Source organism: Pseudoalteromonas sp. HL-AS1 (assembly GCF_031198785.1).
GTDB lineage: Bacteria > Pseudomonadota > Gammaproteobacteria > Enterobacterales > Alteromonadaceae > Pseudoalteromonas > Pseudoalteromonas distincta.
This window is the reverse complement of record NZ_CP133570.1, coordinates 57,672-173,014: the sequence shown is the minus strand read 5'-3', so window position 1 is coordinate 173,014 and position 115,343 is coordinate 57,672. Positions and strand designations below refer to the sequence as shown.

The following is a 115,343-nucleotide window of genomic DNA, read 5'->3' as shown; positions in this document are numbered from 1 at the left end:
TTTTGCAGACCAACCGAAAGTGCATCGAGTTTCCATTCATCGGCAGGAAGTTCGTTACCCACAATAGAGGCGGTGGCATCGCAATAAAATAGTACATCGTGCTTTTGGCAAATATCGCCAATATGCTCAAGAGGTTGGTTCATGGTGGTGGATGTATCGCCTTGTACCATAGCAAGTACATGGGGTTTTACATCAACAATGGCTTTTTCGATTTGCTCTGGCGTAAACACTTCGCCCCACGGTACTTCTATTGTGTGCACCTTTGCGCCAACGCGTTCTGCTATTTCAGCAAGTAGGTGGCCAAAGCGCCCCATAATTGACACAAGTACTTTATCGCCTGGGCGTAAAATTGAGCATAATACGGCTTCAATCCCTGCGCGCGATGTGCCATCTATTAGCATGGTCCATTCGTTTTTAGTTTTAAAAATTTCGCGGTAACGTGCCATGGTTTCGTTCATAAAACCGGTCATTACTGGGTCGTATTGGCCTATAAGCTGCGCCGACATAGCACGTAAAACACGAGGGTCGGCATTAATTGGGCCTGGTCCCATTAATAAACGCTGTGGTGGGTTTAAGGTTTGAACTTGCGTGTTATTAAACATATTTTAGGCTCCCAGAGTCTGAATAAGCATGCGTATGCCGGTTATCATTAAGACAACGGCAAAAGCGCGTTTTAGTTGTTTTTGATCCAGCTTGCTACCAATTTTTACGCCAATAGGCGCAAATAAAATAGTCAGCGGAATAATAAGAAAAAAGGCAGGGAGGTTAACCAACCCCCACGTACCTAGGGGAGCATCGGTTGGCGTTGTGCCAATACTTAATAAGGTAATAACGCCAGGTAGCGCAATCAACAAACCAAAAACGGCCGCAGTACCTACTGCAACATGGGCGCGTACATTAAATGCGTTTAGCATAGGTACGCCAATAGTACCGCCACCTATGCCAATCATTACCGACAAACCACCTACAATACTAGCCATAACGCCTTGACCAAATTTACCTGGCAGTTGTTTTACAAGCGCGGGTGCGCCGGCTCTAAATAACATGTTTAAACTGACTAAAATAGCAATACAGGCAAACATAAGTACCAGTGCATTACCGCGTATTGAGTGCGCTAAGTAGCTGCCTACAACGGCCATAACTAAAATAAATGGTGCCCAGTATTTTATTAGCGCAAGGTCAATATTCCCTTTGCTATGATGCGAGCGAATAGATGAGAGCGAAGTAGGTACTATGGTTGCAAGTGATGTAGCGGTGGCTATCATCATTGCCGACTCTGGGCTTACGCCAAAACCTTGCAGTAAAAAATACAGCACAGGGACGATAACAATACCGCCGCCTACACCAAAAAGTCCTGCTAAAATACCGGCAAAAATACCGGTTGCTATTAAGGCTACTATAATTGGCCATTGATTTATTATTTCTGACATTGTGTTCCTGCTGTAGTTACTGTTGCACGTCCATCTGAACGAGGATCTGTTGCAGCTTCAAGGCTTGTAGGTGTATCTAAAATAGCCCCAGCGTGCCCCATCATTTCGTTATTATTATCAACGCTTACCCAATCGTGGTCACGTTGATTTAATTCATGTTCTATATGAAAAACTAACTCTTTTTCAATTTTTAAATTTGTACTCGTATCGCCCCATGTGCGTCCAAGTAACCAACGAGGGTCGCTAATTGCTTGTTTTATTGATTTATTTCGCCACGCGTAGCCTGCAAAAACAGCGGCTTGAGTTTGTGGCTGCCCTTCACCGCCCATTGTTCCGTAAGCAAGTCGACGACCATCGCTAAACTTTGCCAGTGCTGGGTTAAGTGTATGAGCGGGCTTTTTATTAGGAGCAAGGGCGTTAATATTGTTACTCGCATCAATATCTTCATTGTTTAAACTAAAGCTTAAACCACGGTTATTCCACACAAAGCCGCCTTCACTCATTAATATTCCGCTGCCAAATTCCCAGTAAATACTTTGAATAAAGCTGACTAATTGCCCGTTTTTATCTCTGGCTGCCATCCACACAGTATCGCCAGGCTCTGCGTTAAATGGCCATTTTTTGGCTTTACTCATATCAATATTGTTAGCAAGTTCGCTTAAGCGATTATCGGTTAGTGCGTTTTTACAATCATCCCCTAACACATCAGGGTCAGCCCAAAGGGTAGGGCGATGGGTAAAGCTTTGTTTAGTTGCCTCAACAATTAAGTGCGTCCAGTCGGCATCGGTTTTAGCTAAATGCTTTAACTTATTTACGGCACCAATTATTTGTAGTGAATGCACGCCCTGTGTTGGCGCGGGTAAGTTGTAGCAATCAATACCACTGAGGTTTGCATTTAGCGCAGTAACTACCTCTGCTTTAGTATTTGCAATGTCACCTGCGGTAATTGAGCTGCCTGCTTTTGCTAAGTCGGCGGCAAATGAGTTGGCAAGTGCGCCTTCATAAAATGCGTTTAAACCATGCTTTGCTAGGTATTCAAACGTTGCTGCAAGTTTAGGGTTTTTAAAATGCTGGCCTGCTTGTAAGGGCTTGCCATTGGGTATGTAGAGGTTTTTAAACGCGTCATTGGTATTGTTAGCAGTGGCTAGCTTTTCGCAGCCTGCTTGCAAGCTTTTTGTAATGGTAAAACCCTCGCGAGCAAGTTCAATAGCAGGTGCTAAAATTTTTGACAGTGGTAGTGCCGCATGCTCATCTAGTTCAAGCGCCTTTTGCCAACCGCGAATTGTACCCGCTTGAGTTAGTGCGCTTAATCCGCCGCGCTCTGGTATTTGCGTGAGCGAGTTATACGCCGTTGTATTAGTTGCTGCGCGGCCGCAGGCGTCAATAGCGGTAGGCGTTTTTTGGCTTGGGTTATCGATAAGCCAAAAGCTGTCGCCACCAATTGAGTTCATATGTGGATATACAACGCTAATCGCAGCGGCAGCCGCTACCATAGCCTCGGTAGCTGTACCGCCTTGTTTTAGTATATTTATACCCGCCTCTGTTGCCGAAAAATGAGACGCGGTAAATGCAATGTTGTGTGTGGTCATGCCGGTGTGTCCTGTTTAAAGTGTGCAGCTAGGTGCTTAACGCAAGCAAGTAGGCTTTTATCGTTACCGTGGCTCATCATTAATGAAAAACCATACGGATGATCATTTGCTAAATCAGCCAGCGGTAAATGCACTTGCGCTGAGCCACTAAGCCCTGCAATTGCCGAAAGCGTAATAATTTGCATGCGTAAGGCGCTTGTGTCGGCGCCTAATTTAGGTGCGGTTGTGGGGGTGGTTGGCAAAAATAAACAGCTGTTTGTATTTAGGTTTTTAGCTATTAGTGTTTGCCATTGGGTTTGTACTTTTAGTGCTTCTTGTTCTTCTTGATCAGTTAGGGCAAGCGCCATATTAAAACGTGCCGCAATTGCAGGAGCAAACTGGGGAAGTTGCCCCGGCAATTGAAGCCAATCTTTATGCGTTTTTGCGATTGCTCGCCCTTGCAGTACTCTAAAACTATCAGCAAGTTCATTTAATAAGTTGCTGTTAGGTAGTTCAAATTCTTTATGGTGCTTAAAATTAGGCTTGGTTTTTTCAAGCAATTGTTTAAGTGGGGCTTGTAAAGCAGGGTCAACGAGTTCAAATAGTGCTTCGCAAATAACCAGCGTATTTACTTCGCGGATTCAAATCTGAAGTGCATAACGTTTAGGCGGCTTTAGCCGCCAAGTGATCCTGCATCAATTTTGCAGGCGTTTCAAATCCAAGTGTCTTCCTCGGACGATTATTAAGTTGCTCAAGTACTGGTATAACTTGCGCTGGTGTTACCGCCTTAAAATCGGTGCTCTTCGGCCAATACTGACGTAGTAATCCATTCGTGTTTTCATTCAATCCGCGCTCCCATGAGTGATAAGGGTGAGCAAAATAAACAGGAACACTTAAAGCCTCTGTGATTTGCTCGTGATAAGCGAACTCTTTTCCATTGTCAGCCGTGATGCTATGAAGCGCTGACCTATATGGCCTTAATAGCTCTATCGTCGCCGCAGTGACGGCTTGTGCTGTTTTGCCTGCCACCTGAGTTGATACAGTGAATTGGGTGACCCGCTCTACAATCGTAACAAGGGCGCCTCGATGACCTTTGCCTATGACGGTATCTATTTCCCAATCTCCGATACGGCCTTTCTCATCAACTATTTGTGGGCGCTCTTCAATGCTAACGCGATTTTTTATTTGCCCTCGGTTTGTTTTACCATGACTGCGCTTGTGATATTTCTTACCGTGTCGGCGCAGATGTAGGTATAACTCACCACCTGCTTTTTTATCTTCCCAGATATACAGATAAATGCATTCATGGCTGACAGACAGTTCACTTTCTTTGCGTAACCATCCCGTTATTTGTTCAGGACTCCACTTCTCATTAAGCTTCTGGGTAATTAAAGCTATCATTTCAGGTGTCATCTTAAGCGGTTTTCTTACACTTCTTCGGCGAAACAAAGCCCGCTCATGAGCTTGTTTGTGTCTGTAACCTCGCTTACCTGTATTTCTAGAAAGCTCTCTTGAAATCGTAGATTGCGATAAATTAGTTAGCTCAGCAATACTTTGTTGCGTAAAACCGCTTTTCTTTAGAACGGCGATCTGGCATCTTTGCGCATAGGTCAGTTGTTTGTAATGTCTCATTGTAAAATCTCTTGCCGGAGAAAAAGCAGTTAGTTTATGAGCAACTGACCACTTAATCTAGCCAAAACAAGTTATGCACTTACAATTTGAATCTAGGCTTTATTAATAGCTTGTTGTGGTAATAATATATCGCCAACGCTGCTTAATAGCTCGGCGCTTTGGGTAAGCCAACCTATGGTATCAAAAGGGGGAGCCAACGGTATTAGGCCGTCTTTTTCAATCACGTTATGGCTTGGCCTTATGCCATATAAACCACAATAGCTGGCGGGTATTCTAATTGAGCCGCCGGTGTCGGTGCCTAAGCCAATATCAGCTAAGTTAGCAGCAACTGCAGCAGCAGACCCCATACTCGAACCACCGCAAGCATGCCCTTTTAATTTAGGATTTTGCGCAGCGCCATAATGTATATTACTACCCTCTAAGCTATAAGCCAGTTCGTCAGTATGGGTAAAGCCTATAAAGTTACAACCAGCGGTCATGAGCTTATTAACCGAGCTTGCCGTATTTTTAGCCGGTTTAGCTGTTTTAAACCAGTTTGGGTTGCCTGCGCTGTTACGCTCGCCCTTTACTGCAAATACATCTTTTACAGCTAAGCGATTGTTTGCAAGCACTCCAGAGTGGTTTGTTTGCCACAGGGTAGGACCGTGATTGCAAAATATACCTTTGTTGTTTTTTTTATCACTCATTTGCAGCTCATTATTATAAAACTGACCAAGTACTTACTTATTAAGTTAAGAGTGATTAAAAAGCGGGCTGGTTATTATTATTTTAATACCAATTTTATTAAAAAAATGATCATTCTATTGGATTAAATAGCGCACTTACTTCGTTAAAAATTATTCATAGAGAACAACTATATGTCATAATTTTTGCCTTGTTATTGCGCTATTTTCTTCGCGTCATAATAGATCACTAATTTAATGCAATTGCTAAAGCTGTGCTTTTTAATCGGTAGTTTTGATTTTATAGTGCTTAGACTAAGCAAGAGGAATGCCATAAATTAAAATCCTGTCCAACTGGTCAGGATTTAGTGGGTTGTATGAGATTTGTAAGTGTGGGCTGTAGAAATAGTGAGATTAAAATGAGCTAAAACAAACCAATTTGGTGCGCAGATGCACCAAGTTGGTCTTTATTTATATGGTTTTGAGTGCTAAATAAGGGGCGTTTTACTGATGATTAAACCGTTAATATCGGCGTAAACCCAATCGTTAGGTTCAATAGTGGTGCTAAGCATGGTAACAACTTGGTTTTTATCACCAAAGCCGCGCTTTAAGGTACTACGCGGTGTAGAGCCTAGCGCCATTACAGGTAAGTTCATCGTGGCAAGTATTTCTATATCTCGGCAACAGCCATTTATTATTACGCCTTCCCAGCCATTACTTAAGGCACGTTCAGCCATAATATCGCCTATAAACGCAAAGCGTTTGCTCGCAAACCCGTTTATAACCAATACTTTACCTTCACCATTTTCATGCAATATATCGGCAGCAAAAGAGTTGTCTTCTGGGCAGGTAACGGTAACTACTTTGCCATAAAACGTGGTTTTTTTACCAAAGTGATAAAGGCCGCTGTCTGCTACTTGTACTTTATCGCGATGATCGTCAAATAAATCGGGTGTAGTAAAGGGGGTCATGGGTTAAGTCTCACTTTGCTCAGGTATTTTAAGACCAATACCTTTTAAAATTATGTGGGCAATTGATTGCGTAATCTGTGCCACATCGGTTTCGTCGTACTCTAATTTGTTCATTACGAGTAAAACCTCAGCCTGAAAGTCGGCGTAATATTGCGTGGTAGACCAAATAGTAAAGAGCAAATGGTAGGGGTCAACCTTATCCATTTTATCTGCGTCCATCCATGCTTGAAGTACATCAACCTTTTGTTTAACCCAAGGGCGGGTATTGGTTCTAAAGTAGTTTTGTAAATAAGGGGCACCGCGCAGTATTTCACTAGCAAATAAGCGAGATTGCATTGGCTGATTTACGGCCAGTATTACTTTGCTTTTAATATAGTTATAAAGCACGGTAGCTGGATCGTCGTTAATTGTGACGTTATCAAGCCCTAAGTTCCAATTAGCTATTATGCGGTCAATTACAGACTCGTACAGACCATCCTTACTTTTAAAGTAATACAAAATATTAGCTTTTGGCACCTGCGCTTCTTTAGCAACCATGCTCATACTTGCTCCGTCGTAACCTAATTGCGAAAACAATTGCTCGGCGGCATCTAAAATTAGTTTTTGGTTTTTCTCGCGTGTGACTTCTTTTTTATTTGGCTTTATTTGTGTGGTCATTATAAAGTTTGCGTGTTTAACGTATTGATTGATTGTAGCTTTACTGACCAAAAGGTCAATTACTAAAAAGGGTGAATTCTAAAAACAGGCGAGGGGTTTAAGCTATTAACTTTAATTGTTTAATTAAATAATTACTGTTAGTTTAGTTTCAAATTTACGAGTAGTACTTTTGGGTTGGCAAATGGATTTTATAAGCAAAAATAAATATACACTGTATGGAGTCGCTGCAATATTACTGTGGAGTTGCTTAGTTGCATTACTACGGGATATTTCTGAGTTGTTTAGCCCCATTGGTGGTGCAGCGGCCATGTATTCTGTCAGTGCGATATTTTTAATTTTGGTTATGGGAGTGCCCAAGTTTAGTGGTTTTTCGAAACGCTACTTGGTAATAGGTACTTTATTATTTGTAGCGTACGAAATTTGCTTGGCGCTTTCTATTGGTATGGCAAATAGCCGTCATCAGGCAATGGAAATGGCGGTTATTAATTATTTATGGCCCACGCTAACAATATTGCTCTCTATTATTATTGGGCGCAAAAAAGTAAGTTACTGGGTTTACCCAAGCATGATTATTGCTTTTTTAGGCGTTGCTTGGTGTATTACGGGCGATCAAGAAATGTCTCTCGATACGCTTGTTACTAACTTTGCTGATAATCCTGCTACTTATTTAATGGCATTAGCTGCAGCGTTTATATGGGCTATTTATTGCGTAGTTACGCAAAAACTGAGTAATGGTAAAAATGCCATTACGTTATTTTTTACTGTTACGGCAATGAGTTTGTGGGCGCAATATGGTTTTAGTAATGAAGCGCCATTAACGTTTTCACTCAGCTCAAGCATAACATTGCTATTAGCCGGTGTAGTAGTGGGGAGCGGTTATGCACTGTGGAATCAAGCTATTATTGGCGGTAACTTAATGCTTTTGGGAACGCTTTCGTACTTTACACCGGTGTTTTCTACTATTATTTCGGCGTTGTATTTATCTATTACGCTGAGTGCTTCGTTTTGGCAGGGGGTTGTGCTGGTAACAGTGGGCTCGCTAATTTGTTACTTTGTAACGCGAGAAAAGCCTAAACAACCCCAAATAGCGTCTGCAACATAAGACTAATTTTATTAAAAATAAGCCCTATTATTTTAGGGTTTTTTGTTGCGTGCAGATTATTTTGCATTATTTACCTGCGCTAGTAACTCTATAACTTTTTGTTGACCAAATGTTTGTGCAAATTGCTCGGCTGTTTGACCGGCTTTGTTTTGATGCGCGTTGTCGCAATCAAGTGATACGAGTGTTTTAGCTATACTAAATTCACCTCTAAAAATAGCGGCCATTAGCGCTGTGTTGCCTCGGTTGTCTTCCATGCAAGCATTAGCGCCTAAGTGTAAAAGTGTGTTTACCGTATTTTTATTACCATGGTAAGTGGCAATCATTAATGCGGTGTAACCTTTTTTGTTATAGCTGTCGATAGGAATGCCGGCACTTACAAATTGCTTAATTACAGCGGTATCGTTGGTACGTGCAGCAGCAAAGTAATAAGCAAATAAACTCTCGTATTGTGTTTTTGCAGAATGTTGGGTTTCAGATTGCGTACTGGGTGTTTGTGTATCTGATGTATTTTGAGCGTAAACGCTACTGGTAAAGCTTAGCAGTAGAGCGACTATAATTAATAAATTACGCATAAAAATTGTCTCTTATAAAAGAGGAAGGGGTTTATTCCTTCCTCATGGTTGTGGTTTAAATAGCTATTTAGTTGGGACTAATTGCTTTTAACTAGTTGCTTATAAGTTAGCGGCTAGTTGTTTAACCATTTTAATATCGCCGTTTACAGCTTTAGTTAAGCGTGTACCGTACTCGCTATCAGCTTTGTAAAAGTGACTAAGCATTTTGTGTTTAACACTGCTGTTTTGCACTTTGCGTAAATCGCCTGCTAGGTTATTAATTAGGTTTGTACGTTCTTGCTTGCTAAAACCACGGTATAAAACACCTGCTTGCGCAAAGTTTTGCTGCTTTTTAATGGCGGCTTGTTGTACAAAACCTTTAAGCTCTGTATTACTTCTACGGGCAATTGGGTTTTCAGCTACGTTTTCTTGGCTTGGTTGATAGTTCACATTGCTTGTAGTGTTACCAATATTCATTGCGCCGTCTTGGTTGTAGTTAACCACTTCAACTTTTGCACGGTTAATTGGCAACTGTTGATGGTTAGCACCAAGGCGATACATTTGCGTATCTGCGTATGAAAATACACGCCCTTGTAATAACTTATCTTCTGAGGGTTCAATACCCGCAATAATGTTAGACGGTGCCATTGCTACTTGTTCTGTTGACTGAAAAAAGTTAGTTGGCATGCGATTAAGCGTTAATGTACCTGCCTTCACTTCTTTTACACCTAACCACATTTTTGTTGCATCTAATGGGTTGTAATCAAAGTCGTCAAGCTGCGACGGATCAAGCGTTTTAATGTATAGATCCCATTCTGGGAAGTTACCTTTATTTACTTCGCTGTATAAATCACGCGTTAAATGTTGAAAGTCTTGGCCTTGAACTTCAGCGACTTCTTTTGCATTTAAATTCTCAATGCCTTGTTTACTTACCCAATGAAATTTAACGTACTTAACATCGCCCGATTTATTGATCATTTTATAAGAGTGTACACCCCAACCATCCATTTTACGTAAGCTTGCTGGTGTGCCGTAGTCGCTATAAACCCACGTTAACATGTGAGTAGAGCCTGGTTCGTATGAAAAAAAGTCAAAAACACGGTTAGGATCTTGAATGTTATCTACAGGTGATGGCTTTAATGAATGGATCATATCTGGAAATTTAATTGCATCACGAATAAAAAACACCGGTAAGTTAAGGCCCACTAAATCCCAGTTACCTTGATCGGTGTAAAATTTAATCGCAAAGCCACGTGGGTCGCGCAGTGTTTCTGGGCTACCTTTTGAGTGAATTACCGATGAAAAACGTACAAAAACGTCAGTTTCTTTACCGACCTCGGTAAAAGGTGCTGCCATGGTTAAATCATCTAAACTTTTTGATGCCACAAATACACCATGAGCACCCGTACCACGCGCATGTACCACACGCTCAGGAATACGTTCACGTGCAAAGCGTTGTAGTTTTTGAATTAGTTGTACGTCTTCTAATAACACACTGCCGCGTTCGCCAGCAGTAATTGAATTTTGGTTGTCGCCAACAGCTGCGCCGTTATCTTTAGTAAGAGTTGTTGCTGCGCTTGCCGGTAATGCCATTGCAAGTGCCAGTGCAGTTAGTGTTAATTTTGTTTTGTTTATTTGAGTATTCATTGTCGACCTCATCTATTTAAAAGTGCCGGCAGTGGTGCAGGCTGTTAATCTGTTAACGATAGTATTAACTTTATTAACTTCGGTAAAACTGATTAATTAGATTGATGTGATTTGTAAAACAGATGAAATGAATTTGCAGATACACTTTTTACATTAATGTAATTTTTTTACTACGACCTTAGTCACAATATGCTTTTATAAAATTTATTAAATACAAGGGTTTTTAGTTTTATCTGGCGGTATTTTCACCAAGCTGGTGCGTTTTATACTTACAGTGTGTTGACATATTCGCACAATAAAGGGAATATGCTCACTGTATGGGCTTATGCCCATCGTTGGATTGTGCTAAAAAGTTGCACAATATTAATCGCGCTTAACTCGTTATGCTTAAATTAGCTAAATCAAACAGTTTGAATAAGGTGACAAGATGAATACTAATATTGAGCTAGTGATATTTGATTGTGATGGCGTTGTTATTGATAGCGAAATTTTAAGCGCACACGTACTCATTAATATGCTTGTTGAAAAAGGCGTTGAGATTGACCGCGCTTATGTACAGCAACACTTTTTAGGCTGCAACTTTAAAACAGTAAGCCAAAAAATAGCGGATGCATTTAATGTCACTCTTCCTGAAAGCTTTGAAGGTGACTACCGCGAGACACTATTAAACGAATTTGAAACAGGACTAATCACGACTGACGGCATAAAAGACGTACTTAACAATTTAGCTGTGCCTATTTGTATAGCTACTAGCAGCAGCCCAGCACGCACCGCAAAAGCGTTGAGCGTAGTGAGTTTAAGTAAGTACTTTAGCGATACGGTTTTTACCAGCAGCGAAGTTAAGCGTGGTAAACCAGCGCCTGATTTATTTTTACATGCAGCTAAGCGAATGGGTGTAAAGCCAGAGCATTGCTTAGTAATTGAAGACAGTAAAGCCGGCGTAAATGCAGGAGTTGACGCCAATATGCAAGTACTGCATTACAGCGGTGGGCAACATATGCAAGGCTCTGTTAATCATGTACACAGTGCTTACCCAAATGTTGATCATTTAACGCATTGGCAAGATTTTTTTAGTGCATACCCTGCACTTAAAAAGCAGTAAACACGCAGCTTTTTAAATAAACAAAGTTTTTAACGTGATTTGTTCGCCTTACACACTGACAGGCAAGCAAACGCAAAATATAAATGTAGATGGTTTTGCTTTACTAAAAATAAAACAAAACATGGCAAAACATCATGCGTTTATAAGCCAAATTATAAAAGGCAAAGTATTTAGGTACTATACCAATCTGCTTGAATATGGGGTTTATTTAACTCGTTAAATTATTCAAATAGTTATGCAGATTGGTATCAAATGCTTTGCTGTTAACAATAGGAAATACCATGGCAACGAGTCCACACACACAAACATTTAAAGATGTAAACGAAGAGCAACTTCCTGTTGCTAATAATAAGCTTCACGGCTGGAAGCATTTTGCAGGGCTATACGCTGGTGAACATGTTGCTGCCACTGAATTTGTTATTGGCGCAACCTTTGTTGCATTAGGCGCATCAACCATCGACATTCTATTGGGGTTATTAATAGGTAACCTGTTAGCAATGTGTTCTTGGTGGCTAATTACGGCACCCATTGCAGTACAAACCCGCTTAAGTTTATATAACTACTTAAACAAAATTGCTGGTAACTCAATGACCAAGCTCTATAACTGGGCTAATGTAGTTATTTTTAGTGTTATATCGGCGGCCATGATCACGGTATCCTCCACCGCCGTGCGGTTTTTGTTCGACATACCCGCGCAGCTTGATTGGTATCCAAACAGCTTTTGGTTTGTCGCCATTGTTTTAGCTGTTGGCTCAATTGTTGTATTTGTTGCTATGTATGGCTTTTCAACCGTTGCTGACTTTTCAAAACTGTGTGCGCCCTGGCTATTTGTTATATTTATTGCAGGCTCGTTCGCGTTATTCCCTGAGCTTTCAAACCACGTATTGGGTTCTACCTCTTTAACTAGCTTTAGCGACTTTATGACCATAGGCGACTCCTCCATCTGGACGGGCACCAATGCCGATGGTGAAAAAGGCATTGGCCTATTAGAAGTGATTGGCTTTGCATGGGCTGCTAACTCAATTACTCACTTTGGTTTAATCGACATGGCTATTTTTAGATTTGCTAAACGCAAAAGCTATGGCTTGTTCTCTGGTGTGGGTATGTTTTTTGGTCATTACTTAGCGTGGATCTCTGCCGGTATTATGGGCGCAGGTGTTGCGGTATTACTTAAAACAACCATTTCGTCACTTGATCCGGGCGATGTTGCATATCATGCATTAGGTTGGACTGGCTTTGTTATTGTAATTATTGCCGGTTGGACTACAGCTAACGCAAACCTTTACCGTGCAGGCCTTGCAGCGCAATCTATTTTTGTTAATCAGTCACGTGAGCGCACCACCGCCATAGTGGGTGTGGTAACCGTAATAATTGCGTGCTTCCCGTTTGTATTTTCACAAATGCTACCACTACTTACCTACGCCGGTTTATTAGTTGTGCCAGTGGGCGGCATTGTATTTGCCGAGCATGTGTTATTTCCTAAAATTGGCTTAACACGTTACTGGGCTAAATATAAAAATATTACCCGCAGTATTCCTGCTATTGCCTCATGGGCACTTGCACTTGTGTTCGGTTTTGGCTTAAACGCAATTGATATAATGTCGTTTTACTACTTGTTTATTCCTACCTGGATTTTCACCATCGTTATTTACACACTTTTAGCTAAAAAATACGGTGCCGGTGAAGATTACACACAAGAAATTGCAGCAGAAGAGCAAGAGCAACGTAATATTAAAGAATATCAAGCAGCTGAGGCTAAAGACATTCCAAAGCCAGTAATTGATAGCTCTGTATTTACCAAAGTTCTTAATGGCATATCGACTATTTCATTGGTGATTATTTTTATATTTGCCAGCCAAGTGATGTTTTTCAGTGACACTATGGTGATGTACAGCGCTAATAAGTCGCAGTTCGAAATTGCCTGTTTTATTTGTACTGTTATTTATTTTGTTACTGCGTACTGGTCGTTAAAACGCCATAAAGTACTCAATACAGCATCGTAATTACTTATCGTAATACAGTATCGTAATTTATATTTTATTTTTGTTTAGTAAGGTCGCACCATGACGCAACATCAACACACAAACGCTCTTGTTACAGGGCTAAACCAACAGAGCTTGGCTCAATTACCAAGCCATGTTGACACACCAAGTTACGACCGTAGCGCCGTTAAAGCGGGGATTGTTCATATTGGTGTAGGCGGCTTTCATCGTGCTCACCAAGCGGTATATGTTAACGAGCTTTTAAAAACTCCGGGCTCTGAGCAATGGGGTATATGTGGTGTTGGCCTTTTAGAGGGTAACCGTGGTCTGCGTGATATTTTAAAGCAGCAAGATTACCTTTACACGCTTACTGTTAGGCACCCAGACGGTACAATAGATAACAAAGTAATTGGCTCAATGATCGACTTTTTGTTTGCTCCAGAGGGCAAACAAGCGGTAATCAATAAGCTAGCGCACAGCGATACTAAAATTGTGTCGCTTACTATTACTGAAGGTGGTTACAACTTTAACCCTGCAACGGGCGAGTTTGATTACAGTAATCCAGATATTATTAACGACATTAATAACCCGAACGATCCAATTACAGCGTTTGGTTACATTACTGCTGCGTTAAAATTGCGTAAAGAGCAAGGCCTAGGCGCGTTTACAGTACAGTCGTGCGATAACATTCAGCACAACGGTAACGTAACACGCAAAATGCTTTTAGCCTTTGCTACAGAGCAAGACAAAGACTTAAGTGAGTGGATTGAGCAAAACGTATCGTTTCCAAATGCGATGGTTGACCGTATTACACCAGTATCTAAAAAGAGTGATATTGATTACGTGGTTGATGCATATGGTGTTAGCGACGAGTGGCCAATTACCTGTGAGTCGTTTACACAATGGGTAATAGAGGACACATTTAGTGACTCTCGTCCAAATTGGGATGTTGTTGGTGCACAGTTTGTTACTGATGTAACGCCTTATGAAACCATGAAAATACGTTTACTTAATGCTGGGCATTCTGTACTTGGTTTATTAGGTTCAATCCATGGCTACGGCACTATTGACGAAACGGTATCGGATGAATTATTTGCCACATACCTACGTGCTTTTGTGGATAAAGAAGTAACGCCAAATCTTGAACCACTTGAAGGCATTGACCTTGAAAGTTACAAAGATACGTTAATAGAGCGTTTTGCTAATCCTAATATTAAAGACAGCCTAGCGCGTATCTGTAGTGAAAGCTCAGCTAAACTGCCTAAGTTTTTAATTGCCACAATTAACGAAAACCTAGTACAAGGTCGAGATGTTTCACTGGCAACGCTTGTTATTGCTACTTGGTGTTTATACAGCGATAAAGGTTTAAGTGAAAACGGCGAGCAACTTGAAATTCAAGATGCGATGCACAAAGAGCTTAATTCTTACGCGCAAGAGACTCAAACTAGCCCGATTGCATTTTTAAAGTTAACGAGCTTGTTTGGTAAGCTTGAGCATAACGAAACGTTTACTGCTGAATATAAAAAGTCGATTGCTGCGTTGTATGCACCTAATAGTAAAATTAAAGCCATTATGCAGGCTGTACTTGATCAAAAGAGTAACTAATTATGAGCATTTTAATTAATCATAAATCAGGCGAAAACGTAAGTGTTAGCTGTTTTGGCGAAGTACTGTGGGATTGTTTTGATTCAGGTAAACGCTTAGGTGGCGCGCCACTTAATATGTGTGTGCGTATTAACTCACTTGGCATTAAAGCCGACATGATCAGCGCTGTTGGTAACGACGAGTTAGGCGCTGAGTTACTAGGCGAAATTACTAGCAAAGGCGTAAGCTGCGAATACATTGCTATTAATAGTGACAAAAAAACTAGCACGGTTGAGGTAACGCTCGACAGTGGCGGCTCTGCAAGTTATGAAATAGTGGCAGATACTGCGTGGGATAATATAGCGCTTACCGATGAGTTACTTAGTAAAGTTAAAAGTAGCGATGTATTTGTATTTGGCAGCCTAATTGGGCGAAGCGAAGCGTCTTTAGCAACGTTAAATCAACTAGTTGATGTAGCAAACTTTAAGGTATTTGACGTAAATCTACGTGCACCGCATTACAAGCTAGAAACACTTGTAGATTTAATGAATAAAGCAGACTTTATTAAGTTAAACGATGAAGAGCTATACGAAATTGCAAAAGCGATGGGTTGTAAGTTTCATTCGCTTGAACAAAATTTAGCGTTTATAGCACAGCAAACAAATACCGATTACTTATGTGTAACCAAAGGCAGCCACGGTGCTTTATTAACAATCAAAGGCGAAAATTTTTATAATTCAGGTTATTTAATTAGCGTAATTGACACTGTTGGCGCAGGGGATTCGTTTTTAGGTTCGTTAATTTATCAGCTTTGTAGCAACGACGACGCGCAATATGCCGTTGACTTTGCATGTGCCGTTGGAGCAATGGTCGCCGAAAGTTCTGGTGCAACACCTACTTTAACGCATGAACAAATTAGTGAGTTTATGAACCCACTTTAAAAAACATTGTGTGTGAAAGCGGTTATACGTAAAAGTTTAACCGCTTTTTTTGTGCCTAAAATAAGACGCAGGCGATAAGTGAGTGTTAAGTGCGCAGGTTGCGTAAATAGTGGCTTATATTGATTATTGTATTAGCTAAACGTCTTATTGTTTGAGGGTTAAAGCTTTGTTATCGTTCGTCGATTATTCACGGATTGAAAAGGCGGGGCGACACACAATGCGCTCTATAACTAAAATACAAAAAGAGAAACGTGCTTTATGATCATCTTTTTTATCTGCCTCACTATTTTAATACTGGGCTATAAGTTTTACAGCCCATTTGTTGAAAAACAAGCCGGTTTGGATTCAACTGCTGACACACCACAAAAACGCTTTAGCGAAGGTGTTGATTACGTAGCTATTCACCCTGTACGAGCATTTTTAATTCAGTTTTTAAACATTGCTGGCGTAGGTCCAATATTTGGCCCAATTTTAGGTGCTTTATACGGACCAGTTGCACTAGTATGGATTGTACTTGGTAATGTTTTAGGTGGCGCTGTACACGACTTCTTCTCAGGTGTAATGAGTATAAAAGAAGACGGTAAAAGCCTACCAGAAATCGCAGGTCATTATTACAACGTCGTATTTAAAGGCTTTATGCTAGTATTTACTGCCATGCTACTGTTTTTTGTAGGTGTAGTATTTATTATGAGCCCTGCAGGTTTGCTAAGTAACCTTGATTTTTTTGAAGGTACAATACTGGCAAACAACACCTTTTGGGTACTTGCTATTTTAGCGTATTACTTTTTAGCGACCTTGCTACCAATTGATAAAATTATCACTAAGTTTTACCCAATTTTTGGTGCGCTAATGATTGTAATGACAGTGGCAATTGCTATTTCATTACTTATTAATGCGCCGCACTTACCGGTACCAAGTGACTTTTTAGCTTACTTTGAAGCTGACCACGCACATGACTTTTTAGAGCCAAACCCAGATGGACTACCAACATGGCCACTGTTATTTATAACAATTACCTGTGGTGCTATTAGTGGTTTTCACTCTACTCAAGCGCCTATTATTGCGCGTTGTTTAACTAACGAAAAATACGTACGTCCAGTTTATTACGGCGCTATGATGTGTGAAGGTATTGTAGGTTGTGTATGGGCACTTGCTGGTATTGCAGCGTTCCCAGATGGTTACGCGGGCTTAAAAGCATTGCTTGACCAAGGTGGTCCAGGCTTAGTTGTTAACCATGTAGCTAACAGTTACTTAGGCGTATTTGGCGGTATAATGGCAATTATTGCAGTAGCCGTATTCCCAATTACTTCTGGTGATACAGCGTTCCGCTCACTACGTTTAACAGTTGTTGATGCGTTTAATATTCCACAAAGTTTACGTAATCGCTTATTAGTGGCGGTGCCTATACTTGCTATAGCGTACTTTATGACTAAGCTCGATTTCTCATTAATTTGGCGCTACTTTGCATTTTCAAACATGCTGCTTTCTACAAGCGTATTATGGCTTGCTACTAAGTACTTGTTTGACCGTGGTACATTCCATTGGATTGCCAGTGTTCCTGCTGTTATAGCAACAGCGGTAACGGTTTCTTATATTGGCACTGCGACAATTGGTCTTAACTTATCAAGCGATTTAGGTAAACCTATTGGCGCTGTAGTAACAGTGATTGGCTTAATTGTTTTAGCTATTGTGCACTCTAAGCATAAAGTTAAACCAACAGCGGTTTAATAATCACATAAGTTATTTCAAGCATTAAAAAAGCGAGCTATTGATTATCAATAGCTCGCTTTTTTTGTGTACTAAATTTAGGTATTACTGAGTTGCAAGTTCAAAGTAACTATTATCATCGAGCGTTTTGCTTATCATCATAGCGCCCTCAAGCAGGCTCACTGTTTGAATAGCTGCTTGAGCGGGGTTAGGCTCACCATTAGTTAAGTGTGCAGCGCTAAGCCATGTTAGGTTTTGATTAAAAAAGCGTTTTACTTCAAGGCGTACTTTATCTGGAAGGCTATCGCTTTCGGCTCCTAGTAAACCACATAAACACATTTTTTTATCGGTTACTAATGCACGTCTAAAAAGCTGTGTGTACACATCAATAGGATTTTTACCGTTTGCTTTAAGTTCGTTTGGCTCGCCTAAAGCTGCTAAAAAAGAATCAGTATATTGATGAGCAAGCTCTGCACCTAAATCGGCCTTAGTCGGAAAGTGATAGTGCACACTGGCGCTTTTAATGCCGACTTCGCAGGCTAGCTCTCTAAAACTAAAATTACTGTACCCGCCAAGTCGCACCTTGTTTTCAGCGGCTTTTAATAAAGCTTCTTTTTTACTCATTTTTAATATTTCCTATCTGCAGTAATACCAGTTTTTTTAAAAACATGATCATTGTATCGCATTAAATAACTCACTAACTGCGTTAAAAATTATTCATACAGAACAACTGCATGTCATGATTTTCGCCTTGTTATTGCGCTATTTTCTTAGCGCAACAATAGAACACTTATTTAATGCAATTGGTACAGCAAAATTATCGACCAGTAGGTAGTTATTTACAAGTGTTTTTACTTTTAAGCAACTCCCTAATTTTATTATGAATTAAGTTAAATCCCATAAATCAGAAAAATTTAAACGTTGACTTAAATTTAGTTTAATATTATAAATTACCTATCAGTAGGTAGGTGGCTGCCATTAACTCACTTTTAAACAATAAAGATAGAGATTGCTATGAAAATTTATGATGTAGAAAACTTTCCAAATCCACTTCGCGTTCGTATCGCTTTAGCTGAAAAAAATGCCACTTCAAATGTTGAGTTTGTACCTGTTGATTTATTAAATGGTGAACACAGAACATAAGCCTTTTTAGCTAAAAATCCATTAGCAGGTGTACCCGTATTAGAGCTAGATGACGGCACGTTTATATCAGAAAGTACCGCTATTACTGAGTATATTGATACCGCATTTGAAGGCACATCTTTAATGGGTAAAACCGCAAAAGAGCGTGCAGTAATTAACATGATGCAAAAGCGTGCAGAATCTATGGTGCTTGACGCTGTGGCAACTTACTTTCATCATGCAACTGATGGCTTAGGTCCTGAGCTTGAAATATATCAAAATGTGGCTTGGGGTGAAAAACAAGGCGAAAAAGCGCGCCAAGGGTTTAACTATTTTAATGATGTACTAGCGCAATCGGCGTTTGTTGGCGGCGAGCAGTTTAGTATTGCTGATATTACATTGTATGCTGGGCTGGTATTTGCTGGATTTGCACAAATAGTAATCCCAAATGAGCTTACCCATTTAGTTGCATGGCAAGAAAAAGTAGCAAAACGCCCAAGTGTTGCAGCTTAATTAGGTTATTAATTTAAAATTTAAGTGAAGTTACGCTTAGGAGCCAAACATGAAAATAGCTGCCGATTTTAGTAAACGAGTTGTGGTACATAGCGAATCGCTCCCGTGGGTTGCATCGCCAATGGCGGGCGTTGATAGGCGAGCGCTCGATAGAGTGGGCGACGAAGTTGCTCGCGCAACGACCATTGTTCGTTATGCACCTGGCAGTGAGTTTTCGCCGCATGTACATACAGGCGGTGAAGAGTTTGTTGTGCTTGAAGGGGTATTTCAAGATGAGCATGGTGACTTTGCGGCAGGTTCTTATATCCGTAATCCACCGCAATCAAAGCATAAGCCGGGGTCTGAAAATGGCTGCGTTATATTTGTAAAGTTATGGCAGTTTCAACCAGATGATCGAACGCACGTGCGTTTGCAAACAAATTTGATGCAAAGTACGGTGCATCCTAGTTTTAAAAATGTTGCCGTAACCCCTTTATACAAAGACGACTTTGAAGAGGTAAGCTTGTTGCACTTTAAGCCCAACGCCTGCATGGTTATAAGCGCAAAAGGTGGAGCTGAGCTGCTAGTACTTGAAGGCTCATTTGATGAGCAAGCCGATACCCTTGTAAAAAACAGTTGGTTAAGAGTGCCTGTTAATAGCTCCGTTAACGTTAAAGCGGGAAGTAATGGTGCAAAAGTATGGCTTAAAACGGGTCATTTAACTGATGTAGAAAACCAGATATCTCGCGTACAAAATGCGTGATTGAGTCGTTTATTTGAGATTGTTTATTGATCTAGTTCAGGACTAATTAATTTTAGAAGGTGTACTTTTACCGCTCAGCCTATTTAAGGAGAGCAGTAATGGTACACACAACACATGGTTTATCGATTGGTCTTGAACGTGCAGGAAGAGAGTTTTTTTTAAAACTTAAAGCCGTTGGTACGCTTACTCACGACGACTACAAAATAATTACCCCAATGATAAATTCAGCTCTTGGCGAAATTAAGCACCCAGTTGTAAACGCCTTAATAGATGGTAGCGAACTTGAAGGTTGGGAATTACGCGCAGCGTGGGACGACCTCAAGTTAGGTGTTAAGCACTCTAAAGAATTTAAAAAAGTAGCTATTTACGGTAATAAAGAGTGGCAAGCTCGAATGGCTAAAATAGGTAACTGGTTCATATCGGGTGAGGTTCAATACTTTGAAAATGCTACCGCAGCCATAGATTGGCTAGATGAATAGCTTTATTGAAAACTTAAATTAAAGCACTCTTTTAGAGTGCTTTTTTGCTCTATGGGTAACATTGTTAGGTAGTTACATTCGGTTTATTTCAATTGTTAACACTGCTGTATTAAAATACACTAATTATTATTGAGCAAACTACACATTATAAAAACAATGAAACAAGTACTTACCTTTATTACATTCCTGATATTTTCTACATCGATACATGCAAAAGACAGCACCATATTTACGCCCGTAAGCGATTTATTTTTAGCTGTATCTAACTTTGATTACGCAAAAATGCGCGCGGCTGTTGATGATTCATTCCTGCTTTCAGAGCACGGAGAAGTGTGGACTATTGATGACTTTGTAAATGTTGTTAAGCCCGCTGATTACATACGAACAAATTATTTTAGTGTTATAAATTCGCGTGTAGAAGGAGATGTTGCTTTTATTAATTACTGGAATAAAGCCAATATTAAAAACACCGAAAGAAGTATTGATATTTATTGGTTAGAAAGCGTTGTTGTATCAAAAGTGGGCGATAAATGGTTGTTATCGCAAATGCACTCTACTCGGTTACCTCAAGATGAAATACCTAAAGGTGTCACCTTTATAAAGCAACAGATATAACTCTGATTTAAAGCCCCGTAATATGGGGCTTTAATCATTTAAAGTACATCAGCCAGTACAGGTAATGCCGGAAATGCCCCTTTTGCTAAACACGCTTTAGAACCACATTTAAGAGCAAAGTGCAGGGCGTCTTTTACGCTCGCTTTATCATTTAGTTTATCTGCTAGTGGTAAATCACTTCCTAAGTTATTTAAGTAGTATAAAACCCCCGCTATAAATGCATCCCCTGCGCTTGTTGTATCTACTGCGTTTATTTTTGGTGCAGATTCGTTAAGTGTAAATGCACTGTGGTAAACCTTGGCAGGCTCTGGCCCATCGGTTAAAAACACCAGTTTTACTCCGGTATTTAATAGCGTTTGAATGTAATCATCGCTCGTTGTATCACTATGCTGAGCTAAAAAATTAAGCTCATCACGCGAGAGTTTTACTATGTCACAATAGGTGTAACAAGCTTTTACATTGCTTGCTATATCGCTTGTGTTTTCCCACAAGCTGTAGCGTAAATTTACATCAAAACTGACGAGCTTATTATTCGCTTTTGCAAGTTCTAGCGCTTTAACTGTTGTGTTGGCAATTGCTGATTCGGTTAATGTGTTTGAACAAAAGTGTAGTGTGCTTATTTCTTGCCAATTTATATGCGTTAAATGCGCCGGGGTTAATAGTACATCGGCTGTGTTATGGCGATAAAAGCCAAAACTACGCTCGCCGGTTTCATCAAGGCTTACTATAACCATAGCGGTTTGTGAGCCTGCAATGGTAAATAAATAGTCTGTATTTACATTGTATTGCGCTAATGCATTACTTAATTGATTGGCAAAATGATCGTCCCCTCTACCACCACAAAATGAAGCTTCACCTCCGAGTTTTGCATAGCCAACAGCTACATTGGCAGGTGCGCCACCTGGTATAGGTAAATAGGCAGAGTTATTAGCATCTTGTGGCAGCATATCAATTAATAGCTCGCCTAAGCACAGAAGTTTGGTCATTTGGAATATCCTAAAAAGCCTAGCAAGGCTAGGCTAAAAAACGTGAAGGGTGTTAATTATTCATTCTTTAAAAGGCGCTACAGTGATTACTCACCGCAGCGCAATACACACATTTAGTTAAAAGCGTATTTTAAAGTTACCGACGTTGTGCGGCCGTTAATAGCACGGGCACGAATAATGTTGTTTTCAGGTACTGAGCCTTCTTCGGCTTCTGTAATACCTACTGTATCGAAGAGGTTATTTACATTAAGGGCAATGTTAAGGTTTTCAGATAAGTCATAACTTACAAAGCCATTTACTTGTGTGTAACCGTCAAGTTTAAGGTCGTTATTATCTTGTGCATATGCATCGGTAGTACCAATAAAGCTAAGGCCAGCAGAGCCTTGCTCATAGTTATAACGTGCCATTAATGAATAAATTAAATCAGCTTGACGACGCGGTGTATTACCTACTACCTCAGGAGCAAGTGCGTCTTTGGCTATTTCTGCGTCGGTCCAGGTTAAATTACCACGGAAATCCCATGCATCAATAAAGTAAGTAGATTCTATTTCGAGCCCTTTTGCTTCGTATTCACGGTCAAAAAATGTTTGTGATGTTGCTTCAAAGTTTTGCTCTTCAGTTTCGGCAAAAAACGCAGTAGCAAACACTGATAATGAATCAAAGCGCTTTTTAACACCAAACTCAAATTGGTTCACTTCATCAACAGCGTCTTCTTTTGCAACAGAGCCGTCGGCGCGTACTTTACCAAATAAAAGTCGGTCGGCGTTTGCTCGCCCGCCCTTACTTATACGTGCAAACGTGGCAAGGCTTGGGTCAATTTGGTAATTAGCACCAATTGAATAAGACGAATAGTTCCAGTCATAGTTTACTGGGCTTGCGTTTGCAGTATCAATTCCAGCAACATTTTGTTCCGGCACAGAGATCACACCGTCGCGGTTCATATCTACTGTTGAAGTCACTGCACCTGCGTATGTTCCGCGAGCTTCACCGCTATCGTAGCGAGCACTTGCATCAATACTGACATCACCTAGCTTAGTCGAAAATGCTACGTAAGGGGCGCGAGTATCGTATTCTGTATCGTAATCACGTTGACAACAGTTACCAAATGCACTGTAAGCGTATAAACCGTTTTCAGATAACTCAGTGCCATCGGCACCTGTTACATTTAATAATGCAGCATTGTCACCCTTGAGCTCCATTACGTAAGAGTTCCATAACCACGACATAGCAATGTTTTGCGTAGATGCATAGTAACCAAATGTAAGGCTGGTATCATCGTCGAACGATTTAGTTAATTTAAAGTCATTAACTATAGAGCCGAAGTCATTCATTGTGACATCAAATGTCACCATCTTCATTGCTAAACCATCGTTAAACGCTTCACCGGTGTTCGCGTTACTCAAGGTTGCACCTGCGCCACCAATGCTTTCAGCTATTGATGTTGCACTACCGACTTGTTCTGTGAAAGGTGAATTAAAGTTACCGCTAATTGATGACTTACGAAAACGGTTTTCAATACGCCAATCGTTATCTAGATCAAATACAGCTTCAAAACCAACAGAGTCAACCTTTGGATTCATACCATCACGGATATCGCCGCTGCTAATTTGGTTTTCACCATTTAAGCGTACTGTTTTAGTAAATAACGCTGAGTGAGGGGTGTCTGACTGCGCATCAAAGCCAGCAATAGAGTCACCATTTGAGTACATTGGCATAGGAAGGTAGCCAACACTCTTATCGTCTAAGTGTTTGTAATAAAGGCGAACGTAGCCATTTTCAAAATCTTTTGTAAGGTTAGCTTTAATTTGGCCACCTTTATTAGACGTGTAACCTGTTTCGCGCGGGCCTTCGCCTTGTCGAACAAAACCACCAACATGAAAACGCACGCTATCGGTTAAGTAAGTGCCGTATTCAAAGTCTGTACGAACGCTGTCGTAATCTAAGCCTAGTGTTGTAGACACACTGCCAGATTCGTTTTCGCCATTTTTAGAGATAAAGTTAATAATGCCACCAGGTGCATTACTTGCTGCAGTAGATGCTGAGCCACCACGAATCGATTCAATTGTTTGCACCGTATTATCTAATCGCATAAAAATATCAGAATTACCAAAAGCGATGTCACCGTATTGCATTACAGGTAACCCATCTTCTTGTAATTGTAGAAATTTAGCACCGCCTGATGCTACAGGTAAACCACGAACAGCAATATTTGCATTACCTTCGCCACCTGTCGATTCTGCACGAATACCAGGAATGATTCTAAAAGCCTCGGCTGTTGAGCGAGGAGTAGACACCTGAACTTGTTCAAGTGATACGCTACTAACTGAAACGCTTGAAGCCATGATTGTTGTTCGACGTGGTACGCCGGTTACAACTATTGTTTCAAGACCTTTGTTTTGTGATGCTTCAGGTGTTGCTTGGTCTGTTTCTTGTGCGTTAACGCCTTGACTTACGGCAAGTGTTAAAGCGCTGATTAAATATAAAGGTGTATTGTGTGTTGTCATGTGAACGCCTCGTTGTGTTGATCCCAGTAGGATTTGTTATTTTCACTTAATCGATTAAGTAAAAATAACAAATATTTTACAATAAGCAAATCATTTTGTGTTTAATTTGCTCTTTTATTATTCATATGTTGATTTTCAAAGTGTTTTTTATTGTATTGAGATACAAGTTTTTAAGCTGTTGGGTTATTTTCTTGTAAAGCACTCATTGATGGGTCGCGTAAATAATTGAACAACATAGCTACAAATAAAATCACGGCAAACCCTGTTGCTAAGTAAAAGCCATAGCGCACATGGCCAAAGTAATCGCTGATCATACCCATAAATAAAGGAGCTAAAGCAGCCGATAATGCGGTAAAAAATAATATAACGCCGGCTACGGCTCCATGGCGCTCAGCAGGAAAACACGATATACCTTTAGAGTTTAAAGTTGGGTAAACCATAGACATAAATAAACCTGAAAGAGGTAGTAACCCTACAGCCCAGTCAACGCCACCAATAAGTGTACCTACATAACAAAGCGCAATACCTAAGCTTAAATAAGCCATAACACCTTGCCAGCTATAACGATTTAGTAACCATACGGCAATAAAACGACCTGCAGCACGTAGTATAAAAAATATAGTAAGTGCATAAGTGGCAAGGAGTGGCCAAGAGCCTGTGTAGTCCTTTAATAGCGTTGGCATCCATACATAAATAGCCACTTCAGTCGCTACATAAAGTGCAATAGCTAAAGAAAAGCCAAGTGCATAAGGGTTTTTTACCATTTTCATGGTGGTGGCCAAAGAGGCTGGCTTTTCTGTTGTTTTAACTACGTCAGGGTAGTCTGCGCGCCATGCTAATAAAGCAAGGATTAAACACATTACGCCCGCAGTAATATACAGGTATGTCCAACTAACGTTTTGCACTAATAAAACACCAACTAGGGCAGGGCCTACAATAGCGCCAATGCCAAAAAAGCCCTCAACCTTGTTCATGGTTTTAGTATGGTCGTCGTTACTATGTGAAATATCGCCAAGCAATGCCAGTGCGCCGGTTTTAAATAAACCAATGGCCAGGCCTATGCAGCAAAGCAATACTAAAAAGAAGGTAAAGCTGGTGCTAAATGCAAATAAAAAACAACTCGCAGAAAATATTAATAGACCTAGCATAATGGTTTTTTTACGGCCAAGGCTGTCAGCTAAAAAACCTAAAAATAATCCACTAAAGGCTATTAATGCCATGGGGGCGTAATGAAATGCACTAGCTTGAGTCATGCTCAAACCGAAATCTTTTATAAGTTCGGGGATTATCATGCCGACTGCGTCAGAGGTCATGGCAAACATAAAAAACATCATGTATGTAAGCCAGCGTATTTGTTGCAGTGGGTCGCTGCTTACGTGTGTGTGTGATTTTGTCATGTGTTTATTCCTCGTTAAATTCTCTATTAATACTTCGTAAGTCAGTTAGTTGCTTACTGTAGTATTACGTGAGACACGAAATTTGTATGTAAAATTATTAAAAATTACTTGTAAATTCTTACTCGCTAGTTAAAGATATATCTTAATCGATTAAGTTTCAACATGGTAATCACACAATGATGAAGAATAAAGTTCAATTGATCACATATGCTGATCGAATCACTGGCCAAAATATAGGCGCGCTAACCACACTTTTAAACGGCCCTTTAAAAGGCGTATTTGGTGGTGTGCACTTATTGCCATTTTACAATCCTATTGATGGCAGCGATGCTGGCTTTGACCCTATTGATCATAGTGAAGTTGATTCTAGAATAGGCACTTGGGAAGACATACAAGTATTAGGTAAAGATCTCGACTTAATGGCTGACCTAATTGTTAACCATGTATCGGCGCAGTCTTTTCAGTTTCAAGATGTATTAGCTAAAGGTAAGCAATCAGAATTTTGGGATTTGTTTTTAACCAAAGATGATGTATTTCCAAATGGTATGAGCGAAGCTGAGCAAAAAGCAATTTACCGCCCACGTCCTGGTAGTTGCTTTACCCCAATGAAATGTGGTGATGGTAAAACGTATGACTTCTGGACCACTTTTACCGATAACCAAATTGATATAAACGTAAAAGTAGAAGCCGGTGTTGCGTATTTAAATAACGTACTCACTAAATTTTCGGCTAACAATGTAAATATTATTCGTTTAGATGCGGCGGGTTACGCTATTAAGCAAGCTGGCACTAACTGCTTTATGCTTGATGAAACGTTTGGCTACCTAGATAACTTATCTAAGCAAGCAAACGATTTAGGCATGGAAAGCATTGCAGAAATTCATAGCCATTATCAAACTCAGGTAGAAGTGGCAAAACGCGTAAATATGGTTTACGACTTTGCGTTACCACCGCTTATTTTACACAGCTTATTTAACAACGATGTAGATGCACTGCTCAAATGGTTACAAATTTCGCCACGTAATTGCTTAACTGTACTTGATACACATGACGGTATTGGCATTATTGACGCAGGTCCAATGGGCGACAAACCAGGGCTATTAAATGCACAGCAGATTGATAACCTAGTCGAAACAATGCACGCCAACAGTAACAACCAAAGCCGCCAAGCTACGGGCGCTGCGGCGAGTAATGTCGACTTATATCAAGTTAACTGTACGTACTACAACGCATTAGGCGCTAAAGACTTTGATTACTTACTGTCGCGTGCAATTCAATTTTTTGCACCAGGTGTACCACAAGTGTATTACGGCGGCCTATTTGCTTGCGAAAACGATATGGAATTACTGACAAATACAAATGTTGGCCGTGATATTAACCGCCCATATTTAGATGCAAATATAATCGATAAAGCCTTAAATAAGCCTGTAGTAAAAGGTTTAATTGAATTAATTAAAATTCGCAATTCACACCCTGCATTTGCAGGTGAATTTAGTGCCCAAGGTGAAGGCAGTATGTGTTGTTTATCGTGGCAACTAGGTGAGCAAACTATTTCACTTACTGTTGATTTTAAATTACGCCATGCACTGATTACGCAGGTAAACGGTGATGAAGAAACAACGATTAACTTAAATTCATTTTTAGCTTAATGTTAAAAGAGTAATTTACAAACGTCATGTAAAGCAAAAGCCAAGCTACTTAAGCTTGGCTTTTTAACACATAAAACTATTACAAGGTTTGTAAGCTAACTACTGGCACCAATCTCTAATTCGTAACTGACTTCCTGAGTTTTTTCTTCTTTAGAAATAAATAATTCAGCGGCTATAACGCCTTTTTCTTGGCTGTTTTGATGAATAGTGGTGAGGCGAGGTACAAACCGGGCTGCTTCATCAATACCATCAAAGCCCACAATACGCAGTTCTTCACCTATTTTTATGCCTTGTTTTATTGCTTCTCGCATTGTGGCAAGGGCAATTAAATCACTCATACAAATAATAACGTTAGGACGAGGGGAGGCACTTAAAACTTCTTTTGCAGCAATAATTGCAAAACGCTCGCTACTTTCAGGAATGTTCCAAATGCGATCGTCAGCCACCGTAATATTTGCCTCGCTTAAAGCGCGTTGATAACCACGTAAACGTTGATGCGAAATAGATTGTCCGGTTTCAAATTCGTGATGCTCATATACGCGACACAATACGTTTTCATCAAGTAACCTAAGCCCTAATATAGCCACTTTATCGCTTTGATTATGTAGTACGTGTTTAGCAATTTCGTAACTTGCTTGCTCGTTATTTATATTTACAGAGGCATTGCGAGCAATATCAAAATCAATTGTCACTACATGTTTAGACACAGTTTTTAACTGCTCAACTAACGCGTTATTACGAGGGCGGCCATAACAAATAAAACCATCAACAAAGTCGACTATGTTATTAAGGGTATCGCTATTACCTGAAAACAATAAAACATTAATGCCGTTTTTTTCAAGCACTGAGGTAACACCGCGCATAAAGCTACTAGCTACAGGGTCCGACACCATGTATTCCACACTATCGGGCAGTACTAAAGCGACAATATTAAATGTGCCATTACGCAATGATTGCGCGGCCTTATTAGGCCCGTAATAGCCCAAAGTTTTACACGCTGCAAGAATATCTTCTCGGCGTTTAGCCGATAGCTGATCAGGGCGATTAAACGCATTAGAAACCGTAGCATTAGACACACCTAATTCTAGAGCGATACTTTTTAAGGTCCAGTGGGCCGGTTTTCTCATGAGTTATGATTATCCTTTAAAAAGACTGTGCTTAAATTAATAGAGATAGTATAAAATCAAATAATAGTTATAGCTATAAACTGGCATGAAGTATGATGACTTAATACTTTCATTTTATTTTTTAACCTCGGCCCACTGGGCTTTTAGCCAGCGGCTTAGGGTAATAATATCGGTTTGTTTTGCTCGCGATTTTTTATATACAAAATAAAATTTACAGCCGGTTTCAACTCCATGCAGTGGCAACTTAACTAAGTGGTTATCGTGCTGTGAGGCAATAAAAAACGCATCAATAAGCGTAATACCTAAATTATAACGCGCAGCTTCTGCGGCCAGTATAACGTGACTAAAGTGATTAACTCTTACGTTTTTAGGTAGCTCAAAGCCGCCGCTTTTACACCATTGCTGCCAGTCATTGGTGCTACGTTGCTCTGACTCATCATACTGCACCGACAACAGCGGGTGCTTCCATAATTCATTGGGCAGCGATTGATTTTTTAATTGCTGCCACATGCCTTTGCCACAAGCAGGGTAAAGCTTTTCTGCAAATAAAAATAAGCTGACAAACTCACCTTTAGGTGGCGTTGTGGTAATAAAACAATCGGCAACACGGTCGCTAAAATCCGCCTCATCTACAATCATATTTAAAGTTAAGTCGATATCTGGCGAGTCATGTTTAAAGCTTTCTAATCGCGGTATTAACCACTTTACAGCTAATGAGCTATAAAGTGCTAAACGAATATGCCCAGGCTCGCCGTAACGTATTTTTTGTGTGGCAGAGGCTAAACTGGTTAATGAATGACTCACTTCTTGATAGTAACGATTGCCCGCGTCGGTTAACGAAAAGCTACGACCACTGCGGTTAAATAGCGGCTCGTTTAAATATTGCTCTAGTAATTTAACCTGATGGCTCACGGCACTTTGCGTCACATTAAGGTGTTCAGCCGCTTTAGAAAAACTATTTAATCGCGCTACAGATTCAAAACACTGAACAGCACGTAATGGGGGCAATTTCATTATTAGTTAAACTCATACTAAAAGTATTTTAATCATTATACATAATTAAACGAATTGCTCTATGCTAGCGTTTTTAATTTGCGGGCACGGAGTAACAATGCAAAAAATATCGGTTGGCTTAGGCATGACATTACTTGTGGTGGGTAATATTATTGCGGTTTTTTCTGATGCTATAATCAAAACTTTACCAGCAGAAAGTCCCACGTTTCAGTTTGTATTTATGCGCCAACTTACCGCAGTATTAATTTTGCTCCCGTTTTGTTTGTCGGCGAATAAAAAACATTTATTTGCCGGTTTAAAATGGCATGCGGTACGCGGACATGTATGGTTATTTGGTATTATATTTATGGTGTTTGCGCTCAAAGCTTTACCGCTTGCAACCGCTAACGCTATTTTTTATGCAGCGCCTTTATTAATGCTGCCTTTAGCAGTAATGATATTTCGTGAACAGCTAACAAAAAGCAGCATAGCTGTGGCTGTTATTGGCTTTATAGGGGTACTTATTGTTATTCAGCCTACCGACATTAATTGGGCGGCTATATTTGCACTTGTAGTCGCAATTACACTAGCAATAAATAATGTACTAATACGAAAGTTACCTAAGCATCATAGTATTATGCAAACCTTGTTACTTACCAATTTAGTAGGTATGCCTGTGGGATTGGGTTTGGCGCTGTGGGAAAACGAGCCATGGCATTGGGCCGCACTTATTACTGCGTTTGGCTCTACACTGTTTATTTTAATTTATGCGGGAATTTGCGTGTATGTTTATAGCAAAATCGAATCGAGCCAAGTTGCTAGCGCTGAATATAGTGGCTTAGTGGCGGCTGTCGTTGTTGGGTTATTTTGGTTTGGCGAAGTACCTACACTTGGCTTAATAATTGGCGCATCGTTAATTATTTTACCCTTAGTATGGTTGGCTAACGTACAAAAAAACAAACAGCGATTGGTTAAACGTCAACTCACAAAATAAACTACTGCGCGTGGTGTGTACTGTGCAGTAGTAAATAGTCGTTTAAGCCAAATAAACAAATATAAGTTAATTAGAGCTTATATTACTTTTGTAAACCAAACGGGTCGTCAATACTGTGGCTAGGCTCGGTAAACCATTTTGCACCACTGTCGGTCATATAAAAATGATCTTCTAAGCGCACCCCAAATTCATCCGGTATAACCAGCATTGGCTCGTTACTAAAACACATGCCAGCGGCTAGTGGCGTTTTATTACCGCCTACCAAATAAGGCCATTCGTGAATATCTAAACCAATGCCGTGGCCTGTACGGTGCGGGCAACCAGGTGTTTGATAATCAGGGCCTAAACCTTGCTCAGCTAAGTAGCTGCGCGCAGCTGTATCTACGTCTTCACATGGCACGCCAATTTTTGCTGCATTGAAAGCTGCAATTTGTGCTGCTTTTTCATTATTCCAAAATTGACGTTGGCGATCAGTTGCTTCACCAAACACATAAGTGCGGGTAATATCAGATAAGTAATCATGTACTTTACAGCCAGTATCAATAAGTACCATGTCGCCTTTTTTAAGGATTTGCGGATCTTTTACCCCATGCGGAAATGACGTTGCAAGCCCAAATAACACGATACAAAAGTAGTTACCCGGCGCGCCTACTTTTTGATGCGCTAGCTTTATAAACTCTTCAACTTCAGTGGTACTAATACCCTCGTGCAGCATGCTTGCCGTAGCTTGGTGAACCACTAAGGTCATATCCATAGCGCGTTGCATTAACGCCAGCTCATTGGCTGATTTATGCATTCTACAATGTGCTGTAACAGGTTGAGCATTCACTAAATTTAAGCCCGTTTGCGCTTTATTAATACCATCAAAAATAAAGAACTGCGCGCTTTCGTCAATACCAATAGTGCCATTAGCCGCAATACCCATTTCCGTTAATATATTAACAAATAACTGATATGGGTTTTGATGCTCTTGCCAGCCACGGATTGGCCCGTCAATTACTTTAAAACCATTGAGTGAGCCAATTTCAAAATAAGGAGCTATGTATTGCACTTCACCTTTAGCAGGCAAAATTGCGCCAACTAAACGCTCACTTGCATACCAACGCATACCGGTAAAATAGGCGAGGTTAGTACCTGCATTTAAATAAATGGCATCAATGCCATTGTTTTGCATATACGTTTGCGCTTTGGCTATACGAGATAAATATTCTGCCGGTTGAATAGGGGTTAAATCGCTGGTCATATTACTTAAGCTAGCGAGTGCTTGTTCTTTGGTTTGGGTGCCAATACCAATTGTGGTCATAATGATCTCCTCTTTTATGCGGCTATTGTGCTTGTGCGGCAGGTTAACTGCAAGTTGCTTGCGGTAAAACTTTGTAATCTGAGCATGTATTTAATAAAGCCAATGCGCTATATTAATCTAAGTGCTAGGCAGTTTGATTGCTGCGTATGTTGTTAGTAAACTATAAAAATAAAAACAAAGGTGGGTGTATGGCTCTTATATGGACTCCCCGTAAATGTCAAAAAGAAAAAGTTAAAATAAATTTAGATGCTAGCTTATATACGGGCTCAAATGAGGGGCTACCTCTGGCCTCTTATGTATTCGCACCTTCATGACTATTCTGTTGAGCAGTTTATGAAACTTCAGACCCTAACAGTCTATTGAAGGTTGGTCTTACCTATTTTAAGCGCTCTTATTGACAAATTTTAAGCCGCAAGTAATTGTGGCTGGTATTCTTTATTATGCTTTTGCATTGCAAAAGCCGTTCTTATCGTTTTATTCGCTAAAGCAATTGCTGCGACTTTCTTTCCTCGACGCGCGGTTAATGCTTTTAACCATACATCTTTTTCACTGCGACTTTCTCTTTTTTCTAGTTGGGAAACAACAGCTAATGCACCTTTAAACAAAGCACTTCGCAGCTTCTTATTTCCTATCACTTTAGATATCGAGCCTATTTTTTCTTTACCACCACTGCTATGTTGTACAGGTGTTAGACCAAAGCAAGCGGCGGCTTCTCGACCACTTTTGAAATGTGTCGCATTACCTAGCGCTATTTTTATCAAGATTGCACAGACTGGGCCGACTCCCTCTAAGGCTTGTAAGCGATTGCAGGCTTTATCTTCTTTAACTATTTCATGCAGTTGTTTTTCAATCAGCTTTGCTTCTTCAATTGTCTCCTTAAAGCGTTGAAAAAGGAGGTGAATTGAAAAGCGAAATGAGGATGTTAAACTATTTTCTGCGTCTTCTAGTATCTCTGGTATAGCGTGAATTAATGGGGTATCACCTTGAGCTATTGGGTACCCTAACTCCAAAAGCAAGCCTCTGAGTTGATTACTTAAACTTACTTTTTGTTTGACCAATAAATCACGCATACATTCAATGCCTTGCAGGCATTGGTCCTGCACTGAAAGTAATCGGCTTTCTTTAATATGAGGCTGACGAGCGGCAACAGAAATAGCCAGTGCATCATTAGCATCTGTTTTTTGTCCTTGACGAAATGCTTTTACTTGTCGTGCATTAATTGCTTTTACTTGATGACCAGCTTGTTTAGCAAAGCGTGCCCAATAATGTGTTCCGCCACACGACTCCATAGCAACTAAAGATTGCTTCTCTTTAATTAACAACTCTTTAAGTTTAGCTCTTGTGATTGCTTTGTTATAAATAACGTTTCCATTTTTATCTGTTTTGCAGACCTGGAATAAATTTTTTGCTAAATCAATTGCGATTACATTACAATCAAACATGTATGGGCTCCTTGGTAAAAGTTTGGTCGCTTATTACGTTACTCCTGAGGGAAGTGGGAGTCCATACATCTGTTGTGGTTGGGGGTTTTATTTATAATAATTGGCACTTTGCCATTTGTACGCTGGTTAAAATGTAAAGTAAGTAAACGCCACTGGCGGGTTTGTGTGGTAGAACAAATAACTGCCGTGGCAAATAATCAAATAACAGCACCCGAAATGTTGCATCAGCCAACTATGCTAGTGAGTTTTCGTTTTGATGGGCAGGTGCACAGTGTATTAGTGGAATATCGTGAAAAAATGTTTACCCGTTTTAAACAAGGTAAAACCTGCACACTGTTAGTTGACAAAAATAACCCGCAGCAGGTTTATAATAACGCAATACTTTGGCAAAGCTACGGATTAGTATGGTTATTAGCCGGTATTAGTTTATGTGCTTTTAGTTATTTTAGTTTGATTTAGCTTGATTTAAATCCCCTCGTTATCCCTTAATAGCGTTTAAGTGCAGCGCTTTTGAGGGAGCTTATAATGCGTTTTATTACTCTGTTTACTCTTCTTTTATTTCATCCTAACACTCGTTTTACAGCTACCAGATTAATTTTACAGTTGCGCAGATAATCAAAAAACTCGTCATTAGTTTAATTATTGCGCGGTGGTTTTTCACGCTGAAATGTAAGTAAGTGGGCTCATTGTTTCCTCTGTGTTTTTGTTATGTTTACTTTGTTTTTTCCTTTTTTAATCAATGGTTTGTGACCCCTGTAAAATCTTATACTATCGCTGTTTGCTATATTGAATAACCCCCAGTGGTTGGATAAAATCCTTTTCAAATTGGTTATTACTGATCACAGCTCATTTACTACGAGTTATCGTAGCTGATCATTATTAGCGCCAAAATAGTTAGCTTAAAGTTAACGGCTTTATGCCTTTAATTTTTACTGACACAAAGTTAACTAAAAACTCCATCTTTAAAAGTAACTAATTTCGTATTTGTAGCTAGCAACCGCACTGCTTAGCTAAATTACGACTGCATTTTAATTAAATAGCGCTGCAAATACATTTAATGTAACCCACAACGACTATGGTAAACATGAAATATAACAAACGAATTAAACCCTCTTTATCACTACTTTCAATATTATGCGCAGCTACAATGAGTGTTCACGCAGCAGAGCGCCCCGCTGGTTTATCGGATGAAGATATTGCATACGTTAAACAGTTAATTAATAATGAAATGCAAGCTCAGGATGAGGCTAAAGCTAAGCAAGAATTGGATAATGGGTTTGAATTTAATGGGTATTTTCGCTCAGGTACAAACACCATTATAGGGAGTGGCAGTAAAAATAATGGCTCTTGTTATTCACTAAACTACCCTAAAAATGATGGGGTTTATTATCGCTTAGGTAACGAATGCAGAGACTACAGCGAGTTTCAGCTGACTAAAAAACAGCAGCTAAATGGGGTTAATTTTAAAGCCGTATTTATGATGGACTTTGCCGGGGATTCAAGAGATCCAACCGCAACGGAGGAGTGGTCTAGACGCTCAAGGCAGCTTTATGTAGAAACAGACAACTTACTCGATAATGGTACGCTATGGATTGGCCGCAGATATTATTACGATAAGGCAGTTGGTAGCGTACATATATTAGATTACAAACATATGCAAAGCTCGGGTAACGGCGTGGGTGTGTCCGACATTACGGTAAATGAAACCGATAAGCTGCATCTTGCTGCCATCACTTATGGTGGCGAGGGCGAACTTACAGGTAACAAAGCCACTGCAGATACTAACTATCAAAACTTTATGGCCGACGTACGCTATGAAATGGATGTAGGCGATGCGGGTAAAGTGGTATTTGCACTGCAAAACTTATTTGTAAATGATGCAATTGATGAAGCAGGGCTTACCGATGGCAGAACTTTTACAGTGCAATGGCAAAAGCAGTTAGGCAATGTTGATCAAAAAACAGTGATTCAATATGGTACCGGCGCCATGGCGCAAAGCCCAGGCGCTGCCGGTACTGATGGCGGAAGCTTTGATTATGCGGCAGATAGCAGCTCAAGTGGCTTTCGTATTTTTAATAATGGCTTAGTTGATATTACCGAAAAATTTAAACTAGATTACATGGTAATGTACGAAAAATCATCTGATTACCACGCCCTAAAAAGTGTTGGTGTGCGCCCGCATTATTCAATATCGCCGCATTGGAGTGTGCTTGGTGAAGTGGGTTATAACGCTTATCAAACTAAAACAAACGGCATTGAAAATGATGAGCAAACACTCATGAAATATGCGCTAGCATTACAAGCAACAGCCGACTCTACCGAATATTGGTCGCGTCCATCGTTACGCTTTTATCTAAGTAACTTTGATTGGAACAAGGCTGCTGGGCAAGAGTCTGGGTTAAGTGTTGCAGGCAAAGAGGGCGACGAAAGTGCCTTAGTTGCAGGCGCTCAGGTTGAAATTTGGTTTTAATACGCAGTATTAATGCGTCATAAAAAATACAATAAAATAAGTTTCGTAGGCGTATTTAGTGCCTACGAAACGTTAATTAACCTCGCTATAAAATTAATCTAAACCACCACTTAATGATTTTTTTTGGCAATGCTTGCTGGTGGTACGCCATAGGCTTGTTTAAATAATCGGCTAAAATGGCTAGGGCAATTAAAACCCAGCTCATAACACGCTTGGCTAACCGTGCGCCCCTGTAACAATTTACTATAGGCTTTTTTAAGCCTAAGTTGCTGTTGCCACAGTGCTGGGCTAGTGCCAAACGCCAACTTAAATTGTTGATAAAACTTGCTGCGACTCATGCAGGCAATTTTACACAGCCTCTCTATATCCAATGCCTCATTTAAGTGCTCTTCTATGTATTGCAAAGCATTATTTACCGGTGTTTTAAGCTGCGGATTATTGCCGTGTTTTAGTAATAAATCTCGACTTTGCTGCTGTAGCAAACGGGTAATAAGCTCGTTTAACGATAAGTCGATTAAATAACCTCGTTGCTCGTCGGGCTCACTAAATAAATGCACCATACGCGCTAAAAGTTGTTGGGTTTGGCTATTATGTTGGCTATGTACCAGCTGCGGTGTATAGGCAAATAAGTCATCGCTGGCAAAGCGTTGCTCAATATTGAGTGCATTAGCCACCTGCGTTATTTTATCTGTACTTATTTCTATGGCAAGGCAGGTAGTAGGCGCGTTTAAAGATGCTTGTTCAAAGTCAATTAATACCCCTTGCTCTGGCGCTAATACAAAGGATTCGTGAGGTAAAAATGCCTTATGGTATTGGCAGCTCTCTACATGCATTACCTTTTTACCACTAAGCATGGCGCAAAAAAGTAATTCTTTTGAATGCAAAGCTACTTTTTGCGCATTTTGATAAGTATCGTAAATACTTAGCTCGCTATTATCGGCAGCAAAGGTCACTTTATTTTCAATTAGCACCTTTAATTGCTGACGTTGCTTATTTAATTGCGGAGTATGCATTTTAATCCCTTTTAAATCTGGACTCATAGACAACTTTTGTGGACAGCAATACATGCTTTTAAGTGTTTGATAGTCTAATGTCAATCAATGCTGATTAATTATAAAACAGCACTTGATTAAATATAAAGCAAAAAGACTTATTTAATAGCTCGACTTTTAGCTAATAACAACAAGAGAGTGTCACTATGATTTATGCAAATCCAGGCGAAAAAGATGCACTAATTACCTTTAAAGCGCAATACGAAAACTACATTGGTGGAGAATGGGTAAAGCCAGTAAACGGCCAGTACTTTGAAAATATTAGCCCTGTAAACGGCAAAGTGTTTTGCAAAGTAGCGCGCTCCGACAAAGACGACATTGAGCTTGCGCTCGACAAAGCCCATGCAGTAAAAGCACAGTGGGGCACTACATCGGTTACCGACCGTAGTAACGTATTACTAAAAATAGCCGACCGTATTGAACAAAACTTAGAGTTACTTGCAGTTGCCGAAACGTGGGACAACGGCAAAGCAATTCGCGAAACACTCGCGGCCGATATTCCACTAGCCGCCGATCACTTTCGTTATTTTGCAGGTTGCCTGCGCTCACAAGAGGGCGGTATTAGTGAAATTGATGAAACTACCGTTGCCTATCATTTTAATGAACCGTTAGGTGTAGTTGGGCAAATAATTCCGTGGAACTTCCCAATACTAATGGCAGCGTGGAAGCTAGCCCCAGCCTTAGCTGCGGGTAACTGTGTAATACTAAAACCAGCAGAGCAAACCCCTGCCTCTATTTTAGTGCTGATGGAAGTGATTGGCGACTTACTGCCAGCGGGCGTACTCAACGTAGTTAATGGCTTTGGTAAAGAAGCAGGTGAAGCCCTGGCTACCAACACCCGTATTGCTAAAATCGCCTTTACGGGGTCTACCCCAGTGGGTTCACATATTTTAAAATGCGCCGCCGAAAACATAATTCCATCAACGGTAGAGCTAGGTGGTAAGTCACCCAATATTTTCTTTAGCGATGTAATGGACAAAGACGACGCTTTTTTATCTAAAGCAATAGAGGGCGCAATACTGGCCTACTTTAACCAAGGTGAAGTATGTACTTGCCCATCGCGACTATTTATTCAAGAAGATATTTACGAGCAATTTATTGAACGCATTTTACAGCGCACTGCACAAATTAAACGTGGTAACCCGCTAGATACCGAAACCATGGTAGGTGCGCAGGCGTCTAAAGCGCAATTTGATAAAATATTAAGCTACATCGAAATAGGTAAAAAAGAAGGCGCCGAAGTACTTACTGGTGGCAACGTAGAGCAGTTAAGCGATGATCTTAACGGCGGATATTACATTCAGCCTACGCTATTAAAAGGCACCAACGACATGCGGGTATTCCAAGAAGAGATTTTTGGCCCGGTTATTTCAATGTCGACCTTTAAAGACGAAGCCGAAGCGTTGGCACTTGCCAATAGCTCTGAATTTGGTTTAGGCGCCGGTGTATGGAGCCGCAACATGAACCAAGCGTATCGTATGGGGCGTAAAATTGAGGCAGGCCGAGTATGGACTAACTGCTACCACATGTATCCGGCTCATGCCGCGTTTGGCGGCTATAAAAAATCAGGTATTGGTCGCGAAAACCACAAACTCGCACTGGGTCACTACCAACAAACTAAAAACCTATTAGTAAGCTACAGCGAAGATCCGCTCGGCTTCTTTTAATTTTAAGTACAAAGTTTAAATAAACAACCGTTAAGTAATGACAGCGCTGCATATTTGCAGCGCTTTTTTGTACATTGGTTTAATGAATTTAAAATGACTCAACGCGTTATCGCTCTTAGCACCAATCGTGTTTTTTGCATGTTTTTATTATATATGTGTTCTTTTTTCAGTGTTAAAAAAGGGTGTTTCATACAAGCTAAATTTTATAATTAATAACTGTATAAATTGGCAGTGGTTGCGCCTTTGTCGGATAACATTATTAAAAGTCGTTCTGAGGTATTTAAACAAGGGCAATTTTATAACACACGTAATTACTTGTTTAAATTAGAGTTGTTTGATGGAATTATTAAGCAATGTAATATACGCCGTTTTGGGGTGTTATAACCCCCCATAGTGGTGTTCAATAAGCTGTTATGCGCCTCTACGACGACAATCTGTCGCCCAGATGTCGTAAGCTAAAGAATAACGAGTACAAGGAAACAATATGCCAAATTTTGACCAAGGCTTTGAAACCACTCGCCTTACTATGCTTGCCAAGCAATATCCTGAGATTGTGAAAGCAACCGGTGAAGTGATTTTCTGTGCGGAAGATAATGAAGATCGCTTGAGCATCACTCGTTGGAAGATTGAAGACGACATTTTTGAGGAGGCCACTGAATCAGGGTTCAAAGTACACCTGATTGAATTGCTTGATAATTTTATCGAGTATCGGGGGCAGTTTAATGAGCTACCGAAAAAGGAAGGTGTCGTACGTTTTGGTGATGGTTGCCTGAATATTGAATGGCTTCCAGATGGCTCTACGGAGCTTTCTTAATGGATGCATTATTTAATGATTACGCAACGATCTTGAGAGATCTTAATATTAACTCATTCAACCTTGAGGAGGACAAATACTCTGGTGTTTTTTTACCGGTTCCATTTGATGAGTACTGGAGTTCAAATCTAAAAATTATGTTGGTTGGTCGGGAGACTGCCGGATGGAATACTGATAGCAACAAGAATAAGATTAATCGTGTCGCTGATTTTGTCGAAAAAGATAAAGTTTGCGAGCTTGTGTGTGAAGCAACTGAGCGTTATAAAAAACATCTTCTGGTGAGCAAGGGTGGAAAAGTTATTACAAAAATGCGAAGTCGCTTTAAGCAATATTTTTTCCGGCTGGCGAAGGAGCTTGAAGTTGATCCCAAATCTATTATCTATGCAAACTTGTTTGCGTGGGACTACAACAAGAAAAGCCCTAGAACACGCCCGAAAAATGAGCTCGAAGAAATAACGTCAATATCAAAAAAGTTGCTTGCAATACAGATCATACACTTTAAGCCAGATGTTGTAATTTTTGCGGCTGGCTTCGCTGGTATTGATCCAGTAATAAAAAAATTATTCAATGATAACTTTGGTGGCTATCGAAATAAAGAAGTGATTTCTAGAAAGTTCTGGGAGTTTGAGGCAGCCGATGCCATATGCTTTAGAATTGCCCACCCCAGAGCAACGCATGGGCATGGTGAGTTTCGCGAGAAGGTAATTCATAGGATTAAAGCTTGTGCGGCAGGTTAATAATTCGCATAACAAAGCATTGCAGCGGACATGCCGCTGAATGCGGCGTTGAGGCTGTAGAATTACTCTTTTTAGGAACGTATCCAACTATTCTTGGTTGGTTGCTTTTTAATCTTGAATCCATCTGTTTGCTGTGATCTAATAGATATTATTCACCTATGGTAAACCGTAATGGCTCTTTCTTTGGGTGAGAAGTCAAGCCTGACTTACCCTGTCAAAATAAATTCATTCCTATCAATTTCGCTGAGCAGATTCTGCCTGGCACCTTTGAGTATGCCCTTTGTTATATTGTCGAAAAAAGAAGAATTAATCAGACACCCATCTTAAACTTTGCACTTTTTGATGCCTAGATTTTAATAGGCTAAATAAAGTGGGTGTCATCATAATTTGGTGCCCTGACATAAATAAAAATTATTCGTAAAAGTGACCTATTAATAAAAGATAGATGCTGTATCTGTATGGCAGATTTAGTTGCATAGTGTTGTTTGATTTATTAAGGTGACTGCCTAGTTTGTGTGATTCAGGTGGCTGTTTAGCTTATATGATTCTTAATTTATTCAGCACCTTAAGTAGAGGGAAATATGTTTTTTGAATCTTGGAGTGAAATAGCGCGCATTGTCACCACAACTTTGATTATTTATCCCTTTTTAATCCTAGCGACGCACTTAGTGGGTAAACGCCCATTTGCCAAAATGAACAACTTTGACTGGATAATCACCGTAGCAGCGGGCTCCATCTTAGGTTCAGCTATTTTATTGAAAGACGTAGTCATAGTTGAGGTTTTAGTTGCGGTTAGCCTGCTCCTCTTTTTACAGTATTTACTCACTTGGATGAGCGCCCATTTTTCGACCTTCGACAAAGTAGTAAAAACCTCTCCACAATTAGTTTTTTTCGACGGTGAATATATAGAGGCCGCTATGAAAGATGCTCGACTCACAAGCACTGAAGTGGAAGCAAGTGTTAGAAAAGCCGGTTTTGGTGATTTAAGCACAGTTATGGCGGTGGTTTTCGAGGCCGACGGTGAGTTAAGTATTGTGCCGAAAAGTGAAAACTATGCTCAACTGATTATGAAGTTACGAAATCCTCGAGATTAATTGGACAATTTTTAGCGGCCGATGATTACCATAAATCGCGTAACTTAATTGGTATGGCTTTTTTACTGTATCAGACACATTGCTCACCTACTAAATAAGGTTGGACGATTCTTAAGTTTTTAACTTAGGTGCCAGGTATGTATTTACACATGTACCTTAAATCGCTTTTTTAGTATTGTTAATGAACAATAACGTAACCAGTAATTTATTTTTAGCTAAACGGATTTTCATGGCTATAAAAACAAAAATAACCAATCATGTATTGCTCTGCGCTTTACTACTATCACCATTTATAAATGCTGCACAAGAACCCATTCTACCTACTACACCTGAGCAGTGGCGCAGCATAACAGAGCGCGATATTAACGCGGCTTATAGTATTACTGCACAAAATCATCCTGGTATGTTTGATGTTAATAACCCAACTTTCCCTGATTTATTAAAACAAGCAAAAGCAGAGGCGCTTGCACTCTCGTCACAAGCGAGCGGTCCGCAAGCTCATGTAGCGGCAATTGCACGCTTTAGCACTGTGTTACAAGATGGTCATGCTGGTGCGTTTTCAAGCGTAGATAGACCCGCGCGCCGCTGGCCCGGCTTTAGAGCTGTATGGCGAGGTGATGCGCTAAAAGTGTATTACAGCGAAACCAACAATATTAGTAAAGGCGACGTTGTAAGCCAATGTGATGGGCAAAGCACTGATACCTTAATGCGTGAGAGAATATTTAAGTTTCATGGTGAAGTTGCACAACCTGGGCATTGGTGGTAGCAAGGTTGGCGGTTACTCATTGACGAGGGCAATCCATTTTAACTCCTCTAAAAGAATGCGAATTTGTTAAAGCCAATGACGATACCTATACACACGTATTAAATTGGTCTGTGAGGCCTAAGTCAGCAAGTAAGCATTTAGAAAATGCCTACAACGGTGATGAACTCCCCATTGATTTAACGTGGCCTGAAAAAAACATTGGTTGGATTGCTATGCCTAGCTTTTCATCAACCGATAAACAAACTACTGCCTACAATAAAGTGTTTGAAAAAATACAACAGCAACGTAGCAAGTTACTTACTGCAAAAGCCGTGGTATTAGATTTGCGCCATAACCAAGGTGGCTCATCTTATTGGAGCTCACAAATAGCAAAAGGATTATGGGGCCAAAAAGTAGTAGAGCAAAAAGCAAATAATACTTCTCAAAACACGCAAGTGTGGTGGAGAGCATCAAAAGATAATACTGACTATGTATAGTCTTTATTGGACGTTGTAAAAGATCAATCCGAAGTACTGAAAACTCTCAAAACCGTCTCTACTGGCATGGCTTTATCACTTAAAAATGATGATCCATTTTATGTAGAGCAAGAAACTAATACGCTAAATAACATACCACAAAAGCCTTTAGTGAGTGACTTTAAAAACAAGGTGTTTGTTATAGTGCCGCCGCAATGCGCCAGTGCTTGTTTAGATGCACTTGATAAGTTTAAGCTTTTTGAAAATACAACGTTATTTGGTGCACCAAGTAGCGCTGATTCTATGTATATGGAGGTACGCTTAGCCGATTTACCTTCAAGCTTGGGGAAAGTGATTGTGCCAAATAAAGTATATGTAAATAGAGCGCGTGGGGCAGGGGATTTTTACAAACCCGATGTGGCGTATAAGGGCCTTGATTGGACAACCAATGTGTTGCTTGAGCAAATAAAAACGCTATAAAAAAAGCCGCTTGTTGTAACAAGCGGCTTAACCTTCTAACTAGGAAATAGTTTAGAACGTGTAACGAGCACCTATTGAGTAACGAGGACCGTATTGATTAGCAAATAAGAACTGCTCTTCGTAACGTCCGTAGCCTTCTTCGGTTGCATTGTTTAAGTTTATGCCATCAAAAAATACCGTTACGTTTTCGTTTACATCGTAGTTAACGCTCATATCCCATTGGCCATACGCTTTAGCATATTGCGGAGGCGCATCAGCTGAACCTTGCGCTTGGCCTACACCAATTAGGTATGAGTCGCGCCATGCGTAAGTAATTTTCACTGATAGGCCGTCTTTTTCGTAAAAACCTTGAAAGTTAGCTGAGTCACTTAAGCCTGTAAGCGGTGCTTGTTGATCAAGGCTTTCGCTATTAAATTCAACGTCGCCATCTACAAACGTCGCGTTTACACCAACACCAAAACCGGTTTCACCAATTAAGTGCTGAACAGCAACTTCAAAACCATCTACCGATTTACTGTCGGTGTTTTGTGGTTGACTAATATTCCATGTAATTAGCGGATCGTCGCTGCTTGGCTCAATAACGCCATTTGCATTGCCGTAACCGCTGGCAATCATCTGTGCAAAAATAGCGTCGGTTGTTGCTTGCTCACCACGTGATTCAATATCGCTTACGGCTTGTAAGTAACGAGGGCCGTTTAAAATATCGTGCAAGCCATCAATAGTAGTTTGCGTAATGGTGGTTTGAATAAAGTTATCAACGTCTTTTTTAAAGTAACCAACAGATGCGTAGCTGCCTTCTGCGTAGTAATACTCAAGTGATAAATCAAGGTTTGTTGATTCAAACGGCAATAAGTTTGTATTACCTTGGCTACCTGTGCGAGAACCTGGTTTTGGGCTGCCTGTTAAGCTGCGGCCACCGGCTAAATTACCCAGTGGTGCACGCGACATTGTTTTACCCCAAGATACGCGGGCTACTACGTCTTCAGTTAAATCAACACTTACGTCGATTGAAGGCAGTAAAACATCATAATCACCTTGTTGCTCTAAGAAGTTATCATCGCCGCCAGCAGCGTATTGCATGATCCACTCAGAAGCACTGATCCAATTAACTTGATCTTCAACGCGTTGACGTACAGTACTGGTTACGTCTGTTTGCTCATAGCGTAGGCCTGCATTTACTTTTACGTAGTAGTTACTTACGTCAAATTCCCAGCTTGATTGAACATAAAAGCTATTAGTGATTTCTTCTACATAACTTTCGCTATCTATGCCATCCATATAGGCATTAGCTGCGTATGCATCGCCGCCTGTTACATCTGCTGTTAAATAAGCAATTTGGCGTGCAACAGCTTCATCGAAGTCATACGTGTAGTAGTAATTAGGTTGTAAGTCACTACCGCCGCCAGCAAATTGGTCTAAAAGACCCGATGTATCGTGACGGGTAAACATGCTATCTGGGAATATTTCTGTATACGACGGGTTAAAACCAGGGCCACCTACTAAACCACTCCATGCGGTATAGCCGCCGGTGTTTTGCTCAGTACGTGATGCGCCAAATTTAACTTTAACTAAACCAATGTCGTAGCTTTCGTTATACCACGTAGTATGTAGTTGTAACTGTTCAATGTTTGACTCACCCGGTGAGTGAGTAAACTGACTAAAGTTTGAGTCAATTTCGCCTGGTGTTAGTTCGCTTGTGCCGTTTAACCAGTTAACTTGAGCACTTGGAATATCGCCTGTGCGGTAATCGTAAATTTTATTAGCAAGCTGATCTGAGCCCAAAATCACTTGGCCGGTACTGCCTAGCCCGTCATCGGCGCCGTTGTCAGTCTCATTTTTAGAGTCGTGGTAATCAAGCTCTACGTGCCATGTGTCGTTAATTTCCCAATCAAGATTTAAACCAAGTGAGCGTGCTTTTACTTCTGTAGTACCTTTATTGGCTGTGAATGACGCATCGTTACCGCTAATATCAGCATAAACAGCTGTACCATTTTCATCTAGTTCGTAGCCATTAATATTGCTACCAAAGTCATTCCAAATACCCCAACCAATGCTCTGAGAACCTGTAACTGCTTTACTTGCAGTGTAATCAAGTGTTGCTACAAAGCCATCTACCGGTGCAAACTGAAAAGTAACTTGTCCGTTTGTACGTTCACGTTCTACATCTTCAATAGAGTAGTTCATGTCTTTAGGGAAGTAGTAGTTACCTGCAGGGTCTGTGCGGTTATCAACTACATTGCTGCTATCTAATTCAGGTAAGTCTACGTTTGCCTGCCAACCTTGAATATTGGCACTTTGTTTTTGAAAGTCACGCTCTTGGTGCGAAAATGAAAAACCAAAACCAAAAGTGTCATCTACAAAAGTATTGCTGTAAACAGTAGAAAACTCTGGTGTTACGTCATCGCCAGCTTCATTTGACGAGTCGTGATTTGCTTTAACGGTAGCTGAAAAGTTTTGACCCGGCTTTTGAAAAGGGCGCGCGGTAGAAATATTTACCGTTGCACCTAAGCCACCGCTTGGCACGTCTGCACGTGCTGTTTTAAATACTTCAAGCGCACTTACGCCCTCAGAGGCAACGTTTTCAAGATTATACGAGCGTGTATAACCTGTGCCTGGCATTTGGCGGCCATTTAAGGTTATTAAGTTAAACTCAGGACCAAAACCACGTACTGTAATTTGGCTACCTTCACCGTTTGCACGACTAACCGATACGCCGGTAATACGTTGTAATGATTCTGCTAAGTTGGTATCTGGGAATTTACCCATTTCTTCAGATGAAATGGCATCTACAATGCCAGAAGAGTCGCGTTTCATATCCATAGAACGGATAAGTGAACCACGAATACCTTTTACTTCAATAACTTCTACATCAGATGAAACGTTTGTTTGTGCTTCTGCCGCAATAGCTGTGTTTAATGTGCTCGCAGCAATGATGAGAGACACAGAAGCCGCAAGTTGGCTCTTTTTAAAATTGAATGTGTTCATAATAGCTCTGCTTTATAAAATGTTGTTCAAGAGAGAAGGTGCAGTGTAAGCACCTAGAATTTGTCAGTGAAATCTTAATTATGGGTTTGAAACTGTTACATTATCAACACGATATGTTGCGCCAGCCCCTTGGCCCCAATTAGGAAAAATCATTAATACATCTATTGCACTTACATCTAAACCGGCAGCTGATAAATCAGAAAGCGTATAAGTATATGTTTGCCATTCGTTTAAAACAGGGGCAATGCCTTCAACACTTTCAGTAAGTGCAAGCTCTACGGCAGAGTCACCTTCGTTTGACTCAACTTTGAAAAACCATGGGGCATCGGGTGTGCTTGGCATACTCGTAACTTTCATATCAAACGTAATTTGACCAACCGTTATGATAGCGCTTGCATCAAATGCCTCGCCGCTTCCACCAACAGATGCGCGGCTATTAAAGCCCATTACGGTAGGCGTATCATTTATTGTAAATTCTGCTGTTATACCATGCTCTTCATCATCCATTACTTCCACGGGTGTAGAGCCGCTACAGCAGTCCCACATTGGCCAATCAAGATTTTGGGTATCAGAGAACACATCAAGTTCTGGGAAATCTTGAGTTATTTTCACATCATCAACTCTATAAACAGCGCCGTTACCAGTTCCCCAAGTAGGGAAAATCATAACTACATCAATAGCGCTAATATCTAAGTTTGCTGCAACAAGATCGGTTAATTTAAATGTATATGTTTGCCATTGGCCTACAACAGGCGCAATACCTTCAACGCTTTGAGTAATAGGCAATTCGGCTGCAGTAGGGGCATCTCCTGCGCTTTCAAGCTTAACAACCCATGTAGAGTTTGCATCAGCAGGTGCGCTAGTTACTTTCATTTTAAATTGAAAATACCCTTGTGCTAACAGGGGGGTTGCATCAAAAGGGGAGGCTACACCCGCTTCATCGGTGATGTTTGCCGCCCTTGAAATAAACCCGTTTACTGTTGGGTTTTCACCAACACTAAATTCAACAGTATTACCTTGCTGTTCATCAACAACTACTGCAGGGGTTGAACCTCCGCAACAATCCCACGCAGGCCAATTAATATTAAAAGAATCACCAAATATGGTTAATGGAGTGACTCCTCCAGCTATAGGAACTGGTGCATCACCTTCAAGCAAGGCATCGTCTAAGCTGTTGTAACCTGGGCGAATGGTTTCACAACCTTTACCAGTATCTGGGTTCGATGCACATTGATAAACACGTACGTAATCAATAGCAAAGGTTTGGCCGTTTTCAAATGCGCTAGCATCTACACCTAAATCATTTACGTTTTCAGGCCAGTCGCCGCCTACTGCTAGGTTTAGCAATAAGTGAAAGTCTTTATCAAATGGTGCGCTATCCCAATGCGTTGTAAGTTCGCCAGAACCTTGTTCAAAGTATTCTGCAAACCAACCACGATGTTTTAAGCCCGCAGGCTCATTTTTGGAATTATATAAAACCTCAGATTGACGCTGAGTTGCATAAAGGTAACCATCTACGTACCAACGAATTTCGCCTTCTTGCCATTCAATAGCGTAGGTGTGAAAGTCATCTGCTGGGTTAGTATCTTCAGGGAATTTGTATTCTTGCCCTGTGTAGCTGTTATCTGGCCACGCGCGTCCGTAATGAAGAGTGCCGTGAATGCTTGACTCTATACCGCCGTCTTCATCCGGTGTTTTAAGATTTACTGATTCTAAAACATCTATTTCGCCAGAACGAGGCCAAGTGCCGTAAACTTCATCAGTTGGCAGCATCCAAAATGCTGGCCAGCTACCTTGTCCAGATGGAAGTTTGGCGCGCACTTCAAAGCGACCATACGTAAAGTCAGCGTTGTAACGCGTATTTAAGCGTGCTGAAGTGTAAGGTTTTTCTGCACCTTCTGTCGCTGGTAGGGCAACAATGTTTAACACACCGTCTGCAATAAATGCATTTTGCTCGCTATCGGTGTAACACTGTTTCTCGTTGTTACCACCGCCATCGCAGTTTAATTCATAGTTCCATTTGTTTGTATCAATGGCTGAGCCTTCAAACTCGTCGCTCCAAACCATTTGCCAATCTGATATTGGCTCAGAGGCATCTACATTTTCAAAATTTGATTTAGTGGCAGAGTCGCCACCACAGCCAGCTAACGTAACTAGAGAGATAGCGGCAAGTAAACGTGTAATGTGCGTTGTTTCAATGTTCATAACTGAACCCCGGTTTCAACAGATTATTGTCAGATTAATTGTTTTTCATACTGTAAGCGCTTACATTTTTGCATTGTGTTTTGTAAGCGCTTACAAATGATATTGTGCAGTGCGTTAATGGTCAACATATTTGTTTATTTTATTTACAATTAGTTTACGGTAAGACCAGTTTACCAATTGAGCTACTCATAAAAAATAACATTATATATTAATAGATTAATCTCATTTAAAAAGATTTTAAAGTGGTATTTTCAACTCTTTTTTTGACTGTGGTTGAAAGAATATATTAATTTTATAATTTGGTATGCATTATTAAACCTCTAAAAACTGGCTTTTTTTTAGGCAAGCCGGTTACAAATATTATCAGTTATTTGTTTTTAAATGGCATAACGAGTAATCCCCAAAGGGAGGCGTTTTGTTTTTGGTTTGGGTATTCTTTTAAACCAATATCGATGTCGTAATCTGCTTTTTTTGCTTCACTTTTGTAGCTACCAAATAATTTATCCCACCAAATTACACTAAAACCATAGTTTGAGTTAGTTTCATTAACTACTTGGCTATGGTGAATTCGATGCAATATTTGCGTCATTAATATAAGGCGTAGTGGCTTTTCAATGGCGTTTGGTAGGCGTATGTTTGCATGGTTAAACAAGGCGAGTCCATTTAACGCGATTTCAAATATAATTACGGCAATGGCGGGTACGCCAAGTGCAGTAACTGCAATGAGTTTTATAACTATGCTAAGCACAATTTCGATGGGGTGAAAGCGCAGGCCGGTACTGGTATCTACGTGCGCATCGGCGTGGTGTACGCGGTGTAAACGCCATAATAGTGGCACTTTATGAAACAATCTGTGCTGCCAATAAATGAGTATATCGAGCAGTACAAGGCTTAGCACTATGGTTACTATGCTAGGTATGGCTAGTTGGTTAAATAAGCCAATGCTGTGCTCTTGATTATAAAGTGCTACTGCGGTTAAACCAATAGGTACGGCTAAGCGCGCAATGATAGATGAGGCAAACACTAAGCCAAAATTTGCAAACCAGCGAGTGCTGCTTTTAATGGGCGATTGCCTTGCGGGCTGTCGCCATTCAAGCAGCATCATTATGACTAAAATGCTAAAAAAGCAACCGAGTCGCCACCAAACTTCGTTAGTCATTATTATTTATAACCTCATTGGCTTCTTGCTGTTTAAGTGTGTGGTAGCCGCCATGTATACGGGTAAATATGGTAATGGTACAGGCAAAAGCAAATATGCCAGCGAGGAGGGCAAAGTGCTGCGGCCAAATACAAAAGGCTATAAATAGCGCTATTGTTTCTGTGCCTTCGGTTAAACCATTTAAGTAGTAAAAGCTTTTATATTTAAATTGTGGTTTTTCGAGTTTAAACTTTTCAGCGGCTATGGCAAAGGCTAAAAAGCTTGAACCCGTGCCAATAAATGCAGCGAGTAATATAGTGCCTGCAATGGCGTTTTGTTCGGGGTTTGCCAAAATAAAGCCAAGCGGAATGGCCGCGTAAAATAAAAAGTCGAGTGTAATATCTAAAAAGCCGCCGGCGCTTGAACTTAAATTAGCATGGCGTGCTAGTGCGCCGTCAAGCCCATCTAAAATGCGATTTAAAGCAATGGCAGCTAATGCGCCGTACCACATTTCAAAAGCAAGTAATGGCACAGCGAGCAAGCCAATTAAAAAGCCAAATACTGTTAGCTGATCGGGTGTTATGCCGCATTTATGTATCAGCATTACCACAGGCTTTAACAGTGGTTTTATTACAGGGGTGATAAATTTATCTAACATAGGGTGCCTTGTGCGCTTAAAGTACAGTATTTAAGGTGAAAAGTTTACCGTTTGCAGCGTCGTAATCGCTATGATCGTGCGTTACCATAATGGCAGGCAGTTTATGCTGGCGTATTTGGCTAAACACCAGTTCACGGGTATCAACGCGCAGTTGCGTGTCGAGCTTACTAAAAGGCTCATCGAGTAAAATAGCTTTTGGCTCACTTAATAACAGTCGTAATAAGGCAACGCGTGCTTGTTGACCGCCCGACAAGCTATCGGGATGGCGATTGGCCATTCCTTTTAAACCAACTTGCTCAAGTGCGTGTGCTATTTTTTCAATGCGTTGTTTTTTGTCCCCTTTGGGCATAGCAAAAGCAATATTACCCGCCACACTTAAGTGCGAAAACAATAAAGCGTCTTGATACAGTACGCCAATATGGCGTAAATGCGTGGGTAAATCATTTATATTTTTACCATTAAGCCACACCTCTCCAGTGGCTTTAAAGCCACTGGGTAAAGTACCTGTAAGCCAATTTAATAAGCTTGATTTACCACTGCCCGATGGGCCCATAATTGTTAGAATTTCACCGCCATTAACTTGCTCGTTTAAGCTAAGTAGTCGCTCATTTTGGCGATAAAGCTGACAATTTTTAATCTGTAAAGATGACTGCATTAAAAAACCTTTAACTCAATACTGTTTAATATAGGTACTTTACACTCGTGCACTTTTAAAAAAGTACTTAGGTAAAACCCATGCCAGTATAAATCCAATAAGCGGGAGTGCCATTTGCATAATAGCGTATACGGCACTAGTGCGCCTACTTGCGCCATTTGCCAGGGTAACGGCTTCGGTTGTTATGGTGGCTATACGCCCGCCACCGGCTAAAAGAGTTGGTAAGTATTGGCCAAAACTGATCGCTAACCCCAATGCGGCTGCAATTAAAATAGGTGCAAATAACTGCGGTAATTTCACCTTAAAAAACACTTTGCTAGGCGCTGCGCCCAAACTTGCTGCAACGCGCGCAAAGCGAGAGTCTAACCGCCTATAACTGATCGCGAGTGACAAAAATACGTAAGGCAAAACAAACAGTAAATGGGTAAACACCACATTAAAAAACGCGGCTTGGTTATTTACCCATTGTTGTATCCATACTAGGCCAAACAAAAAGGCAATACTGGGTACTAATAGCGGTAAGTAAATAATTAAACTGGTAAAGCGAGAGATGGGTTTGTCGCTTAACTGCTCCGACTCTAAACACAATAAAGTAACCGTAATGGCAAATACCGTTGTTACTAAACCAATAGCTAGGGTATTAAAAAGCGGGTTGCTCATTTGCATTAATGCACTGTTAAAATGCAGTAGTGTAAATTGCTCAGGGAGTGCATCGGGAAAGCGCCAAAAGCCGGCAACCGACCACAAAATAAGGGCAATTAGCGAGAGTAAAATAAAACCGATCACTAAAGCAGTGAGTATTACCGTTAGCTTTTGCCAATAAAATCCGCCGTATTCGCGCACTCCGTTAGTGAGTGAATCGCTAAATAATACTTTTATCGCTTTTTCGCCGCCAAGCCAAAGCGCAAGTAGCCCACCCGTGAGTGCCAGTTGTAGCAAAGCACCGGCTGAGGCTTTAATACGTAAGTTTAAATCGACATCGTTAAACCAATGCATAATAGCTACCGCTAATGTTGGCGGTGTATTTGGGCCTAAAATAAGTGGCATTTCTACACTGGCGCTGGCATAAGCGAGCACAGCTAAAATAGGTAAACGCAGCTGTGGGTAAAGGCTAGGGAGTATTACTTTAAAAAAGGCGGTCATGGGGCAGTAACCCAAATTAAGCGCAACTTTATGTTGCTGGCGTAATTTTTTGCCAAGCTCAGGCTGCGCCAGTACGCCTAGTGCCATTAATAACAAAAATGGCAGTTCTTTAAGCGTTAACCCTAAAATTATACTAATGCCGAATGAGTCATGCGGAAATAGGCCGTTTGGTGCAAGTTCCCACCCGCTTAACCAAGGCGATATAATTCGCGAAATCATGCCTGAAGGGGCAATTAAAAAACCTACCGCAATAGCCGCTGCAGCGTGTGGGATCACTAAAATAGGGCTCAGTAAACGCTGAATGCGGTTAAGCCAAGGGCTGTTAAAAAAAGCGGCTAAAATCATCAAAGTAATAATAAAAGCAAGTAAGGTACTTATTAAACCGGTGCCAATACTTAGCATAGCCATATTTACTAGGCCGGGTGTTTGCCAAAGCATGGTAAAGCCTTGCAAGCCAAATGTAGTTTGATCAAGTGCAGGGGCATAACCAAAGGCGGGTAGTAACACACTAATTAAGCCGCCAAGTACGGGTAAAATAAGTAAAACGAGTAAAAAGCGTGGGCTTAATTTTACTATTTTACTAAACATATCATGGCTTTTACGGGCGTGAGGCCCATGGCTTGTCGCCACTTTATTGCTAACAACATTCATTGGCTTACCCCATAGCGAGTTTGCCAGCCTTGCATTATGGCATTTACCCAGCTTGGGTGTGGCTCGCTCAATGTGCGCTTAATACTGTTAAAAGGCAGTGCGCTTGGGTGCGGTTTAGCTGTTTTAAACAAGGCTTGTTGCTCAGGCGTTAGCCTTGATTGAATAAGTACGCTTTTATCGCCCCATATATGCGCTTTTTGCTTTTGAGCTTGCGCCTCTGGGCTTAATAAAAAGTTAGCGACTAATTGCGCACTTTGCGGGTGGCTTGCATTGTAAGGAATAGCCACAAAGTGAGTATTACTTAAACTGCCATCAGCCATTGCATAGCTGCGAATGCTTTTTGGTAAATCGTAGCGTTTAACGGCTGCGGGCACTTCGGGTGCTGAAAAGGTAAAGGCAATACTTAGCTCGGTATCGTCTACTAAACGGCGCATTTGCGCGCCACTTTGCATAAAGTGCGTGCCACCACGCCAAAGCGTAGGGTGTAGCTTATTTAAAAAGTTCCACAATGGGGTTAATACTTGTGCTGTGTTGTTAGCGGTAGCCGCTTGGTTTAACTGCGCTTTAATATTTTCGCTGCTTTGCTGATGCAGTATTACTAAGGCGTATTTTAAAAAGCTCATCCCTAAAAAATCAGGCGGCTTTGGGTAGCTAAAGCGCCCCGGGTTTTGTGTGCTCCAGTTTAATAATTCGTTTAATGTAGTAGGGAGTTTATTGTTTGTTTGTTCATTTATTGCAAGGCTGTCGTAATAAAAGGTGAGCGATGCTTGCCCCCACGGTGCTTCCATACCGTTTGTGGGTATGCCAAAGTCAAAATTAACTGCAGGGTTATTAGCGGGATCTGTGTATGCAAAGTGTGGCAGTTTATTTGCCCACTGTTTTAACAACAATGCGTGCTCGCTCATAGTGGCAAAGTTAGCGCCGTTTATCCATACCAGATCAACACTGCCTTGGTCATTATTATGTGCTGATTTTTCGGCCAACACACGGCTTACTGCTTCGCTGGTGTCGCTGAGCTTTACATGCACTAAGTTAATATTATATTTAGTTTTAACTTGCTGGGCAGCCCATTGAATATAGGCATTTATTTGCGCGTCGCCGCCCCAGGCATAAAAGTACACGCTTTGGTTATTACCAAGCGTTTCAATATTTTCCCAGCGAGTGAGTCGTTCTTTACTCATATTATGAGCGCTGTTATTAGCAAAAGTACTTAAGCTTGTTATTAAGCAAACGCAAAACGCGACACAGTAAACACTGTATCGCGTAGTTGTTTGCCAAAACTTACTGGCGTGCATTTAAATCCCAGCTGTAGTCTAAAAATTTTACTTTCATGTCATTATTTTTAAGCGCTTTTTGCTGAGCGGGTACTAGTTTAAGTGCATCGCTATATTGCAAAAAAAACTGCTGTAAGGTATTTGCCCCGTTAAAGCCTTGTTCAAAGTCATCACCGTACCACTTAAATATAGAGGAGATATTTAGCGTATTTTCCTGCGCAAAATTACGTGTTGTATCAGATAAAAAACGCACCGTTTGCTGTTGCAATTGGCTCTCTAGTTCAGTAGCTGTGAATGCCTCCCCGCGCAGCGCAGGGCAACCAATACTTGCACAATTTACAGCAAAATGAATGCGTGGATCGTTATATTTACCGCTGCCACGAATTAAACCGTGCTCTATGTCATCAAGGCTGCGAGTTTTACCAAGTAGTGGCACAAACGCTTTGCTCCATGGTGAGCTAAAAAAGCTGCCTAAGTCTTTAATTGACTTAATATCAGGGTATTTAGTTAATATAAGTTCAACAGTCCACGCATTATAAGCATTGATTAAAAAAGCGAGTTGCTTAGGCTTTTCCCACGCGTAAAACTCGTTTTGTGTTACAGCACTTAACGAATCTAAATATGTTTTTAGCTGTGCATGCTCACGTTTTATGGCTGCGTAATCAACCTCTGTGCTGTGATTATGGTTAATTGCTACAACATGCTTATTTAGCAAGGCATTCCAGCTATCGTGCAGGTTATTAGTCGTGCTTTGCGCTTGGCTTGCAAGCGACGTTGCAAGTAACGCTACACTTAATAATAAAGGCTTTAATGTTGTGTTAAACATATTAGCCTCGACGCCACGTATGATATTTTTCGAGCATGTTAAGTACTTTTTCAGGCGCATGCGCGCGTTTCCACTCACCTGCAGCGTATTTGTTGCCTTCAGCCCAAGTAGGATAACTGTGTATAGTACCCAGTATTTTATTAAGGCCTAAACCGTGTTTCATGGCCAGTACAAATTCAGCAATTAAATCACCCGCGTGTTCAGAGACCACAGTTACACCGAGTATTTTGTCTTTGCCTTTAGGGGTAATGACTTTTATAAAGCCTTTTGTGGCGCTGTCGGTAATTGCGCGGTCTAGCTCTTCAAACTCAAAACGAGTGATTTCAAAATCGATACCTTTATCAATTGCATCTTGCTCGTTTAAGCCCACACGTGCCACTTCTGGGTCAATAAAGGTGGTCCATGGAATAACGCGGTAATCTACTTTAAACTTTTTAAGGTTACCAAATAAGCCGTTTACTGCTGCGTACCAACCCTGATGAGCCGCTACGTGCGTAAATTGATAAGGGCCAACAATATCGCCTGCGGCAAAAATATTAGGGTATAGCGTTTCTAGGTATTCGTTAGTGACTATTGTACGGTTTGTTTCTATGCCTAGCGCTTCAAGGCCGTAACCTTTAAGGCGGGCACTGCGGCCAACAGCGCATAGCAGTTCGTCGTATTCAATAGCAATTTCTTCATTATTGCCTTCGTTAAGGCGTTTAACAATAATGAACTTTTTACCATCGCGCGCTTCACAGCGTAATGCCTGATGCGAGGTTAAAATGTTTACGCCGCTTTCGCTCAACGCTTCATGAGCAAAGGTAGACACTTCAACGTCTTCTTTGATCATGATGCGCTCCGCCATTTCAATTTGCGTAACGCTTGAACCTAAACGTGCAAAGCTTTGTGCTAATTCGCTACCAATTGGGCCACCACCAAGTACTACAAGCTTTTTAGGTGCCTCATCGAGCGCTGCAAATTTATCCCATAAAGTATCGCTTGTTACATAACCGGTTTCTTCTATACCGGGCAGTGGCGGTACAAATGGGCGTGCGCCAGTGGCAATAACAATAGTACGCGCAGTTAATGTTTGCGTGCCGCCATCGTTAAGTTTAATTTCTACCGTCCACGGGTCGATTAATTTGCCGTAGCCTTTTACTACGTCTACGCCTAAATTAGTGTAGCGCTCTATGCTGTCGTGCGGTGCTATATCGGCAATTACTTTATGAACACGCGCCATTACTTTTTTAAACGAAAACTGCGGTGTCATGTTTTCTAGGCCGTAGTGTTCACCGTGGCGAATTTGCTCTGCAATTTTAGCGCTTTTAATTATCGCTTTACTTGGAACACAGCCGTAGTTTAAACAGTCGCCGCCCATTTCGCCCGCTTCAATAAGGGTTACTTTTGCTTTAACAGCAGCGGCAATATAGCTTGTTACCAAACCACCAGCACCAGCACCAATAACAATCATGTTACGGTCGAAACTTTTAGGTTTAGTATAGCTTTTGTATACACGACGTTTTTTAAACACGTTTAAGATCCCTTTAGCAATAAATGGGAATACGCCCAATAAAGCGAATGATAAAATTAAGTCCAACGATAAAATGCCCGATAAACTCTCTATTTGAGCAAGCTGCGTACCGGCATTAACAAATACAAATGTACCGGCTAGCATACCCACTTGGCTTACCCAGTAAAAAGTCCATGACTTGATGGCTGTTACGCCCATTAACAAGTTGATTAAAAAGAACGGAAACACCGGCACTAAACGCAACGTAAATAAGTAAAAGCCGCCTTCTTTTTCAACGCCTGCATCAATGGCTGCTAAACGATCAGGAAAGCGCTTTTTAATGGTGTCGCGCAATAAGTAACGTGATACTAAAAAGGCCAATGTAGCACCTATGGTTGATGCAAACGATGCAACCAATAAGCCTTCAACTAAGCCAAATAAAGCACCCGCTGCCAGTGTTAAAATAGCCGCGCCCGGTAAAGACAATGCAGTAACCACCACATACAATAAAAAGAATCCGCCAATTATTAATAGCGGAGATTGCGCTTTATATTGGCTAAACTGATCCATCGAGCCTTTTAAGCCCTCAAGCGTAAGTAGTTGGTGCAAATCAAAATGAAAGAACAGGCCGATGGCGACCGCTGCAATTAATAACAAAAGTATTTTTTTAATCATGTTCTCTCTCTTTCAAACTTGTCTTTAAAAATTATGCGTAAGCGTCAGCTTGGCGTTTATTGGTAATTCAGGAAAAGCCAAGGTTGCACCAAAATAACCGCCTTCAAATACAGGGCGCCAATTTTTTTGATTGGTAACGTTGTTTACATCTAAGCGTAACTTGGTGCTAGGCGTAAAAGCATAGCTAGTATTTACGTTTAATGTGTACTGATCGCGAATATGTACGGTTGCCAAAAAGTCTAATGGGTAACTCTTTGTATATAGACCTGAAAAACCCGTTTGCCATTTCGAATTAATTGAATAATTTCCGTTAAAGCTAAAAGATTGCTCTGGAATGCCTTGAACTTGGCTACTTGAAGGCGCAAATGCGGTAAAACTAGGAGCGCCCACACTGGTGCCTGCAATAATATCAGGGCGTGAGTTGTCAAATGCATCGGCTACTTGGGCAGAATCTTGACTACTTGCAGAATTATCGTAGCGGGCGTCAATGTAGCTATAGCCTGCGCTTAACCAATACGGGTAGGCATCGTAAAATACTTGGCTTTCAAAACCTGTGGTGCGAATACCGGTATTACTGCCATCGCGGTTACGTAAACTACGGCGTTGACTAAATATTGCGCCATCAGCGTACCAATCGCTATTGGTTGGTGCGTATTTTAAACCGAATTCAACTAAGGTATTTTCGGTTGAAAAGTTTTGCGCGCTAATCGTGTTATCACCACCAAGAGACGTACCGCCAGCCATACTATTTGATGTGGCTTCGTTGTAACTTGCTGCACCATAAGTGGTGTAATCACCGTTTAATCGGTAATTAAAGCTTATTTGCCCCGAATGTAGTTTATCGTTAATGCTATCGCTCGCTGCAATTTCACCCTCTGGTGCTATTGGGTCGTGCGCGTCTACGTCATAAAAATCTATGCGGTAGCCAACACTTGTATGAAATTTATCTGTCCAATCTGAATCTTGCTGAATAGCAAAACCCGTTTGCCATGAGCGCGAATCGGTAGTGTCTGATAAGTTAAAGTCGCCGCTGCCATCGTTATTAATATCGTACTGACCACCAGGGGATACAAATACACCTGGACTAATTTCAATTAAACGCGCTTGTTGTGCATCAGTTAAAGGAATGCGGCGATTTGAAATTGGGCCAGTTAAATCAATAGGTAAGTCGGCTTCTGTTGTAAATTGGCTGTAGCCTAGCACGCGGTTGTAACGCACATCAAAAGCAAAAATTGTTTGCTGATCGCTATTCCAAAGGTAGGTAAGCTCGGTACGGTTTTGCGCGGTATCGGCACCATCTATAATTTCAACAAAGCTATTTTGTGCAATTTCTTCGCGTTGTAAGTGCTGAAAATACGTAATGTTTTTTATTGATGCGTTGTTTGAAAGTTCACGCTTATAAATACTGTGTAGTAAATAAGTAGTGGCTTCGTTTTGATTGTCAGGGTCGGTAAGTACTGTACTACGGTCTATTTTTACTTGCCCAGTAGGTGAAACAATAGAACCTGCTGCGGGTACTGTACTGCCATTGGCTTGCACGCCTTGGCCGGTAATATAAAGGCCATCATCAATTAAGGCTTGAGTAGGGCGGTTAATACCTGCGTTATCGGTAAATTCAACTTGGTATAACTCAAAGTTAATATCCCAGCTGCTCTTGTCATCAGGTAACACCCTAAGTGCTGCAAATAGGCTGTCGCTTTTCGTGCCCGAAAAGTCGTAGTAACTGCCGTTATCAATGTGTTCAGCGCTTACTCTAAAACCTACTTTGTCTTTTACTATAGGTGCACTGTAATCAACTAAAACGCTGTACTGATCCCATCGTCCTGCAGATACCGTTGCTTTGCCTTTACTGTCGTCAGTTGATGCTTTTTTAGAATGTAAGTTTACAAAACCACCGTTGCGTTGGCTTGAGCCAAATAATACCGGTGGCGCGCCTTTTACTACATCTATTTGTTCTATAGAGTTGAACGATAACGGCACGCCAAAGCCATTATTACCTGCTTGGCGGCGTGTACCATCTTGGAAAAGCTCACCTAGTTGCCCACGAATAGTAGGTAAACTTGGTGCCCCAAAACCACTGGCTGAATAGGTATTAGGGCTGACTGCAAGTACGTCTTGTAAAGTCGTAATATTGAGTTGTTCTATTAACTCGCTTGAAATTGGTGTTACTGATCGGGCTATATCTCGTAGAGCTAAGTTGTCGCCAAAAGGGCCGTCTACAGTGGCATTTTTAACCGAAAGACCTTGAGATTTGATAACTTGGCCTGCCACCTGAATACGCTCAATTGCGCCTTCTTTTGCTGTTTTTGATTCTCCGGCTGCAAAAGCATTAAGTGGTGTATTTAATATGGTGGCTAGGGAAAGTGCTAAATATGCGAGTTTCAAACGTTTTCTCTCTACGGTTAAAATGTTGTTGGCGATAAAGACCGAAAGGATTAAAAATAACTTTCAGTAAAATTTTGATTCTTTTTGTTTTTTTAGAACATAACAAAACAGATGCATTATAAAGATGGTAATTAAGTCGTATTGTTTTATTAGTTGATAAAATATTAATACAGCGATTGTACTAGAGTGAATGTAAGTATATGCTTTTAATATAATTTTTAATTATAGACTACTTTCAACCTGCTAACATTTTAAAAGCGTTAACTTTTATGCAGCATTTTTTAAATTACTTAAATAAGCTTCACTTTTAGTACTGCATGGCTTAACTAATGAATTTAATTAAAAATTTTTGAAATAAAAAATAACTTATACGGTCTAGGTTACTTCTACGTTTATTAATATTCATTTAAGGAAATTTTATGACAGGTTCAATGAATTCTGATGTGCAAAACCGTTTGCAGTGGTCACTTTTATCTTTGCGTTTAGGCGTGTTTATTGTAATGGTTATGTGGACATTCGATAAGTTTGTTAATCCTGGGCATAGCGCACGTATTTTTGAACATTTTTACGGTATTAGTGGCTCTACAGATATAGTGGCTTACATTATTGGTGCGGTGCAGTTAGTGCTTGTTTTAGCATTTTTAGCAGGTATTAAAAAGCGTATAACGTACGGTATCATTTTTGTAATGCATGGTTTATCTACGCTTTCTTCGTACAACCAGTACATAGATGGCTTTAATAACTTATTATTCTTTACTGCATGGCCGATGTGGGCTGCGTGTTTTGCACTTTACTTATTACGCGATCAAGACGTGAAATTTACTGTTAAGTAATAAAGTACATGCAAAAAATTGGTTATAAGCCATAAGGCTTATAACCAATAAGTACACAGGGAGTGTGTGGAAGTCGGTTTGCATGTTATGCAACTAATGCATTGCGTCGTTGTATTGCTCAGCAAGGCTCTCTTTTTGCCCTTCGGTAAGTGCTTTACCCGCTAATTGAAACACTTCGTGTTCTTCTTCACTTAAATGATGATGTACCAAATGGTGTAGCTTTTTAGCTGCAACTAACCATGCTGACGAGCTCATTTCGGTATCTTCAAGTTGTTCAATTAATTCATCAATTTCGTGATGTTCAGCTACGCTGTGGCGCGCTTTTTCATGAGTTAAGTCATCAAACATAAGTGGGTTATAAAAGTAACGTTCTTCAAATTTTGCGTGATTTTCTAATTCTATTTTTAGCTCATCCATTAGCGTGTGGCGCTGCTCTGTGTCGCCGTGTGTTTGAATAAGCGCATCTACCAATTCTCGTTGTTTGTCATGGTCATGACGTAGTGCTTCAAAAATATTCATAACTAGTCCTTTTACAATTTATTTGCTTATATCATTAACTAGCAAACTAAATGCCAAATATTAAGTTATTGTATTTTAATAAATTTAATTTAATTTTTTATTCTTTGGCTGCGATCACTGTAAATTTTACAGTGATATGAATGCAATAATTTCAGGTTTTTGCGTAGTTCAATTATAAAAATGAGTATAAATCCCTACAGAACCTTACAAATATTTACTGGTTGTTTATTTTATTGCAGTGATAAAGTAACAGCGTTATTTAGGTACAACCTATATGTTACTCCCACATATAACATCAATCGGTATAAATGCAGGTAGCACGTTAACTTAATAGGATAGTTTAAGGATGAACATAAAAACCCCCATCGCCTCATTATTGCTGTGCGCTCTACTGAGTGCATGTAGTACTGCCTCGCGTTCTGACCCTAACTTATGCATTGAAAAAGCTGGAACGTTTGATCGAAATTGCGCTCAAACAAGCTCACAGGTTTACAATCAATGCATTAGCGCACAAATTAAAAAGGATGAAAAAAATGATACTTTTTTTGATGCCATCGGTACGTTCTTTTTTGAATTTTTTGTAATGGTGGTAGAAAAGTAAATAGGCTAACTTGCAGATGTAATTTAGAGTAAATCAGTTGCGTAAAAATAGGATTAGTTATGAAGCAATTGTTGATAGCAATTTCACTTTTATTATTAAGCGCTTGTGCGGCGCAGCCTTACGCAGGCTCGGCAAAATGTATGGAACAAGCTGATATTGCATACGAAACCGATACACGTAAAAACGAGACATTAGATAATGAATGCAAAGCTGCAAAAGTAAATACGCCTAATAAAGAGCTTGAGAATCATGGCTTGGTTGATAGAAGCCTTTTACAGCTAATCGTTAGCTTTTTAAATGGCGTATTTTAATAGTAAAAATATAATTAAATAAGGTATGTATGAGGGAAGAACTAAGAGCAAAAATAATTACCGTGTGCGATAAAAAAATAGCAGTTAAAGGCGAAAATGTAGGGCTTTCTTTTTATGCATTTTTTGCTAATAAAAACGATGACCCAGAGCTACTTATGGAAGCTGCTACTTGGTGGATACACACCCATAAATTAGATCATTTTGTAAAAGCACATAAAATTAAACAGATGGTTTTAGATGGACTTTAGTCAATTAACTGAGAAAGTACTTTTAGCTGTATTTATCTAATCAACAACGACTTGGTTTCTTCCGTTTTCTTTTGCTTTATAAAGTAATTTATCTGCATGTTTAATAAGAACATCTAGCGTGCTTTTTAAAGGGTTACTTACAGAGGCTCCAACACTAAAAGTGATTTTTGTATCACTAGGAAGGTCTTTTATATTACTACAATGCTCGGTAAACCTAGTGGCTAGCTGGTTAAAGATATCTCGAATAGCTAGTTTGTCAACCGAATTTAGTGCAAACAACCATTCTTCGCCGCCGTAGCGGCCAAACTGATGATCACCACTTAGTGTTTCTTTTGCAGCCTTTGCAAAGGAAATAAGAACTAAATCTCCAACATCGTGACCAAATTGGTCGTTAACTTTTTTAAAGTAGTCTAAGTCAACAATTGCTATCGTCATTTTACCTTCATCAAGCTTTGCTTCTGCTGCGCGCATTATTCCTCTGCGATTAGGGCTATTTGTTAGATAATCTGTTAATGAAATATCGTGATATTTTTGACGTTGTCGAGCTTGCCGATAAAATAAAAATAATGAAGCAATCACTAAAATAAACGCAATAGCAGCGCTGAGTCGCCAAATTATTTTTTGTTGGTACTCTTCTTTAGCTTGTAGTTCACTAATGTCTTTTTCGTACTCTAGTTGCTGTATTTTTTCTTCTTTTTGTTTTACTTCAAACTGTACCTGTAGTGTTTTTATATTACTTTCACTGGTAGCTTCGTAGTGTTTTTTTGTATAAAGGAGCTTTTGTTCAATTGCTTCAAAAGCCTCGTTAGTGTAGTTAAGGCGTCGCTTTAGCTCATAGCGTTTACTTAAAAAATCGGCTTTATAAATACTGCGGCTGAATTTATCTAAGTTTAAAAATACCTCATCGTTTGCTTCATTTGCTTGATCAAGTAAATCTAGTTTTATATATATGTCAGCTAACAAAATGAGCGATGCGAGTTGCATGTCGTGTACACCTGCAGAACGAGCAAGCTCAATGTTCTCTTTAGTTAAAGTTAAAGCTTTATCGTAGTTTGCTTGTAAGTACTCAATGCTAGCAATTGAGTATTGGGCAAAGGTTAAGCCTTTTTGCATATTAGCTTTTTTAAAATAGAGCAATGCTTTGTCTAGGTATATTAAGGCATCTTTAGGTTTTTTTATCTCGAGCAATATATTGCCTAAACTCCAATATGCTTTTGCAGTAAAAAGCCCGTCTTGTGTTTGCTCATATGCCGCAACCGCTTTTTTTGCATAATATATGGCTTTGTCTTTTTCGTTTAGATAATTATATGCATCGGCTATTTTTCTAAAAAAGTATCCCTGAGATGCTGAGTCGTCATCTTTTAATGCTAATTCTAGCCCCTCTAGTGCAACATTTAGGGTCTTTTTCAATGCGTCTGTATCGGTGTAATAGTAAGCAAGTGCTCGTAAAATAATAATTTTTTCTTTAGATGAATGCTGTTGCAGGCTCTCTTCTAATTTTGTGGCTAGCTTGTGTGCTGGAGCTGGGTTTGCATCCCTCGCTAGAGACTTGAGTTGTGATTCGAGAAATAATAAATATACACTTTTTTGGTTTGGTAACTCTTTGTTCTTTAAGTAATAGGATAAGTGAGTATTTAACGCTGCGTATTTTTCTTGTCTAAAAAGTAACTCCGCATACAAAGCGGCCGCTTCTAAATGAAGCTTTTCCCAATTTTGATCTTTGCTTATTTTAAACGCTTGAGTGAGTTTGTCTCCATTTTGAAGATAGTCTAATTCATTTAGTTTTATGTTATTGATGAGAGTTTGAGTCGTGTCAAAGTCTAGCGCATGTGAAGTTGCATTTAATGAATCGCCGTTAGCAGAGGCAAGTTTACTAAAAAGTAAAAATAAAAGAAGAACAATATACTTTGCCCATAAAGTATTACCTAAAAGCTTTATTTGTGTATTGTTAGCCATGTTAATCCTTTGCTGATTTATTTTTATTATTGAAATACTTATTCACAGTGCTTAATAAACTTGGGTTTGAACAGTTTTTTATACTTCTCATTGAAAAAATAAGACCACAAATGATATCAATTTAATTAATAAAAACAAACACATTGTATAATATAGTCGCTGTAGTTATGGGTTTTATTAAAAATCAGCGGCTACTTCAAACTCTAATCGTTTAAGCGTAATAGGGTGAGTAAATGCTAAGTATTCTGCATGTAAATGTAATCGTTCGGCTTTTTGCCCGTAATGTGTGTCGCCTATAATTGGCATGTTTAAACCTAAGCTGTGCGCACAATGCACTCTTAATTGATGAGTTCGCCCTGTTTTAGGGTATAACTGTAATCGGGTAATATTGTTGTTACGCTCTAAAACCTGCCAGGTAGTAAGTGATGGCTTACCGTGTGTGTAACACACCATTTGGCGCGGTTTATCATCAAAGTCGAGCACTAAGGGTAAATCAATCACTCCGCTATCCCCAGCTACGTTGCCATTAACTAATGCGACATAACGTTTATCTATGGTGCGTTCAATAAACTGCTTTTGCAGTGCTTTGTGCACGCGTTTATTAAGCGCAATCATCAATAACCCAGAAGTCGACATATCTAATCTGTGTACAATTAGTGGGCCTGATGCCTCTGGAAACTGCGTTTTTATGCGCATATAAACTGAGTCATCAATATTAACGCCAGGTACCGATAAAAACTCAGCGGGCTTATTTACCACAAGTAAGTCGTCATCTTTATAAACAATACTTAAATCTTTACCCTGAGCAGGGTTGATAAGTAGCGGGTTATCTTCAACATCTAAACCCTTTAGCATGTGCCCAAGTATTGGTTGGCATTTACTGTAACAAGAAGGGTAGTAGTTTTTATGCTGCCTAATTGCTGATTTAGGTGCTGCTCCCCACCAAAACTCTGCCATAGCAAGTGGCTTTAAGTCATGTTTATAGGCGTATTGTAATAATTTAGGCGCTGCACAATCGCCAGCACCCGAAGGAGGAGTGTGCTCAGGTAATGCTGCAAAAATAGCATTTAAATCTGTAGTTTCACCATTTGCATTTAAAAATTGGTACTGTGCAAATAGCTTTTTTTGTAAGCTTTTAGAAAGCGTTTTACGGCGTTTTTTTAAATGAGTAATTTCATCAGAAATATTACTGTGTGTTTGCTGCAGTGACTCGATTATATTTTGCCAATAGGCTTTAAGTGCCAGCAGTTGCTTTTTTTCTACGATGCTTTGCCCTGCAAGCTTATTTTTTAACTGCTCAAAATCACTTTCGCTAAGCTCTAATTTGCCTTCGGTACGTTGTATTTTACGTTGCTGGCGACCGGCTTGCATTACTGCCTGTTGGGCTAATAGTGCTTGCTGGTAGCTTTGTGTTGCATCATCAAGTTTGCTATTAACTTCAAGCAGTTGTTCACTATTTTCTAATTGCTCAATTTGAGCATTAATATCGTTAATTATTTTACTTTGAGCCAAATAGGTATCGTCTTGCAGCTGCATGCTAGAAACAGGCGGCACAAAGCTAATATTGCCTTTATCACCTTCAATTTGCCCCGAATAAGCGCTTAAAAAGCCTAATTGTTGCTTAGCATTTTGCACCACTAAAACCCCAAACATTTTACCTGCATTTTCTGCTTTTAAATGCGTTAACGTTTCAAGTTGTTGCTGTAATTGTTTTGTGGCTGCTACAGCTAATGGTTGCGGCTCGTAATAAAAAGGGAAAGTAAACTTTTCAGGAAGCGCGAGGGCATCAATATTTTGAGAAAATAATGTAAAGCAAGAAGCAGAATTTGACATAGAAGTAAGAGAAAAGCATTCAGTAAAATAATTGAGCGCATAATAACATATTCATAGTTAAGCCACTAAAAATCTCGCACCCGCATATTCATAAACACTTTAAAGCGGACATTCATGTTTTATGTATCAGTATGGGGGCGCAGCAAACCTAGGAGTCTCGTTTGTTAGTAAAGTCTCAGTAGTAATATATCTATCATTATCAAAATACTTAAGCTTATCGATTCTCAATAATTGAGCGCATTTCGAAACGATGACTTACCTGATAGATCAGAGACGAAAAATCAATTTACAGAATAACTGAATATTTAGGAGTTCTATATTATGAGTCAAAATATCGCAAGTTTTATCACTAAAACCCTCGAACAAGCTGGCGTAAAACGTATTTGGGGAGTAACTGGCGATTCACTTAACGGCATTAGTGAAAGTCTGCGAAAAATGGGAACAATTGAGTGGCTAGGAACGCGACATGAAGAAGTTGCCGCATTTGCAGCTGGTGGCGAAGCCCATTTATCAGGCGAGCTTGCGGTGTGTGCGGGTTCTTGCGGGCCGGGTAACCTTCATTTAATTAATGGCTTATTTGATTGTCAGCGCAATAATGTACCAGTATTAGCAATTGCCGCACATATTCCTTCATCTGAAATTGGCAGTAGTTATTTTCAAGAAACCCATCCGCAAGAATTATTTAAAGAATGCAGTGTGTATTGTGAAATGGTGTCGAGCCCTGAGCAAATGCCGTACCTGCTAGAAACAGCAATGCGACAAGCAATATTAAATAAAGGCGTGAGTGTACTTGTGCTACCTGGCGACATAGCATTAAAAGATATGCCTAAAGCTATCAAACCAAAATGGAACGTGCCAAGGCCAGCAACACATACTCCCGCTTTATCTGATATTGAAGCAATGGCGACTCATCTTAATAAAAGTAAAAAAGTAACCTTATTGTGTGGTGCAGGTTGTAAGGATGCCCACGACGAAATTGTTGCGCTAGCCGAAAAATTACAAGCACCGATTGTGCACGCCATGCGCGGTAAAGAATTTATTGAATACGATAACCCTTACGATGTGGGTATGACCGGATTTATTGGCTTTGCGTCTGGCTATCATGCAATGCAAGAAGCCGATACGTTATTAATGATTGGTACTAGTTTTCCTTATCGTGCTTTTTATCCTGAAAATACCACCATATTGCAAATTGATAATCAGGCAGCGTCACTCGGGCGACACGTGCAAATTGACTGTGGTGTATTAGGCGATACAAAAAATTCAGTAACAACACTGCTTGATTATATTAAAGGTGAACGCACAAGTTCACACTTAGAAAAAAGTGTTAAAAATTACAAAGAGTCTCGACAAGATCTCGATGAACTTGCCAGTGGAAAAACGTCGCAAAATTTAATTCACCCGCAATATCTAACGCGTTTACTAAACGATAAAGCAGCACAAGATGCTGTGTTTACTTGTGACGTAGGTACGCCAACAGTGTGGGCTGCGCGTTATTTATCAATGAATGGTAAGCGTCGCTTAATTGGCTCGTTTAATCATGGCTCTATGGCGAATGCGATGTCGCAGGCAATGGGGGTTCAATCTGTTGATAGAGATCGCCAAGTAATTGCAATGTGTGGTGATGGTGGCTTTTCGATGTTAATGGGGGATTTAATCTCACTTAAGCAGCTTAATTTACCAATAAAGATTGTTGTTTATAATAATCGCTCACTTAGTTTTGTAGCTATGGAAATGAAAGCCAGTGGGTTTTTATCAAGCGATACCGATTTAGAAAACCCAAGTTTTGCTAACATTGCACAGGCTTGTGGCTTAAAAGGGATTCATGTGGATGACCATGAAAAATTACCATCAGCAATGAACGAGATGATGAACCACTCAGGACCTGTTGTTTTAGAAGTCGATACTGCAAAACAAGAGCTTTCAATGCCACCGCAAATCAAATTAGAGCAAGCAAAAGGCTTTAGTGTTTACATGATGAAAGCGTTAATAAATGGTAAAGGTAACGAGATTGTAGAGCTTGCCAAAACTAACTGGTCACGCTAGTTAGTTACTCCCCTATTGAGTATTTTGGCTCAATAGGGAAGTGCTATAGTAATAATACTCACAGTCATCCTCGTACATTAATAAGCGATGGCGGCTTGTAAGTAATTGTACCAAAATAGAAAATCATATATGGTTTATCGTTAACTAAGTGAATAAAAACATGTAAATAATAGAAACTTTTTAAACTTCATTTGCACTCCCATAATCATTTTTAAGGATAAATATGTCACTCCAGTTTAGCGATCTAGATGAATTACTATCGAAAGTCCGAAATACTCATGCTAAAAAATATTTTAATGAGGCAATAGTTGCTTACCGTGCCGGCGCGTATCGAGCTTCAGTGATTTCTACTTGGATTGCCATTTGCGTTGATGTAATTGAAAAAGTTAGAGAACTAAGTGTCAGTAATGATGCCGTAGCTAAAGCAATAGAGATCAAACTAGAGGCAATACAGCCTAATAACTTTGCTGGGATGCAAGCATTTGAGAAAGATATATTAACTTATGCATGTGATGAGCTTGAGATTATATCTCACATTGAAAAAGCTCATTTAGAAAGAATTAAAGATGATCGTAATGTCTGCGCTCACCCTACATTCTCAGCAGATGGTAGGCAATTTACTCCATCCCCAGAATTGACACGAGCATATATTGTACAGGCTGCTAATTATTTATTATTGAAGCTTCCTATGAAAGGTAAGGTTATTGTTCAAGATATCTTCAATTTGATAAATGAAGAGTCTTTCCCTGAAGACGATGAAAAAGCGTTCACAGTTCTCTCATCTGATAAGTATCTGGGGCGAGTGAGAGATAGCAGTGCCCGTAATTTGACTATAATTTTATTAAAAAGAATATTTAAGGATGAAGATGGCTTAGATCCTTCATTATTGACAAAAATATCAGTTTCACTTGGAGCAATTAGTCGAATTTTTCCAATTGTATATTCGGGTGTCATTCAAGATAAGTTGTCGCAGATGCTTGCTGAAACTGATGATCGTAAGTTAATTAGGTGCTTGCCCTTCTTAAATGTTAGACCTGAGATATGGGGAAAAATTGATGAGGCTATTGTTGTAAGGCTAGATAGTTGTATATCAAATATGGATCTAGAAACAATGCTTCATTATCAGGTAACTGATTTGGCTGATAAGATTCATGCTGTTAATTTACTTTTTCTGAGGGCAATTAAAAAAGATAGCTTTGATAGTATAGCTAAATTATTAAAATCAACTCCATACCCATCTTTGAAAAATGAGGCCATTAATTATTTTGTTAAATCAGGGAGTTTTGCATCGGCATACTCTAATGGTATGAACATCCTTCTTCCTTATTCAAGGTTTATGGAAGAAAATGATTTAAAAGTATTATTCAAAGGCGTTATGGAAAATGGAAGCTGGGGTATAAATCAAATATTGGATGCTGGTGGAATAGATGAGGTTTTTAGTAATCTATATATTAATACTAAAGACACTGTAATTAACCATTCAGAGATATGGCTTGAATTTATTGCTTTAATAAAAGCTAAAGAACTTAAGTACAAATCTCTTACTGCTTTGTTAATTAGTGATGGTTTAATTAAGGCGGACGTAAAAAAAGAAGATGTTAGAGACCAAGCTAAAATTTAAATTCAATAAGTTTTCCTAAAGGCTATTAAGTACTCGCTTTACTCAATTAAAGTAAAGCGAGCGCTCAGTATCACTTACAAACTCTTTTTAGGCGGTAGGGCTACGTTTGCAAATATTAGTCCTGCAACAAGCGACATAAATATTAAAAACGTTTGCTGGCCTATATGCTCTGCGTATATAAAGTCTTGGCCTTCAATGAGTGAGTTTAAGCCAATATAGGTTTTGCTACCTGGTACTAATACAATCAAGCCTTGCATGGCCACAATAGAGGCCGGCGCATTAGCAACGCGGTTAAACAAGTTACTAAAAATACCCACCGACAAAGCACCCACAAACGTACCTAATGTGTAATCAAGGTACATAGCCGAGCCAATACTGGTGCCGTACGCTATAAAGCCTGATGCTATAGACCACACAGCGTGCTTAAGTTTGGTTCTAAAAATAACGATTAAGCTGCTACAAAGTAAAAATATAGCCAGCCATGCGGTCCACTTTGGTAATGGCTCAGGTTGTACAAAGTCAGCTTGCCCAAAGAGTGCAAAGCCAATGCCTATGCCAATAAAACCGCCAAAATAGAGTTTAAATAACAGCATAAACGAGTCCATGACTCGCGCAGTACCCGACACTAAATGCCGCGCTGCAAGCTCTGCTAAGCCAAGCGCGAGTGCTAAACCTGGTATAAATACAATAATGGCCGAAAGTACCACCAAGCGTATGTTTATTTCAGGTGTTATATACACACTTACTGCACACGCAAGTATTGCCGATATTATGGCTACCAATGGCTCAAGCATATGGGCTACGCGTTTTGAGCGCCCAGACCAAAGCACAAACAAATAAACAACTAAAGTAAGAAGCGATGACCAAATAACATCAGTCCAGCTAGTACCCATTAACATTGCAAACGCACCACCAGAAGTTGCAAAGGCAACGCCCGTAACAAGTTTATTGTATGGGTTTGGCATGTCGTAGATAGCATCTAGCTGGGCGTCAACTTCTTGTAAAGTTAGCTTGTCGTCAAGCATTTGGTTTACAAGGTCGTCGGTGTCGGCAAGTGAGCCTAAATCGTGATCGCCAGGGTCTACACGCGCAACGTGGGTGTACTCGTCTTCGTGGCCATCAGTCCAAATAACAAACGTTACCGAAGTTGGCGACATAACAAACGACGATTTAAGTCCTAAATATGTAGCCACTTCCATTAGGTGGGCTTCTAGGCGGTAAGCAGGCGTACCATACTTGTGAAGCATTTTACCCAATTTAACGATAAATTTGCGTTTTTCTGTAAAGGTTGCAGTTTTCAAATCTTTTTGGACCAAATATTGCGATAACTAAGCTAAAAATATAGACAATACAGCTAAAACTGCCCACGTTTGATGGGCGCGATTTTAAACACTAATTGGTGTGTGTCTAGTCATTTTTAATCTAATTTTTTATTTTTTTCAGCTATCCATTGCGACATGTATTGAGTGCTGCGCATTGTATGATGTTTGAGCATTTGGCCTGTAAAGTTTTTTCCGCGATGAGCCTCTAAATCGCTACTTATTGAATCAATTTTTTTAATTAACACCGTGCTCAATTGTGCTTTATCGTAAAGCGTATTAAGGAGCGTGTTGCCATTTTGCTGCGCTTGTTCAAAGTCACTTTGATTGGTGTACATTTCAACAGCAGCATTGGCAAAATCGTCGGCAGTGTTGGCTATTTTACCAGGCCATGGTAAATCGTTATGCATGCCCTCTGCACCAATATTAGTGGTAACGCTGGGTGTTTGCATAATCATGGCTTCAAGCAATTTACCTTTTATGCCTGCACCAAAACGCAGTGGTGCTAAACATACGCGTGCGCTTTGCATTACATCTAACGCATTATCGGCCCAGCCTTTTATTAAAAACCCTGTTTTAGGGTTATTTAGTGCCGTGGCTTTTGGTGGTGGGTAAGAGCCATAAATATGTAGTTCTGCTTTTGGGAGTTGCTTGCGAATAAGTGGCCATATTTTTTGTAAGTAAAGTACAGCATCCCAGTTTGGCGCGTGTCTAAAGTTACCTATGGTCATAAAGTGCTGGCGCTGCTCAAACGATTTTGTACTTGTAGGTAATGAGCTTAAATCGACCATAAATGGTAAATGGTGTAATAAGCTTGGCTCTATTTTAAATACGCTGTTTAGCAGGCTCATTTCATAACTTGAAATAATTAAGCTTAGGTCGCAGCGTAAAATAGCGGCAATTTCGCGTTTTGCTATGTCTGAGTGTAAATCGCTGGTTGTAAACTCGCGCTCACCTTTAAACGCTTCGTGACGAGCGTTACGCAAACATTGTAAATCTTCGGTATCGAGAATTTTAACGGCATTTGGGCAATGTTTATCGACGCGCCAGCCAAATTGTTCTTCCATCATAAAGCGGTCAAACATGACTATATCTGGGTTATAGGCTTTAACGTATTCGTCAAAGCTGTCGCAGTTTAGTGCAATGCTTTGGCTGGTTATACCAAAGTCGTCAAGGTTTACCATGTGGTCGGTGCGCTGCGCGGGCGTTGCAAATTCAACGTCCCAGTTTTGCGCTCTAAATGCATTTAATAACGACATCATGTGCGTTCCCGCAGCAGACGAATTTGGCTCTGGCCATACGTAGCCAATTACCAGCACTTTTTTCATTGGCTAGAATCTCTAATTTGTAAGTTTACATTTACCAGTGTTTTTACTGGCGGGGCTGTATTTTGTTGTAGCTCTTGCAGTATTAAAAGGCACCGCTTAGCTATATCAGTTGTACTAATAGCTACGGTGGTTAAGTGATTATTTATAACCGCGCTATTAGGAATGTGGTGGCAACTCACTACTTTAATAGAGTGATGAGTTAATGAGTTAATAGCGGCAATAACACCTTGAGCAATAATATCGTTTGCACACACCACTGCGTTTAATGTGGGGTTGTGTTTATATGCTTCTATAAATGCATTTTTAGCGCTAAGGACTGTGTTTACTGCGCAGTCAATGGGTGCTAATGGTGTAATGCTGTGCTGCGCGCATGCGGTATTAAAGCCACTTTGCAGTGCTTGTGAATCACTTAAAGTAAGTTCATTGCCTATAAATGCTATGTTTGTCACGCCTTGTGCGAGTAAATGCATACTGGCTACGTGGCTGGCTTTTTTATAGTCGGGTAATACACACGGAGCTGCGCTAAAGGGCACTTCACTCATTAAGGTAATTACTTTGTGTTGCGCGCTGAGCGCATCAAGCCATTTGGGGCAAGTATTAGCAACGGGGCAAATAAGAAATGCAGCTGCGTTGTATTCTTTTAAGTTTTTAACTGCGTTTGCTTGTAGCTCAAGACTATTATTACAGCTTACAATCATGGCTTGTAAGCCATTGTCGTTTAACAAAAGTTGTAAGCTGGTAGCAAGGTGTGCCATAGCTGGGTTAGTTAAATCATTTATTACTATGGCCACTAAGTTAGAGCGTTTTGAGCGCATAGCAGCGGCATCACGATTATAAACGTACCCTAGCTCATCTATCGCTTTGAGTATTTTTTGTTTACTTTTATTGCCCACTTTATCGCTTTGGGTAAGCACCAACGATACGGTTGATTTTGATACACCAGCACGCTCTGCAACATCAAAAATGGTGACTGATTTGGCTTTGTTATGCATTGTATTTTAAGTACCGCAGTGGTGAATAAATAGCGCTGTAGTTTAGCTTAATCAGCACTATTAAGTCATCTTTTAGAGGTGTTTAACTTACCTTAATACTTTATGAACAAAGCAAAACGTGTTTATATACGCCTATAAGAGTAAAAAATAACAAAAGGATAAAAACATGAGCGCTTTTAGGCTGTTAGTTGCCTTTATTTGTTGTGTGGCATTAGTCCCAACAAGTTACGCCGAGCAGGGCTATCAAACCCCATCACCCGAACTTGCAGCATTGGTTGACGCTAAGTTAGCACCCACTAGTTACTTATCGAGCGATGGCCAGTGGCTAGCGCTTTTTGAAAGCAAACGTGTAGTAACCCTTGATGAACTTGCAAAAGAAGAGCTTAAGCTTGCTGGTATTAAGCTAAACCCCGCTAATTTTTCGCGCTCTCGTGTGAGTGCCAAATTTAGTGCTGTGGAGCTAAAGCATGTTCAAAGCGGGTCGGTTATTAGTATTAATAACTTACCTAATGGCATTATCCGCTCACCTAAATGGTCATCTAATAGTAAATATTTAGCCTTTGTTGTTGAGCAACCAACCCAAGCCAACTTATGGCTTTACAGCGTTGAAACCAAACAAGCAAAAGAGTTAACTAGTGCTGCGTTAAATTCGGTACTAACTGCATCGCCATATAAATGGCTGCCAGATAGCAGCGCCATTGTTGCAAATCTTGCTGTTAATTTTGGTAAACCAAGGCTTGAAAATAACAGCCAAAATGTAGTGCCTGTTATTCAACAAAGTACTGGCGAAAAAGCGCCAGCACGTACTTACCAAAATTTATTAACCAGCCCGTTTGATGAATCACAGTTTAAGTTTTACGGCCAAGGGCAATTGGCTTACATAACGCTTGATGGCAAAACTCAAGCAATAGGTAGCCCTTCTTTATTTAAATCGTTTTCGGTATCACCTGATTCTACCAATATTTTAGTTGCCGGTATTAATGAGCCGTTTTCGTATCAAGTGCCTTACAGCCGCTTTGCAAGCACGTGGCAAATATGGGGCATGCGCGGCTATGCATTAGCAGAGCTGGCAAAACAGCCACTTGCCGATAATATTCCACAAGGTTACGACAGTGTACGCACTGGCCGCCGTGATTTTGAATGGCGAGCCGATCAAGGCGCTGAAGTTATTTGGGCCGAGGCGCAAGATGGCGGCGACATGAAAACCGACGTTGAGCATCATGATTATGTTTACAGCTTACGTGCACCATTTAAACGCGAGCCCAAATTATTTGCCAAAGTAGAGCGCCGTTATGCGGGAATGGAGTGGGGCAACGAAAACGTAGCCATGCTGACAGACTGGCGCTTTAGCGATCGCCAAGTACGTACTTACATAGTGCAACCACGAAATGCCGACAGAAACCGCGTGCTATTTTCAGAGCGTAGTTACAACGATGCGTATAAAGACCCAGGGAATGCAATTTACGAGCGCAACGATTTAGGCGCAAACGTAATTAAAATTGTAGGCGGGCGTTATATTTACCTGCGCGGTAATGGTGCTTCAGAGCAAGGTAATGTGCCGTTTTTAGATAGGTACGATGTTAAAACAAATAGCAGCAAGCGTTTATGGCAATCACAAGCGCCATACTATGAGCGTGTTCGTTCACTACTTGATGACGAAGGTGAGCGCTTTATTACTATTCGCGAATCTAAAACTGAGCAACCTAACTTTTTTATACGTGATTTAGATAACGACACGTTAACGCAACTAACGACATTTGAGCATCCGTACCCTGCATTTAAAGGCGTAACTAAAGAGCAATTACGTTATAAACGCGACGACGGTGTTGAGCTTTCGGGCATGCTTTATTTACCACCAGGGTACGATAAAACACAAGGCCCGTTACCTGTGCTTATGTGGGCTTATCCACTTGAATACAAAGATAAAGCCGTAGCATCACAAGTACGCGAATCGCCTTATGCATTTACCTACATTGGTTATTGGGGGCCAATGCCTTACCTTGCTAAAGGGATTGCTGTGTTTGACGACCCTAAAATGCCAATAGTGGGTATTGATGGCAGCGAGCCAAACGATAACTTTAGAAAGCAGTTAGTATCAAGTGCGCAAGCAGCTGTTGATGTATTAGTTAAAAAAGGTATTGCCGATAAAAACAAAATTGCCATAGCAGGGCACTCGTATGGTGCATTTATGGTTGCTAACTTATTGGCTCATAGCGATTTATTTAAAACAGGTATTGCCCGCAGTGGCGCGTATAACCGCACATTAACGCCGTTTGGTTTTCAAGGAGAAGAGCGTGATTTTTGGCAAGCACAAAGTGTGTACGCTAATATGTCGCCGTTTTTCCATGCTGAAAAAATTAACGAACCAATGCTAATGATCCACGGTCAAGAAGATCCTAATTCAGGAACCTTCCCAATGCAAAGTGAGCGCATGTACGCAGCGCTTAAAGGTTTAGGTAAAGATGCCCGCTTAGTAATGCTCCCTTATGAAGCACATGGTTACCGTGCGCGTAAAAGCTTATTACATGTATTGTGGGAACAAGAACAGTGGTTAGATAAGTATTTGCTAAGTGATAGAGCAAAGCCAGTAGAGGTTATTACTGAACCCGTGGTAAGTGCTGGGCAATAGATGCTTTTAACATATGCGGTGGGGTGCAAGAAGACCCACCCTCAATCTCACGGCACTTTCCCAATGCAAAGTGAGCGCATGTACGCAGCCCTAAAAGGTTTAGGTAAAGATGCTCGCTTAGTGATGCTCCCTTACGAAGCACATGGTTACCGTGCGCGTAAAAGCTTATTACATGTGTTGTGGGAACAAGAACAATGGCTAGATAAGTATTTGTTAAATGATACAGCAGAGCCAGTAGAGGTTATTACTGAACCCGTGGTAAGTGCTGGGCAATAGTAATAAACATGAGTAAGTAACAGCGCGGCTACTTATAGCCGCGTTTTTGCTTTTAATATGAGAGTAAATTAATGATTGATGTAGCAGCACTTGCGGTTTTTATTCCTACCTTCTTTTTTGTGTCTATCACCCCAGGTATGTGTATGACGCTTGCCATGACACTCGGTATGAGCATTGGCGTGCGCCGCACATTATGGATGATGATAGGCGAGCTGTTAGGTGTCGCAAGTGTTGCTATAGCTGCGGTATTAGGCGTTGCAAGCGTAATGCTAAATTACCCAGATGCGTTTGCCATTTTAAAGTGGGTAGGCGGTGCATACTTAATTTATATTGGCGTTAACATGTGGCGAGCCAAAGGCAAAATGTCGGTTGATACCTCAAAACCAAGTGACGTAAGTCGGAAGTCGTTATTTACGCAAGGTTTTGTAACCGCAATTGCTAACCCTAAAGGGTGGGCGTTTATGATCTCACTATTACCGCCGTTTATAAGTGTTGAGCATGCTGTAGCCCCTCAGCTTTTAGTATTACTTGGTGTAATAATGATAAGCGAATTTTTATGTATGCTTGCATACGCAACAGGCGGTAAAAGCCTACGTTTATTTTTAAGCCGTGGTGATAATATAAAATGGATGAACCGAATAGCGGGTAGCTTAATGGCTATAGTGGGCGTGTGGTTAGCATTGGGCTAATTATTAAGGTTGATGACAAATATGGCTGGTCAATATTTGCACAGGGCATGGTGTTTTTTAACCTCAAATTAAGTAAATAGAGCTATTATACAAAAATGAGCCAAAAGTATTAACCTAAGCTGAACACCTTGCTGTGGTTACATTTGTTGCTTTTTTTTATGAGTAATTAAGTTTTCTTTATTTTTTTGTGTTGCATTTTTTTATAAATTCGATAATTCTAGTTACATACTCAAGGAAGAATGAATTAAGTCAACGGCTTAGCTTTGTGCTTTCTTGCCTTTTGAACGTACAAGGAATTACCCCATGAAAAAAGCTATTCTATCTGCACTTATTTTTGCACCTCTTTTTGCTGGTTGTGTTTCAACAACTGACACTAATACTTCTGCTAATTTAGACCGAAATGCAGCTGTTGCTGAGTTAACAACTCGGATGGATACTTTAGGTTATTTTCACCCGGTAACAGTTCAAGTCGGTATTGACGAATTTTTAAATATGTCTGCAATTATACTTGAACGTCAGCGCAAAGTTATGGGCGAATACCGCACTCAAACAGATAACTACCGTGATGTACAAGCCTTTTTATATGCCCATCAAAAATCTACACCAGAACAGCTTCAAGCAGCTATTGCTGAATTTGATGCCGGTGCAAAAAATAAAGATGAAGAAATTGGTCATAAAATCGCAGCTTATAACTTAGCAAATGAAGGAATTTATCAGCAAAATGTTGCACTTGCGACTGATTTAACTGTCGAAATTGCTAAGTCTGCTTATATTTTAAGTCAATATAGTACAGCAGTTGCTCAAGCGACCGCTATAAATGTAGGTGGTAAATACGTGACTAGTTGGTTATCTAGCGACGAAGAAAATACAGATTCTGCAAAAGAAGATGATTCTAAAGATATAGGCACCGCGCTTATTAAAGCAAAAGATCAACTTGCGTTAGCACTTGAAGCAAACGACATTATAGAGCTTGAGCAAGCAACAATAACTGCTATAAATGAGCTACAACTTGAGCAAGAAGCGAAAGGCTAATGAAAACAAGCATTTTTGCTTTTTTAATAGCATGTGCTTTTAGTTGTTCTGCTCAAAATTGGCCTGATTGGGTAACCCAACCGCAAAAAAGTGATGAATATATCACTGCGGTTGGTATAGGTGAAAGTCGCTTAGCTGCAAAGCAAGCGGCTTTAGCCGATATTATCACTCAATTAAGTGTTGATGCAAGTACGCAGCAACTACAAAAGCTAACAAAGCAAGATAACCAATCAAGCAACTATTTTGAACAAGCAACTACTTTAACTAGCTTACCGTTTACGTTGACTGGGCTAGAAGAGCTTGATGCGCTTGAGCAAAATAACTTATTTGCTTTAAAAATGGGTGTTAAAAAATCGATTTTAGTGAAAAATCTTAAATCTGATTTATCAAAATTATCTCGCATTTTTGCGCCAAAAAATAACACTGAACAACGCTTTATTTGGGCGCTTAAAAATAGTGGCGAACTTAATGTTGCGACAAAAAAATTAGCAGTATTAGAGCACCTTTCCGGGCCTAAGCTATTTATTCAATCGACTTTAAATAATTTATTAACTGAGCAAGCAAAGGCATTAAATGCTGTTTCTTGCGATGTGATAGGCGCTAATAACATTAGCGAGATTAAATCTGCACTCAATAATGCACTCCCTCATAACGGCGGTACACGCTTATGGGTGCGCCCTCAAATACGCTGGCAGTATGCTAAATCTAATAATAAATACTCTGCTAAAGCTATTTTAACTCTAGCGCTTACGCGCAGTTCAACCCCTTTTAAAGTGTTATTGCAACAGGATCTTGTTGCGCAAGAAAGCGCTGCAACACAAGAAAATGCAAAGCAAAAAGCAACCAATAATTTAGTACATCAACTTAAAGCGCCTGCTAGCCAGTGGCTGTTTGATATTTAGGAATAGCAATGAAATTAGTAAAAAAATTAGCTCTATCTGCACTAACACTCGCCTTATTAGCTGGTTGTAATTCTACACCACAGCAAGGTCGTTCTACTCAGCAGGGTAATGTGAGTAATACTGCTTCAAATGCTGTTATAGCTAAAAGTGCATACATATTTAACGATGCAGATATAACTATGCCAGCTTATTTTGATACACAAGGCTTAGAGCGTTGTACGTTCGATGTAAATAATGAAACCGACAGCTGCCCACTTAAAAAACCGATTGTACGTATGTACTTTGACTTAGCTGGCGTGAGTGGCAGTGGTATTGGTGTTGATGCGATGCGTGAATTTGATAATAAAAATTTATTACTCATGCTTGAAAATCAATTTGCAGGTATTAATCGCTTCAGAATAGTAACCCGTGATGACGATGCTATTTCAAAAGAGCAGCAATTAATTTTACAACAGCAAGGCGTAAAAACAGCGGCCAAACGTGCCGAAGTGAAAGCATTAATCCCCGATTTTGTCGTGAAAATTGATTCATTAAGAACACTAAAAACTGAAGGCGCGATTACAGATTGGGCCGATTACACATTAGAGCTAACAACCGGTGTGATAAATCCGCAAACACGTGAAAAGCTATCGCATCCTAATTTAGGAAAGATTCGCGTTAAATCTGAAGATATACGCGATCGCTCGGAGCTAAAATTCACGACAGTAAGCGGACGATACGCTGCGGGTTTTCACTTTGATCAAAGTGCTCATGTAAATGCAGTACTTAGTGACATGGGATCGCGTGGTATTGATATTTTACTTACTCGTATGTTGAGTGAAATGCCTGCAACAGCACAAGTATTAGGCATTAAGGGTAGTAAAATCAGTTTAGACCGAGGCCAAAATGCGGGTGTATTACCTAATGAAACAATGATTGTTTTTAGCTATGAAGCTGGATTCGTTGAGCCAATTGGCGTTGCAAATGTAAACCCTTCTATTAACAGTGCCCAGGGCGAAATCATCCGCTGGAAAGATTCTGATATGGCTGATGATGTTAAAAATAAAGCTGAAAATGGAATTTATCGCCCATCAAATGGTACAAAAATATTTGCTGTTTCTGTAGGTACTCCAGCTGACTTTTTGGAGAATCGTACATGATAAAAAAGCTTGGCTTATTAGCATTATGTTCTTTGAGTGCGCAAGCTCAAGTGGATGTATTGTCTGATGGTACGCTACAAACTCAGGCATGTTCATATGGGCGAGGTAGTACGGCTATTTCGGGTGCAAAAGCTCAGGCTAGTGCTGAGCTTATAAGTTTTATTAAACGTAATAAAAGCCTAACAACCCAAAGTGTGCAGCAACATTTAACAACAAGTTTAGATGATGATGCCGCCAGCTTATATGAGCAGCAACGCACTACAATGATGGAAGGTTTGAGTGCTGGTGCCGTTCCTTTAAATTACTCAACGCCTACGCTTAGTGGTAACGACACTTGCATGACTGTAAGCCTTAACCCGCAAGAGTTAGGAGAGCCGCAAGAGCATAACTGGCAGCAAACCACTCAAAATATTAGTGTGACAGTAATAGGCCAAGGCTGGAAAAAAGAAGGTAAAACAGCACTGACGATTGCAGAGCAAGATGCTCTGCAACGAGCTGTATCACAAGTTGTAGGTGTGTGGCTTACTCAGCAGCATACGCAATCATCAAGCATGAGTATGAATATTGTTGATGGTAACGAATCAACAAATATGCAAGAGCTAATAGGGCAACAACTTTCGAGTCATAGTGAAGGGCTTGTTAAAGAGTGGCAAACGCTGCAAACCAAAGAACTACAAAATGGAGGTGTGGAAGTCACCGTTATGGCTGTTGTAGAGAAATCACCTCTAATTCAAAAAGCATCTAAATTACTGAGCATGATTGGTTCGCCTAGAGTACAAGTTATTGCGCCAGAGCCATTAAAAACAGAGCTGAAAGTTTGGCTAAATGAGCAAGGTATTGAAGTTGGTAACGCGGCTAGTTTAGTTATTTATGCAAAATCTGAAGTGATTAAGCGAGGCAATAATAGACAGCTTTATTTAAGTGCTGATGTTAGAGATTTAGCTGGAAACATTTATGGTCAGTGGAAAAACGATCCTTCATTTATGTCGTTGCCTAATGAGCCTTACGTAGAAAAAGATTTAATGGCAGTACATTTGGCGAGTGAGTCACAATCAAAGGCACTTCATAACACGCTTAATAATGCATTTACTCAAGTTGTTGCAAGAGGGGGGTTGGTTCGTGAAATCATGCTGCCAAGCAATAAGCTAACGCAACCAGAAAAATTGCATGATGTATTAAGTACGTTAGGTGGAGTGAGCGATGTATCTATACATAAACAGCAAAAATATACCGTAGCCAGCCTTAGATTTAAAGGTAATACCGGTGAACTTGCTCATGCGCTCGATCAGGCGCTCATAACAATAACAGCAAAAAACCTTTCAAAAATTACAGTCGAAGACGATTTTACACTCAGGTACAAATAAGGATAGATGATGAAATTAAAAATATTAACATTAGCAATGGTTTTAGCTATGCCTGCAATCGCAGCGGAAGAATTTAGCTTAACAGATATGATCCCAGCTCGCCCTGGCGCGCAAGTAGCGGGTGCTGAACAAGCACAGGTTTCTGGCGATGTAGTGGTTGCAAAAGATACAAACGTTGCAGTTGCTGTTGCTCATCAGGCACTGATGGATGACAACGAAGACGGTATTAAAATGATTCAGGTTGGCAGCGGCACCGGTATTTTATCTATTGGTAGTGCAAGTTATAACACCTACGAAAATATGAATGCGACGTTGCTGTCTAAACGTGGTGCTTATAATCAAGCTTATTTAATTGCGAAAAAACAATTAATTGAAAATATGAAAGGTGTTGAACATCAATGTAGCAATGTAGTGTCTGCAAGAATGGATGTTATAGATACGGGCGTTGAAGGTACGGCAAACGAACAAACTAATATGATGGAAGCGTGTACAGAGTCTGTATCGGGTTCGTTAGCGGGTTTTGTTACTTATGACGTGTACGACAATATTGGTGAGAAAGGTGTACGCGTAAGTTTAATATCGACTCCTAAAACACGTTCACAAATTAAAGGTAATCGTGGTGCTGTAGCAGTAACTACTGAGCCCAATGTAATTTTTCAACAAGTAATAAGTGATGTTAAGAGTGGTGTTTTACCACCTGTTGGCGCCAAAGTACTTACTAATGCTGATACTGGTGAAGTTATCGTTTTAGGTTATGGGTCTGCAATTGCTCGTCAAAATAGAAATAGCAATGTTGCTCGCAAGCTTAAAGGCGTTGCTAAATCACAATCGCAAACTCGCGCGCGTTCTGCGTTGCTTGCCACTATCCAAGGTGAAAAAGTGTATTGGCAAGGTAGCTTTGACGAAAAGCAAATGGAAGGTACAAAGCAATTTGAGTATGAAGATCCTAATTTAAACGACCCACAACAAGTAGAAATTTTAGAAGAAGACCGAAGTACATTTTTGAATCAATTAAAAACGTCTGATGAGTACTCAACCGTTGCAAAAGGTAAATTACCACCGGGTGTAAGTGTTAAAAGCTTTGCAAGTGATGATGGATTTTGGCAGTACAGCGTAGCTGTTTATGCGCCAAGCTTAGAAGCTACAGCACGCAAAGCAGCTAAAGAGATGGAAGGTAATAATGGCCAAACTGTTAACGGTGTAAGTCACCACGGCCACAAAATAAAAGCACACGGTGGGTTAAACGAAAAAGCGGCTAACCCTCAGGGTGCATCAGGTAAAGTAGCGAGCGAAAAGGAACTTTAATGCTAGCACCTATTTTAGCGCTTTCGTTGGTGGCTTCGGCCACTTTCGACTCAGAGCAAACAATTGAACAACAAACTGCTTTTTTTAAAAGTCAGACTAATGGTCAATACGCCCGAGTAATGGCGTTAAAATCGAGTGCAAAAAATGCGCTTGAGCAGGCATGTCGAAATGCATTGACCCTGCCACAGCGCAGTATTATTAAAAATACTTTAGCTAAAAAGCTCAATATAGCTTTGCCAGAGTCGGTAAGCTTTATTGACGCTGAAATTATGGACTATAAGCAAGAAAAACAGCAGGAATGGTTAACTTGTACTGGCGTTGTAACACCTGCTGCGCAAGATATAAACGAAGCTGGACTTGCCGTTAGAGCTGCTTGGCATGTAGGTAGCCAAAAAGATAAAGCAAACTTACGCCCTTTATTACAAGTTGCATTGAATCACCCTACAACAATGTCTGATGCAGTAGCATTAGCTGCTGCTCTGTCACCAGAGGGGCAACGTTTGAACTATCTCGATAAATATTTAAAAGCGAGTGAGTTAAAACTCGATGAAGCTAAAGCCTCTGTTGCACAAACGTGGTTTGTTAATGAGCGTTATAAACAAGTTATTTCGCTAACTCAGCAATGCGAAAGCATAGACTGTAAGCGTTTAAATTTAGCCGCTCAAACTGAGTTTGATAATCTATCTGCTGATGATTTAAGTAGTTATTTTTAATTTTATAGGGATATAAAAAATGCACTCAAAAGTTAAAATACGACTAAAAATTAGCGCGTTAGCTTGTCTAACACTTAGCTTAAATAGCTTAGCTCAAACAAGTGAAGAAGCCGAATTTGAGGCTTTTTTAAAAGCGCAGCAAAGTGAGTTTAGCCAGTACGAGCAACAGCAAAAGCAAGAATTTGAAGCGTTTGTAAGTGCCTGGCATGATGCGCAAAGTGCATATTTAAAACAAGTAACCGAAAAGTGGCAAGACCCAAACCTGCCAAGCTCAAAAGTGTGGGTAAAATACAGTGATGATTTAAATAAACGCACCAGTGTGAATTTTGAAAGTGGTGAAGTTGTAGTTGAGTTATTAAATAGCCAAAACGACGAACAAGCTGTTGAATATGCAAAAGATCAATTAAATGAGCTTTCACAAGTAACAGTAGATAAAACACTTTCAAATGATCCGGTTTATATTGCGGCTAATAACACAATAAACAGCAAAAGTTTTACCTCAACGGGTAAGCCTTTAAATAGAAAAATTGAGCAAAGTAAGTCACCAACAACGATTCAACCTAAAAAAATAGCCGAGCAAACAGTGCTCTCTACAGAGATTGTAGAGCAGGTGCTCACTGCCAAGGCACCTGTTATAACTAAACAAAAAAACAGAGTAACAATTAGCTATAAATTGCCCGATAATACACTTTCGAATCAAGCAAAGCGTTACCTACCAGAAGTTCAACAGCAAGCTAAACGTTATAACTTAGATCCCGCATTATTATTGGCAATTATACACACTGAATCAAGCTTTAACCCGCTTGCCCGTTCGCCAATTCCTGCTTTTGGTTTAATGCAAATAGTGCCTACTTCCGCGGGTAAAGATGTGAGCAACTTTTTGCAAGGTAAACCGCTATTACTTAGTCCTGAGTACTTATTTCAGGCTGATAATAACGTAGAGGCAGGGAGTACTTATGTGCATATTTTAAGTAGTCGTTACTTTAAAAATGTACGTAATGAGCAATCAAGAATTTATATGAGTATTGCAGCTTATAATACTGGCCCAGGTAACGTAGCCAAAACGTTAAGTGGTTCTAAATCACTTAACCAGGCAAGTATTGCTGCTAATTCAATGCCTGCAGAGAAAATTTATACCTTAATGGTTAACAACTTACCTGCGCAAGAAACCCGAAATTATTTACAAAAAGTGGTTAAACGCACCGCTTATTATCAAAAGCAATTGAAAGGAATTTAAAATGAAAAAATTATTACCAGTTATAGCTGCTTTAGCTTTAGGTGCGTGTTCAAGCACTGAAAACACGCAATCTGCGCCATTGGCAAAAAACGATTCAGTACCAAGCTGGGTGTTATTGCCTGTGTCTGATAAAGGTTTAGCGTCGTCGTCATGCGTTCCTTGGTCGGGCAGTATGTCTACCGATAGAGCGCAAGCAATTGCAGCAGCTCGCGCCGATTTATCACAGCAAATACAAGTTAAAGCAAGCGTTATGGACAAGCTATATCAACGTAAAGCGCAAAGTAATGATGAGCTAAACGTTGGTGGAACTTTTGAGCAAGTAAGTAAGCAGGTTGCGCAGCAAAGCCTTGTGGGCGCTATTCCACAAGAAGTTGCCTTTGCTAAATTAGACGGTGTAAAGCAGCTTTGTACATTTGTTGTAATGAGCAATACACAAGAAACATTTAATAACCTAGTCGCTCAATCTGGTAAGCGTTTAGACCCAAGTTCACGAGAAGCGCTTTACGAAGAGTTTAAAGCCCAAAAAGCGATGAAAGATCTTGAAAAAGAGTTAGAAAATTTAAATAAGTAACTTATTGAGTTAAATATTAAAAGCTAAATTCTAATATTTAAAATGATAATAAATATAAATCAGATTAATAAATTTTATAGGGCTAATATTTATCATTAGTCCTAATTCAATCGTAGTAAAACAAGGAGACATAATGTCATCTATCACGGAATTAAAAGACAACATCAACACTAAAACTTTGAATTTAGTACTTCTTACATTTGTTACCGCTGGTATTTATGCAATTATATGGATGTTTATAAATACACCAAAGCTAGAGAAATTAACCTCTAAAAAGATAGCTGACAATACATTTCTGATTTGGTTAGCTGTGTGCGTGGGGCTTGGTGGTGCTTTGGTGGGTACCGGTGAGGAGTCTTTGGATGTTATTTCTGGTTTACTTACTATTGCCTCTTGGGTCTTATATATTATTTGGTCTTTCCGTGCAAAAAGTGCTTTACAAGAATACGCACTAACAGAACATAAAGTGGATCTTAGAATGAATGGTATTTATACTTTCTTTTTAACTATTTATTACATCAATTATTGTATTAATGATTTACCAGAAGCTCAGAGAAAACAACAAATATTATCAGGGCAAGAACCTAAAGCTGATAATTTATAAATAATATTTTCGTAATTTAACAGTTGGTTTTAGTAAAATATAACCAACTGTTTGCTAGCCAATTAATGTATTAACTTTATCACTTAAAGTAATTGTTCTAGCATTAGCTAGCAGGACCCCTACCATTCTTATTTAGCCCCATAAGAAATTACTTTTTTAGCATTTAGTTACTCCTCATTTTTTAAATAAAACTACTATTTGGGAATTTGAAATTAGTTGACGTTATCAATTAATTTGCTGTAGTTGATTTTGTCATCTATTTAACGCTTAAGGCATGCCCAATAATGAGTACACCCGTATCAGCAAACCCAGTAATGGTTGAGCCTAAAAACACACCTGTAATTTATAAAATACTGGTTATGGTAAGTATTATTACCTTAATTGGCGGTACTCTAACTGGCATTATGACTCATGTGAATGTGGGTGTTACAGAGCATTTTTATGCCGACTGGTTTACCTCATTTATAAGTGCAGTATTGGTTATGGCGCCTGTTGGTTTTGTAATGATGACCTTAATGCATAAGCTAGTTGCCCAGTTATTACCTAATAGCAGTGAGCTAAAACGTAATTTATTGATTAGTGTTTTTATGGCGCTGATCATGGAGTCGGTGATGGCGTTTGTTACCGCTACTAATAATATTGGCTATGCAGATATGCGTGTATTTGTAACTGGATGGACTGAAGGGTTATTAGCCGCATTACCAATAGGTTTAACTATAATGCTGATAATGTCGGTTACGGTAAAACCTAAAATAGAACGCTTTTTAAAGAGCTAACACTTTGAGCGCTAACGTATTAAAGCAAATAATTTAATACGTTTATAGTGGGCAGATGCATGAAGTAATTAGTTACTTAATTGAGTTTTCTACCGGGCAGCCTTGTTTACGGCATACACCTTCGTTACATAATTTGCATATTTTACGTGCTTCTACCTGCTCGGTTGTTAGGCTGCCAAGTGCTATTTCTATCAAACTTAAAAAGCTTTGTTTTTGTTCATCATTAAAGTTGTTTAGTATTTTAGAGGTGGCTGTTTCTCTGCTGCCTAGTACTAGTTCAACTCTTTGGCTGCCTTTATCCGTTACGCATAAAACAACAGAGCGGGCATCTTTTACTGACTTTCGCCTTTCTACAAGTTCTTCTTTTTCAAGTGTATTTATTAATCTAACTGCACCAGAATGCGTTAAGCCTAAAACCTTGCTTAGTACATCAATGGTTTCATTAGGATGATTGTAAATAGTGACCAGTGCCGCTTCGTGGCTTAGGCTTCGCCCGCCTAATTCGGCAATCTGTTTTTCAATGTCATTAGAAACAGAAGTAGCAAACGTGCCGATTAAATTTGATATATATTTTTCATTTTTCATAAATTTAATTATATGTGATTCGATCATATAAATATAGTGACAAATTAAGCGCTTTCATTTATTGTGTGACTCAGTCATGTATATTAACTCGAAATTAGTTAATCTACTTCGAATATTACACAAATTAGATGAGCGAGGATTTACCGCCAGCTCATCAGTTAAATAAAGCGATATAATTAAATGAAGAATGATTCAGAAACATTACGTTATGCAAAAAAGTTTAAAACTGTATTAGATAAAAAAATGGCTTATATAGATGAAGGCGAAGGTGATCCTATTGTATTTTTACATGGTAACCCTACATCTAGCTTCCTTTGGCGAAACGTTATGCCCTATTTGCAAGGAAAAGGGCGTTTAATTGCTATCGATATGATTGGATTAGGAGATTCACAAAAGTTAGATAACACCCATGAAGGCAGCTACTCACTTGCTGAAAACAGCAAATACACATTTGCACTTTTAGAAGCGTTGGGTGTAAATAATAACGTTACCTTGGTGCTGCACGATTGGGGTTCAGGCGTTGGTTTTAACTGGGCTAATACACATCGTGATGCTGTAAAAGCAATTGCGTTTATGGAAGCAATTGTTACTGACTTACCAACATGGGACGATTTTCCTAAAGATTTGCACGGCCCTATTGGCACTATGCGCTCAGCTGAGGGTGAAAAAATGGTGCTTGATGACAACTTTTTTATTGAAACAATATTACCAGCGACCATTGCACGCAAATTAACGCAAGCAGAGCATGATGAGTATCGCAGACCCTTTATAAATGCAGGAGAAGATCGCCGTGCAATTTTAGCAGGGCCTCGCCAACTGCCCATTGCTGGAGAGCCTGCCGATACCGTGGCTTTAGTTAAAAGCTATGCGAGCTATTTAGCTAACTCTCACGATATTCCAAAGCTATTTATTAATGCTGAACCGGGTGCTTTTTTAGTTGGTTACGCAAGAGATTTTGTGCGCACATGGCCAAACCTAACTGAGGTAACCGTAAGCGGTATTCACTATATTCAAGAGGATTCACCGCACGAAATAGGTAAAGCTATTTCAGATTGGTTACCAAGATAAAAACGGGATGTATTAGTAAACCTGAACTTTGGATAATTAATCTATCTCAAGCTGTTATTTTCAGCGTTAACTACTATATATAGATGACGCTTTTATACAACTAAAAGCGTCATCTATTAACTATTTAAGTAAAAATGGTGCGGTTTTACTCGCCTTTACGCTTGCCACTTTTTCGGGTGAACCTTGCGCTACAATTAAGCCGCCTTCTTCACCAGCACCAGGGCCTACATCAATTACCCAGTCACTATTACGGGCTACTTGCATATCGTGTTCAACCATAATAACGGTATTGCCAGCATCAACTAATTTATTTAACTGCGACATTAACATTGATACATCCGATGGATGCAGCCCTGTGGTTGGTTCATCAAGAACATAAAGCGTGTTGCCGCGCTGCGCACGTTGCAGCTCGGTGGCTAATTTAATACGTTGCGCTTCACCGCCAGAAAGCTCGGTAGCAGGTTGCCCTAAACGCAAATACCCAAGACCTACTTGCATAAGTGCATCGAGTGCTCGCAGTATTGCAGGCTCATTTTCAAAAAAGGTATACGCCGATTCAACCGTTAAATTGAGGATATCGCTTATGTTTTTATCACGATATGTAACCTCAAGTGTTTGCTCGTTATAACGTTTGCCATGACACACTTGGCAAGGTGAGTAAACGCTTGGTAAAAACAGCAGTTCTATACTTACAAAGCCAACGCCTTCACAGTTTTTACAACGGCCTTTAGCTACATTAAACGAAAAACGACCGGCATCGTAACGGCGCTCTTTTGCTTTTTGGGTTGAAGCAAATAGTTTACGCACATGATCAAATAAACCCGTATAGGTAGCTAAGTTTGAACGAGGGGTACGGCCAATCGCTTTTTGATTTACGGTAATCAGGCGGCTTATATTATTTATACCTTCAATGATTTTTCCGCTGGTGTGTGTTTGCAGCTCTTGTTCGAGTAAGTCGGCTTCGTCGGTTGGCGCTTGTGTTACTACTTTTTGCCCGAGCGCTTCGTAAACAAGCTCTACTAACGCTTGGCTTACTAGGCTTGATTTACCAGATCCCGAAACCCCAGTAACGGTTGTCATAACACCCAGTGGAAATTCTGCATTGAGTTTTTTAAGATTGTTACGCTCAACATCAGCCAATTTTAACCACGCTTTTGGCTGCCTTTGCTCCTTTTTTTGCGCGCTGTTTTGAGTTGACTCTTGACTGGCGTTTTTAGCAAAAAGGTGACGACCGGTGTGCGAATTTTTTATTTTTCTTAACCCTTCAACAGGGCCGCTGTAAATAATGTTGCCACCATGCACACCGGCATCAGGGCCTACATCAACAATCCAATCGGCATGTCTAACAACGCTAACATCGTGTTCAACAACAAATACAGAATTGCCAGCCGCTATTAGCTCATCAAGCGCTTTTAAAAGTGCTTGAGTGTCTGCAGGGTGTAAACCCGCTGAAGGTTCATCTAACACGTAAACTACCCCAAATAATTTAGAGCGAATTTGTGTGGCAAGTCGCAACCGTTGTAGCTCTCCGGGTGAGAGCGTTGGCGTTGTACGCTCAAGCGACAAGTATCCTAAACCAAGCATGGTTAGTGCTTCAATACGGGTGAGTATATCGCTGGCAATGCGCTGCGTAACAATGGCTTGCTCTGGATTTTTTGTATTTTTATTTACTTTGGTATTGGCGGCGTTACTTAGTTTTTTAGCAAGCTCGTTTAATGTAAGTTGAGATAGCTCGCCAATATCAAGCCCTGCAAATTTAACACTTAACGATGCTTGTTTTAATTTTTTACCTTGGCAAGTAGGGCACTGCGATATTTGCATAAACTGTGATACGCGCTTTTTAGTACGCGGGCTTTGGGTAGTAGCAAAAGACTGTAAAACAAAGCGTTTAGCGCTTGAAAAAGTTCCCATGTAGCTTGGATCTTCGTTATTTTTTATCGCATTTTGTGTTTGCTCATAGGTGTAATCTGGGTATACCGGCACACTAGGTGTTTCGTCGGTAAATAAAATCCAATCCCGTGCTTTTTTAGAAAGTTTGTTCCAAGGTGTGTCTATGTCATAACCAAGCGAGGTAAGTATACGGCTTAGGTTTTTACCTTGCCATGCTGGTGGCCACGCTTCGATGGCGCGCTGGCGAATAGTTTTTGTATCATCTGGCACAAGTAGCTTTTCGGTTACTTCAAACACTCGGCCTATTCCTGAGCATTCTGGGCACGCACCTTGTGGCGTATTCGGCGAAAACGCATCGGCGTAAAGTATGCCTTGCCCTTTGGGATATTCGCCTGCGCGTGAGTAAAGCATACGTAGCGCGTTAGAAATAGTTGTTATGCTGCCAACGGATGAGCGAACCGACGGTGCGCCGCGTTGCTGCTGCAAAGCAACGGCAGGCGGGAGCCCTTCAATAGAATCAACATCGGGCTCATCAACTTGATCTATCAACCTTCGGGCGTAAGGCGAAACCGAATCAAGATAACGGTGCTGCGACTCAGCAAACAGCGTTCCAAACGCAAGCGACGATTTTCCAGAGCCCGATATTCCTGTAAAAACAACCAATGCGTTACGAGGTAAATCAACGTCTACATTTTTTAAGTTGTGAACGCGCGCTCCTCTTACTTGAATGCTATTACTGTGGTCAGATAAATCCATTGTTGAGTTTTTATGTGTGCTTGCCATACGTTTATACTCCTGTTTAATCGCGCTTTTTACTTTAAGTTAGCTTTGAATTATTTACTATTATCACTTGTTATTACCCTAAAGTAGCGCAAGCAAACTGAATGAGCGCTTAGTCTGCAGCGGCGCAGCCAAAGCGCTGGGTAAAATTGCGATGATTGTTTGTTTGCATAATAGGTATGGAATGCGAATATAATTTAAACAGTTATTGTTATGTAATTTACTAGGTATTCTACTTGGTGATAAAAAGGAACTAACAGTGAATAAAGCCTTAGTGATCATTTTATTGGTGCTTTCGTGGGCAACCCAAGCCGACTCTATTAAAGCGCTAAATGTTGACCGTGCAGTACCAAATAGCATGCACTTATCGTTTGCAAACGATAGCAACATAACCCCTAAAAAAGGGGATTTTAAAATCGTTAATTATGTATTAATGAGCAATGAAGAGGGCGAACGCTGGGCTGTTATAACGCTAACTAACTTATCGTCGGGCAATCGAGAATTAGGCGAGGAGCACTTACTTGCACTTTTTGCTGACGGCAGCCGATTCATGCCAATGGAATTTAAACTCGGTTTCAAAGGCAACGAAACACAATCGGTAACTGTATCGTTTGCCGATTATAAATTCCCTATTTTAAGTGTGTATTCGAGTAACGATTTGTAACTAATATTAGTGCGAGCATGCTGCCTTAGAGTCTTGTTGTGTATTGTATTAAATGGCAATTTTGTAATCGCAAAAATAGTATGCTGTTGGAGTTACTCTTCAGCTTGGTAATATAGCAAAGGCTTTTTAGAGTATTGAGTATCTGCAAATTGCATGTAGCTACTAGTTGGCTTAGAGCGATGGGCAGGCATTGAGTAAATATAATAGTTCATTATGTGGTCAATATTTGTTACTCAGATATTCAGGGTAATGAGCCACACGCGCATATAATTTAATTATCTCTGTTTAAAATAGTAGAAAACTTAATAATAGCAATATCTTAGGTAATTTGTTAAAACATTACATCACGTAGAAAATGAGCGAGGAATGTAAAGAAATTCGCGCATTATAAAATTGTTATACGCCAAGGAAAGGATGAAGATATGATTAGTAAATTCTCTAAAAACATCGCCAAAAGTGTTCTGTCAGAAATCGCTATCGCAAAAAAAATGGAAATAATGGGTAACCTTTCTGTAATGCCGATCATTTAAGAATTAGTTAATAGCACTTGAACGATCTTCTAGGTATGTAAGAATCCGAATTCTTTTGTAGAATTCGGATTTTTTTATGCAACTTTCTAATGCTCTCGATATTATTAACAACATCAAACCTAATGACGTTGAAACACTCGCAGACTTACTCCCTTTATCTCTTATCGAAGAAGCCTATGCACTGACCGAAACCGTTACACTACGAAAAAGAAAACTAACCCTAGAATCGATGGCTTGGTTGTTGATCGGGATGGTTATTTATAATGACAAATCGATGGCCGATGTCGTTAATATGCTCGACATTGTTGACCGCGATGGTAAGCCATTTGTTGCGCCAAGTGCTTTAACTCAGCGTCGTAAAAACCTAGGTGAAGCCGCCATGAAAGCCTTATTTGAATGCACCCAAAGGCATTGGAATAATGACGCTAATCATCCTCATTGGAATGGGCTTACCTTGCTTGGTGTCGATGGTGTCGTTTGGCGTACGGATGACTCACCCCAAAACAATGAAGCCTTTACAAAACCGACTAATACACAATACCCACAGGTCAGAATGGTGTGTCAAATGGAGCTAAGCAGCCACCTAATCACGGGGAGTGCTTTTGATGATTACAAGGTCAATGAAATGGTGCTGGCTGAAAAGCTTATAGAAACCACACCCGATAACAGTCTCACTTTATTCGACAAAGGTTTCTATTCTTTAGGGCTTTTACATAAATGGCAAACAACTGGCAGTGAACGCCATTGGCTAATCCCCCTGAAAAAAAATGTGCAATATGAAGTTATTCAAACATTAGGGCGTAATGATAAATTAGTCCAACTTAGCAGCAACCCAAGAGCAAGAAAGATGTGGCCAACGCTGCCTAACACCTTAATCGCGAGGTTAGTGACTCGAAAAATAAAGGGGAAATCATATAGTGTGATGACATCTATGACAGATCCGATGCGATATCTATCAGCCGATATAGGTGATTTGTACAGTCACCGCTGGGAGATAGAGCTTGGTTATCGGGAACAAAAGCAATATATGCTGGGCAATCGATTAACATTAAGAAGTCGCTTACCAGCGCTTGTAAAGCAAGAGCTGTGGGGAGTGTTGCTTACTTATAATATGGTGCGATATCAGATGGTAAAAATGTGCCACACATTAAAAGGTGATTATTTACCGTACCAACTGAGTTTCAATGGTAGTTTAGCTCAAATAATGAGGTTGCTTGTTGGATTACCTTATTCAACACCTGGAGCCATACCACGTCAATTAAAATACTTTTATGCGATGGCAGAAAGCCTAATTCTAGAGCCTCGAAGGGATCGAGGTTTTCCTCGTGCAGTCAAGCCAAGACCACAGCGGTACGCTAGAAATAAAAAAGCCGCTCACCTTAAGTGAACGGCATTAGTAACCTTTCTGATTCTTTTCACCATTTGGAAAATGCACACGTATTAGGCCAAGAATCTACTTGGTGGCATGTCAAAGTACATTTACTTATGTTTTCTTGGGCAATTAGACAGGGAGATGCAAAAGAGTGTATCGGTCAAATTTTTCGCATTGTTGGTGCAGCGACTAAAACAGCTATAGGTTTAGTTCCTGCGGGGAATACTGGAGGCACAAATATTAGCCCTTTTAAAAAGTTACCTCTTAAACCAAAGCATCAGGCCGCTATTATCAAGGCCAAAGGCAGCGCATAACAAACCACTGAATCTATTCTGGCGCTCGTTGAGACATAAACATGTAGGCTACCTTCGCTCCGTATTTTAGCCTACATATTCGTGCCCGTAAGTGGGAAATTAAGTTTTTAGGAGAGCTTCGGTGATTATCAGAAAAATAAATGAGAAGGATGTTGAAGCTGTAAGTGCAATTTGTATTGCTTCGTTTGTACGCTCTATTGCAGACACGTTGTCAGAGGAAGGGAAGATTACTTTTTCGAGTATTGCTGCTAGCAATGCTTTTCTTGGCAGAATGAAGGGCGACAACTTAATGTTCGTTGCTGAGAACGACGAAAATATCGAAGGTGTCATTGAGTTAAAGGAAGGTCGACATGTTGCGATGCTTTTTATTCGTCCTGAACGCCAAAAGAGTGGTATTGGGAGAAAGCTGCTTTTATCCGCCTTAAAATACGCGAAGGTAGAAACTGTAACCGTCAGCGCGTCACTACCTTCAGTGACCGCTTACGAAAAGTATGGGTTTGAGTGCAGTGGCGAAATTGATGAATCGGCAGGTTTGGTTTATCAACCTATGGAAATTAAACTTAGTAAGTAAATGTATGCGGCGAGCAGGCGATTGCAGCGTTACCAATGTTCGCTTCTGGCACTTTGCTAAAGCCAGCTTTGAGCGATAAGCGGACGTAATAGTATTGTCCGCTTTGTAAAAGTTTATGAAATTGAGGATTACATTTTATGAACGTTCGTTACGAGCGTTCATGTTTTTTACTTTATATAAATGAACTATACCCTATGGTAAGCTTTTAAAAGCATTGTCAATGCTCTTAAGCTACATAGATTTAATAGGTACTCTTAATTGCTTTTGAGGTTTGATGGTTTGCATTAATAGGCATACCAAAGCCACACCTATCCAACCAATTATCTTAAACCTTTCACCAATAACGAAAACGGCTAAAACAGTTGCAACTAATGGTTCTATTAAGGTAATTAATGTCGCTTTACTTGCATTTATATAATTCAAGCCAAAACCAAATAGTAAGTATCCTAAAAACATTGGAATTACTGCCATATACAAAGATACCAATGCATTGGTTGCGCTTGAAAATAAGTTATCACCTGTAAACCATAATGAAGGGAGTAACAATAAAGCAGCACAACCGAACAGTCCTGACATTGACGATTTCGAATGAACTCCACTTTCAATTAAACTCCTTGCTGCCCATGAATAACCTGCATAGGCTAATCCAGCAATACACCCCAAAAGAATACCCAGGCTCTGTTGATTAATACTGTATGAAGGATCATTACTCTGATCTCTGCCTAACGTTAATAGAGTAATACCTATAGCTCCAATAACAAAACTCAATACCCATTCCAGTGATATATTTTTTTTACTAATTAGGCTTTCAAGGATTGCAGCAAAAAAAGGTGCCGTAGCAATTGAAACTACAGTGCCAATTGCAACACCTGATAAACGCATTGAAGTATAAAATGCTAATGGATAAATAGCGACAGAAGCGGCACCTAAAAGTAATACCTTAGGCTGTGAGATCATGAGCTTATAATCTATAAATAACGTTTTTCGTGCTGTAATAACAAGTAGCACTCCCCCTATTCCCATAGAGAATGCACCAATTGCAAACGAACTCACATCAGGGGAATAGCTTGCTGCGGTGCCTGTTGTTCCCCACAAAAAACTAGCAATAATGATAGCAATTACACCTTTAAAACTTCCGTGATGACTTTGCATAGTGAAACCTGTTTTTTATTATTTCAATACAGAAATTGTATGCTAATGATGAAAGGAGTTTTTAACAATTAAGACGCTATCGTTGACAATAAAGACTAAGTTTACTTTTTGAATTTATTAGGTGGTAGGCCAAAGTATTGTGAAAACTTTCGGCTAAAGGCTGACGGCTCTTTGCAGCCTACTTTTTCACCAATGATTGATAGTGGATAATCTGTGTGTGTTAGTAAAGCTTGCGCTTTTTCCATACGAAGTTTGGTTACGTATTTCATCACAGTCATATTTGTTTGTTGCTTAAATAGTTTCTTAAACTGCGTTTCGCTTAGAAAAGCAGATTCAGCCAGGCGTTTAATGTGAAGTTGCTCTGCAATATTTTGCTCTATGAAGGATATTGCTGTACCAATACGGTTATCTACTTTTGGCAATAAAGGTTGCTCTGCAAGCAGTAAATTGAACATTTCAAACATCGCCTGTTCTAATTGAGCATTAACTTTATTTTCTAATTGGTTTTCGATAAAGGTTAAGTAACTTTTAAGGGATGAGTTAATTGCAAAAACAATACAGTGTGAAGATGAAATATTTAGGGGTAGGTTTTTCATGTCCACAACTACAAATCTAGCTTCAGTATCTGCAGTGAACAAGTGCTCTTCATTGGCTTTAACTACAACACATTCACTTGGCGCAACTTTACCATTGAAATCACCAACGCATATATTTATGACACCACGTAAAGGTAAAACCAATTGATTAAAGTGATGTGAGTGACGGGTTGGTTTTGTGCTATAAGAACGAATGGATAATAGATTTTTCATAATAACAGAAATGTATGGCCTTATTTCATCCTGATTTTGGTTATACATAGTAGAGCAATGGATGACAAAGTGAAGTGTTAGTTTTATTGGCTCTTTAACTTAAACCTCAATGACTGCAATGGTGGCTTAGCAGTCCCACTCAAAGGCTTTGAAAGGTAATATCTGCTGTTGGCATTCTCCGCCACTCCACAACATAAAATGTTGATAATAATTGGCAAGGTATTTTACTGTGTCGGATGGCGCTTCGCTTATCCGACCTACATTGGCACAAAGCCGCCTATTTGGATTTTCCCACCGGTAAAATAAAACGTTTATTCAATACTAATACCTTGCTTTAAAAAGTACTCCACTGCTTTATCAGTATGGGGCTTAAATGCCTTCCAACGGCCAATTGCTTTGCTATTTAATGGTTGGCGTACTTGCACTTTACTGGCCGTAGATACCGGAGCGGTGTTTAAGTGAAAGTCTATACATTGTGCTTGCCATTCTAAATTACAAAAGCTGACTAACTCTTTTATTTGCTGCTCGGGCTGGGCGACTAATTCTTCGTATTTTACTAATTTTATATTGCTATGTAGGCCGCTTAAGTGCTGCATTAGTTTGTAAAAACGGCTATAAAATTTGGCTGTGTCGAGTAAATCGAGCGAGTATGCGTAGTAGGGGTTATTTATTGTAAATAACTGGCGATAGTTACCGATGCAGGTGTCCATTGGGTCGCGAAGCATACAAATAATTTTAGCGTTTGGCAGCGCTTTAGTAATTAAGTCGATATAAAAAAAGTTAAACGGGAGCTTATCTATAAAGTGTTTATGGCTGCCAGTGGTTACGCGAGTCGCGTTTAAATAAGTTGTCCCAAGCTGATTAAAATCAAGCTCATACGCTTGAGTGAGAGTTTGAGTATCGAGTACATGCGGTGTTTGAGTCTGGCTTAACTTTTTAACGCTTAGACCAAAGTCTTGTAATTCTCCGGCCGATTGTACGTCGCTGTGGCTCGATAAAATACGCTCTACTAAGGTGGTGCCAGAGCGGGGCATACCTAATACAAAAATAGGCTCTGCCGTTGGGTTACCTTGTGTAAGCGCGTGTTTATGCTGCTCACTTAAATGTTTAATGTGTTCAAATAATGCGGTTGAGCTTTTATGATCAAACGGCTGCATAGCACGTTTAGCCGCCTTACCTTGCTCTAGGCTTTTAAACGCATCATCAAACTTACCTATGTCTTGGTACTCTTTTGCAAGTGCGTGGCCAATATGTAGTTTTGCATCGGGATGAGTGGTTTGCTCAGCTACGGTTTTTAAGCGCTCAATATGATTGTTTTGCTTGCTTACTTTAGTTAAATCACTTAATGCAAAATGACTTTGGTGGTGCAGCGGGTTAAGCGCTATGGCATTTTCAAAAGCGTGTTGGGCTTTATCAAATAGCCCTAAAAACTTAGCGCTTACACCGTAGTTATAATAAAACGGAGGTTGAGCTTTGTTAGCCGCTGTAGCCAGTGTAATAGCGCGCTCAAAGCAGTTAAGTGCGTGTTCGTGAATGCCTGCTTGAGTAAGTGCAACGCCGAGTGTGTCGGCATCAAGTGCTTTAGTTATTTGCTTTAATGGCACCGATAGTGCGGTGTTTTTTGCTTTTTGTAATTCGCCAGTAAGTGCGTAACATTTAGCAAGTTGCGCGGTGTATTCAATACTTTGGCCAAGGGTAAGGGCTTTTTCGAAGAGCTTTATTGCTTTGTGTATTTGCCCAACAGTTAAATTAACCATAGCTAACAAAAAATACCCATCAGCAAAGTCTGGTTTGAGTGTCACTAACTCCACTAGGGCTTTGTGTGCTTGCTCTATTTTACCTTGGTTTAGGGAGTGTATTGCGCTTTGATGAAGTTGCTTTAAATTTGGCTGCATGGTTTTGGTAATTATTATTTTGTAAAAGAAAATAAAAAGGCTCAAATAAATTTGAGCCTTAAAACAGTATTTAAAAAGTGAGACTGTTTAAAAGTCGCTTAAATTATATTTCAAATTTGTAGTTAAATTTAACACCTACCGTAAGCGGGCGATTAATGTAATGGCCGTAGTTACGTTGTATGTCGGCGCCATTAGCTGATGTTATGTCTTCATCTGAACGACGAACGGATGTAACCGCGTATTTGTTGAATAGGTTATCAACATATAGCGTAGTTGACCATGCATCAGCTGTTAATTTAGCTGATATATTACTTAAGCTGTAACCTGGTAGTGTTTCGCCGTTATCACGAAGCCCTACTCTTGAAAGCACGTCGCTTTGCGCGGTTAAACCGTAGTTAATATCAAGCGTTTTGTCGTTAAACACGTCTGTTTGATAGTTTACACCCATAGAAAATTGATTTTCAGGTGAACCAGGTAAACGGTCGCCGCCTTCTGCGCCACCGGTACCATCGGCATTAAACAAAAATGGTGCGTCTGATGTTAGTTCTGCTTTTGTGTAAGCGTACGTAGCGTAAACTGAAAACGAGTCAGATAAAATTGCACGAGTCGAAATTTCTACCCCTTTTGCATTAGCGCTGCCTGCGTTTGAAAGGTACGTTAATTGACCTATATCTGTAGCGCCAGTGATTTGCGCATCATCCCAATCTACGTTAAATAACGCGGCGTTAAAGTGTAGTTGGCTTCTAAACCATGTACTTTTAAAGCCTAGCTCGTAGTTTGTTGTGGTGTCGGCTTCATATAATAATTCGTCAGGTTTACCACAACCTGTTTGTTGATCCTCAACAATTGGATCAGGACAAGACACTAAACCGTTTGAACCACCAATTCTAAAGCCTTCACTTACTGTTACGTAACCCATTACTGAGTCAGTGAACTGGTATTTAGCATTAAATTTAAATAAGTTACCGTTATCGCCTGCTTCGTCTTTTTCGTATGCAACGGTGGTTACATCAGGATCTACTCCACCATACAATGTATTTGCTAGCGGGAAGTCAAAAGCCGCTTGCGACTCTATATCGTATTTGTAAAAACGGGCACCAATGGTCACATCTAATTTGTCGGTAACTTGGTAGCCAACTTCACCAAATAGTGCAGACTCAGTGACGGTACTTTTTGTAAGCTCTAAGTATTCTAATGAGTCAGGTCTTAGCTGCTCGCCACCAAAGTTATCGATAGCGAATTGGTCAAACCCAGGCGTAAACTCTCGGCTTGACGCTTCGGTTTCTGTTTTGTTGTAAAAGCCACCCACAATCCAGTTAAAGTCGCTGTCGCCTTGCGACACTAAGCGAATTTCTTGAGTGAAGGTATCTTCTTCGTCAATTTCACGGGTAAACGTTGAAAACGAAGGAAATTCTTCATAGCCGTAATCAAGACGAATAAGTAAATCGGTTTGATCGCGTTGACCGTCGGCATCAAAGCTTGAAATACCGGTTGCCGATACTAGCTCTGCAAAACCTAGGTCGGCTTTTAGTTCGAGGCTTAGTAATTGATCTTTTTTCTCGCGAGGTTCTTCAAAGCGATAAGCCGATTCGTATTTACCTATTACATCGCTTAAACCGTTATTTGCATTAAGGCTGTTGTAATGAACAATCGAGCGGCCTTCGCTGTCTTGGTTTTGGTAAAAGTAGTTAAGCGTACCTTCAAACGATTCATTTGGTTTAAAGCGTACGGAAATACGACCTGTTGTGGTGGTTTCGCCGTTGGCGTCTTTTACATTTTTAAGGTTGTTATTAACTGCTGAGCTATCGCTCCAATCTGGATCTGGCAACGATATGCCAGGTTCACGTACTACATAGCCGTAATCGATAAAACCCGGATCTTCATATACATTTAAGCTGGCGCGTACCGCTAATTTATCTTCGATAATAGGAAGGTTAAATATAAAACCGCCTTCGCCACCTAGAGAGTCACTTTCTTTTGTTTGAAACAGGTCGCCGTAAACTTCAAGCGATGTAAAATCAAGCTCAGGTTGTTTAAGCATGTAACGAATTGCACCGCCTAATGTGCCTGCACCATATAAGGTGCCTTGTGGCCCAATTAATACTTCAACACGCTCAATATCTACTAGGCGCATATCTACCGAAACCGGAATTTCGTTAATGTAAGTAGATACCGTGCCGCCATCTGATGATGGACCAGATGAATTGGTATTTAAACCACGAACAATAATAGGCGAGCCTGAGCGACCACCTTGATCGGTAATTGTTAAACCAGGTACCCAGCGCGCTACATCGGCAAGCTCATTGATATTTTGATCTTTCATAATATCTGCATCAAGGGCTGTAATATTTAGCGGTGCATTTTGCACAGAGCCGCTGCGCCTTGTTGCTGTAACTTCGATTACTTCGAGTGATTTGTTTTTAGCTGCAACTTCTTCTTGAGCAAGTGCGGCATTAGGCAATAAAAATACGCTAGAAACAGCGCTCGAAATAGCCAAGGTTAACAAGCTTGGTTTAAACATAAAAAGTGATCCCCGGTTCAAATGTTTTACATTAGTAAATTAAGTTAGCAGTTTATCAGTGAGTGAAGTAGCTTGGAATATTTAAATTGAATTTTAATTCACTTTTATAGAATAAATATATTTTGTTTGTGGGGGGTTATTTAGTTAATAGGCAATATAAGCAATAGCTTAGTCCTATTAGGTACAGCTAGGTTAAAAATCGCACTCTTGTTTAAAGGTAAATAGTCATTCATTTTTTAAAAATGGCTTTATGATGTGCTCGTTAAACAAATTATTACATTAAAATTGATAGTTTATAATGTTATTAGTTATGCTTTTATCAGCACTATTAAAGTATATTTTTATCCCCATTAAGAGTGTTAAGTCGGAATTATAAGTAACTGTGTAAGTTATTGAGTGAGCGTGTTTGATTGCCGCTTCGTATTCTTTTTTTGTTTTGTTCGCACTTTTTTGTGCGTGTTTTTAAGGATTAACAATGAGCCAACTATTTTCGCCTTTATCACTTGGGCAAGTAACGTTAGATAACCGTATTATTATTGCACCCATGTGCCAGTATTCAGCAAACAATGGCGCTGCTAGCGATTGGCATACTATTCATTTGGGCCAATTGAGTTTAAGTGGTGCAGGATTACTTATTTTAGAAGCAACAGCAGTAAACCCAGAAGGGCGTATTAGCTATGGCGATTTAGGGCTTTGGAATAACAAAACCCAGCAAGCCCTAGACAAAAGCCTAAAAGCAGTAAGGCAATACAGCCCTATGCCTATTGGTATTCAGTTAGCGCATGCTGGGCGCAAAGCATCAACTGAAAAACCATGGGACGGTGGCGATGCCATTGCACCTGATGATGTTAATGGCTGGCAAACGCTCGCCCCTTCGGCAATTGCGTACGACGCTAACAGCCCAGTACCAAAAGCAATGAGCCAATCCGATATTGACTCACTAATTAAAGACTTTGTCAGTGCAGCTAAACGCGCTGATGAACTCGGCCTTGATTTAATCGAGCTACATGGTGCGCACGGTTACCTGTTACACCAGTTTTTGTCGCCACTTTCAAACAAGCGCGATGACAACTACGGTGGTAGCCTAGAAAACAGAATGCGCTTATTGCTTGAGGTATTTAAAGCAGTACGCGCGGTATTCCCAAGTGAAAAAGCAGTGGGTGTGCGTATCTCGGCAACCGATTGGGTTGAAGGCGGCTGGGATTTAGAGCAATCGATAGTGCTTAGTAAAGCGCTTGATGAACTCGGCTGTGATTTTATTCATGTAAGTACGGCGGGTTTAAGCCCTGAGCAACAAATACCAGTAAAACCTAATTTTCAGGTGCCATTTGCAACAGCGATAAAAAACGTTGTTAAAATGCCTGTAATAGCCGTTGGTTTAATCACTGAGGCGCAACAAGCCGAAGAGATTATTAGTGAGCAGCAAGCCGATGGCGTAGCACTTGCGCGTGGTATTTTATATAACCCGCATTGGCCGTGGCATGTTGCTGCAGAGCTTGGTGCTACAGTGACTGCACCTAAACAGTATTTACGCTCAAGCCCACATGGGCAGCCATCCCCAATTAAGTAAAGTTTAGTTTTTTGTAAAAACCCAATCAGCGTTTGCTGGTTGGGTTTTATTATTTTTGTAAAGTAGGATACACATGACCCAAACAGGCGTTTCACCACAACCACTTAGCAATACACTCGTCACTATTATTGCTTTGTGCTGCGGCCTTATTGTTGCCAATATTTACTACGCTCAACCTATCATTGAGTTACTAGCACCAGAGGTGGGGTTAAGCTCGCATAGTGCCAGCCTTATCGTATCGCTTACACAAATAGGTTATGCCTTAGGTTTGTTTTTTTTAGTGCCTTTAGCTGACTTAATAGAAAACAAACGCTTAATGCTTATAACGCTCGCTGTGTCGTTTTTAAGTTTAGTGGGTACGGCATTGGCTGATTCACCTAATGTAATGCTTATTTTATGTTTGATGATAGGTATAAGCTCGGTGTCTGTTCAGGTTCTTATTCCGCTTGCTGCGCATTTATCGTCGGATGAAAAACGCGGACAGGTGCTTGGTAATATTATGGCAGGTTTGCTGTTAGGTATTTTGCTTGCAAGGCCAATATCGAGCTTAATAGCCGATCACTTTGGTTGGCGTGCCGTATTTTACTTTGCAGCAGGGTGTATGGTGTTTATTGCAGGCGTAATTTATTTTGCTATTCCAAGCAGGCAACCTACCCATAAAACAACGTATTTTAAGTTATTAAAATCGCTTAAACAGTTAATGATTAGCCAACCAGTGCTGCGCCAACGTTCACTTTTTCAAGCATTAATGTTTGCATCATTCAGTTTATTTTGGACGAGCGTACCGGTTGTGCTTGCCCGTGAGTATGGTTTATCGCAATCAGAAATAGCATTGTTTGCATTAGTGGGTGCGGCAGGTGCTGTAGCTGCCCCCATTGTTGGTCGCTTGGCAGATAAAGGCTATACACATCAGGTATCGTTACTGGCCAAAGTAATTGCAGCAGTGTGCTTTTTACCAAGCTTATTTGAGCTACCTTACGGCATTATAGTATTGGCATTAACCGGTGTGTTTATTGATTTTGCTGTGCAGGCCAATATGGTATTGGGTCAACGTGCAGTGTATGCACTAGAGCCGCAAAGCCGTGCGCGTTTAAACGCTATTTACATGACTAGTATATTTGTAGGTGGCGCAGTAGGCTCGCTTATTGCCAGCCCATTATATGAAGCGTGCGGGTGGACAGGTATTGCTCTGGTCGCGACGGGCATGCCGCTTATTTCGTTGATTGGCTATTTGGTTACAACTAAAAAGCAAAGTAAGGCTGTGAGTTAAACAATTACCGGATACAACATAATAAAGTCACCATGTTGCGTGGTGACTTTATTTAGATTATTTAGGTTATTTGGTAGTTAACTAAGTAGTCTGTTTTTTTGCGTTTGAAAACGAGCTACCAACAGAGGCAATAATTACCAGTAATATTGCCAGCCACTGCCAAATAGACAATAGTTCGCCTAATATGAGTAATCCGGCTAATGCTGCAATTGCGGGCTCTAAACTCATCATAATACTAAAGCCTTGCGACGACATATTACGCAAAGTGATCATTTCTAGGGTATACGGCAGGGCGCTTGAGAGTACTGCAATAGCAATACCTAACGGAATAATATCCCAACTGAATGAAGAGGCTTGCAAAATTCCGCCATAGGGCACAAGTACAATGGCCGAAATAGTCATACCCATAGCCACAGTTGCACCACCAGAGCCTTGATTACCGGTTTTTTTACCAAAAAGAATATAACCTGCCCAACATGCACCAGCGGCAAGCGCCAATATAACGCCAACCGGATCTAGGCTTTCTTGGCCTTTCATATCAGGCAGTAATAATAAAATGCCCGCAATAGCACAGCCTACCCAAAATAGATCACGCTTACGGCGCGATGAAAATAATGCAACTGCTAATGGGCCGGTAAATTCAAGTGCAACGCCAATACCCAGTGGAATACGCTCTATGGCGTAATAAAACAAAATGTTCATACCGCCGAGGCTCAGGCCGTAAATTAAAATAGGAAATCGTTGGCCTGCGGCAGGTAAGTGTTTCCACGGTTTAAAAATCAGGCATAAAATAGTGGCAGAAAAACCTAAACGGAGTGCAGTAGTCCCTTCAGGGCCTACAATAGGGAAGAGTTGCTTGGCAAGCGAGGCACCAGATTGGATAGTTACCATAGCGAGCAATATACAAAAAACAGCGAGTAAGAGTTCTTTCGTAGATGAATGCATTATTTTCCTTGAGTTGAGTAACTCTATCAATTAGTTATGTAATGCAGGGAGTATAAAAGCTAAACCCCCCCGATATTAATGGCGGCATAGTATCTTTTTTTAAATTTATAGGTAAGTGTTTGCGACCAAAAATAACGCAATAAAAAGTATATTAAATAGGGAAGGTAAATAAAGTAAGAGGTAAAGTTAGCAAACAGGCGTTTGCTAACTTTAATCAGTTGGTTAAAAGGCCTTAGTGGGCACTTTTATTAACTAAGCCATCAAGCGAGTAGAGGCCTCGTTTTTCATCATTTTTGCGTTTAATTTCTTCAAGTGCACGCGATTCTACAGCGTCAAATAAAGCATTAATTAAGCGGTTAAAATGTTTGTGCATTGCACTGCGCGCTGCATTTGCATCATGCGACTTTAGGGCTGTATAAATAGCGGTGTGTTCATCCATAACGCACTCGTTATTGTTTTTACACACACTGCCATAGTCAGCAACAATTTGTGGATTTGTTAAACGTAAATCCCACAAGTTAGACACTGCAAATTCAAGTGCTTTATTACGCGTTGCTCTAGCTATAATTTCGTGGAACTCACGATCGGCTTGCTCAACATACAGGCCTTTTTCCATAGCAATTAATGTTTTATTTAGTTGCTCTAGTTCTTCTTCTGTAATGCTTTGAGCAGCTAGAGCGGCAATTTCGCCTTCAATTAATGCGCGAGCTTGAGTAAGTTCAAATGCACTGATCTCTTTTGATTTTATAGATGCATTTTTTTGTTCTACTACGTAAACACCAGAGCCAGTTTTAACTTCAACTCGGCCACGTACTTCTAATGCGATAATAGCTTCTCTAATGGTAGGGCGGCTTACATCAAACATTTCTGCAAGTTCACGTTCAGGTGGTAAACGACTCCCAGCAGAAAATTCGCCTTGATTTATTAAAGACTCAATTTTATCAACTATGCGCCAAAATAAGCGACGATTACCCATACTTTACCTTCATTACCTTAAGGAATAATGGCCTCTGGGGCCTATAAGTCAAAACCAACTGTTAATATCAGAGGTTACCTTAAAATTCACTATTATGTCAAAATTCTAACGCGATGTTAGGGTTAAAAACCACTTTACACCAACGGTTGCATTCTTGTATCACCAATTTAGTTTAAAATAATGTAATTGGCCAGCTTGATTGGTAATGTTTTTATGTGTTAGGTTAGATTTAAGGTTATTGAGTAATAAATATTGGTAATAAACCGAGTTGGGTTGTCAGTGTTAAGTTTGTTGTAGAAGTATTTGATTGCCCATGGATGGGGATCGCTATTTTAAAGTGTTTTGTAAAATGTGTCGTTGTACGAGAGCTATTTAAGCTTTCTTCTGGGCGTTAGCTGTCGTTGGTTAACGCCCATATTTTATTTAATTAGTCGTTAGGGTACACAACCCCAAGCTGTTTGCGCGCTTCATCAAGAACGCTCATTACGTTACTGGCTAAAATGTGCGTATTAACAGGTGACTCAAGGATATTTTGCTTCACTAATGACATGAAATGCTCAACTTCGTATTTCATAAAGTGCTCATCAAACGGCTGGGATATAATCTCTACATCACCATTATTAGCAATAAATTCCACTTTTTTAAGTTGCGATACGGCTTCTATACGTATGCGCCCAAGCTCGCCTTGTATTTCGGTTATGTTGTCGCCTTGCGATATTTTGGAGTAACTAATAACGGCTTGTTTATCTGCATAGTTTAGTAATACATCGCCCGCACCATCTACACCAGTATCGAGCAATACGCCACTGGCACTCACGCTTTTTGGTGCCCCCCAAAGTGCAATTAATAAATACAGCGGGTAAATCCCTAAATCAACTAAAGCACCATTTGCAAACTCGGGTAAAAATGTGTTTGGGTGTTCTCCATTTTTATACTTATCGTAACGCGATGAGTATTGACTGTACTGGCCAATATATTTACGTGGTGTGCCAATTTTTACCATTGCCTGTTGTAGCTGTTCATAGTTAGGCAAGTGAGTGGTCATCATGGCTTCCATGTAAAGGCGCTGATGCTTTTTTGCTGTAGCTATAATGCTTGCAAGCTCTTTAGAATTGGCAGCTGATGGTTTTTCGCCAAGGACATGTTTACCCGCTTCTAGACACATAACGGCATATTGTTTGTGTAAGCTATTAGGGGCGGCTATGTAGACAGCATCGACATTTTGATCTTGGCAAACTTGCTCGATTGAGGTGAAAATTTTTGCTTGTGCATTTTGTGGGTGTTTGGCTAAAAATGCTTCGCCGCTAGATACTGCGCGCGAGCACACCCCATATAAATTAAAATCGTTTAACGTATTTGCAGCGGCTAACAATGTGTCGCTAATAAAATTGGTGCCAACAATAACAAAGTTCATGCTCACTCCTTAGCTTAAATAAAAATAATAAGAGTATTTAGTTTAACATTTTTTTAGTTCTATATGCTCGAGGAGAACATCCAAACCAGCGTTTAACATTAACACTTAGTGTTGCTTGTTCCTGATATCCTAAAAGCTCAGATATGGTTGAGATTGTAAATTGGTTTTGCGCTAAATAGTGTGCAGCTAAAGCGCGGCGAGTGGCATCTTTTAGTTTTACAAAACTCGTATTATGTTTGATAAGTTCTCGATGCAGAGTACGCGGGTGCATACCCAGCGCAGCTGAAATAGTTTGGTTACTACATTGATAAATAGGAAGCATAGGCCTAATTAGCGCACTAACTTGGTTGGGCAACGGTTGTGTGTGTTCTTTGTTTTTTGCCAAGAAGTTTAGCGCTGCTTGTACTTTATTTAGTTTAGGGTGATCAAGCTCAAGAGTTAAATCACTTTTTGAGATTACAATGCCAGCGCTGTTGCGATGCTCTATAACGTTACAACCAAAGTAAGTGTTATAGGCACGAGTATTAGTACTTAACTTTTTTGGCAAAAATATATTAATTGGTTTGCAGCGGTTATTACTGAGCTTTTTAATAACAGCTAATGCTAAACCAATGGTTAGCTCAATGACTTGGTTTATGTGCGGTAATGGTTTTAAATTAATTTCGAATGATAAAAACAAGCTTTTATCATTCTCTAAAGGGTGCGAATTTAAGCTAAGTGCAGGGCTGTGTAAGTGAAGGTATTTAATAACCCAATTAAGTGCATCACCTAAATTAGTACTACTTTTGGCAGCTATTGCAATATGTCCTAAAATATCAAAGTTTTGTCTACTTGCGAGCTTAAGGCCAAAACTAGAGCAATTGAACTTACAAGCACAGTATTCTAAAAGCTCAGCGTAATCTCGATAAGGTAAATATTGGTTGTCGAGATTTTTAAAGTCAACGTTACTAATATTACAGCTTTGCATTATTTCATGCGGATCGCCGCCAAATTCGCTAATTAGCGTGTCTATACCTTGTAATGACGTGGCTCTGATTAGGCTGCTCATGGTTAACCCCAAATAAGTGATGTCTAAAAATATCAAGTTTTATTGGGTTTTTCTATGCACTATTACTGTTAAGGCCGTTTAAAACTTTTATTAAGGTACACCATGAACAATACAACATTTGATTACATTGTGATTGGCGCAGGCAGTGGCGGCTGCGTTATGGCATCGCGATTGTCTGAGGATAAAAATGTCAGTGTGTGTTTAATTGAAGCTGGCGGCAGCGATAAAAGTGCATTTGTGCAAATGCCAGCTGGCATAGCAGCGAGTGTGCCTTATGGCATAAATAGCTGGCATTACAATACGGTGCCACAAAAAGAGCTTAATAACCGCTGTGGTTTTGTGCCGCGCGGCAAAGTATTGGGTGGGTCAAGCTCTACCAATGCAATGGTTTATATTCGCGGTAACAAATACGATTACGACCAATGGGCTGCTAATGGCAATACGGGATGGGATTTTGAGAGTTTACTCCCGTACTTTATTAAAGCTGAGAACAATAAAGCGTTTATAAATAATGAGCTGCACGGAATAAAAGGCCCGCTACATATACAAGAGCTAAGTAACCCAAGCAATGTAAACCAATATTTTTTAAATGCCTGTGCTGAGCAGGGCGTTAATTTAAGCGACGATATAAATGGTAAAGAGCAAAGCGGCGCGCGTTTATCGCAGGTAACTCAGCACAATGGCGAGCGTTGTAGTGCAGCAAAAGCATATTTAACACCGCATTTAAACCGCCCGAATTTAACGGTATTAACCCATAGCCACGTTAATAAAATAAATATAGCTAATAAGATAACGCAAGGCGTGCAAATAGGGCGTAATAAGGAGGTTATTAATTTACGTGCTAAAAAAGAGGTAATACTCAGTGCTGGCTCTATTAATTCGCCGCAAATATTAATGCTTTCGGGTATTGGCCCAAAAGGGCAGTTAAGTGCACATAACATTAAGGTTCAGCACGTACTTGAAGGTGTTGGCGCTAATTTACAAGATCACTTAACGGTAGTGCCACTTTATAAATCAAAAACAAGTAAAGGCACATTTGGTATAAGCCCGCTTGGCATTGCCAGCATTTTAAAAGGATGCGTTAACTGGTTTAGTAAACGAGAAGGGCGATTAACCAGTAATTTTGCAGAGTCGCACGCGTTTATTAAATTATTTGAAGGCTCGCCAGCGCCCGATGTGCAGCTAGAATTTGTAATTGGGCTGGTGGACGATCATAGTCGTAAATTACACACTGGGCATGGTTACAGTATACACAGCAGTATTATGCGCCCCAAAAGCCGAGGTACTATTACATTAGCCGATAACAACCCGCGTAGTGCACCGCTTATAGACCCTAATTATTTAAGCCACCCAGATGATTTAACTGTAATGCTTGCAGGCCTTAAAAAAACACTCGCTATTATGCAAAGCAACGCTTTTGATAACATACGCGGTAAAATGGTTTATCCGCTTGATATAAATAATGATGCTCAGCTAATTGAGTTTATACGCCAAACTGCAGATACCGAGTATCACCCAGTAGGGACATGTAAAATGGGGCAAGACTCAATGGCAGTGGTAGATACTAATTTACGAGTACACGGGGTGAGTAACTTACGCGTAGTTGATGCGTCGATTATGCCTACTATTATTACCGGCAACACAAATGCGCCGGTAATTGCGATTGCTGAAAAAGCGGCTGATTTAATTAAACACGAAAACGTATAATTGAATTAACAATAGCAGGGCTATTAATTAGCGATAAAACTCATTTAGCCATTGTTGCCAATCGCTTTCAAGATGTAGCATTTGCTGATGCTTTTTAGCGTTTAGATGCTTGGCTTCGTCCTCGCTTGCCACATAAGGCCCAACGCGGCATAGGGGGCAATGGTTAGATGTTAAGTATGCAGGCTTTGTAAGGCGTGAGCTTAATTCGCTAGTATGTTTATCGAGACTTTTTGGGCTGAAAACGTAAGTTATGCCGCTTGTGTCTTTAACGTGTTTATCGCGGTCAACATTACGAATTTTATAACCTTCAAAATGGCTAATATCAAATGGGATTTGGCCTAAATAATCTGCGGTTAAACCGTTATTTAAACTCCCTTCTATATTCCACTCACGATAAGGTTTTACATCCTTTGAGGTGATGTAACAAAGCATTGGCCCATTTTTATCAAGCGCGTATTCGTTAGCGTATTTAATAAATTGGTGCAGTAAAGCGCGGTTTAATACGTTCATACTGGTTTGGCGCGTGTTGTTTTCAAATGCTTCACGGCCAACAAATGCAGGTATAAGCGGAAACTGAAAAATAACCACATCAAAGCTGTGCTGGTTTTCACTTAGAGCTTGCCAACATGCAGGGTTTGTTACATCAAAACTATTAAGTACCTCAACGTTATGCGCTTTTAAGTTGCTAAGTGCATTGTGCTGGTATTTTTGCTCAATAGTAGTTTGGTCATCGTAAGTGGATGCAACCAAAGCTTTTGGCGATAGATGAGTGTAAATAGCGTTCGAAAACGATAAATCGCCATCGCCTACGGTGAGTATTCGCCATTGAGGATTTAAATACATATTTTATTTAGCGTTTATGTTTGTAGCAGTATTATTTATATCGCTATTTGTTTGTGAGTCTTTTGCTAGTAAACGATGAAACGCAAGTCTGGTTTTTAATCCTTCGATTGCGATTTGTTTAATAATAAGATTAAAGGTAATTAAAATAGCAAAGGCAATATGAATAGGGCCGTGAGTGAACCCTGCATCTGTATCGTACAGTGTTAAACCGAATAGCAAAAATAAGACGACTAATAATATTTCGAGTAATTGACTTGAATAAAAGCTTAAACGACCTTCGCTTTTATGATCTTTTTTAATGCGAATAGCACAAAAAAATGGGATCACTTTGATTTTAAATGCAGCGTTTTTTTCTACGTAGTTTTCGCCAAGTTCGTCGAGTTGTTGGCGTAGTTGGTCAATCATGGTGTGTCCTCAAATAGCAGTGCGCGGATATTACCTTATTACCACGCAATATTTAAGTTTACAGCTGCTATTTAGGGTAAATACTCATACCAATAGTAAGGATATGACACACAAACACAACAGAGGTAAGTACAAAGCGCATTTTTTGATAATCTTTATGATAGGTTTGCCATTGTGGCGTGGCTTTTTCAAATATAAGTACTAACCAAAAACTAGCACCTAGCCAAGCCAGTGCCCACTCTACAGGTAAAAATGATACAAATGGAACTGGGATAACAGGTAATACCGCTTTAATTGCATTGCTATAGCTTTGCTCTCCGGCGCGCCATAAGTTACCCGCCATAAATGCTAAAATGGCGATACTGTAAAAAGTAAAAAACTCTAAGTTAAGGCTATTACTGCCAAACATGAGTGGCCAACCTACACACCCTAAAAACGGGATTAAGCCTAGATAACCTAGCTGTATATGGTTAACAAATTTTTCCATTACGGTGCGCCTTATATTTAATGACTTATTTGAAGCGGGGCTATTGTAGCAGTATTGCGATTAGCGGTCTTAATAATTCGCCAGCGTTTACAATTCAACTGATGTTTACGATAACAATGATTATATAGTTCAACCCAAAAAACCGATTGTTTTAATCTAAACAATCAATTTTATTTAATTTCCTATTGGCCTTATTGTACTACTCAAGCCAACGCAGAAGGTCGTTCAAAACGAAAGCGTTGATTACTTTTAAAATACATAAACACAGATGAGGAAATACCATGAGCACTTCATTAATTAATACAAAATTACAACCATTCAATGCAACCGCTTACCACAACGGTGACTTTGTAGAATTGTCTGAAAAAGATGTTCTAGGTAAATGGTCAATCTTCTTCTTTTACCCAGCAGACTTTACATTTGTATGTCCTACTGAACTTGGTGATGTTGCAGATTATTACGCACAACTTCAAGAAATGGGCGTAGAAGTTTACTCAGTATCTACTGACACTCACTTCACTCACAAAGCATGGCACGATACGTCAGACACAATTGGTAAAATTACTTACCCAATGATTGGCGACCCAACAGGACGTATTACTCGTAGCTTTGGCGTAATGATTGAAGAAGAAGGCTTAGCACTTCGCGGTACATTTGTAATGAACCCAGAAGGCGAAATTAAAGTAATCGAAACTCACGATTTAGGTATTGGCCGTAGCGCTAAAGAACTTGTTCGTAAAGTACAAGCTGCACAATACATTGCAACTCACGACGGTGAAGTTTGTCCTGCATCTTGGCAGCCAGGTGAAGACACACTTGCACCTTCACTAGACCTAGTTGGTAAAATCTAAGTATAGATTTATTCCTACTATAAGGGCAGGTAACTGCCCTTAAATCAACGAACATCCGTTTGTTGGTGCCTCCTATATCAATATACTTGTTTAAGCACATGCATTATTTGGCATGGGAGGCTTGCTGTTTAAATTTTCCTAAAAGGGTTAAGCCATGTTAGATAACAACATAAAAAATCAATTAAAAAGCCATTTTGAATCGCTTACTCAACCTGTTGAGCTGCTTATTGCCTTGGATGACAGCAAAAAATCAGCAGAAGTAGAAAGCTTAGCGAACGATTTAGCTTCACTGAGCGATAAATTTACGGTAATGAACAATCCTGATACAAGCGCGCGTCGCCCGTCAATGGTTGTACATTCACCTATTAAAAACACTCATATTACGTTTGCAGGCGTACCTATGGGCCACGAATTCACAAGTTTAGTGCTAGCACTTTTACATACTGGCGGACACGCAAGTAAAGCTAAAAGCGAAGACATTAAGCAAATACAATCGCTTACTCAAGAACTTAACTTTGAAGTATATATAAGTTTAAGTTGCCAAACGTGCCCGCAAGTAGTCCAAGCACTTAATACTATGGCAGCGACAAACAGCAATATTAAAGCGACCATGATTGATGGCGCATTATTTCAAGACGAAGTAGAAGAGCGAAATATTTTAGCTGTACCGGCTGTATATTTAAATGGCGAACCATTTAGCCAAGGTGCACTAAGCCTTACTGACATACTCAATAAAGTAGATAGCAAAGGGGCACAGCGCCAAGCTGAATCGCTAAGTAAAAAAGATAAATTTGATGTACTTGTAATTGGTGGCGGGCCTGCGGGCGCATCGGCTGCGATTTACTCAGCACGAAAAGGGTTAAATACAGGTATTGTTGCCGACAGATTTGGTGGACAAGTTGCAGATACATTAGCAATAGAAAACTTTATTTCGATTAAGGCGACTGAAGGGCCAAAATTGGTTGCCCAGCTTGAAGAGCACGTTAAAGAATACGATGTAGATGTAATGCATAATCAGCGTGCAGCGGCACTTGGTTATAACAATGGCTACGAAATTACACTAGAAAATGGCGCAGTGCTTAAAGCTAAGTCGCTCGTACTTGCCACTGGTGCACGTTGGCGCGAAATGAACGTACCCGGCGAGCAAGAATATCGCGGTCACGGTGTGGCATATTGCCCACATTGTGATGGCCCTTTATTTAAAGGTAAACCTGTTGCCGTAATTGGCGGTGGTAATTCAGGTATAGAAGCAGCAATCGATTTAGCTAATATTGTGCAAAGTGTTACGGTACTTGAATTTGCAGACACACTACGTGCTGATGAAGTGCTTATTCGTAAAGCTAAAAGCATGGCTAATATTACTATTATCAAAAGTGCACAAACTACCGAAGTACTTGGTGATGGTAAAAAAGTAACTGGCTTAATGTACACAGATAGAGTGTCGGGAGAGAGCAAAGAGCTTGAACTTGCCGGTATATTTGTACAAATAGGCTTAATACCAAATACCGAATGGTTAAAAGACAGCGACCTTGAATTAAGCAAATTTGGTGAAATACTGATTGATGCTAAAGGCGCAACTTCATTACCAGGCATATACGGCGCGGGGGATGCAACCAATACTCCGTTTAAACAAATTATTATTGCAATGGGCAGTGGTGCAACAGCAAGCTTAGGCGCATTTGATTATTTAATTCGTCACTCTGAAGAAGCTGATCAAAGCGCTGCTTAATGTAATTAGTAAAAACTCTCTTGATATAACAGCAAGGCTACACCCATAGCTGTTTGTTAACCCAAGCCGCCCTTCTCCAAAGGCGGCTTTTTTATACTTAAAAATTAGCACATGATTTAATCGCACCCACCGCCAGAATCACCGCCACAATCTGTATAAGAATGTGATGAGTTACTGCTAGCGGAAGCTGTTGAGTCACTGCCAGTATAAGCGGATGATCCACGTGATGACTTAGCACTGATAAATGTAACTAACAGCAATACGCCTGATACGATAACTATTGTTATTGATGAGCTCCATTGCCCAGTGGAAGCGCCTTTAAATACAGCAACAATAAGCACTGTTAGTAATATAGTTCTAATTATATTTTTCATTTTATGTTCTTATTTTTTACCAGTGGCAGTGCAGTAAAAACTAGCTGATTTTTACGGTATGCTCAAGCGCATTAATAACTGCTCTTTCAAGTATGGGGAGTTTAAACGGTTTTGATATAAACATATCCATACCGGCTTGTTTACATGCAAGTTTGTCTTGTGATGAGGTGTTAGCTGTTATTGCTACTATGTAAGTTTTTTCATGCGAGCAGATGCTTTCTGATCTAAGTTGCTTAGTTGCTTCAAATCCATCGAGGATGGGCATTATGCAGTCCATAAAAATAAGGTCATAATGCTTTTGACGACATTTTAATACTGCATCTTGGCCATCTACTGCTGAGTCTGCTTTAATATTAAGCTTGCCCAAAGAGGCATGAAGTACCAACCGATTGATGTCGTTATCATCGACTACAAGCACTGATAATACACTGCCATTAATATCTAAAGTTGATTTAAGGCTTTCTTGTTTTTGTTCTGTCCCTTGCTCAATAGGAATATTGACCAAAAACGTAGTGCCTTTATTTGGTGTGCTTTTTACCTTTATTTTACCGCCCATATATTCAACAAGTTCTTTTACTATTGCAAGGCCAAGGCCTGTGCCACCTTTTGAATTTTTAGCATCAATTTCTTGAGAAAAAGGAGAAAACAGTGATTCTAAAAAGCCTTTACTCATTCCTCGGCCGGTATCAGACACTTCAATATTTAAAATTAGCTTATTTTTTATTTTAGAAAGGTTTGTGTTTAGTGTAACTGAACCATTCTCAGTAAATTTCAGCGCATTGCTTAGTAAGTTAGAGGTTATTTGGCTAAGGCGTGTGTTGTCGCTAAACGCCCAGCAGTTGTCATCAATTGTATTATTTACTTGTAGCGTTACATGCGTGTTTTTAAATAGAGGTGTATACAAAGAAGTTAAATCGGTAAAAATTGTTTTTAGTAAAAAGTCAGTAGGTTCAAGCTTTAGCTCACCATGATTAATTTTAGAAAAATCGAGAACTTCGTTAATTATACTGAGTAAAATATCGGCGCTTCTAAGTGCGATTTTAATTTTTTCGGCACGCACTTCTTCACTGTGTTCATCAACTAATGTGGTTAGCATACCTGTAATACCATTGAGTGGGGTTCTTAATTCGTGGCTGATTTTAGCAAATAGCATGCTTCTGTCTTCAAGTAGGCGCTCTGCTTGAGCTTGCTTTTGTTTAAGCTCTTCTCGTAGCATTACTGATTCGGTTACATCTTGGCAGGTGCCAAATAACCGCACGCATCGGCCTTCATCAAATTCGGCCTCACCAAAGGTAGCCACCCATAAGTGTTTATTTTTAGCGGTTACTACTTCTAGTTCTAAATTCCATTTTTTGCCTTTTTCTATGGCTAATTCTACCGCGCGAGTAATGCCTTCACGACTTGGGCCTTCTTTATAAAACTCGATTGCAGAATTCATTTGCGGTTGAAATTGTTCATCCACCTCATGTATGAGGTAGGTTTGCTCACTCCAGGTAATTTTATCGGAGATTAGATCAACTTCCCACGTGCCTATATTTGCAATGTGCTCTAACTTTAATAAAGTATTACTATTTTTTATGAGTTGTTCTTTAGCTTGGGTGCGAGCAAATTCCGATCCAAGCCATTGTGCAAATAATTCGATGTAGTCATAAGCATCATCGTTAAAAGCGAGGGAGTCTTTTGCGGATGAAAAGTTAACGGTGCC

Annotated in this window: 94 protein-coding genes and 4 pseudogenes (2 of these 98 cut by a window edge); 48 read left to right on the top strand and 50 right to left on the bottom strand. The window is 40.0% G+C overall.

Annotation, left to right across the window (positions count from 1 at the left end; all coding sequences use genetic code 11):
• The 8 genes and pseudogenes from RB214_RS17785 to RB214_RS17750 all read right to left on the bottom strand — a co-directional run.
• A protein-coding gene (locus RB214_RS17785; protein WP_309169333.1) for an alanine--glyoxylate aminotransferase family protein crosses the window boundary here: on the bottom strand, nt 1-602 show its 5' portion. 628 nt of this gene lie to the left of the window's left edge; 602 of the gene's 1,230 nt are visible here — the first part of the coding sequence; it begins with the start codon at nt 600-602; its stop codon lies beyond the left edge, outside the window.
• A gap of 3 nt (nt 603-605) precedes the next feature.
• Nucleotides 606-1,430, bottom strand: coding sequence for a sulfite exporter TauE/SafE family protein (locus tag RB214_RS17780; RefSeq protein WP_007378545.1), 825 nt, complete (start codon nt 1,428-1,430; stop codon nt 606-608).
• The gene (locus RB214_RS17775; RefSeq protein WP_309169332.1) at nt 1,418-3,019 is read right to left on the bottom strand and encodes a gamma-glutamyltransferase; all 1,602 of its coding nucleotides are present in this window, start codon (nt 3,017-3,019) and stop codon (nt 1,418-1,420) included. The genes RB214_RS17780 and RB214_RS17775 overlap by 13 nt, the downstream gene beginning before the upstream one ends.
• Nucleotides 3,016-3,639, bottom strand: a pseudogene (locus RB214_RS17770) (amidase); the annotation flags it as partial. The pseudogene RB214_RS17770 and the gene RB214_RS17775, both read right to left, overlap by 4 nt.
• 22 nt (nt 3,640-3,661) lie before the next feature.
• Nucleotides 3,662-4,630: an IS30 family transposase gene (locus tag RB214_RS17765; protein ID WP_309168378.1), complete on the bottom strand. Its 969-nt coding sequence runs from the start codon at nt 4,628-4,630 to the stop codon at nt 3,662-3,664.
• 101 nt (nt 4,631-4,731) lie between these two features.
• A pseudogene (locus RB214_RS17760) lies at nt 4,732-5,316 on the bottom strand (amidase family protein); the annotation flags it as partial.
• Between the two features lie 464 nt (nt 5,317-5,780).
• Nucleotides 5,781-6,263: a putative 4-hydroxy-4-methyl-2-oxoglutarate aldolase gene (locus RB214_RS17755; RefSeq protein WP_309169331.1), complete on the bottom strand. Its 483-nt coding sequence runs from the start codon at nt 6,261-6,263 to the stop codon at nt 5,781-5,783.
• Nucleotides 6,264-6,266: 3 nt separating this feature from the next.
• The gene (locus tag RB214_RS17750; RefSeq protein WP_004334664.1) at nt 6,267-6,920 is read right to left on the bottom strand and encodes a TetR/AcrR family transcriptional regulator; all 654 of its coding nucleotides are present in this window, start codon (nt 6,918-6,920) and stop codon (nt 6,267-6,269) included.
• 181 nt (nt 6,921-7,101) lie between these two features.
• Between RB214_RS17750 and yddG the strand changes: the two genes are divergently transcribed.
• Nucleotides 7,102-8,022, top strand: coding sequence for an aromatic amino acid DMT transporter YddG (gene yddG, locus RB214_RS17745; RefSeq protein ID WP_309169330.1), 921 nt, complete (start codon nt 7,102-7,104; stop codon nt 8,020-8,022).
• Between the two features lie 56 nt (nt 8,023-8,078).
• Here the strand turns inward: yddG and RB214_RS17740 are convergent, their stop codons facing one another.
• Together RB214_RS17740 and RB214_RS17735 are read right to left on the bottom strand one after the other, a co-directional pair.
• Nucleotides 8,079-8,594 carry an ankyrin repeat domain-containing protein gene (locus RB214_RS17740; protein ID WP_309169329.1) on the bottom strand — a complete coding sequence of 172 codons (516 nt, stop codon included), beginning with the start codon at nt 8,592-8,594 and terminating at the stop codon, nt 8,079-8,081.
• A gap of 99 nt (nt 8,595-8,693) precedes the next feature.
• A complete protein-coding gene (locus tag RB214_RS17735; RefSeq protein WP_309169328.1) occupies nt 8,694-10,220 on the bottom strand; it encodes a catalase in 1,527 nt (508 codons plus the stop codon).
• A 427-nt stretch (nt 10,221-10,647) separates the two neighbouring features.
• Between RB214_RS17735 and RB214_RS17730 the strand changes: the two genes are divergently transcribed.
• From RB214_RS17730 to RB214_RS17710, 5 genes are all read left to right on the top strand, one after another.
• Entirely contained in the window at nt 10,648-11,322 is a 675-nt protein-coding gene (locus RB214_RS17730; RefSeq protein WP_309169327.1) for an HAD family hydrolase, read from the top strand.
• Between the two features lie 281 nt (nt 11,323-11,603).
• Entirely contained in the window at nt 11,604-13,325 is a 1,722-nt protein-coding gene (locus RB214_RS17725; RefSeq protein ID WP_309169326.1) for a hypothetical protein, read from the top strand.
• Between the two features lie 60 nt (nt 13,326-13,385).
• On the top strand, nt 13,386-14,909 hold the full coding sequence (locus RB214_RS17720) for a mannitol dehydrogenase family protein (RefSeq protein ID WP_309169325.1): 1,524 nt from the start codon (nt 13,386-13,388) through the stop codon (nt 14,907-14,909).
• Nucleotides 14,910-14,911: 2 nt separating this feature from the next.
• A complete protein-coding gene (locus RB214_RS17715; protein ID WP_010553605.1) occupies nt 14,912-15,829 on the top strand; it encodes a carbohydrate kinase in 918 nt (305 codons plus the stop codon).
• A 258-nt stretch (nt 15,830-16,087) separates the two neighbouring features.
• A complete protein-coding gene (locus RB214_RS17710) occupies nt 16,088-17,557 on the top strand; it encodes a carbon starvation protein A (RefSeq protein WP_165743779.1) in 1,470 nt (489 codons plus the stop codon).
• 84 nt (nt 17,558-17,641) lie between these two features.
• On the opposite strand, the gene RB214_RS17705 is transcribed toward RB214_RS17710, so the two are convergent.
• Nucleotides 17,642-18,160 (bottom strand): TetR/AcrR family transcriptional regulator, encoded by a 519-nt coding sequence (locus tag RB214_RS17705; RefSeq protein ID WP_165743778.1) that lies wholly within the window; start codon nt 18,158-18,160, stop codon nt 17,642-17,644.
• A 390-nt stretch (nt 18,161-18,550) separates the two neighbouring features.
• Here RB214_RS17705 and RB214_RS17700 point away from each other — a divergent pair.
• The 4 genes and pseudogenes from RB214_RS17700 (at nt 18,551) to RB214_RS17685 (ending at nt 21,007) form a co-directional block, all read left to right on the top strand.
• Nucleotides 18,551-19,171 (top strand): annotated as a pseudogene (locus RB214_RS17700) (glutathione S-transferase family protein).
• Between the two features lie 49 nt (nt 19,172-19,220).
• A complete protein-coding gene (locus tag RB214_RS17695; RefSeq protein ID WP_058553080.1) occupies nt 19,221-19,913 on the top strand; it encodes a cupin domain-containing protein in 693 nt (230 codons plus the stop codon).
• A 98-nt stretch (nt 19,914-20,011) separates the two neighbouring features.
• Nucleotides 20,012-20,392, top strand: coding sequence for an STAS/SEC14 domain-containing protein (locus RB214_RS17690; RefSeq protein WP_309169324.1), 381 nt, complete (start codon nt 20,012-20,014; stop codon nt 20,390-20,392).
• A 156-nt stretch (nt 20,393-20,548) separates the two neighbouring features.
• Entirely contained in the window at nt 20,549-21,007 is a 459-nt protein-coding gene (locus tag RB214_RS17685; protein ID WP_309169323.1) for a nuclear transport factor 2 family protein, read from the top strand.
• Between the two features lie 38 nt (nt 21,008-21,045).
• On the opposite strand, the gene RB214_RS17680 is transcribed toward RB214_RS17685, so the two are convergent.
• The 3 genes from RB214_RS17680 to RB214_RS17670 form a co-directional block, all read right to left on the bottom strand.
• Complete coding sequence (locus RB214_RS17680; RefSeq protein WP_010553611.1) at nt 21,046-21,993, bottom strand: carbohydrate kinase; 948 nt, start codon at nt 21,991-21,993, stop codon at nt 21,046-21,048.
• 113 nt (nt 21,994-22,106) lie between these two features.
• A complete protein-coding gene (locus tag RB214_RS17675; RefSeq protein WP_309169322.1) occupies nt 22,107-24,497 on the bottom strand; it encodes a TonB-dependent receptor domain-containing protein in 2,391 nt (796 codons plus the stop codon).
• 170 nt (nt 24,498-24,667) lie between these two features.
• On the bottom strand, nt 24,668-25,894 hold the full coding sequence (locus RB214_RS17670) for a sugar MFS transporter (protein WP_039488390.1): 1,227 nt from the start codon (nt 25,892-25,894) through the stop codon (nt 24,668-24,670).
• A gap of 176 nt (nt 25,895-26,070) precedes the next feature.
• On the opposite strand from RB214_RS17670, the gene gtfA reads away from it, so the two are divergent.
• Nucleotides 26,071-27,543: a sucrose phosphorylase gene (gtfA, locus tag RB214_RS17665; protein ID WP_309169321.1), complete on the top strand. Its 1,473-nt coding sequence runs from the start codon at nt 26,071-26,073 to the stop codon at nt 27,541-27,543.
• Between the two features lie 95 nt (nt 27,544-27,638).
• On the opposite strand, the gene RB214_RS17660 is transcribed toward gtfA, so the two are convergent.
• Both RB214_RS17660 and RB214_RS17655 read right to left on the bottom strand, forming a co-directional pair.
• Entirely contained in the window at nt 27,639-28,670 is a 1,032-nt protein-coding gene (locus RB214_RS17660; protein ID WP_309169320.1) for a LacI family DNA-binding transcriptional regulator, read from the bottom strand.
• Between the two features lie 114 nt (nt 28,671-28,784).
• A complete protein-coding gene (locus RB214_RS17655) occupies nt 28,785-29,684 on the bottom strand; it encodes a LysR family transcriptional regulator (RefSeq protein WP_010553616.1) in 900 nt (299 codons plus the stop codon).
• A gap of 97 nt (nt 29,685-29,781) precedes the next feature.
• Here RB214_RS17655 and RB214_RS17650 point away from each other — a divergent pair, with 97 nt between their 5' ends.
• Nucleotides 29,782-30,657 carry a DMT family transporter gene (locus RB214_RS17650; protein WP_010553617.1) on the top strand — a complete coding sequence of 292 codons (876 nt, stop codon included), beginning with the start codon at nt 29,782-29,784 and terminating at the stop codon, nt 30,655-30,657.
• 82 nt (nt 30,658-30,739) lie between these two features.
• On the opposite strand, the gene RB214_RS17645 is transcribed toward RB214_RS17650, so the two are convergent.
• Together RB214_RS17645 and RB214_RS17640 are read right to left on the bottom strand one after the other, a co-directional pair.
• On the bottom strand, nt 30,740-31,960 hold the full coding sequence (locus RB214_RS17645; protein WP_011329847.1) for a Xaa-Pro peptidase family protein: 1,221 nt from the start codon (nt 31,958-31,960) through the stop codon (nt 30,740-30,742).
• 404 nt (nt 31,961-32,364) lie between these two features.
• Nucleotides 32,365-33,402, bottom strand: coding sequence for an IS110 family transposase (locus tag RB214_RS17640; protein ID WP_309167389.1), 1,038 nt, complete (start codon nt 33,400-33,402; stop codon nt 32,365-32,367).
• A 165-nt stretch (nt 33,403-33,567) separates the two neighbouring features.
• On the opposite strand from RB214_RS17640, the gene RB214_RS17635 reads away from it, so the two are divergent.
• Both RB214_RS17635 and RB214_RS17630 read left to right on the top strand, forming a co-directional pair.
• Complete coding sequence (locus RB214_RS17635) at nt 33,568-33,861, top strand: hypothetical protein (protein ID WP_309169318.1); 294 nt, start codon at nt 33,568-33,570, stop codon at nt 33,859-33,861.
• 688 nt (nt 33,862-34,549) lie between these two features.
• Nucleotides 34,550-35,872 (top strand): carbohydrate porin, encoded by a 1,323-nt coding sequence (locus RB214_RS17630; protein ID WP_309169317.1) that lies wholly within the window; start codon nt 34,550-34,552, stop codon nt 35,870-35,872.
• 110 nt (nt 35,873-35,982) lie between these two features.
• Here RB214_RS17630 and RB214_RS17625 read toward each other — a convergent pair whose 3' ends face one another.
• Nucleotides 35,983-36,885, bottom strand: a complete 903-nt coding sequence (locus RB214_RS17625; RefSeq protein WP_182683772.1) for an AraC family transcriptional regulator — start codon at nt 36,883-36,885, stop codon at nt 35,983-35,985.
• Nucleotides 36,886-37,070: 185 nt separating this feature from the next.
• Between RB214_RS17625 and RB214_RS17620 the strand changes: the two genes are divergently transcribed.
• The 5 genes and pseudogenes from RB214_RS17620 (at nt 37,071) to RB214_RS17600 (ending at nt 42,937) form a co-directional block, all read left to right on the top strand.
• Nucleotides 37,071-38,591, top strand: coding sequence for an aldehyde dehydrogenase family protein (locus RB214_RS17620; RefSeq protein WP_011329851.1), 1,521 nt, complete (start codon nt 37,071-37,073; stop codon nt 38,589-38,591).
• A 484-nt stretch (nt 38,592-39,075) separates the two neighbouring features.
• Nucleotides 39,076-39,405 carry a hypothetical protein gene (locus RB214_RS17615; protein WP_165743768.1) on the top strand — a complete coding sequence of 110 codons (330 nt, stop codon included), beginning with the start codon at nt 39,076-39,078 and terminating at the stop codon, nt 39,403-39,405.
• Nucleotides 39,405-40,142: a hypothetical protein gene (locus RB214_RS17610; protein ID WP_309169316.1), complete on the top strand. Its 738-nt coding sequence runs from the start codon at nt 39,405-39,407 to the stop codon at nt 40,140-40,142. The genes RB214_RS17615 and RB214_RS17610 overlap by 1 nt, the downstream gene beginning before the upstream one ends.
• Nucleotides 40,143-40,723: 581 nt before the next feature.
• The gene (locus tag RB214_RS17605) at nt 40,724-41,236 is read left to right on the top strand and encodes a YetF domain-containing protein (RefSeq protein ID WP_309169315.1); all 513 of its coding nucleotides are present in this window, start codon (nt 40,724-40,726) and stop codon (nt 41,234-41,236) included.
• 229 nt (nt 41,237-41,465) lie between these two features.
• Nucleotides 41,466-42,937: pseudogene (locus tag RB214_RS17600) on the top strand (S41 family peptidase).
• A 51-nt stretch (nt 42,938-42,988) separates the two neighbouring features.
• On the opposite strand, the gene RB214_RS17595 reads toward RB214_RS17600, so the two are convergent.
• From RB214_RS17595 to RB214_RS17550, 10 genes are all read right to left on the bottom strand, one after another.
• A complete protein-coding gene (locus RB214_RS17595; protein ID WP_309169314.1) occupies nt 42,989-45,922 on the bottom strand; it encodes a TonB-dependent receptor in 2,934 nt (977 codons plus the stop codon).
• Nucleotides 45,923-46,000: 78 nt separating this feature from the next.
• Entirely contained in the window at nt 46,001-48,127 is a 2,127-nt protein-coding gene (locus RB214_RS17590) for a family 16 glycosylhydrolase (RefSeq protein WP_309169313.1), read from the bottom strand.
• Nucleotides 48,128-48,494: 367 nt separating this feature from the next.
• The gene (locus tag RB214_RS17585) at nt 48,495-49,286 is read right to left on the bottom strand and encodes a sterol desaturase family protein (RefSeq protein WP_309169312.1); all 792 of its coding nucleotides are present in this window, start codon (nt 49,284-49,286) and stop codon (nt 48,495-48,497) included.
• Entirely contained in the window at nt 49,279-49,923 is a 645-nt protein-coding gene (locus RB214_RS17580; RefSeq protein ID WP_309169311.1) for a CDP-alcohol phosphatidyltransferase family protein, read from the bottom strand. Before RB214_RS17580 ends, RB214_RS17585 begins: the two co-directional genes overlap by 8 nt.
• Nucleotides 49,924-49,939: 16 nt before the next feature.
• Nucleotides 49,940-50,578, bottom strand: coding sequence for an ATP-binding cassette domain-containing protein (locus RB214_RS17575; RefSeq protein ID WP_208835075.1), 639 nt, complete (start codon nt 50,576-50,578; stop codon nt 49,940-49,942).
• Nucleotides 50,579-50,617: 39 nt separating this feature from the next.
• Nucleotides 50,618-52,372, bottom strand: a complete 1,755-nt coding sequence (locus RB214_RS17570) for an ABC transporter permease subunit (protein WP_309169310.1) — start codon at nt 52,370-52,372, stop codon at nt 50,618-50,620.
• Nucleotides 52,369-53,667: an ABC transporter substrate-binding protein gene (locus tag RB214_RS17565; protein ID WP_309169309.1), complete on the bottom strand. Its 1,299-nt coding sequence runs from the start codon at nt 53,665-53,667 to the stop codon at nt 52,369-52,371. The genes RB214_RS17570 and RB214_RS17565 overlap by 4 nt, the downstream gene beginning before the upstream one ends.
• Entirely contained in the window at nt 53,654-54,472 is an 819-nt protein-coding gene (locus RB214_RS17560; RefSeq protein ID WP_309169308.1) for a DUF547 domain-containing protein, read from the bottom strand. The genes RB214_RS17565 and RB214_RS17560 overlap by 14 nt, the downstream gene beginning before the upstream one ends.
• Before the next feature lies 1 nt (nt 54,473).
• Nucleotides 54,474-56,639 carry an FAD-dependent oxidoreductase gene (locus RB214_RS17555; RefSeq protein ID WP_309169307.1) on the bottom strand — a complete coding sequence of 722 codons (2,166 nt, stop codon included), beginning with the start codon at nt 56,637-56,639 and terminating at the stop codon, nt 54,474-54,476.
• Between the two features lie 24 nt (nt 56,640-56,663).
• Nucleotides 56,664-59,024, bottom strand: a complete 2,361-nt coding sequence (locus RB214_RS17550; protein ID WP_309169306.1) for a TonB-dependent receptor domain-containing protein — start codon at nt 59,022-59,024, stop codon at nt 56,664-56,666.
• A 419-nt stretch (nt 59,025-59,443) separates the two neighbouring features.
• Between RB214_RS17550 and RB214_RS17545 the strand changes: the two genes are divergently transcribed.
• Nucleotides 59,444-59,857, top strand: coding sequence for a hypothetical protein (locus tag RB214_RS17545; RefSeq protein ID WP_002960120.1), 414 nt, complete (start codon nt 59,444-59,446; stop codon nt 59,855-59,857).
• Between the two features lie 93 nt (nt 59,858-59,950).
• Here RB214_RS17545 and RB214_RS17540 read toward each other — a convergent pair whose 3' ends face one another.
• Nucleotides 59,951-60,376: a hemerythrin domain-containing protein gene (locus RB214_RS17540; RefSeq protein WP_309169305.1), complete on the bottom strand. Its 426-nt coding sequence runs from the start codon at nt 60,374-60,376 to the stop codon at nt 59,951-59,953.
• A gap of 346 nt (nt 60,377-60,722) precedes the next feature.
• On the opposite strand from RB214_RS17540, the gene RB214_RS17535 reads away from it, so the two are divergent.
• From RB214_RS17535 to RB214_RS17525, 3 genes are read left to right on the top strand one after another with little or no spacing between them, the layout of a single operon-like run.
• A complete protein-coding gene (locus RB214_RS17535) occupies nt 60,723-60,977 on the top strand; it encodes a hypothetical protein (RefSeq protein WP_309169304.1) in 255 nt (84 codons plus the stop codon).
• 59 nt (nt 60,978-61,036) lie between these two features.
• Nucleotides 61,037-61,288, top strand: coding sequence for a hypothetical protein (locus RB214_RS17530; protein ID WP_309169303.1), 252 nt, complete (start codon nt 61,037-61,039; stop codon nt 61,286-61,288).
• 29 nt (nt 61,289-61,317) lie between these two features.
• Nucleotides 61,318-61,536, top strand: a complete 219-nt coding sequence (locus tag RB214_RS17525) for a DUF6500 family protein (protein WP_024591904.1) — start codon at nt 61,318-61,320, stop codon at nt 61,534-61,536.
• 36 nt (nt 61,537-61,572) lie between these two features.
• Here the strand turns inward: RB214_RS17525 and RB214_RS17520 are convergent, their stop codons facing one another.
• Together RB214_RS17520 and RB214_RS17515 are read right to left on the bottom strand one after the other, a co-directional pair.
• The gene (locus RB214_RS17520; RefSeq protein ID WP_309169302.1) at nt 61,573-63,492 is read right to left on the bottom strand and encodes a GGDEF domain-containing protein; all 1,920 of its coding nucleotides are present in this window, start codon (nt 63,490-63,492) and stop codon (nt 61,573-61,575) included.
• A 177-nt stretch (nt 63,493-63,669) separates the two neighbouring features.
• Nucleotides 63,670-65,325: a pseudouridine synthase gene (locus RB214_RS17515; RefSeq protein WP_309169301.1), complete on the bottom strand. Its 1,656-nt coding sequence runs from the start codon at nt 65,323-65,325 to the stop codon at nt 63,670-63,672.
• A 321-nt stretch (nt 65,326-65,646) separates the two neighbouring features.
• Between RB214_RS17515 and poxB the strand changes: the two genes are divergently transcribed.
• Both poxB and RB214_RS17505 read left to right on the top strand, forming a co-directional pair.
• Complete coding sequence (gene poxB, locus RB214_RS17510) at nt 65,647-67,371, top strand: ubiquinone-dependent pyruvate dehydrogenase (protein WP_309169300.1); 1,725 nt, start codon at nt 65,647-65,649, stop codon at nt 67,369-67,371.
• A gap of 223 nt (nt 67,372-67,594) precedes the next feature.
• Nucleotides 67,595-68,992, top strand: coding sequence for a hypothetical protein (locus RB214_RS17505; RefSeq protein ID WP_309169299.1), 1,398 nt, complete (start codon nt 67,595-67,597; stop codon nt 68,990-68,992).
• A 74-nt stretch (nt 68,993-69,066) separates the two neighbouring features.
• On the opposite strand, the gene RB214_RS17500 is transcribed toward RB214_RS17505, so the two are convergent.
• The 3 genes from RB214_RS17500 to RB214_RS17490 all read right to left on the bottom strand — a co-directional run bounded on the left by RB214_RS17500 (nt 69,067) and on the right by RB214_RS17490 (nt 72,631).
• The gene (locus RB214_RS17500) at nt 69,067-70,293 is read right to left on the bottom strand and encodes a threonine/serine exporter ThrE family protein (protein ID WP_002960134.1); all 1,227 of its coding nucleotides are present in this window, start codon (nt 70,291-70,293) and stop codon (nt 69,067-69,069) included.
• Nucleotides 70,294-70,409: 116 nt separating this feature from the next.
• The gene (locus RB214_RS17495; protein WP_309169298.1) at nt 70,410-71,639 is read right to left on the bottom strand and encodes a glycosyltransferase family 4 protein; all 1,230 of its coding nucleotides are present in this window, start codon (nt 71,637-71,639) and stop codon (nt 70,410-70,412) included.
• Complete coding sequence (locus tag RB214_RS17490; RefSeq protein WP_165743750.1) at nt 71,636-72,631, bottom strand: LacI family DNA-binding transcriptional regulator; 996 nt, start codon at nt 72,629-72,631, stop codon at nt 71,636-71,638. Before RB214_RS17490 ends, RB214_RS17495 begins: the two co-directional genes overlap by 4 nt.
• A 166-nt stretch (nt 72,632-72,797) precedes the next feature.
• Here RB214_RS17490 and RB214_RS17485 point away from each other — a divergent pair, with 166 nt between their 5' ends.
• The 13 genes from RB214_RS17485 to RB214_RS17425 all read left to right on the top strand — a co-directional run bounded on the left by RB214_RS17485 (nt 72,798) and on the right by RB214_RS17425 (nt 85,868).
• Nucleotides 72,798-75,260 carry a prolyl oligopeptidase family serine peptidase gene (locus RB214_RS17485; protein WP_309169297.1) on the top strand — a complete coding sequence of 821 codons (2,463 nt, stop codon included), beginning with the start codon at nt 72,798-72,800 and terminating at the stop codon, nt 75,258-75,260.
• Nucleotides 75,261-75,536, top strand: a complete 276-nt coding sequence (locus RB214_RS17480; RefSeq protein ID WP_309169296.1) for a hypothetical protein — start codon at nt 75,261-75,263, stop codon at nt 75,534-75,536.
• Between the two features lie 71 nt (nt 75,537-75,607).
• Nucleotides 75,608-76,225 carry a LysE family translocator gene (locus RB214_RS17475; protein WP_309169295.1) on the top strand — a complete coding sequence of 206 codons (618 nt, stop codon included), beginning with the start codon at nt 75,608-75,610 and terminating at the stop codon, nt 76,223-76,225.
• Between the two features lie 303 nt (nt 76,226-76,528).
• Entirely contained in the window at nt 76,529-77,257 is a 729-nt protein-coding gene (locus tag RB214_RS17470) for a hypothetical protein (protein WP_149593168.1), read from the top strand.
• Nucleotides 77,257-78,159: an LPP20 family lipoprotein gene (locus tag RB214_RS17465; RefSeq protein WP_309169294.1), complete on the top strand. Its 903-nt coding sequence runs from the start codon at nt 77,257-77,259 to the stop codon at nt 78,157-78,159. Before RB214_RS17470 ends, RB214_RS17465 begins: the two co-directional genes overlap by 1 nt.
• 8 nt (nt 78,160-78,167) lie before the next feature.
• On the top strand, nt 78,168-79,298 hold the full coding sequence (locus tag RB214_RS17460; RefSeq protein ID WP_010553654.1) for a hypothetical protein: 1,131 nt from the start codon (nt 78,168-78,170) through the stop codon (nt 79,296-79,298).
• On the top strand, nt 79,295-80,662 hold the full coding sequence (locus RB214_RS17455) for a hypothetical protein (RefSeq protein WP_309169293.1): 1,368 nt from the start codon (nt 79,295-79,297) through the stop codon (nt 80,660-80,662). Before RB214_RS17460 ends, RB214_RS17455 begins: the two co-directional genes overlap by 4 nt.
• Nucleotides 80,663-80,671: 9 nt before the next feature.
• Nucleotides 80,672-81,967 (top strand): hypothetical protein, encoded by a 1,296-nt coding sequence (locus tag RB214_RS17450; RefSeq protein WP_149593165.1) that lies wholly within the window; start codon nt 80,672-80,674, stop codon nt 81,965-81,967.
• Nucleotides 81,967-82,680, top strand: a complete 714-nt coding sequence (locus tag RB214_RS17445) for a hypothetical protein (RefSeq protein WP_309169292.1) — start codon at nt 81,967-81,969, stop codon at nt 82,678-82,680. The genes RB214_RS17450 and RB214_RS17445 overlap by 1 nt, the downstream gene beginning before the upstream one ends.
• Nucleotides 82,681-82,699: 19 nt before the next feature.
• The gene (locus RB214_RS17440; RefSeq protein ID WP_309169291.1) at nt 82,700-83,917 is read left to right on the top strand and encodes a murein transglycosylase domain-containing protein; all 1,218 of its coding nucleotides are present in this window, start codon (nt 82,700-82,702) and stop codon (nt 83,915-83,917) included.
• 1 nt (nt 83,918) lies between these two features.
• Nucleotides 83,919-84,488 carry a hypothetical protein gene (locus RB214_RS17435; RefSeq protein ID WP_309169290.1) on the top strand — a complete coding sequence of 190 codons (570 nt, stop codon included), beginning with the start codon at nt 83,919-83,921 and terminating at the stop codon, nt 84,486-84,488.
• A 133-nt stretch (nt 84,489-84,621) separates the two neighbouring features.
• Nucleotides 84,622-85,092 carry a DUF4234 domain-containing protein gene (locus RB214_RS17430; RefSeq protein WP_309169289.1) on the top strand — a complete coding sequence of 157 codons (471 nt, stop codon included), beginning with the start codon at nt 84,622-84,624 and terminating at the stop codon, nt 85,090-85,092.
• Between the two features lie 284 nt (nt 85,093-85,376).
• A complete protein-coding gene (locus tag RB214_RS17425) occupies nt 85,377-85,868 on the top strand; it encodes a DUF2798 domain-containing protein (RefSeq protein ID WP_309169288.1) in 492 nt (163 codons plus the stop codon).
• A gap of 72 nt (nt 85,869-85,940) precedes the next feature.
• On the opposite strand, the gene RB214_RS17420 is transcribed toward RB214_RS17425, so the two are convergent.
• Nucleotides 85,941-86,453, bottom strand: a complete 513-nt coding sequence (locus RB214_RS17420; RefSeq protein ID WP_024605653.1) for a MarR family winged helix-turn-helix transcriptional regulator — start codon at nt 86,451-86,453, stop codon at nt 85,941-85,943.
• Nucleotides 86,454-86,633: 180 nt separating this feature from the next.
• Between RB214_RS17420 and RB214_RS17415 the strand changes: the two genes are divergently transcribed.
• Nucleotides 86,634-87,521, top strand: coding sequence for a haloalkane dehalogenase (locus tag RB214_RS17415; RefSeq protein WP_309169287.1), 888 nt, complete (start codon nt 86,634-86,636; stop codon nt 87,519-87,521).
• A 120-nt stretch (nt 87,522-87,641) separates the two neighbouring features.
• Here RB214_RS17415 and uvrA read toward each other — a convergent pair whose 3' ends face one another.
• Nucleotides 87,642-90,194, bottom strand: a complete 2,553-nt coding sequence (gene uvrA, locus RB214_RS17410; protein WP_309169286.1) for an excinuclease ABC subunit UvrA — start codon at nt 90,192-90,194, stop codon at nt 87,642-87,644.
• Nucleotides 90,195-90,450: 256 nt separating this feature from the next.
• Here uvrA and RB214_RS17405 point away from each other — a divergent pair, with 256 nt between their 5' ends.
• The 4 genes from RB214_RS17405 (at nt 90,451) to RB214_RS17390 (ending at nt 93,642) form a co-directional block, all read left to right on the top strand.
• Nucleotides 90,451-90,855 carry a hypothetical protein gene (locus RB214_RS17405; RefSeq protein ID WP_007375644.1) on the top strand — a complete coding sequence of 135 codons (405 nt, stop codon included), beginning with the start codon at nt 90,451-90,453 and terminating at the stop codon, nt 90,853-90,855.
• 606 nt (nt 90,856-91,461) lie between these two features.
• A complete protein-coding gene (locus tag RB214_RS17400) occupies nt 91,462-92,772 on the top strand; it encodes an IS4 family transposase (RefSeq protein ID WP_309167426.1) in 1,311 nt (436 codons plus the stop codon).
• On the top strand, nt 92,769-93,071 hold the full coding sequence (locus tag RB214_RS17395; RefSeq protein ID WP_309169285.1) for a DUF3703 domain-containing protein: 303 nt from the start codon (nt 92,769-92,771) through the stop codon (nt 93,069-93,071). Before RB214_RS17400 ends, RB214_RS17395 begins: the two co-directional genes overlap by 4 nt.
• 121 nt (nt 93,072-93,192) lie before the next feature.
• The gene (locus tag RB214_RS17390; RefSeq protein ID WP_309169284.1) at nt 93,193-93,642 is read left to right on the top strand and encodes a GNAT family N-acetyltransferase; all 450 of its coding nucleotides are present in this window, start codon (nt 93,193-93,195) and stop codon (nt 93,640-93,642) included.
• A 231-nt stretch (nt 93,643-93,873) separates the two neighbouring features.
• On the opposite strand, the gene RB214_RS17385 is transcribed toward RB214_RS17390, so the two are convergent.
• The 4 genes from RB214_RS17385 to RB214_RS17370 form a co-directional block, all read right to left on the bottom strand.
• Complete coding sequence (locus tag RB214_RS17385; RefSeq protein ID WP_309169283.1) at nt 93,874-94,794, bottom strand: EamA family transporter; 921 nt, start codon at nt 94,792-94,794, stop codon at nt 93,874-93,876.
• 101 nt (nt 94,795-94,895) lie between these two features.
• Nucleotides 94,896-95,603, bottom strand: a complete 708-nt coding sequence (locus RB214_RS17380; protein WP_165742581.1) for an AraC family transcriptional regulator — start codon at nt 95,601-95,603, stop codon at nt 94,896-94,898.
• A 311-nt stretch (nt 95,604-95,914) separates the two neighbouring features.
• Entirely contained in the window at nt 95,915-97,498 is a 1,584-nt protein-coding gene (locus RB214_RS17375) for a sulfotransferase (RefSeq protein ID WP_309169282.1), read from the bottom strand.
• Nucleotides 97,499-97,601: 103 nt separating this feature from the next.
• Nucleotides 97,602-100,019, bottom strand: coding sequence for a TonB-dependent receptor domain-containing protein (locus RB214_RS17370; protein ID WP_309169281.1), 2,418 nt, complete (start codon nt 100,017-100,019; stop codon nt 97,602-97,604).
• 475 nt (nt 100,020-100,494) lie between these two features.
• Here RB214_RS17370 and RB214_RS17365 point away from each other — a divergent pair, with 475 nt between their 5' ends.
• Together RB214_RS17365 and RB214_RS17360 are read left to right on the top strand one after the other, a co-directional pair.
• Nucleotides 100,495-101,589, top strand: coding sequence for an NADH:flavin oxidoreductase/NADH oxidase (locus RB214_RS17365; RefSeq protein WP_309169280.1), 1,095 nt, complete (start codon nt 100,495-100,497; stop codon nt 101,587-101,589).
• Nucleotides 101,590-101,662: 73 nt separating this feature from the next.
• On the top strand, nt 101,663-102,859 hold the full coding sequence (locus tag RB214_RS17360; protein ID WP_024605662.1) for an MFS transporter: 1,197 nt from the start codon (nt 101,663-101,665) through the stop codon (nt 102,857-102,859).
• An 81-nt stretch (nt 102,860-102,940) separates the two neighbouring features.
• On the opposite strand, the gene RB214_RS17355 is transcribed toward RB214_RS17360, so the two are convergent.
• The 4 genes from RB214_RS17355 to RB214_RS17340 form a co-directional block, all read right to left on the bottom strand.
• Nucleotides 102,941-103,804: a DMT family transporter gene (locus tag RB214_RS17355; protein ID WP_165723380.1), complete on the bottom strand. Its 864-nt coding sequence runs from the start codon at nt 103,802-103,804 to the stop codon at nt 102,941-102,943.
• 232 nt (nt 103,805-104,036) lie between these two features.
• Nucleotides 104,037-104,780 carry a FadR/GntR family transcriptional regulator gene (locus RB214_RS17350; RefSeq protein ID WP_002960591.1) on the bottom strand — a complete coding sequence of 248 codons (744 nt, stop codon included), beginning with the start codon at nt 104,778-104,780 and terminating at the stop codon, nt 104,037-104,039.
• 427 nt (nt 104,781-105,207) lie between these two features.
• Nucleotides 105,208-106,194, bottom strand: a complete 987-nt coding sequence (locus RB214_RS17345) for a Gfo/Idh/MocA family oxidoreductase (RefSeq protein WP_309169279.1) — start codon at nt 106,192-106,194, stop codon at nt 105,208-105,210.
• A gap of 37 nt (nt 106,195-106,231) precedes the next feature.
• Nucleotides 106,232-107,242, bottom strand: a complete 1,011-nt coding sequence (locus tag RB214_RS17340) for an AraC family transcriptional regulator (RefSeq protein ID WP_182671069.1) — start codon at nt 107,240-107,242, stop codon at nt 106,232-106,234.
• Nucleotides 107,243-107,344: 102 nt separating this feature from the next.
• Between RB214_RS17340 and RB214_RS17335 the strand changes: the two genes are divergently transcribed.
• Nucleotides 107,345-108,949: a GMC family oxidoreductase N-terminal domain-containing protein gene (locus RB214_RS17335; protein ID WP_309169278.1), complete on the top strand. Its 1,605-nt coding sequence runs from the start codon at nt 107,345-107,347 to the stop codon at nt 108,947-108,949.
• A 27-nt stretch (nt 108,950-108,976) separates the two neighbouring features.
• Here the strand turns inward: RB214_RS17335 and RB214_RS17330 are convergent, their stop codons facing one another.
• The 3 genes from RB214_RS17330 to RB214_RS17320 all read right to left on the bottom strand — a co-directional run bounded on the left by RB214_RS17330 (nt 108,977) and on the right by RB214_RS17320 (nt 110,684).
• The gene (locus tag RB214_RS17330) at nt 108,977-109,792 is read right to left on the bottom strand and encodes a class I SAM-dependent methyltransferase (RefSeq protein WP_182695219.1); all 816 of its coding nucleotides are present in this window, start codon (nt 109,790-109,792) and stop codon (nt 108,977-108,979) included.
• Between the two features lie 3 nt (nt 109,793-109,795).
• A complete protein-coding gene (locus RB214_RS17325; protein WP_309169277.1) occupies nt 109,796-110,197 on the bottom strand; it encodes a hypothetical protein in 402 nt (133 codons plus the stop codon).
• 67 nt (nt 110,198-110,264) lie between these two features.
• Complete coding sequence (locus RB214_RS17320; protein WP_149593146.1) at nt 110,265-110,684, bottom strand: DUF3429 domain-containing protein; 420 nt, start codon at nt 110,682-110,684, stop codon at nt 110,265-110,267.
• Between the two features lie 281 nt (nt 110,685-110,965).
• Between RB214_RS17320 and ahpC the strand changes: the two genes are divergently transcribed.
• Together ahpC and ahpF are read left to right on the top strand one after the other, a co-directional pair.
• Nucleotides 110,966-111,535, top strand: a complete 570-nt coding sequence (gene ahpC / locus RB214_RS17315; protein ID WP_033030722.1) for an alkyl hydroperoxide reductase subunit C — start codon at nt 110,966-110,968, stop codon at nt 111,533-111,535.
• 154 nt (nt 111,536-111,689) lie between these two features.
• The gene (gene ahpF, locus RB214_RS17310) at nt 111,690-113,264 is read left to right on the top strand and encodes an alkyl hydroperoxide reductase subunit F (protein WP_154902948.1); all 1,575 of its coding nucleotides are present in this window, start codon (nt 111,690-111,692) and stop codon (nt 113,262-113,264) included.
• A gap of 116 nt (nt 113,265-113,380) precedes the next feature.
• On the opposite strand, the gene RB214_RS17305 is transcribed toward ahpF, so the two are convergent.
• On the bottom strand, nt 113,381-113,638 hold the full coding sequence (locus tag RB214_RS17305) for a hypothetical protein (RefSeq protein WP_309169276.1): 258 nt from the start codon (nt 113,636-113,638) through the stop codon (nt 113,381-113,383).
• A gap of 40 nt (nt 113,639-113,678) precedes the next feature.
• A protein-coding gene (locus RB214_RS17300; protein ID WP_309169275.1) for an ATP-binding protein crosses the window boundary here: on the bottom strand, nt 113,679-115,343 show its 3' portion. Its footprint extends 357 nt past the window's final position; only the last 1,665 of its 2,022 coding nucleotides appear in the window; the start codon falls outside the window, past its right edge; the stop codon is at nt 113,679-113,681.

Excerpts from the sequence above, each read along its gene's own strand:
- RB214_RS17780 (WP_007378545.1), bottom strand. The coding sequence starts at position 1,430 with ATGTCAGAAATAATAAATCAATGGCCAATTATAGTAGCCTTAATAGCA.
- RB214_RS17775 (WP_309169332.1), bottom strand. The coding sequence starts at position 3,019 with ATGACCACACACAACATTGCATTTACCGCGTCTCATTTTTCGGCAACA.
- RB214_RS17765 (WP_309168378.1), bottom strand. The coding sequence starts at position 4,630 with ATGAGACATTACAAACAACTGACCTATGCGCAAAGATGCCAGATCGCC.
- RB214_RS17755 (WP_309169331.1), bottom strand. The coding sequence starts at position 6,263 with ATGACCCCCTTTACTACACCCGATTTATTTGACGATCATCGCGATAAA.
- RB214_RS17750 (WP_004334664.1), bottom strand. The coding sequence starts at position 6,920 with ATGACCACACAAATAAAGCCAAATAAAAAAGAAGTCACACGCGAGAAA.
- yddG (WP_309169330.1), top strand. The coding sequence starts at position 7,102 with ATGGATTTTATAAGCAAAAATAAATATACACTGTATGGAGTCGCTGCA.
- RB214_RS17740 (WP_309169329.1), bottom strand. The coding sequence starts at position 8,594 with ATGCGTAATTTATTAATTATAGTCGCTCTACTGCTAAGCTTTACCAGT.
- RB214_RS17735 (WP_309169328.1), bottom strand. The coding sequence starts at position 10,220 with ATGAATACTCAAATAAACAAAACAAAATTAACACTAACTGCACTGGCA.
- RB214_RS17730 (WP_309169327.1), top strand. The coding sequence starts at position 10,648 with ATGAATACTAATATTGAGCTAGTGATATTTGATTGTGATGGCGTTGTT.
- RB214_RS17725 (WP_309169326.1), top strand. The coding sequence starts at position 11,604 with ATGGCAACGAGTCCACACACACAAACATTTAAAGATGTAAACGAAGAG.
- RB214_RS17720 (WP_309169325.1), top strand. The coding sequence starts at position 13,386 with ATGACGCAACATCAACACACAAACGCTCTTGTTACAGGGCTAAACCAA.
- RB214_RS17715 (WP_010553605.1), top strand. The coding sequence starts at position 14,912 with ATGAGCATTTTAATTAATCATAAATCAGGCGAAAACGTAAGTGTTAGC.
- RB214_RS17710 (WP_165743779.1), top strand. The coding sequence starts at position 16,088 with ATGATCATCTTTTTTATCTGCCTCACTATTTTAATACTGGGCTATAAG.
- RB214_RS17705 (WP_165743778.1), bottom strand. The coding sequence starts at position 18,160 with ATGAGTAAAAAAGAAGCTTTATTAAAAGCCGCTGAAAACAAGGTGCGA.
- RB214_RS17695 (WP_058553080.1), top strand. The coding sequence starts at position 19,221 with ATGAAAATAGCTGCCGATTTTAGTAAACGAGTTGTGGTACATAGCGAA.
- RB214_RS17690 (WP_309169324.1), top strand. The coding sequence starts at position 20,012 with ATGGTACACACAACACATGGTTTATCGATTGGTCTTGAACGTGCAGGA.
- RB214_RS17685 (WP_309169323.1), top strand. The coding sequence starts at position 20,549 with ATGAAACAAGTACTTACCTTTATTACATTCCTGATATTTTCTACATCG.
- RB214_RS17680 (WP_010553611.1), bottom strand. The coding sequence starts at position 21,993 with ATGACCAAACTTCTGTGCTTAGGCGAGCTATTAATTGATATGCTGCCA.
- RB214_RS17675 (WP_309169322.1), bottom strand. The coding sequence starts at position 24,497 with ATGACAACACACAATACACCTTTATATTTAATCAGCGCTTTAACACTT.
- RB214_RS17670 (WP_039488390.1), bottom strand. The coding sequence starts at position 25,894 with ATGACAAAATCACACACACACGTAAGCAGCGACCCACTGCAACAAATA.
- gtfA (WP_309169321.1), top strand. The coding sequence starts at position 26,071 with ATGATGAAGAATAAAGTTCAATTGATCACATATGCTGATCGAATCACT.
- RB214_RS17660 (WP_309169320.1), bottom strand. The coding sequence starts at position 28,670 with ATGAGAAAACCGGCCCACTGGACCTTAAAAAGTATCGCTCTAGAATTA.
- RB214_RS17655 (WP_010553616.1), bottom strand. The coding sequence starts at position 29,684 with ATGAAATTGCCCCCATTACGTGCTGTTCAGTGTTTTGAATCTGTAGCG.
- RB214_RS17650 (WP_010553617.1), top strand. The coding sequence starts at position 29,782 with ATGCAAAAAATATCGGTTGGCTTAGGCATGACATTACTTGTGGTGGGT.
- RB214_RS17645 (WP_011329847.1), bottom strand. The coding sequence starts at position 31,960 with ATGACCACAATTGGTATTGGCACCCAAACCAAAGAACAAGCACTCGCT.
- RB214_RS17640 (WP_309167389.1), bottom strand. The coding sequence starts at position 33,402 with ATGTTTGATTGTAATGTAATCGCAATTGATTTAGCAAAAAATTTATTC.
- RB214_RS17630 (WP_309169317.1), top strand. The coding sequence starts at position 34,550 with ATGAGTGTTCACGCAGCAGAGCGCCCCGCTGGTTTATCGGATGAAGAT.
- RB214_RS17625 (WP_182683772.1), bottom strand. The coding sequence starts at position 36,885 with ATGCATACTCCGCAATTAAATAAGCAACGTCAGCAATTAAAGGTGCTA.
- RB214_RS17620 (WP_011329851.1), top strand. The coding sequence starts at position 37,071 with ATGATTTATGCAAATCCAGGCGAAAAAGATGCACTAATTACCTTTAAA.
- RB214_RS17615 (WP_165743768.1), top strand. The coding sequence starts at position 39,076 with ATGCCAAATTTTGACCAAGGCTTTGAAACCACTCGCCTTACTATGCTT.
- RB214_RS17610 (WP_309169316.1), top strand. The coding sequence starts at position 39,405 with ATGGATGCATTATTTAATGATTACGCAACGATCTTGAGAGATCTTAAT.
- RB214_RS17605 (WP_309169315.1), top strand. The coding sequence starts at position 40,724 with ATGTTTTTTGAATCTTGGAGTGAAATAGCGCGCATTGTCACCACAACT.
- RB214_RS17595 (WP_309169314.1), bottom strand. The coding sequence starts at position 45,922 with ATGAACACATTCAATTTTAAAAAGAGCCAACTTGCGGCTTCTGTGTCT.
- RB214_RS17590 (WP_309169313.1), bottom strand. The coding sequence starts at position 48,127 with ATGAACATTGAAACAACGCACATTACACGTTTACTTGCCGCTATCTCT.
- RB214_RS17585 (WP_309169312.1), bottom strand. The coding sequence starts at position 49,286 with ATGACTAACGAAGTTTGGTGGCGACTCGGTTGCTTTTTTAGCATTTTA.
- RB214_RS17580 (WP_309169311.1), bottom strand. The coding sequence starts at position 49,923 with ATGTTAGATAAATTTATCACCCCTGTAATAAAACCACTGTTAAAGCCT.
- RB214_RS17575 (WP_208835075.1), bottom strand. The coding sequence starts at position 50,578 with ATGCAGTCATCTTTACAGATTAAAAATTGTCAGCTTTATCGCCAAAAT.
- RB214_RS17570 (WP_309169310.1), bottom strand. The coding sequence starts at position 52,372 with ATGAATGTTGTTAGCAATAAAGTGGCGACAAGCCATGGGCCTCACGCC.
- RB214_RS17565 (WP_309169309.1), bottom strand. The coding sequence starts at position 53,667 with ATGCACGCCAGTAAGTTTTGGCAAACAACTACGCGATACAGTGTTTAC.
- RB214_RS17560 (WP_309169308.1), bottom strand. The coding sequence starts at position 54,472 with ATGTTTAACACAACATTAAAGCCTTTATTATTAAGTGTAGCGTTACTT.
- RB214_RS17555 (WP_309169307.1), bottom strand. The coding sequence starts at position 56,639 with ATGATTAAAAAAATACTTTTGTTATTAATTGCAGCGGTCGCCATCGGC.
- RB214_RS17545 (WP_002960120.1), top strand. The coding sequence starts at position 59,444 with ATGACAGGTTCAATGAATTCTGATGTGCAAAACCGTTTGCAGTGGTCA.
- RB214_RS17540 (WP_309169305.1), bottom strand. The coding sequence starts at position 60,376 with ATGAATATTTTTGAAGCACTACGTCATGACCATGACAAACAACGAGAA.
- RB214_RS17535 (WP_309169304.1), top strand. The coding sequence starts at position 60,723 with ATGAACATAAAAACCCCCATCGCCTCATTATTGCTGTGCGCTCTACTG.
- RB214_RS17530 (WP_309169303.1), top strand. The coding sequence starts at position 61,037 with ATGAAGCAATTGTTGATAGCAATTTCACTTTTATTATTAAGCGCTTGT.
- RB214_RS17525 (WP_024591904.1), top strand. The coding sequence starts at position 61,318 with ATGAGGGAAGAACTAAGAGCAAAAATAATTACCGTGTGCGATAAAAAA.
- RB214_RS17520 (WP_309169302.1), bottom strand. The coding sequence starts at position 63,492 with ATGGCTAACAATACACAAATAAAGCTTTTAGGTAATACTTTATGGGCA.
- RB214_RS17515 (WP_309169301.1), bottom strand. The coding sequence starts at position 65,325 with ATGTCAAATTCTGCTTCTTGCTTTACATTATTTTCTCAAAATATTGAT.
- poxB (WP_309169300.1), top strand. The coding sequence starts at position 65,647 with ATGAGTCAAAATATCGCAAGTTTTATCACTAAAACCCTCGAACAAGCT.
- RB214_RS17505 (WP_309169299.1), top strand. The coding sequence starts at position 67,595 with ATGTCACTCCAGTTTAGCGATCTAGATGAATTACTATCGAAAGTCCGA.
- RB214_RS17495 (WP_309169298.1), bottom strand. The coding sequence starts at position 71,639 with ATGAAAAAAGTGCTGGTAATTGGCTACGTATGGCCAGAGCCAAATTCG.
- RB214_RS17490 (WP_165743750.1), bottom strand. The coding sequence starts at position 72,631 with ATGCATAACAAAGCCAAATCAGTCACCATTTTTGATGTTGCAGAGCGT.
- RB214_RS17485 (WP_309169297.1), top strand. The coding sequence starts at position 72,798 with ATGAGCGCTTTTAGGCTGTTAGTTGCCTTTATTTGTTGTGTGGCATTA.
- RB214_RS17480 (WP_309169296.1), top strand. The coding sequence starts at position 75,261 with ATGCTTTTAACATATGCGGTGGGGTGCAAGAAGACCCACCCTCAATCT.
- RB214_RS17475 (WP_309169295.1), top strand. The coding sequence starts at position 75,608 with ATGATTGATGTAGCAGCACTTGCGGTTTTTATTCCTACCTTCTTTTTT.
- RB214_RS17470 (WP_149593168.1), top strand. The coding sequence starts at position 76,529 with ATGAAAAAAGCTATTCTATCTGCACTTATTTTTGCACCTCTTTTTGCT.
- RB214_RS17465 (WP_309169294.1), top strand. The coding sequence starts at position 77,257 with ATGAAAACAAGCATTTTTGCTTTTTTAATAGCATGTGCTTTTAGTTGT.
- RB214_RS17460 (WP_010553654.1), top strand. The coding sequence starts at position 78,168 with ATGAAATTAGTAAAAAAATTAGCTCTATCTGCACTAACACTCGCCTTA.
- RB214_RS17455 (WP_309169293.1), top strand. The coding sequence starts at position 79,295 with ATGATAAAAAAGCTTGGCTTATTAGCATTATGTTCTTTGAGTGCGCAA.
- RB214_RS17450 (WP_149593165.1), top strand. The coding sequence starts at position 80,672 with ATGAAATTAAAAATATTAACATTAGCAATGGTTTTAGCTATGCCTGCA.
- RB214_RS17445 (WP_309169292.1), top strand. The coding sequence starts at position 81,967 with ATGCTAGCACCTATTTTAGCGCTTTCGTTGGTGGCTTCGGCCACTTTC.
- RB214_RS17440 (WP_309169291.1), top strand. The coding sequence starts at position 82,700 with ATGCACTCAAAAGTTAAAATACGACTAAAAATTAGCGCGTTAGCTTGT.
- RB214_RS17435 (WP_309169290.1), top strand. The coding sequence starts at position 83,919 with ATGAAAAAATTATTACCAGTTATAGCTGCTTTAGCTTTAGGTGCGTGT.
- RB214_RS17430 (WP_309169289.1), top strand. The coding sequence starts at position 84,622 with ATGTCATCTATCACGGAATTAAAAGACAACATCAACACTAAAACTTTG.
- RB214_RS17425 (WP_309169288.1), top strand. The coding sequence starts at position 85,377 with ATGAGTACACCCGTATCAGCAAACCCAGTAATGGTTGAGCCTAAAAAC.
- RB214_RS17420 (WP_024605653.1), bottom strand. The coding sequence starts at position 86,453 with ATGAAAAATGAAAAATATATATCAAATTTAATCGGCACGTTTGCTACT.
- RB214_RS17415 (WP_309169287.1), top strand. The coding sequence starts at position 86,634 with ATGAAGAATGATTCAGAAACATTACGTTATGCAAAAAAGTTTAAAACT.
- uvrA (WP_309169286.1), bottom strand. The coding sequence starts at position 90,194 with ATGGCAAGCACACATAAAAACTCAACAATGGATTTATCTGACCACAGT.
- RB214_RS17400 (WP_309167426.1), top strand. The coding sequence starts at position 91,462 with ATGCAACTTTCTAATGCTCTCGATATTATTAACAACATCAAACCTAAT.
- RB214_RS17385 (WP_309169283.1), bottom strand. The coding sequence starts at position 94,794 with ATGCAAAGTCATCACGGAAGTTTTAAAGGTGTAATTGCTATCATTATT.
- RB214_RS17380 (WP_165742581.1), bottom strand. The coding sequence starts at position 95,603 with ATGAAAAATCTATTATCCATTCGTTCTTATAGCACAAAACCAACCCGT.
- RB214_RS17375 (WP_309169282.1), bottom strand. The coding sequence starts at position 97,498 with ATGCAGCCAAATTTAAAGCAACTTCATCAAAGCGCAATACACTCCCTA.
- RB214_RS17370 (WP_309169281.1), bottom strand. The coding sequence starts at position 100,019 with ATGTTTAAACCAAGCTTGTTAACCTTGGCTATTTCGAGCGCTGTTTCT.
- RB214_RS17365 (WP_309169280.1), top strand. The coding sequence starts at position 100,495 with ATGAGCCAACTATTTTCGCCTTTATCACTTGGGCAAGTAACGTTAGAT.
- RB214_RS17360 (WP_024605662.1), top strand. The coding sequence starts at position 101,663 with ATGACCCAAACAGGCGTTTCACCACAACCACTTAGCAATACACTCGTC.
- RB214_RS17355 (WP_165723380.1), bottom strand. The coding sequence starts at position 103,804 with ATGCATTCATCTACGAAAGAACTCTTACTCGCTGTTTTTTGTATATTG.
- RB214_RS17350 (WP_002960591.1), bottom strand. The coding sequence starts at position 104,780 with ATGGGTAATCGTCGCTTATTTTGGCGCATAGTTGATAAAATTGAGTCT.
- RB214_RS17345 (WP_309169279.1), bottom strand. The coding sequence starts at position 106,194 with ATGAACTTTGTTATTGTTGGCACCAATTTTATTAGCGACACATTGTTA.
- RB214_RS17340 (WP_182671069.1), bottom strand. The coding sequence starts at position 107,242 with ATGAGCAGCCTAATCAGAGCCACGTCATTACAAGGTATAGACACGCTA.
- RB214_RS17335 (WP_309169278.1), top strand. The coding sequence starts at position 107,345 with ATGAACAATACAACATTTGATTACATTGTGATTGGCGCAGGCAGTGGC.
- RB214_RS17330 (WP_182695219.1), bottom strand. The coding sequence starts at position 109,792 with ATGTATTTAAATCCTCAATGGCGAATACTCACCGTAGGCGATGGCGAT.
- RB214_RS17325 (WP_309169277.1), bottom strand. The coding sequence starts at position 110,197 with ATGATTGACCAACTACGCCAACAACTCGACGAACTTGGCGAAAACTAC.
- RB214_RS17320 (WP_149593146.1), bottom strand. The coding sequence starts at position 110,684 with ATGGAAAAATTTGTTAACCATATACAGCTAGGTTATCTAGGCTTAATC.
- ahpC (WP_033030722.1), top strand. The coding sequence starts at position 110,966 with ATGAGCACTTCATTAATTAATACAAAATTACAACCATTCAATGCAACC.
- ahpF (WP_154902948.1), top strand. The coding sequence starts at position 111,690 with ATGTTAGATAACAACATAAAAAATCAATTAAAAAGCCATTTTGAATCG.
- RB214_RS17305 (WP_309169276.1), bottom strand. The coding sequence starts at position 113,638 with ATGAAAAATATAATTAGAACTATATTACTAACAGTGCTTATTGTTGCT.